The following is a 115,343-nucleotide window of genomic DNA, read 5'->3' as shown; positions in this document are numbered from 1 at the left end:
TTAATAATGCGGGGCATTTGGTTGAGCGTCTGGCGAATGCGGAAATGACCGAGGAGCTCTACAACAAGGTCATGGATGTGAATATGAAAAGCACGGTATTCATGAGCAAAGCCGTCATTCCGGGCATGAAAGCCGCCGGTCAAGGTCGCATTGTCAACATGACCTCCGTTGCGGCACATAACGGTGGCGGACCCGGCGCAAGCATTTATGCTGCCAGCAAAGCGGCCGTCCTGAGCTATACCAAGGGACTAGCGAAGGAGCTCGCTTCAAGCGGAGTTAACGTGAATGCCGTATCGCCGGGATTTATCGGACAGACGGCGTTTCACGCCACCTTTACCCCGGATGAAGCGCGAATAGCAACGATCAAGGGCATTCCGCTGGGGCGGGAGGGTACCCCGGACGATGTCGCCGGCTCCGTTCTGTTCCTCGTCTCGGAGCTGTCCTCTTATCTAACGGGGGAGACGATCGAAATTAACGGCGGCATGTTCATGCGATGAGGGATTGGATGAAGGTCAAATCGAAGTCGATATTCTATCCGTGGAGCGAACGTACAGTCGATATCCTGAAGGCCGAGCTTGACCAGGTCATCGAACGGAAGCTGGATGTTCCTGTCGAGCCCGGCGGCTGGTGGCACCAATACGTGTGTCCCGAACATCATACGGAACTGATGTATGATTCGCTGGAAGCCGATTGCAGCTCCTATCGTTGTCCGTATGGCTGCGAAGTGGAGGGGGAACCGTACAGGGGAGCTTGGCTGGTATTCAAGCATCAGGCTATGGCCCGATACGTTCTGCAATCTGCCGCCGTTTATGCCGGTACGGGAGAGCAGGTCTACGCCGATCTTGGAAAAAAGCTGATCGTCCGCTACGCGGAGCAGTTTCCGCTTTATCCTGTCCACCCGGATGCCCAGCCCTGGATGCTGAAAGGGCGCGCATTTCATCAGGCTTTAACCGAGGCCATCTGGGCAACGACCTTGCTTCGCGGTTATCTCCTTTTGGAGGATTTGCAGGTGTCGTTTCACGAGGCTGAACGCCGGAAGATTGATCATTTCCTGCATATGCTCGAGAGCAGCATGACGGAATATCATCATATGTTGACCCAGGAGCGCGGAAATCCCGAGAACAACTATACCGCCTGGCTGATTGCCGCGCTGTTTAGTATCTATGCGGTACAAGGCGAAGCGGAGAAGCTGCGGCAGCTGGTCGTGAAGGAAGGCGGCCTGCGGCATCATCTCAGCATTGCCATCAGGCCGGATCAGCTTGAATATGAAGGCAGCGTGTATTACCACGTATTCGTACTCCGTGCTTACCTGATTGCAGCGGAAATGGGGAGCCGGGTTGGTGAAGAGCTTTTTTCCCTGAGGGGAGAGCAAGGCCAATCCATGCAGGGAATGCTGGCGGTACTGGTTCAATTATCAGACCAAAATGGCTCCCTGCCTGCACTTCACGACGGTCCTTATCGCAGGGCTCCGTATGCGCGAGAAATCGCCGAGATTGTGGAAATCGGTTTATCCGTCTATGGGGATAAGAGCTATCGACGATTGTTAGACAATGTGTATCGTGAATTGAATGGTGAAGAAGGCCGGATCGGCATGCTGGAAGCTCTGTTGTACGGTACGGGCCATTGGGATGGGAGATACGGAATGGCTGCTTCTGAGGTGAAGGATTCTCATCGGAAGACATCGGAAGGAGTATGGGAAGTCGGGGACGTCATCGAAGTACGAGTGACACGAGACGTGCAAGGAGCAGGCGATGCAGAACATGCGAACCAAGCAGGTAAGGAAACTGAAGGAAAGGAAGCAAGGAAAGCAAGGGACAATGAAGGCAGAAACCAGAATGACTTGCCCGATCTTTCCGCTCCTTCGGTCTTTCTTCCTCACAGCGGATTTGCCCTGTTGAAGTCGAATCATTCGAATGGGCTTCAGGCGTTGGTCGATTTTGGCCCTCATGGTGGATCACATGGTCACTTCGATAAACTGAATCTGATGATTCATGTCGGGAACCAGCCACTATCGCCAGACCGTGGTACCGTACCGTACGGTTCAATCCTGAAGAACGAATGGTATCCCCATACAGCCTGCCACAACACCGTCTCGGTTGGGCGGCGTTCCCAGAATCCGACCGAAGGGAGATGCATTCGGTATGAATCCAGTTCGAATTTTACTTATCTCTGGGTGCGGTCCGATCAGGCTTATGAACAGGGCGTTCTGGACCGGCATCTGATATTGACGGATGACTGGCTTCTGGATTGGTTCGAAGTGGAATTGGAAGAGCCGGCAGCTGTGGATTGGTGGTTTCATTATGTTGGCCAAGGAGAGCTTAGCGGGCTTCCAAATGCTGATCAGGGCCATGTTGTAACGAATCTAGGAAATGAAGATGGATACGCATATGTAAAAGAAAGCTGCGCCCACGCCTTGTCCCAGGATGGCATGCAATTCAATCTCCATATTGCCAATGCATCAGGGCCGCTGGCGGTAGCTTCATTTATCGCCTTTGAGGGGATGGGATGCACACAGGTGGAGTCACCTGGAATTGCGGACGATCCCAGCCGAAGGATGGAGGGAATCCGGCTTCATCGGACAGATTCGCAAGCCCGCTTCATTGCCGTCTACCGTAGCGGTACGGAGCCGCTGACATTGGAATGGAACCGGTCGGAGAATGGGGACTGGCTCAGCTTGTCCGATGGCAGGACCGCGAGAAGCTTCACGATGACCAACAACGGGTTGAAGGAGAGGGTACTCGATGAAAACCTTGTTTGAACCGAAAAGCGGATTGTTGTCCGTGCCATATCAACCGGATGAAGAGAGTAAGCTGCTTGAGAATCCTCCCCGTTTCACCTGGATGCCGGGACAGCTGGAGAACGACCGTTATATGCTGCAGATTTCGACCTCACCCTCGTATGAAACGGAGGCGACAACGACAATTTCGCCGATTCCCTATAACTTATACACTCCGGATCACCCTCTGGAGGCAGGTACTTATTATTGGCGCTATGCCTTGCTGACCGGGGAACAAGGGGAGGATACGACGGACGCTGCCCTTAACCGTTCTTCATGGAGCCAATCCCGAATGTTTCATGTTCCGGAGGGCCTCCCTGAGACTCCCCTGCCTGACCGTGGGGATCGCTATGAACGCACGAATACCGGGCATCCGCGGTTATGGCTGGATGAGAAGGGAGTGGCGGCGTTCCGTGAACATTTACGTCAGGATGATGATTACTGCGGCTGGCGCGCTTTTTACGAGAAATCGGTCATTCCGTGGCTGGATAAGCCGTTAATTCCGGAACCGGAACGTTATCCCGGCAATAAGCGTGTCGCGAAGCTGTGGAGAAAAATGTACATGGATTGCCAAGAAACGCTGTATGTCATCCGGCACTTAAGCGTGGCAGGGGTCATTTTGCAGGATGATGCTTTGATAGCCAAAGCGAAGTCGTGGCTGCTTCACGCGGCCCGGTGGGATACGGAAGGTACAACGTCCAGGGATTATAACGATGAAGCTGCGTTTCGGATGGTTGGTGCACTCGCATGGGGATACGACTGGCTCCACGATTACCTCACCGCAGAGGAGATGGATCTCGTCAGGGGAGCTCTTCTGCGACGTACGGAGCAGGTGGCCTTCCATGTGATGGAGCGCTCGAAAATCCATCATGTCCCCTATGACAGCCATGCTGTTCGTTCGTTGTCCTCCGTGTTTGTCCCAGCCTGCATTGCCATGCTGCATGAAGAGGCCGAGGCACAGACATGGCTGGATTACACGCTGGAATACTACGCCTGCCTCTATTCGCCTTGGGGCGGAGAAGATGGAGGCTGGGCCGAGGGGCCGCTCTATTGGACAACCGGCATGGCGTTTGTGATAGATGCGCTTAATCTCATTCGCAGCTACGTATCGATTGATTTCTTTAAACGGCCGTTCTTTGGGCGCACGGGCGACTTTCCGCTCTACTGCAGCAGCCCGGACACGATACGGGCCAGCTTCGGAGACCAGTCCTATCTAGGCGAACCCGTTAGTCTGAAGACGGCTTTCAATATTCGCCAGTTTGCAGGCATTACAGGCAACGGATTATATCAGTGGTATTATGAACAAGTAGCCAAAGCGGATACGGACGCCGACACCAAGTTTTACAATTACGGCTGGTGGGATTTCCGATTTGACGATATGCTGTACCGGCATGATTACCCTCAAGTGGAGGCTGTTGCTCCTTCTGTTACCGTTCCGTTTTCTTCCGATAACGCTTCGGAAGCGAAGGAGGGGACCATCCAATCCGTCAAATGGTTCCGGGATATTGACTGGGTGGCGATGCATCACCGGATGGATGATCCGGATGAACATATCATGCTGCTGGCAAAGAGCAGCCGTTACGGCTCCATGAGCCACAGTCACGGTGACCAGAACGGATTCCTGCTGCACGCATTCGGCGAACCTCTCGCTATCGAGAGTGGATATTATATCGCTTTTGGAAGCACGATGCATATGAATTGGCGGAGGCAGACGCGTTCCACGAACAATATTCTCATCGATGGCCATGGGCAGTATGCGGGAAAAGACAAGGTGCTCTGCATCGAGGCCAGCGGGAAGGTGGAGCAAGTTGACGCGTCACCAGGGTACGGGTATACCCGTATGAACGCTACGCAGGCCTACCTGGAGAATGTCCCTTATCTTGAGCGGTATGTGCGCGAGATCTATTTTTTTGACGAATCATATTTTGTCATTGTGGATACGGTGGATCTCGCCAAGCCAGCCAGCATCGAGTGGCTGTTTCATACTCTGAACCGGATGAAGCTGTCGGGGCAGACGTTTCGAGTGTTGGGCAGCAAAGCGGAAATGGAAGGGCGATTCGTGTACAGTTCATCCGGCGACTTGTCGCTGAATCAGCATAATCAGTTCATCGATGTCGATCCCGATGAAATCGATGGGCTGGATAACCAGTGGCATCTGCATGCTGAAACGAAATCTGCGGCAAGCCATCGCATCGCGACCCTCCTGGTTCCCATGAAGGCGGATGAGAATAAATATGTCTCATATTTCCTGGATGATCAGGACCATGGAGTTCATATCTATTTCACGAATGAGGATGGGAACACAAGAAAGGTCGAGGTGCCTAAGGCATATTAACTCTTAGAGGTGCTGTTTCGATTTAGAAAATAGACTCAACTTCAGCGCAAGCAGCTGGATGTTGAGTCTTTTTTTATGCATATTCACAATGCTGATGGATACAGTTACCGTTCTCGTAGAGATCATGGGCCGGGATATAGTTCGCAAAGGATTGATTCTGAAATCAGGGTTTATAACAGTCTAGCCTGGGAAGGTGTCATGCCCTTGTACTGTTTGTACAGCTTGGTAAAATAATTCGGGTTGCTGCAGCCGACGATGCCGGCAATCTCGGTGATGGTTAAAGTCCCTTCACGAAGCAGCTTCTCCGCTTCATTCATTCGGGTTAGATTGACGTAATCCACGAATGTGCGCCCTGTTAAACGCTTGAACATTTTGCAAAAATGAAACGGATTCAAACCGACCGCCGCCGCGGCGGCCTCAACCGACAATTTCTCGCCGATGTTGCTCTCGATGTGTTGAATGAGTGTTTTATAACGGTCCCGATTCGCAAAATACGGCTCGGCCGTCTTCTCCGTGAACGGTGCGGGCATGAATGTGCGCGCCAGCAGAACGAACAGGGTGTACAGCTTGGACTTGGCTACAAGCTCATAGGCTGGACGACGCGTTACAAGCTCTTCAATGACTTCATCCAACAGCGGATAGCAGTCTGCGCCAGCTGGGTGGCTCTCGGCAGGCTTGACGGGGAAACGGAGCCGGCCTTCCATATAGGGAGCGACATAACGCGCATGAATCGGATCATGAAGGAAATCGTTAAAGAGGGATGCATTCACCACGACACAATCAAATCGTACGTCGCCATCTTCAAGCGCATATCCCACGTGAAGGCTGCCGCCGGGGATGATAATGACTTCCCCGGCCTTTACGTCATACGGAGTTGTATCAATATGGAATACCGCGTGTCCTTGGCGCATGCTAATGATCTCAAAGTGCTCATGCCAGTGGAGATACAGGATACAGTCTTTCATTTTGGCATGGGAGCAGAAGTTATGAAATACCTGCACGGGATAAGCTTTGTAGTCAAGTCTCGTATTCTCATGAAGCTCTCTTGGATTGGACAAGCGAATTCACCTCGAACCGCAAGATTAGAGTGGTAATGCACAAGGTTGTATAGAGAAAATGTTGAGTTCCGCCATTATAATGAAGTTGCTTCACTTACAATAAGCCAATATCGGAATGATGACAACGTGTTAGGAAAAAGATTTGTAAGCGGTTTACGACAATATGACGTATTCAGGGGGAGTTAACAAGCATGAACACGACATTTAAAGTTGTGATAGCAGGATGCGGCAGTATGGCGAATACATGGGCGGAATATGCAAAAGGGCGTGAGGACGTTGAAATCGTGGGCCTCGTGGATATCCAGGAAAAGTTTGCACAGGCATTTGCCGATCGGCATGGGCTTTCTTGTCCCATCTATACAAATATTACGGAGGCTCTTACTTCAAGCGGAGCGAATATCGTATTTGATGTGACCATTCCGGCCAGCCACTATGGGATTAGCACGGCAGCGCTTAAGCACGGGTGCCATGTATTCAGCGAAAAACCGTTAGCGGAATCGATGACGGAATGCCTGGATATCGTGAAGCTGGCCGAGTCTGTGGGCAGAACGCATGCCGTCATGCAAAACCGCCGATTTGACCCGCGAATTAGGGCGTTCAAGGATTTGATTGATAGCGGCGCGATTGGAAAACCCGGTTTCATTGGGGCGGATTTTTTTCTGGGCGCCCATTTCGGCGGGTTTCGGGACCTGATGGACAGTCCATTGCTGCTCGACATGGCCATTCACACCTTCGACCAGGCCCGAATGATCAGCGGAGCCAATCCGGTATCCGTGTACTGTCAGGAGTTTAACCCGCCGGGGTCCTGGTATGCCGGTAACGCGATGGCGATATGCATCTATGAAATGTCGGACGGCTCCGTGTTCAATTACCGCGGTTCCTGGTGTGCCGAAGGTGCTCAGACCTCCTGGGAGGCCGCATGGCGCGTAACGGGAGAGAGAGGAACGGCAATCTGGGACGGTCATGATGAGATTTATGCGGAGTTCGTGGCGGAAGGGGATCAATCAGGAAATTTCATACGGAGGTATGAACGGACGGAAGGAACGCTGCCCGTCATGGAGAAGACCGGACATCATGGCTGCCTGGAACATATGTTTCATGCCCTCGAAGCGGGCATCAAGCCGGAGACGGATTGCAGCGACAACGTCTACAGCATGGCGATGGTGCTGGCTGCCTTGGAGAGTGCCAAGACGGGACAGAAAGTCATGATATCGGAGTTCATGAAGGGAACAAGTGAGTAGTTTCGGCGGCATTTTCATACAACTCTAGCCTTGGCTGGAGGATGGCTTGCACAGGAATGTGTTGTCTGGGGAACAAAAACATATAGGGTACAAGGAGCCGCGGGGATTCGCGGCTTTTTGGTTTTGCGTTGCAGGAGTTCTTCCTTTAAAGACATCCCTCTTCCAGTGGGGGACAAAGCCGTGCTACAATAAAGGACAAGCATAAGTAAAACGCTTAACCTGGAAGAGAAAGGAATGACCTCTTTGCAGCAAAACTGGTATCGCAAGCTGCTTCTTTCCTATTTTCCCATTTTCCTTATCACCATTACCATTATCGTATTTCTTTCTTTCATTATGTTTAATGAGGCTTCACGCGAAGAAGCAGCCAAGGCGAACGGGATATCCACGAGATTTATTATGGAAGACCTTGACCGCTCCATCCATGCAATTGAGATGAACGTGCTGAACGAAGTGGAGACGAGTTCCCTATACTCCAGCTATCTGTTCAGTACCCCGTCATCCGACCAAAATCTGATGTACTCGCTGGTGAAACGACTTCGCGTTCTGCAAACGGACAGTAGCATGATTGAATCGGTCTATTTGTACCGTCATTCGGATCAGTCCGTGCTGACTACCAGCGGACAGAGCTCCCTCTCGACGTTTCCGGACCGTTCATTTATCGAGCACGCCGTGAAGGAGCACGATTATCGGGGCTGGTCGGCCGTACGCTCCATGACGGGTCTCGGGGAGAACGAACCGAAGCAGGTCATTTCCATGTACAAAAATTTGCCGCTCCCCTTCGGAAGCCAGGGGCTGCTGGTGATAAACGTCAGCATGTACCGGTTGGAGCAGATGATCAATCCGATGATAAATGACAGCGTTTCCTTTTTAAACATTCTGGATTCCAGCGGGGAGCTGATCTTCATAGCATCCCAGACCGGAGAGGATAACCGGGCCAAAGAAGGCAAGGTGCTGACAACGCTGCAATCGGAACAGCTGGGTTGGACTTTTGAAAGCGGTCTCCGTGCGGGCCAGCTCTATGCCTGGGTGTCGGTCGTATCCTATATCTGGATCGTCATCGGGTTCGTGACCGTGGTGCTTGCCGTTATTTACATCATATATATTAGCAGGCGGAATTATCAGCCGATCAAAGCCATGATGAACCGCATAGAATCCATTCAGCTGAACATGCCGCAGGCGGCCAAGGATGAATTATCCGTGATCGACAGCGCGCTTGAAAGCCTGATCAACAGGTCCATGGATTATGACAAAAAGCAGGACGAGAATCTCCAGCTTCAGCGCAGTCAGCTGTTTATGGACCTGATCGGCGGGCAGAAGCACGAGGAAGAGCTGCAATCGCGGATGAGCGAGCTGACCCCGATGGCGCTGCCGGAACAACCGGTTGGCTACGTTATGATGCTGGGTGAAATCAATGATTACAGCGGCTTTCAGGATGTTCATACCGCTCGGGACCAGAATGTGTTGAAGTTTGCCTTGATGAACGTGTTCCAGGAGCTTTCACGCAATGCCGGCTTCAACAGCTGGCTCGAGTGGATCTCCGGCAGCCGCGTCGGTATTCTGATCGCGCTGCCGGAGGTAAAAGACGAGACTCGTCCGGCCCTGATCCATGCCGCTGAGGAATGCCGCGGCTGGGTTGAGGAAAAGCTTCGCCTGCCTATGAGCTTCGGGCTGGGCAGTACGGTCACCGGGCTTCATGAGATCGGGGCCTCGTACCGCTCCGCCTCGGAGGCGCTCGGTTATAGACTGGTAATGGGGGATCATGGCGTCCTGATTGGCGATGAGCTGTCCAAGGAGGATTTAAGCCACCTGCTTCCTTATCTGACGGAAATTTCGGAGCTGGTCAAGGACTTTCGCTTAAATAACGATGGCTGGAGAACCCGTCTGCAGGATATGTTCGTTTCGTTCAAGGAGGAGCGGCTGAAGGACGACATCATCCGTTCTCTGGTCAACAGCATGCTTCAGCTGCTGTCCCGGGAGGTTGGGGTGTTATCCGGCGAGCTGCGGGATCAGCTTTCGGAGAGCAAGGACCATATGCTGGCGGGAGCAGCGACCCTGGAGGAGCTCCAGAGCAGGATCAGCGATCAACTAACGGAAACTTACCGTACTTACGTTGCGCTCAGTGAAACCAAAAGCTACCGGGCCATGATCAGTGAGATGAAGCACTATATCGAAGAGCATTTTGAAGATCCGGATTTGTCCCTAAAGCATCTTAGCGACCGTTTTCAGATTTCAGGCAAATACGCAAGCTATCTGTTTAAAATGGAATACGATATGAAGTTCGTTGATTTCCTGGTTCAGCTGCGGATGAAGCGGGCGGAGGAGCTGCTGGCGGAGACCGAGTTCTCCATACAGGAAATTGCGGAGAAAATCGGGTATGCAAACGCCATTACGTTCGGGCGGGTGTTCAAACGGACGGCCGGTGTGACGCCGGGAGATTACCGCAAGCTGAAGATGAAGCCGTCTCCTGGTATGGAGCCGGGATCATAAACGAGCGGCTTGGATTGCGAAAGCAGTTTATGACTATAGTTTATCAAGAAGCGGGTGCAGAAGTTTCCGATTGGGAGCAGCACCCGTTTCGTATTTTTGCATATGCACGGCAAATTTCAAGCCTGGGGCTTCATTTAGCGGGACGTTCAACATACGGAACAAACCGTGGATGCAGCAAGGTTTAAGGCGATCGTATGAAAACGGTTTATGATGCGAAAATAGTCATTGCTAAACCGAGAAACCGTGTAACCATGCGCATTCTGGGGTTTGGAATTTGGTTTATTGTCATACCCGGGCCTCTGAGGCATACTGAGGACACCCCACGGGTTAAGCGCTTACATGAATGGATCCCAAAACAGCGCAGGGATGTATCCGCAGGATATATTCAATTAAGAGAACGGCGCGAACAGTAGGGCAATATCAAAATAAGAAAAGGGGATGTAACTATGGCGGCAAGCAAGAAAAAATGGGGCAAGCTCGCAAAGCTCTCGCTCGTCATGCTATTGGCTGGAACGGTCGTATTATCCGGGTGTTCATCAGACTCGGGCGGCAGCACCAATACTTCAAGCGGAAGCGGAGATTCCGGCTCTAAGGATGGTAAGCAGGTCACGCTGAAGGTCGAAATATTTGATCGCGGCAATACACCGAAGCCATACACCATAACCGACAGCTACCTAACGAGATACATCCAGGACAACTTTGGAACTCCTAACAACATTAAGATGGAATTTGTACCGGTACCCCGTTCGGAGGAGATCAAGAAGCTGAACGTTCTGATGGCCAGCGGCGGCAACGTGCCGGATATTGTTTTTACGTACGACACCCCTACCTTCAATCGCTACGCGGAGCAGGGCGGACTGACGGAGCTGACCGATCTGATCAACGAGCACGGTCCGAACCTGAAGGAATTCCTCGATGAGGACGCGATGAGTTACGGCCAGTACATGGGCAAACAGTTTGCCGTTCCTGGAAAGCGGGCTTTCCTGGGTAAGTATTCTTCCTTTATCCGTACCGACTGGTTAGAGAAGCTCGGCATGGACGTGCCACAAACCACGGATGATCTGTACGAGGTCTTGAAAGCCTTTAAAGAAAAGGATCCGGGCGAAACCGGCGGCAAGGTCATTCCTTTCGGCATGACAATCGAACCGGCTCAATACGATCCGTTAATCTGGTCCTTTATCCAGCCGACCACGGAAGAACAGAAGTACACCCAGCTCCAAAAGCTCGGAGCCAATGACTATCCGACCCTGCTTCCCGGCTTTAAGGATGCGCTTCAATTCTTCAACAAGCTGTACAATGAGGGGCTGATCAGCCGTGACTTCAGTTTGGACGAAGACAAGAAGCAGCTGACCCAGGATGTAACGAATGGCCTCACTGGCTTCCTGACAGAGGATTATCCGAACTTGTACTACGCGGACGGCACCTATGATACGCTGCTGAAAAACCAGCCGGATGCCAAACTGGAACCGATCGATCCATTCACCAACTCCGAAGGCAAGCGCGCGAAGCCCGAATATGCGCCAAACGGCATGTATATCATGATTCCGAAAACAAGCAGCCATGCTGTGGAAGCGATTAAATACCTGAATTGGATGGCCGATCCAGCCAATCTGCTGGCTCTGCAAAACGGGGTGGAAGGCGAAAACTATGAAATGGTGGACGGCATTCCCGTCATGAAGACCGACGCTCCTCAAGATGTGATTGATCGTCTTTACAACTCCGGCGACATTGCCATTATCGCTAACGGTAACTTTGTTGGCGACGAGGCACAGAACCGGGAGAAGCTGACGACCAACTTCCCGGAGAAGTTCCAGGATCTGCACCGCAAGGCCGTCGAAATAGCGGCAACGGATACGTTTAAGCCGGTCAACTTTGACCGACCGATCGAAGCCGAAGCGAAATACGGCACGAACCTCCAAGCCAAATACGAAGAGATGATCGTAAAGACGGCGATGGCCAAACCGGAAGACTTCGAGAAAGTGTTCGAAGCTACGATGAAGGATTACATGGTCAGCGGCGGCCAGGCGATTCTTGATGAGCGGACCAAGGTTTATCAGGAGATGCAATCCAAATAAAGATACTCCGCAGCGGGACAAGGGAAAGGACGGCTATATACAAGAGGCCGTCCCTTCGCTCCCGGCGTCATGAGCAAGGAGAGGATGATTCAGATGAGAGGAACCGTTTACCTGCGCCGGTACTGGCAATTATATGCACTGCTTGTTCTGCCTTTGGTCTACTTTATCATTTTCAAATACGGCCCAATGTGGGGCGTTCAGATTGCTTTTAAGGATTTCAATTTCTTCCAGGGCATCACCGGAAGCGAATGGATTGGACTGGATGCCTTCCGAGAAGTCTTCCAGACACAGGACTTTTATAAAACACTGCGCAACACACTGATGCTCAATCTGCTGGATCTCTTGGTGTCATTTCCGGCCCCGTTGATTCTGGCCATTATGCTGCATGAACTCCGAATTCGATGGTTCAAACGTTTATCCCAAACGATATTGTATATTCCCCATTTTATTTCATGGGTTATTATAGGCGGCATCGTATACCAGGTGTTTGGCACGCAATCGGGCATGATCAACAATATGCTGATGGCGCTCGGCTTTGATTCGGTGCCTTTTCTAACCGAAAAAAATACATGGCTCATCACCTACCTGGCAACGGGTGTGTGGCAGAGCGCAGGCTGGGGAACCATCCTCTATCTGGCTGCCTTAACCGGGATCAACAAGGAGCTGTTTGAAGCGGCGGAAGTGGACGGGGCAGGCAGGTTCAAACGAATCTGGTATATCACGCTGCCGGGCTTGAAGACGACGATTGTAACGCTCCTCATCATCAACCTCGGGAATATGATCTCGATCGGTTTTGACCGTCCGTTTGTCATCGGCAATAAAGCGGTCATGGATTACTCCGACGTGCTGAGTACCTATGTGTACCGGACCGGTTTGGAATCCGGGCAGTATACGCTGGCGACGGTGGTCGGCCTGTTCCAGGCTGTCGTTGGCTTGATCTTTATCCTTGGAGCCAACTATGCATCCAAAAAACTGACGGACGAGTCCATCATTTAACGTTTTTGCAGAAAGGAGTATCACTCATGAGCGAGCGTGTGTCGAACCGCGTTTTTGATACCGTAAACATCATCCTGCTTGCACTTTTTGTTCTTCTTTGCCTGGCACCCTTTTTCCATATTATCGCCATCTCCTTCAGCTCAAATCGTGCGGTAACGTCAGGTGACGTGACTTTGTTTCCGGTAGAGTTCAGCCTTCAGGCTTATAAATCCGTCTTCTCGGATTCCAGCATGATCCGGTCTCTCGGCTTTACGGTCATGCTCACATTGCTGACGACGGTGCTGTGCATGATCATGACGATGATTGCCGCTTATCCGCTGACAAAAAAGAAGCTGAAAGGCCGCAAAATCTTCATGTTTATCATCATTGTGACCATGTTCTTCAGCGGGGGCATTATCCCGGAATACATTCTCGTGAAAGACCTGAATTTGCTGGATACGATATGGGCCCTGGTTCTTCCGGGACTGATCAGTCCGTTCTATCTGATTATCCTGATCTCCTTCTTTAACGGAATTCCGGAAAGTCTTGAGGAAGCGGCCGAAATTGACGGCACCAGCCAGATCGGAACGATGCTTCGGATTATTCTGCCGCTGTCATTGCCGGTCATAGCAACGCTAAGCCTGTTCTATGCGGTCGGGCGCTGGAACGGATTTCAGGACACGCTGCTGTACATTACAAGCGAAGAGCTGTATCCGCTTCAGCTGAAGCTGTATCAATTGGTACAGAACAATATGATCACGGATCTGACCCGTAACGAGGGACCTGCAGCGGGTGTCAGAGCAACCACGGAAAGCTTGAAAGCGGCCAGCGTCGTATTTGCCACTGTGCCGATTCTAATCGTGTATCCATGGCTGCAGCGTTACTTCGTCAGCGGCGTGATGCTGGGAGCCGTGAAGGGTTAAGGACGACGGATATCAGGAGGATCGTAAATGTATAACAAAGTTTTTGAAGTCAATGACGGCTGGGTTCGGGAGGGGACGGACCGCCAGATTATGGAGCAGGCACATCGCTGGTATGGCGGGGTTCGTACCTTGGAGCACGGTTTGCCCTCACCCAATCATAACAGCGGGACACCGACCGCCATGGCGATCTGGGCCGCCGCGCTTTGCAATCCGGCATCCGAATACTACCACAGCAAGGAGCTGGCGAACAGATTAACGCTTGCGGCGCGTTATATGCTGGAGACTCAGCATAGCGACGGTACGATCTCGCCGGGCTGGACGAATTTTCATTCTCCTCCGGATACGGCGTTCGTCGTGGTTGGTTACGCGCAAGCAGCGCAGCTGCTTCTGGCCGACGGTTGGGAAGAGCTGAAGGGAGCAGCGGCGGATATGCTGCTGTTTCTGGAACGGACCTTGCCCGCGCTAATTACCGGAGGCTGCCATACGCCGAATCATCGGTGGGTCATCTGCGCGGCGCTGGGCTTCTTGAATGAGCTCTTTGATTCGCACGATGCCTTGAAGCGGGCGGAGGAGTGGCTCGCCGAAGGCATGGACGCCACGGCGGACGGGGAGTGGACCGAGCGCAGCAACGGGATCTACAACGTCGTCAGCGACGTCATGCTGATTCATGCGGCCAGGTTGCTGAAGCGTCCGGAGCTTCTGATCCCGGTCCGTGCCAATTTGAAGATGATGTCCTATCTGGTTCACCCGGATGGGGAGATCGTTACCGAATATTCCGGGCGGCAGGATTTTGGTCAAAGCTTCGATATGTCGGGATATTTTCTGCCGTGTCTGATGATGGCCTCGCTGGACCGTGATCCGGTATTTCAGGGGATGGCGGAACAGTCGCTGTCTCTGCTGAAGCATCCCGGCGGAGCACCGACCAACGCAGCCGTTCGGCTGCTCTTGGATCCGGGGCTAAAGCGCCAGGGTGCGGAGATAACGCCGATGCCGGAGCATTATCGCGTCGTGCTGAACGGAGAATTTCCAAGGGAGCGCTACCTGTCCGGGTTTGCAGGTGCCGGTCATCACGGTGTCATCCGTTACAGCCGGATGCATACGGATTTTGGCGCTCCGGTCGCCCGAATCCGTGCAGGACATACCAGCGTGACCGTCAGCACGGAAATGTCCTCCTTCTTTTCTATTCGTCATGGAGCGGCTCGTTTGCTGGGTGTGCAGTTCGCCTCCTACTTCGACCCCGGCTTTGTCAAGATGAGCCGGATGGCGACGTTGGAGGATGGGTATCGGCTATCCGGCGAACAGGAGAAGGGCTACAACGGGCCGGTGCCGGAAGCCGATCTGCCTGCAAGCACCAAGGCAGACATCAGCCCTTGGTATCTGCTGCCGCATCACCGCCGTCCCCAGACGCATGTGCAGCAGCATAAGGTGGGGGTGGACGTGCTGGAAACCTTTGATGGCTGGAAGCTGGTCATTTCCTCGACGGAGCCGGAGGAAGTCGTATCGCAGATCTCGCTCATATTTCCGGCAGCTGGAGCCCTTAGCGGTGGAGAGCTTGCTCCCGCCGGCGTGGATGCTCAGTTCTGGATGGAAGGGAGCATTCGCTACGAGATGGACGGCGAGTGGATGGAAATTAGCGGCGGCGAATTTCAGCACACAGCGGCGGGCGTCCGGGAAGCGGTTTATCCGCTTGGGTGCCGAACGCTGCTGCTGAACGTGGTAACTCCGTTCGAGAAGGAGATTCACATCAAGCTTTCTCCGGCAGAGCAAGCTCAAACGGAAGGAAGTGGAGCTTCATGACAAGCTATATCGAAGCTCGTGAGAGCATCCGGTATTGGTTGGGCGATGATGATGCTGGAGTGCTGAAGACCATATCCGACCGCTACATTGGAGCGAACCCGGAAATTCCGTTCTCGCTGCGCTCGTTCGCTGAAACAGGTATTCTTCAGACCGAGGAAGGGTTCTATAATTTCAACTTCGGCGACCGGTTCCGGGATGCGAGGCCGGGGGACGCCGCCTATGCGCTTGGCTTGGTCTGGAGCGACGATGAGCGTTCGCTTGACGCCGGGATTATGCCGTTCAGCCCCGTACGGTTCTATCTGAACGATCAGCTGATGTACCGCTCGGGAGCCGAGGACGAGATGAAGCCGGATGCAAAAATCGTTGTTCCGCTTGTTCTGAAACCCGGCTGGAATACGCTGCTGATTGAGGCCCGCAGGACCGAAGCTGGCTTCGGCTGCCGATTTGGCGCCCAGGAGGGCAAGGTCAGAATTTTGCAGGTGTTATCCCCGTTTGCTGATCGGAAGGAAGCTGCCGGTTGGGCGTATGCCGGGCCGTTGACCGCCGGCATGTTCGGAGAAAGCGGTATCTTTCCGAATGCCCACGGAACTGAAGGCGAGACCGGTGTTAGCTGGCTCCCGGTCACAGGCTGGAGCGAGGAAGAAGCGGAGAAGCCGAATTTTGAGCGTATGTTTGGCTTGCCGAAGCTCCCGGTATCGGGTTATGCCTGGAGCCGATTGCATGTGCCGGCAGGCGTTGACTGTGTTGTGCTTAGAGGTCGCGCTCTGGGGCGGACGGAAGTATGGATCGACGGGAAAGCCGTGTTGGATACTCAAGGGTGCGGCAATTTTGGCTGCGAGATTCCTGCTGCGGCCAGCCGAGGGGATCTTCTCGTACGATGCTCTAGCGGGCCATCCGGATGGGGATTTGAGCTTGAGGCCTATGGTTCAGAGAAAGAGCTGGACTTTGTGCTTCCGGTTCAAGTCCAGGGCGCACCTTCTCCGTGGCTATTTGCCGGGCCGCTGGCTGCTGAGAAGGAGGAAATACAGAAGGAGGTGTGTTCGGTACGACGGCTGTTCCCGCGCGCGGATAGCGGCGGTTTGACCGGCTGGTCCCTGGATGCGCCGGGCCGCCGGGTCAGGCCGTTCTATGAGAACGCAATGCTGAGCAACAAATGGACCTCCGGTTCTGCCACCAATTTCGGGCGCTGGGATTATCCGCTTGGGGTGACGATGTACGGCCTGCTTCAGACGTCGCGAATCCTGAAGCGGCCGGATATTGCGAAATTTGCTCGCACGCACATCGACATCTGTACTTCATGGTATGAATACGCCGTTTGGGATCGGGATACGTATGGATTTCCGTCGATTAACCATCAGTTGGTGCTGATCAAAATGCTGGACAACTGTGGTTCCTTCGGCTCTGCGATGCTGGAAGCATACACGGAAAGCGGTAACCCGGACTATTTGAATGTGGCGGAAGTGATTGCGGACTTTATGACGAACCGCCTGGAACGTCGGGAAGACGGCGCCTTCTACCGTCTCTGCATCTCGGAGTACTCTGCGGATACGATGTGGGCGGATGATCTGTACATGAGCACGCCTTTCTTGTCGCGGTACGCCGAAATTACAGGCGATTCCTCTTATCTGGATGACGCGGCCCATCAGTTTTTGAGGTATCGGGAGTATCTGTTTATGCCGGAGGAAGGCGTGATGAGCCACGTGTTTGACTTCAAATACGGGAAGGCGACCCGAATTCCTTGGGGGCGTGGAAACGGCTGGAGCCTGTTCTCCTTGTCCGAGCTGCTTGAACGCCTGCCGGGGGAGCATAAGGACCGACCGGCCCTGCTTGGATTCTACCGTGAGATGTGTGCCGGGATCGCTTCCTACCAGGGAGAGTCAGGGCTCTGGAGACAAGTCATTACTGATCCGGAAGCATATGAGGAAGCATCCTGTACAGCTATGTTCGCCTATGCCTTTGCCAGAGGCGTGAGGTTCGGCTGGCTGGAGAATCCAACACCGTTCGCCGATGCAGCCATTCGGGCATGGCAGGGGCTGACCGGAAAAGCCATCGATCGCCGCGGCAGCGTGCACGGGGTATGCAGCGGATCCCGTTATTCCTTTACCGGGGATTATTACAAGCATGACCTGCTCACCGTGGTGAATGACAATCACGGGACCGGCATCATGATGCTGGCGGGCGCGGAAATCATAAAATTGAAAGGCATGCTGGGCGGCAAGTAAGGCATACGCTTTCTTTAAAGCGCTTAACCCTTAGTTGGTTAGGCGCATAGATCTAATAGGTTAAGCGCTTAATTCACATAACGTTTCTTTCTTAGGCTGCAATGAAGATGAAAAGTTGAAAAGGAGATGAACCGGTTGACGACGACACGATTAACGATGGCACAGGCGCTGCTGAAGTTTTTGGATGCACAGTACGTTTCCGTCGATGGAGCGGAGACGAAATTCGTGCATGGGGTAATGGGAATATTCGGACACGGCAATGTAACCGGTCTTGGCGAGGCCTTGGAACGAAGCGCGGGTGACCTGGTTTATGTTCAGGGCAAAAATGAGCAGGGCATGGTGCATACCGCTGCGGCATACGCGAAGCAAAAGAACCGGCGGCAGATCTGGGCCTGCACCTCGTCCATCGGACCCGGTGCGCTCAATATGGTCACCGCGGCAGCTACGGCAACGGTGAATCGCATCCCGGTGCTGCTGCTGCCTGGTGATAACTTCGCCTGCCGCCAGCCTGATCCGGTGCTGCAGCAGATAGAGACACCGTCGGATTATACCGTATCGGCCGCAGATGCTTTCAAGCCGGTGAGCCGGTATTGGGACCGGATATCCCGGCCGGAGCAGCTTATCGCGGCCGCCCGCCAGGCGATCCGTGTGCTTACTGATCCGGCGGAGACGGGAGCGGTTACGCTGGCGCTGCCTCAGGACGTGCAGGCTGAGGCGTACGATTATCCGGATTCGCTGTTTGAGAAAACGGTACACGTCATCGACCGCCGCCCGCCGTCGGCGGAGCGACTGAAGCGTGCGGCGGGACGGATTGCAGCCAGCAAGCGTCCGCTCATCATTGCCGGAGGAGGCGTGCACTACAGTGATGCAGCCACCGACCTGGCTGCATTTGCGGAAGCTTTCGGCATCCCGGTCGCAGAAACGCAGGCCGGCAAAAGTGCGCTTCCCTGGAACCACCCCCTGAACCTGGGCGCCATGGGCGTAACGGGCTCGTTGGCGGCAAATCGCGCTGCCGCTAAGGCCGATCTGATTATCGGTATCGGCACCCGATATTCGGACTTTACAACGTCCTCCAAATGGGCGTTTCAAAGGGAGGATGTATCGTTCCTGAACCTGAATGTCAACGGTGCGGATGGCGCCAAGCTCGGCGGCGAAGCGCTGATTGCCGATGCGAAGGAAGGGTTGAAAGCGCTGCATCAGGAGCTGTCTCGGGTTGGCTATCAAGCGGGTTACGAAGATCGAGAGCTTGCCGATTTGAAAGCAGCGTGGGACTGCGAGGTGGACCGCTTGTACGCTGCCGAGCATCCGGACGGCTTGTCTCAGACAAGAGCCCTTGGCGTCATCAATGAGGTCATCTCCCCATCTTCCATCATCGTCTGTGCCGCAGGCAGCCTTCCGGGAGACTTGCACCGGTTATGGAGACCTTCCGAACCGAAGACGTACCACATGGAGTATGGCTTCTCCTGCATGGGGTATGAGGTGAGCGGCGCCTTGGGAGCCGCTCTCGCGGAGCCGGACCGTGAAGTCTATGCGCTGGTCGGCGACGGCAGTTACCTGATGCTGCACTCGGAGCTGATCACCAGCTTGCAGGAAGGCCGCAAGATTACGATATTGTTGTTCGACAACCACGGATTCCAATGTATTCATAATCTGCAGCGGAGCAACGGCAGCGATGGGTTTGGCAATGAGTTCCGACGCCGCGAAGTGGGGACGGGTCGCTTGACAGGTGAATACCTCCCGATTGATTTCGCGGCACACGCTCGTGCGCTTGGGGCTAAAGCCTACAAGGCCAACTCGCCGGAAGCACTGCATGAAGCACTTCTCCTGGCGCAGAAGGAAACCGTCACGACGCTGATCGAGATTCCGGTCGTTCCGGGGACGAACACCGATGGTTATGAATCCTGGTGGCGCGTAGAGGTGCCGGAGGTGTCGGCCTCAGGCAAGGTAACCGAAGCGCAGCGCCAGATGGCTGCCCGAAGCAAGGAAGCAAGACTCTACTAAACCACACAAAGGAGGCGCTGGTTATGAGTAACAGGCTGTTCAAGCTGGGGATCCACCCCATCAACTGGGTCGGCGAGGATGTAAGGGAGCATGGGGACGACACGACCTTTGAGATGATTGTAGATGATATTGCGGCTTTGGGACTGACTGGTACGGAGATGGGAAGAAAATTCCCCAAGGATCGGACGATACTGAAACGGGAGCTGGATGCGCGCGGCATTCAGCTGGTTTCCCAGTGGAAGTCGGTGCTGTTCTCTGATCCCGATTACCGGAAGCAGGAGCTGGAGGATTACCGGCGGCACGCGGAGTTTCTGGCCGGATTCGGCAGCAAAGTCATCAGCACGGCGGAGGTAGGGGGATCACTTCACTTCGATCCCCGACGGACGCCGAATGAGAGTATCGTTCTCCGTCTGGATGACGCCGGATGGGAAAGCCTGGCGGAAGGACTGAACCAGGCTGGCGAGATTGCGGCGAGTTATGGCATGAAGCTGGCTTACCATCACCATGGCGGCACGGTCGTGGAGCAGCCGGACGAAATCGACCGCCTGATGGCCATGACCGATCCTTCTCTGGTGTTTCTCCTGTACGATACCGGTCATGCCTATTACGGGGGAGCAGATCCGCTTGAACTGCTCCGCAAGCATTATGAGCGGATTGCGTACATCCATCTGAAGGATGTCCGGCTTGATGTTTTGGAGCAGGCACGACAGGCTCGGTGCGATTTTGTGAGCTGCATTCGCAGAGGCGTGTTCACGGTTCCAGGAGACGGCTGCATTGACTTTGCGCCGATTATCGGCGAGCTCGTCAAGCGCGGCTATGACGGTTGGGCGATGCTGGAGGGTGAACAGGACCCTGCACTGCATCCTGCCAAGGAGTACGCTCAGCAGGCCATCGAATACCTGGAACGGCTGGAAGGCCAGCAGAAACTATAGGGCTGAAGTTATGCGGCATGATCGTTGAAACCAGGCTCATGGCGATTCGACATCGCTCGAGAACACAGATAAAAGCATGCATAGCAGACTTCGGGCTTCGATGGTTAAGAGCTGTAGGTGATCAGGTGTCAAAGGATAAAGAATTGCAGGTAATTACGGCCATTGGAGAGTGGGAGCCATGCGTTTATTGGTGCTCGCAGCATGGGCCGATCTGATCAAGGAGAAGGAGGTTAATCCATGAGTGAAATCACGTTCAATAACGAAAAACCGGTGGATTTCGTGGCTGTAGGGAGGCTCTGCATCGACCTGAACGCCAATGAAATTAACCGGCCGATGGAGGAAACGAGCACGTTTACCAAGTACGTGGGCGGATCACCCGCCAACATCTGCATCGGGATGGCACGTCTGGGACTGAACACGGGCTTTATCGGCAAGGTTGCGGACGATCAGATGGGACGTTTTATTAAAAAATACCTTGAGAATAACGGGATTGCGACTCAAGGCGTGTCCACCGACTACACGGGAGCCGTGACGGGTCTGGCTTTTACCGAGATCAAGAGTCCCACCGACTGCAGCATTCTCATGTACCGCGACAACGCCGCGGACTTGCTGCTGGAGACAGGGGACGTGAACGAAGAGCTGATCGCCTCCGCCAAAATGGTGCTGATCTCCGGAACCGCGCTCGCGGTCAGTCCTTCCCGGGAAGCTGTGTTTCTGGCTCTGGACTATGCCAAGCGCCACGGGGCCGTAATCGCGTTTGACCTCGATTACCGTCCGTACACATGGAAATCTCCGCAGGAGACGGCGATCTACTACAATTTAGCGGCGGAAACATGCGATATTATCCTCGGCACACGCGAGGAGTTCGACATAATGGAGCAGTTCGGTGGCAACCCGGAACGAAGCGACCGCATCACGGCCGCCAAGTGGTTTGATTACAACGCCAAGATCGTCATTATCAAGCACGGCAAGGAAGGTTCCATTGCGTATACCCCTGGCGGTGCCAGCCATACGGCACAAAGCTTTCCGGCGAAGGTTATCAAGACGTTCGGAGCGGGGGATTCATACGCCGCCGGTTTTCTGTACGGCCTGATGCAGGGCTGGCCCATCGAGCGCTGCATGGAGTTCGGCAGCGCGGCGGCAAGCATTGTCATCTCCAGCCACAGCTGCTCCGATGCGATGCCGACGAGCGCGGCGGTTCACGATTATATCGAGCGCTGCAAGCGAGGCGAAATTACGTCCAATTCCTGAGCTTGGTTCATGGCCAGGAGCTATGTTGGAGATCTGTCATCACTGATGTTTCGTTCTGTTCTAATTTACTGATCCAATCGAAAGGGGCCAACCAGCCATGACGCAAACCCTGAGCAATTATATCGGCGGACAATTCGTTCCATCCCGATCCGAATCCACCGATCCCGTATACAATCCGGCGACGGAAGAGATCATTGCTTACGTTCCTCTATCCACCAAAGAGGAGGTGGAACAGGCTGTGCAGGCGGCCGCCAAAGCGGGACGTGCCTGGGCCAAGACAGCTGTTCCTCGCCGCGCTCGCATTTTGTTCAAATATCAACAGCTGCTCGTGGAGCACTGGGAGGAGCTGGCACGCCTGATTACGGCGGAGAACGGCAAAAGCTATGCCGAAGCCTACGGCGAGGTGCAGCGCGGCATCGAATGCGTGGAGTTTGCGGCCGGCGCACCTACGCTGATGATGGGCAAGCAGCTTCCCGACATCGCCACCAACCTGGAGTCCGGCATGTACCGGTATCCGATCGGCGTTGTGGCGGGGATCACGCCGTTCAACTTCCCGATGATGGTGCCGTGCTGGATGTTCCCGCTCGCCATCGCTTGCGGCAATGCGTTCGTGCTGAAGCCGTCGGAGCGCACGCCGCTCTTGGCTCAGCGTTTGGCGGAGCTGTTCGCCGATGCCGGTCTGCCGGACGGCGTTCTGAATATCGTCCACGGCGCTCATGATGTAGTCAACGGCATCTTGGAACATCCCGGCATTGCCGCTGTGTCCTTCGTCGGCTCCCAGCCGGTGGCAGAGTATGTGTACAAAACCGCTTCTTCCCACGGCAAGCGTGTGCAGGCCTTGGCCGGAGCGAAGAATCACAGCATCGTGATGCCGACTGCCGACTTGGATGGGGCCGTGACCCAGATCATCAGCGCGGCCTTCGGTTCTGCCGGCGAGCGCTGCATGGCCTGCTCCGTTGTCGTCGCCGTGGGCGACGTGGCGGAGCCGCTGCTGGAGAAGCTGAAACAAGCGGCCGATGAGATTACCATCGGCAACGGAGCGGACGAAGGGGTCTTCCTCGGACCGGTTATCAGGCGAGCTCATAAGGAGCGCACGCTCTCTTATATTGAGGCGGGCGAGCAAGAAGGCGCCAAGCTGGTGCGCGACGGACGGAGCGATGAGGCCGTGAGGGGGGACGGATATTTTGTCGGACCGACGATTTTTGATGAGGTGACCAGCGGGATGAGGATTTGGAAGGACGAAATTTTTGCCCCCGTGCTGTCTGTCATGCGTGCGGAATCGCTGGAAGAAGCGATTGAAATTTCCAACCGCTCGGACTTTGCGAACGGGGCCTGCCTGTTCACGCAGAATGGCAGCGACGTGCGCCAGTTCCGTGAGCATATCGATGCCGGCATGCTTGGCGTCAACCTCGGCGTTCCAGCGCCGATGGCGTTCTTTCCGTTCTCCGGCTGGAAAAATTCTTTCTACGGGGATCTGCATGCGAATGGAACGGACGGCGTGGAGTTCTATACTCGCAAAAAAATGGTAACGGCGCGCTGGTAGCCTTAAAGCAGAGGAGACGTTCATATGAAAACCATTAATATCGGCATTATCGGTGCCGGACGTATCGGGAAAATCCATGCGGATCATCTGCTGCGCATGCCTGGTGCAAAAATTGCAGCCATCGGCGATTTGTTCGCCGGCGACGAGCTAAGGTCCTGGGCCGCGGAGCGCGGCATTCCTGTAGTTACGACTAATAGTAACGATATCTTGGAACATCCGGATATCGATGCCGTGCTGATCTGCTCCTCGACGGATACGCATGTCCCGCTGATCAAGCAGGCCGCGGCGAACGGCAAGCATATTTTCTGCGAGAAACCGGTCAGCATGAGCGTGGATCAGACCCGCGAGGCGCTGGCGGCCGTGGAAGCGGCAGGCGTAAGTCTGCAGATCGGCTTCAACCGCCGGTTTGACCATAACTTCAGCCGGGTTCGGGAGATTGTGTCCGCGGGGAGAATCGGGGATACCCATCTGATCAAGATTACCTCGCGTGATCCGAGTCCGCCGCATCCGGATTACATTAAAGTGTCCGGCGGGCTGTTTATGGATATGGCTATTCATGATTTCGACATCGCCCGTTTTTTATCGGGCAGCGAGGTGGTCGAAGTGTATGCCCAGGGAGCGGTACTCGTGGACCCTGCCATCGGAGAGCTGGGCGACATCGACACCGCCCTAACAACGTTGCGGTTTGAAAACGGAGCGCTCGGCGTCATCGACAACAGCCGCAAGGCCGTCTACGGTTACGATCAGCGGATCGAGGTGTTCGGCTCCGGCGGCTGCGTCTCCGCTGACAACGACTATCCAAGCACCGCCATTGTCAGCGGTCCGGATGGCGTTACCCGCGACAAACCACTGTACTTCTTTCTGGAGCGGTACAAGGAAGCGTACATGAACGAGACGCGGCAATTTATCGATAGCTTGCAAAACGGTACCGCGGTGCCAGTCAGCGGCCATGACGCCCTTCAGGCAGAGCTGATCGCCTTGGCGGCCAAGCGTTCGCTCCAGCAGGGCCGCCCGGTGAGGCTTGCCGAGCTCACCACCGGCATATCCTCCGCAGGCTAAACCTGAAATCAGAAGAGGCTGTAATTGGCAGCGGGCTGTCGAGAGGGGATGGCTAAGCTGGCTGAACAAGAAGACATCATCGTTTGTGTTCGCTAGCCTCAATATCTGCTTGAAATCGATATATGAGAAGCTGTCGCCCAAGCGCTGGAAGATCTTACTCAAACGGGAAAACTATCTGTTGGAGCTTCCTCATTTGCAGAGCTAGAAACAAAAAGGAGGAATATCATGCCGAACTTAATTGTACCCCTAACGACGCCGGACCTGGACGGGCGCGTGCTGTCTATAACGCCGCAAAGCGCAGGCTGGACATATGTGGGATTTGAAGTATTCCGTTTACGGGAAGGACAGACGCTGAGAAGAGTCACGGGAGATCAGGAAGCGGCTGTTGTTCTGTTAACTGGGCGAGCCGACGTGAGGGCCGGGGGAGAGAGCTGGCACAACATTGGCAAACGCATGAGCGTGTTTGAAAAGACGCCTCCCTATACGGTTTATGTGCCCTCACAGAAAGAGTTCGAGGTCACAGCACTAACTGAAATGGAGCTGGCGGTGTGCCTTGCCCCGGGGAAAGGCACGCATCAGGCCCGTCTCATCGCGCCGGAAGAGGTCGGCGTGGAGAACCGCGGGAGCGGGAGCATGTCGCGTCTGGTGCATCATATTTTGCCGGAGCAAAAGCCTGCGGACAGTCTATTGGTGGTCGAGGTGTTTACGGACGGGGGCAACTGGTCCAGCTACCCGCCGCACAAGCATGACCGCGACGAGCTGCCGGAGGAGTCGCTGCTGGAGGAAACCTACTATTTCCGGGTTCAGCCGGAATGCGGTTTTGCCGTTCAGCGGGTCTACACCGATGACCGTTCGCTGGACGAAACGATGGCGGTCAAAGACGGCGAGGCCGTTATGGTGCCTGAGGGCTACCATCCGGTATCCGCGCCTCCCGGATATGATGTGTACTATCTGAACGTCATGGCGGGGCCGAAGCGAATATGGAAATTCCGCAATGATCCGGATCATGATTGGCTTATGAGATAAAGCTGGAAATCATGGGACGTGTTATGGACCAGGATCCTAAGGTGTGCATGTCTGCAGGCAGTAATAACGACTAAACGGTCTTGCGCTAAACGAGATGAAAGCTCATAATAAATTGAAATGCCAAAATTAAACAAATGGAGTTCAAGGGATGATAAGAGCGACTATTTATGACGTTGCGCGCGAAGCCGGCGTCTCCATTGCCACCGTCTCTCACGTCATGAACGGCAAGGGCAAGATCAGTCGCGAACGGCGTGAGGAGATTCTCGATATCATGCAGCGCCTGAATTATCGGCCGAATGCGATTGCCTCAGCCCTCGCCGGCAAAAAAACCTATACCCTGGGCTTGCTCGTTCCTGACATCTCGAACCCCTTTTTTGCCGAGATTGCACGATCGGTCGAGGATCACGGGCATCAGCTTGGATACAGCGTGATCATCTGCAGCACGGACAACCAGGAAGAGAAGGTAAAGCGCTATGTCAGCCTGCTGAGACAAAAGCAGGTGGACGGCGTTATTATCGGTACGGGCGTATCCCATGGCGAGCTGCTTAAGCCGCTTCAGGAGCATTCGCTGGCTATAGCGCTTATCGCTCGCGACAATCCGGCACTTGGCGCAAGCAGCGTTCGGGTTCATGACTTGGAAGGGGGCCGTCTGGCTGCTGAGCATCTGCTTCGTTTCGGTCACCGCAGGCTGGCGGTACTCGCCGAGCATGAACGGGTGACGAGCAGCAATGAGCGGGTAAGGGGTTTTGTCGAGGCTGCCGCCTTGCTCGGTTTGGAGCCGTCTCCCGACTATATGGCGGCCTGTGACCATAAGATCGAGGACGGATACCGCCGAGCCAAAGCTATTCTGGAGCTGGAGGAACCGCCCACGGCGCTGTTTTGCTGCAACGACCTGCTGGCGATCGGCGCCCTTCAGGCGATCCGCGAGCTCGGGCTGCGCGTTCCGGAGGACTGTTCGGTCGTCAGCTTTGACGATACGATTCTCGCCCGGGTAACCGATCCGCCGCTCACCGTTATTGCCCAGCCGATGGAACAGATGGGCCGCCTGGCGGTAGACCTTGTAGTCAGGAATCTGTCCAGCCAGGGAGAACCTCCACAGCGGATTGTGCTCCCCCCAGAGCTGGTCATCCGCCGATCCACGGCCCCGCCGCCGGGATAAAATTTTCTAGAGACAATCGGTTACACCAAGAATCATGTTCCAGTTAAAACGGACGACAGAGTCGTATTATGGGCAATGGCAGTTGATTTGCTGCTAGTGTTGAATAACGTCTCTAAAGTCCGTTTTTTGGTATACAATTTTATTTCGCTTACATAAGGTTTTCTTAGATTCGAGAGTATACCCCGATACACCAATCAGCAACAGTTACAGGGTAGAATGATTCGCATGTTTTGAGCTTTTTCGAAACGCTGCGGGAGCCATCCCTTTGTACTTATGAAATGCTTTACTGAAATGAAATTCATCATGATATCCGCATGCGTTGGCGATAACCCTCAATGTATACGACGTGTATGCCAAGTAACGCTCTGCATGCCGCATACGGATGTCGGTCAGGTAGTCCTTGGGAGAAACATGCAGATGCTTCATAAACAGCTTTCGCAAATATGACTCTGAAATGGCATGTTTCTTTGCTAAGGATCCAATATGAAGCGGATCGGCGTAATGGTCTTCGATGTCTGATTTTATCCTGTGATATGCCTCATATGCGGGCTCTATTAGAGACGGCTTGTTCTCCTGATGTAATTTGGCGATCATCCTTAGAAGCAGGGCGCTGCTTTCCAATTCACTCTCCGTATTCCCGGGAACCCAAGCCCTTGTCAACTCGCTGAAACCATGGTCCATCCCGATGGCTTGCTCGCCTAGATAATGGGCCATAAATGGGATATCAAGCCGCTGAACGCTTTGAGGGAGCTGCCATTCAGACCGGGAATGTTGAAGACAGCAGCATTCAAACAGCACCATGCTTATGGTAAGAGGGGCTTCCGGAGCGTTTTTCATACGCATCTGCAAGCCTGGTTCCATATAAAACAGCATGCCTTGACTTACCGGATATGCTTGATCCGCATAGAAGATTCCGCTGCCTTCATGGATCCAGTAGAAACTGTGCACTGACGTATTATTACGGATATCAGACCAATCGGAAGAGGTTGTCTTTCGGAAGGTCCAGTTGATCCGCACAACCAAATCTCGAGCATCATACACGGCAGTCCAGCCTCCATCCTGATAGGTGATATATGAAAAGAATAACTCAGGATCGCAACAATCGCCAGGGATGCAAGGAGCGATTTTTACATGTTTTGTATCGGCTTTTCTATGGAGTACGCTGCATCAATAATCTAGTGTTTACTTATCGGATTTTTGAGGGGATCCTCAAAGCCGCATGATGGATAGGAGGAGAAGAAATGCTGCGATTATTTGATACCCACCATATTCGAAAGTGCAAGGAACTGGAGGGAATGTGGGAGTTTGCTCCAGTAGCCGGCATAGGGGAGCGACCAGCCAGTTACACTGACAAGCTGCCTGTTCCCGGTTGCTGGGAGATGCACCCACGCTTCGGAAACTATAGGGGAGTTGGGGTATACCGCAAGATCATCTCGCTGTCCCGAAAAACCAATTTGCGAATCGAATTCAAAGGGGTCAGCCACACGGCACATGTTTATTTCAACGGGGAATTGGCAGTCCGTCATTATAACGCATATACCGCCTTTGACATGGTCATCCCGGAAGTTCAAGCCGGTGAACATGAACTGCTGGTGTATGTGGATAATTCCTTCAACGAGGAATCGGCCCTTCATGTTCCTAACGATTACTATACGTACGGCGGCATTATTCGGCCGGTTGCCCTGGAGGAGATAAGCGATTTATACATTGAACACGTCATGTTCACTCCATATAAACAGGGCGGGGTTTGGCACGGTTCTTGGAAGGTAGTGATCCGAAACCTTGGAAGCCTTGTGAAGAAAGGATCACTCCGCGGTTCGCTGGCTGAGGTGGAGGGGGTGCTTGGAAGCTTTGAAGTGAAGCCAGGGGAGCGGGTCGAACGAATAGCCACCGTATCGTATCCAGGTGTGTTGGAATGGTCGCTGGACGACCCGAATTTGTATGTGCTGCGAGCGGTCCTTGCCGTTGATGGTACGGATTGCGATGATTGGCTGGACCGCATAGGCTTTCGCGAGATAACAACGCATCACGGAAAAATCCAATTGAACGGCCAGAATCTCGTGCTCAAAGGCGTTAACCGGCATGAGGACCATCCCATGGCCGGTTCCGCACTTCCGTTGCCCCTCATGGTAAAAGATGTGGACCTCATAATAGAGCTTGGTTGTAATTCCGTTCGGACGAGCCATTATCCGAACGATGAGCGATTTCTCGATCTATGCGATGAACGAGGGATTGCGGTGTGGGAAGAAAATCACGCCCGCGGTTTGAGTCTGGAGCAGATGCTGCACCCGAATTTCGGTTGGCAGAGCGAGCAGGTGACTCGTGAAATGGTGCAGCAGCATTTTAACCATCCGTCCATTCTGATATGGGCCATTCTGAATGAATGCGCCAGTAATACGGAGGAGGGGAGAGCTCACTACGCGAAGCAGTTAACCATTATTCGGAAGCTTGATCCAAGTAGGCCCCGGTCCTTCGCTTCCCATCACCGTGATCAGGAGAAATGTTTTGATTTGGCGGAGATCGTGTCATTCAATCTCTATCCAGGCTGGTATACCGACGAGAATCCTGGGGAACTGGCGGATCTGGCCAGAAGCTGGGCAGATGCGCTCGGCGGAGAAGGTAAACCGATGATTATGAGTGAATTCGGAGGGGATGGGTTCTACGGATTCCGCAGTCCGAATCGGGAGAAAGGCTCCGAGGAGCGTCAGGCCGATATTATCGCGAGCAATCTGAAGGCATACATGGAGCGCGAATACATTTCCGGGATGTTCATATGGCAATTTAGCGATTGCCGCGTGACGGAAGGGCTTGGCTGGCTGCTGAATCGTTCTTGCACGCGGAACAGCAAAGGCATCGTGGATGAATATCGGCGTCCGAAGCTGGCGTATGAAACCGTTCGAAGACTTTTTATGGGAGAATCATAATATTTGACTGAGTGGTACATAAACCCTATACTTTTAGATAACAAAGATCATGTTCAAAAGGGATGAGGGGAATGACCACGAACGGTAGACCGCGTGAGTTCAAGAAAGAAGCTGTCATTGATGCAGCCATGGACGTATTCTGGTCCAAGGGTTATGAAGCGAGTTCCACGCAAGAGCTGTGCGAGAAGACAGGGCTTGGTAAAGGGAGCCTGTACAATGCGTTTGGCAGCAAGAATGAGTTGTTCGAGCAGGTGCTTCAGCGTTACAATGATGAAGGCCTGAAGATATCCAGAGAGATTCTGGGCCGGTCCGTCCCGGTTAAGGAAAGGCTGCGCGCCTTGTTTGAATGGGCGATCGGCATGGATTTTTCGGATCCGAATCATCGCGGCTGCATGGCGGTTAATATTAGTATGGAACGAGCTGGGCGGGACCCGATGGTCGAGCGGATATTCGGGCAATATATTTATGATCTCGAGGAAGACTTGGTCCGCGTGATGGAAGAGGCGATTCATTCGGGGGAGATACGAGGTGAACGCTCTGCGAAGCAGCTGGCTAGTTTATTCTTAAGCAGCTATTACGGACTGCGGGTGATGAACTCCGCTACGATGAATCGGGAGTTAGCCGATCGAATCGTCGAAAGTACACTCGACGCTATTTTCTCTAGAGTATAGATATAATTGATCGGTATTAAAGAAAAGGCCGTACCCATGGGTAGTTCAAAACTATCTTTGGAAGCGGCCTTTGGCTTATCTAAACAACCAAAACCATTATCCGTTCGATTTGCTAATTGATCGGGTTGATGGTTTTTTGTGCTTTTTTCTATGTTATCAGCTCTGATTTCATGTAGGATCCGTGCGCTTGACTTGTGTTCTAACGCTTCTCGGCCTCCAGTTGATCATGAGAACCAACTGATCCCTCATATAAGGGACGGAATAGTGGAAATTGTTCTCGATCCAGTGGAATACCAGGCCGATTAAGGCGTGCATGTTGTAGATGATGAGAAGTTCATGGTTGAGCTCTTCACCGGGATAGTCCAGATCCTCCATGGCGATTTGCTTTAATGCCGAGAACATTTTATCCCGGACCAGCGGCAGAACATCGCTTTTGAATAAGGCTGTATATACGTCTGCATTTTGATGAATATGATCAAATATTTTTACCGCATTAGCAGGCAGCTCATCGATATGAAATACGTCGACTTCCCCGTAGGGAGCCCTGAAGGAAGCAATCAGTTCCTCCATTAAAGGGGTCAGGATATCATCAAGTAGAGACTCTTTGTTGTCGTAGTGGGTATAGAAGGTTCCTCGATTGTAATTCGCTAACTCTACGATTTCCGTAATGGAAATGCTGGAGAAGCTCTTCTGCGAGAGGAGTGATAGAAGCGCTTGCTTTAAAGCCTCTTGGCTGCGGACGACGCGACGGTCGGTCCTGTTATTTCTCGTTTGCATAGATTCGAGTCCTTTCGGTTACAAATATAACGAATTTAATTATTAAAATATAAACAAATTTATGTTTTTTGTTCGGTATCGTACATTTCCACGTTTTTTAATGATTGTGACCTAAATCATACTACAATTATACTAGAATAGACATATGTCATGTATTGTACAGTTGTTGAATGTTGTCACTGAATTTCGAAATGATATCAAACCAATAATGGGGGTATGGAACATGAGATTAGCTGGTAAAGTTGCGATTGTTACGGGTGCTGCTTCCGGTATGGGAAAAGCGACAGCGGAACTGTTTGCCGCCGAAGGCGCAAAGGTTGTCGTGTCTGACCTGCGTCTTGAGGCAGCGCAAGCCGTTGTTGACGGAATTACGGCAAAAGGCGGCACGGCCCTGGCATTGGTAGCGAATGTGGCCAAGGAAGAAGATGTTCAGCAGCTGGTAGATGCTACTGTTAATGAATATGGAACGCTTGATATTTTGATCAACAACGCTGGCATTATGGACAACTTCGTACCGGCTGCCGATCTAACGGATGAGTTATGGGATCGCGTATTTTCCATCAACACGACGGGACCGATGAGGACCATTCGTAAATCATTGCCAATCTTCCTGGAGAAGAAAAGCGGAGTCATTGTCAACATTGCATCTGCTGGAGGTCTAATGGGGTCCAGAGCGGGTGCAGCATATACGGCCGCTAAGCATGCCGTTGTCGGATTAACGAAGAATGTCGGTTTCCAATATGCAACGCAGGGAATCCGCTGTAATGCGGTTGCTCCAGGAGGTGTCATCACGAATATCAGCACCACCCTCAACGCGCCGAATTCGTTCGGCATGGAAAGAGCGATGGCTGGTATCAACCTGAACCCGCGGGCAGGCGAACCGGAAGAGATCGCGAAAGTCGTACTGTTCCTGGCTTCAGATGAAGCTAGCTTCGTCAATGGTACTGTTGTAACAGCCGATGCAGGCTGGACTGCATATTAATAAGCAAGAGCAAGCGCAAGGGCTTTCTAAAGGATACCTCCTTTAGGAAGCCTTGTTTTTTTGCGGTGGTATAAAGGTTGAAACTTCTCCAACTCATAAATAAACCTTTAATATTCTACACAACCTATACCAGTCTATTGATGGATATCCTAATGTTACATAGATAATTCTTCGAGGAGGGAGCAGGGTTGTGGAAATATTTCTTATGGTACTTATGTTTCTGGTCCTTGTCGGTATTTCAAACATTATTAATCGATTTCTGCCGTTCATACCTGTCCCGTTGATTCAGATTGCGCTTGGGATCGGGGCCGCCTATATTCGCGGGTTCCATCACGTTCCGCTGAACTCGGAATTGTTCATGGTTCTGTTTATCGCACCGCTCTTGTTCAATGACGGGAAGCTTACCCCGCGCGAAGAGTTATGGAAGCTCAGGTCCAGTATCCTGCTGCTGGCGCTAGGTCTCGTATTTGCAACGGTACTGATCGCGGGCCCTTTCATTCATTGGCTTATTCCGACCATACCGTTATCGGCTGCATTTGCGCTGGCGGCGATACTCTCGCCTACCGATGCGGTTGCGGTGGGCTCCCTGTCAGGCAGGGTGAAGCTGCCGGGAAAAATCATGCATTTGCTTGAAGGCGAAGCGCTGATGAATGATGCATCCGGTCTCGTTGCATTTAATTTTGCGATTGCAGCTACCGTAACGGGTTATTTTTCGTTAACGAATGCCATCGGCAGTTTTTTTGTCATTGCGGTTGGAGGCATCGTGATCGGCGCACTTCTAGGATTTCTTGTGATCTGGTTCCGAATGCTGCTTCGCCGTCTCGGTATGGAGGACGTCACGCTTCATATGCTGATCATCATTCTGACGCCATTCATCATCTACCTTATCGCCGAGGAATTTCATCTATCCGGGATTCTGGCTGTCGTTGCGGCGGGTGTCACCCATGCGGTTGAGAGGGATCGCATGCGATCGGCGTCCATAAAGCTCAGAGTGGTATCGGACAGCACCTGGTCGGTCATTCTCTTCACGCTAAATGGGCTGGTGTTCATTCTGCTCGGGCATGAAATCCCAGGAGTCGTTAATCAAATATGGAGTGACCCTGCCTATAACAATGGACAAGTTCTCGGCTATATTTTTCTTATAACGGCTGTATTGATATTGCTGCGTTTCGCATGGGTCTGGGCATCTACGAACCGTCAGTATAAATCTTCCCTGTTGACTGCACTATCGGGCGTACGGGGAGCATTGACGCTGGCTGCGGCTTTCTCTATCCCGCTCACCCTCTCGGACAATCGTCCTTTCCCAGAACGAAGCTTAATGTTATTCATCTGTGCGGGCGTGATTTTGTTAACGCTGGTGATCGCGAGTGTTCTGCTTCCGCTTTTGACACGGGAGAAACATGTGGATTCGTCCGCGGTGATCAATCGCGAGAAAGAAGCACGGCTTCATATGCTGCAAGCGGGTATACGTACCGTGCGTGAAGAAATGACGGATGAAAATAAGGAAGAGGCAGTTCAGCTTATCTATGCGTATACGAAGCGGCTTCAGCAATCACAAATAACGGATAAGAGCGACATGCGGGAGTTCTGGAAAGCCACCATCGCAGTAAGAAAAATCGGACTCGCAGCGGAACGGAACGTTGCGGAAACGTGGCTTAAGGAACATAAAGCATCCGCAAGGGTCGCGGAGCTGTTCCTATCCTCGCTGAACAAAGTCGAGATGCTGCTTACCAGCCGATATAAGTTCAAGCTGCTTATGAGGAATTTATGGCGGAACTTGAAGAACTTGCTGAAAAAAAACGAGTCCCATGAAACGCGCATGTCTCCGGACCATCCGGATTGGGATATGTATAAGGCACTAAAGCTGGAGGCGATTCGTGCTGCAATACATGAGATCCAAACGGTGAAACCGGCACAGAGGCAGGAAATCCTGCAAGCCGTTATTGCAGACTATCGTGCAATGGAGCATTTTCTTCAGAATGATCGTGTGTGGAGTCGAAGAAAGCAGAAGCTTAGCAGTGAACGCCGGGAACTGGAACTTAAAGCCATTCAATCCGAGCGTAACGAGATTCAAAGCATGTTCGAACAGGGCGATATTGACAGGTCATTGGCGAGCCATCTGAGAATGGATGTGAATTACCGAGAGGCGAATTTGTATGAGTCTCAAGCACTGGTTGAAGATGAGGGCCATTAGACGATGGTCCTTTGTTGCGCTTGATGGAGTGTCAGGTTTACGTTACAATAATGAAAAGCTTGTTGGGAACGACAGCTAAAGCTGCAGAATGCCTATTTAAGGCAAATCTAAACTTGAAAAAGGGGGTAGGAACATGAGCATCCATAAAGAAGCGGCCTCCAAAAAATCGACAATGGCCTGCCCGTCCACTTATAAAACCTTCAGTCTGGCTGTACAAGCGCTGGTTACGCTTGAACGTCACTCCGGTAAATGCTCGAGCGGCGATATCGCCTCGTATTTGCACTCGGAATCAACTTTAATTCGACGCGTGCTGAAAACACTTGCGCAAGCCGATATGATTGAGTCGCGTGAAGGAAGAGACGGCGGATACCGGCTGAAGAAGAATGCCTGCGACATTACACTGGCTGAAGTTTACTCGATTCTTCAAGTCCACAGCTCCATCAGCGACAGTATGCTGGATGCGGCTTCCGGACATTGTTTTGCCGAGGAAATCAAGGAATCCTTTGTCGGCATTTTATCCGAGATTGAGGACAGTACCCTGAAAATACTGGAATCCCGGACGATTGCGGACATCGCTCAGTGAACTTTTCAGAAAGTGATTGACAAAGAAATCCAGCCTGCTATATACTGTGCATTAAACAACACAGTTAACTTGAGATTTAAACTGTGCAGAAAAATGCACAATATAATTTTGGAGGGGAAAAACCATGTCTACCATAACAAAACCCGATTTTCAAACCGTGATTCAGGAACGCCACTCGGTTCGTCAGTACGACCCGTCGGTAAAGATTCCAAGAGAAGAGATGGAAGCGATTCTGAAGGATGCTACACTGGCACCTTCCTCAAGCAATCTGCAGCCATGGCGCTTTCTTGTGATTGATGATGCTGAGCTTTTGAAGAAGCTGCATCCGATTGCAAACAATCAGGAGCATGTACTTCAAGCCTCGGCCGTCATAGCTGTGCTGGGTGATATGAAATGGTATGAGAAGGGCGAGAAGATTTATTCGATGTCTGAAGAAGCGGGATATATGACCGAAGAGGTGAAGCAATACTTTATCCATACGGCCGAAAATCTTTATGCGAATATGGATCAATCCGTGAAAGAAAGCATCGTGGACGTGGATGCTGGACTGATCTCCATGCAACTGATGCTGAGTGCACGCGCAAGGGGTTATGATACCGTGCCGATGGGCGGATATAACAAAGTGCAATTCGTGGAAGAGTTCAATATTCCTGCCCATTACCGCAGCGTGATGTTGATTGCTATCGGGAAAGCAGCCGCTCCAGGTCGGCCAACGATAAGATTGCCGCTTGAAGACGTTGCTTTCTGGAATAAAATCTAAAACACTGATCGATGCCCCTGATTCGAAGAACTAATTCTCGCCGATTCATGATTGAAGGATGCAGTTATAGAGCCCAGTGTTACTTTGGAAGGTTCACTGCTCCATGCAAGAATAGATCCACGATCTCAACAGCCATATCACGAGCGCTGGCATAACCGCTCCGGGTATCTTCACGATTGCCCAGCATCAGCATCGCCGAGAAAGCCTGCGCCATAAGCAGAGGATTGCCTTCCCGAAGCTCGCCGGAACGCATCGCTTGATCAAACCGATCGGCAATGACTTCATGAATTCGCTGTTCCGCCTCACGGATCGCGGACATCTGCTCCTGGGATAAAAAAGGCTCCGCTTCCCGCATCATCGTCTCCATCTCGGCATGCGGACGGGCGATCTTCGCTTCAGCCACCCGGATTAATCCGGACTCCAGCGTATCGGCCTCTTGCAGAAAGCGATGAGTGGAAGCATACGCTTTATCGAGAATCGTGGTCACCGCTATTTTAAACAGCTCGGGTTTGTTTGTGAAATGATAGTAGATGGAAGCCTTGGTCACTTGGCAAGCCTTAGCGATCTGCTGTAAGGATACGGACTCATAGCCATTCTCCATGAATAACTTGGAGGCGGTCCAGAGGATGGTTTCCTGGATAGGAGCCTGATCGGCAGCTGCTTTGGGACGCCCGGGATTTCGGGGGGTTGCGTATTTTTGTCATGATGACCTCCTGCCTATAGTGTAAGACATGCCGGTCGCTTTTTCAAAATAAATATACGCTTCCGATTCAAGTATTGGTACAGTTTGGGATCATCACGGTCATCGGTGTTATGCTGGATACGTTCATCGTAAGACATTTCCTGGTACCCGCGATCACAGCACTCTTGGGCAAGTGGGCTTTCTGGCCAGGCAATCCCGAGTTGGTTACCGAAGAGGACAATCAACGCTTAAGTATTGAGAATAAAGCGTAAATCAATCAGTAATTCTTGTGACAACCACCTCATCTTAAGGTTAAGTAAGAGATGAAGGTGGTTGTTGACGATTTTGACGAGCATGAATGGGAGCTGGTAAGATAAGGGAGAGGGCGGCGTTATCAATCAAAAGGGATGTGACTTATGGCAACGATGCAAGAGGCTATTGAACTCCGCACTGCAGGTCTACCGGAGGAAGCCAAAGAAATTCTCCTCGGGCTGTTAGCCCAATCCCCAGACGATCCCGAACTCCTGTATCAGCTGGCCTGGGTGCATGATCTGATGGGGCTTGAGGGTGAGGCGGTTCCTTATTATGAGAAGGCGATCTCTTCTGGCCTGAAAAATCCTGAGCGATGCGGTGCATTGCTTGGACTTGGAAGCACCTATCGTACGTTGGGAATGTACGACAAATCCAAGGGGATTTTGGAGCAGGGCTTGCAGGAATATCCCGAGGCGAGGGAGTTTAACGTATTTTATGCGATGACCTTGTACAATTTGGGACAATACGATAAGGCGATGGCACTTCTGCTTAAAGAAATAGGCGAAACCAGTAATGACGAGGGAATCAAAAGCTACCAGAAGGCGATTGCTTTCTATTCGGATAAGCTCGATCAGATTTGGAAGTAATCTACAAGGATTACTACATAATTAATGTTATGTAAACTGAGAAATAGCGTCTGATAATCATAAAATGTGGCTTGTTTTATAGCAGTGATGGAATTCATGCAAATAATCGTTTCTTCACTTTGCTTAACTGGATTTTAGGCTGCCTTCATCTCTCGTTAAGGTTTGGACCTTATACTAGGTATGTCACTACAAGTGATGGAAGGAGCAACGCAAATGAATAAGAAAAACAAAATGAGTATGTGGTCGTTAGGACTTGGGAGTGCTTTTCTGATGATGATGCTAGCTAATCATGACAATGTGCATGATGGACAAGCCCGATCGGGTATCGCTTCAAGTGCGGCCAGATCCAATGTGGCCATCCAATCCGTTGATAAGAGCCCGGCTGTCAGTATGCCAGAGAACCAGGAAATAACCCCCGAAATGATTAATCAATTCTTGAAATTAGTGGCAGAAACATAAGATGTGATTGATTCTCTATACGTAACGGTTTTGAAGACCAGTCTCCATGCTGAGGGGGCTGGTCTTTTTGGCGTATGCTCAAAAGGGTCACTTTGATATTACCGATATTGCGGCAGATGTGTCTTTAATCAATCGGCTGTAAATTTTTTCGAAAACAAGAACCCATGTTCTTGTCATATCTACCCAGGAAGCTTATTATTATCAAGAGGGTTAACCTGAAGCGGGGGGATTATAGACGAATGCAAAGCGATCGCATGTTAAACAGCAAGCGAAGGACCACGGGGATTGGCATGTATAGGGAAATGTTATTCCGATACGTATTCCCGCATAAGAAATTACTGGTAGCTTTGAGCGTGCTACTGTTATTTTCAATCGGGCTGCAACTGATTAATCCGCAGATCATCCGGTATTTTATCGATACGGCTCAAGGAGAGGGAAGTCTGACATCCCTTTATTATGCGGCAGGTTTTTTTATCGTATTTTCATTGCTCCAACAAGGCGTTTCCATTGCGGCTGCTTACTATAGCGAGAATCTGGGCTGGACGACAACCAACAAGCTTCGAGCAGAATTGGCGGAGCACTGCCTGTCGCTGGATATGAGCTTTCACAAAACCCAAACGTCGGGCTCTTTAATCGAACGAGTCGATGGCGATGTGAATGCGCTTGCCAATTTCTTCTCCAGCTTTATTATCCATCTGTTCGGCAATCTGCTCCTTATGATCGGAATTCTGGCTCTCCTGTATCGGGAGAACTTCTGGATTGGATTTGTCATGACCGTGTTTGTTGTCGGCAGCATTTACGTCATTCAACATATCCGTCGATTTGCCATACCGGTATGGAAGCGCTGGCGCGAGCTGAATGCGGATTTCTACGGATTCATTGGCGAACACCTCGAAGGCACTGAAGATACGCGTGCTAACGGGGCGGCAGGATATGTCATGAATCGATTCTACGAGATGGCCAGACGCATGCTGCCGGTTCGAGTACGTGCATTCATCGGATTTTTCCTCATGTGGAGCACAACGATATTGGTGTTTGCGCTTGGCAATGCGGCCGCATTTATCGTCTGCGCCATACTGTGGAAGAACGGACAGGGCGGTTTGACGATCGGCTCCATATATTTAGTGTTTTATTATACCGAGCTGCTAGCCAAACCGATCGAGAAGATCCGCACCCAATTGGAGGACCTGCAAAAGGCGGATGCCAGCTTGATGCGAGTCCGGGAATTGCTTGCAACCGAGCCCCAGATCAAAGACGGGCCCGGAGCTCCGCTTCCGGCAGGCCCGTTGTCGGTGGAATTCCGCAACCTAAACTTCTCCTATGAAGAGGGCGGGCAGGCTACGCTCGAAAATCTGCAGCTGCGGCTCGAGCCGGGCCAGACTCTGGGGCTGCTCGGGCGTACAGGCAGCGGAAAAACGACGATCGCCCGCCTGCTGCTGCGTTTCTATGATCCGCAGGAGGGAAGCATCGAGCTGGCAGGAACGGATATCCGGGACTGCAAGCTTCATGAACTGAGGCGCAAGGTCGCGATGGTTACGCAGAATATTGAGATTTTGGAAGGGACAGTTCGTGATAATCTGACCTTGTTTGGTGAAGGCATCGAGGATCGCCGAATTATATCCGTGCTAGAGGAGCTTGGGCTTGGAGACTGGTATGCTTCGCTTCCCGAAGGACTCGGTACGAGCCTTGCCTCAGGCGGCGGAAGCCTGTCGGCCGGTGAGGCCCAGCTGTTGGCGTTTGCCCGCGTCTTCTTGACGGATCCGGGTCTCGTCATCCTTGATGAAGCATCGTCCCGCCTCGATCCGTTAACGGAGTACCGGATTGAAGCAGCCATTACGCGCCTGCTTCAGGAGAAGACCTGTATTATCATTGCCCACCGCTTGGCTACGGTTCAGCGTGCCGACCGAATTCTCATACTGGAGAATGGTAGAATGCTCGAAGCGGACGCCGGGAAGAGCTTGCCTCAAACCCGCAATCACGGTTTAGCCGCATGCTTGCCGTTGGAATGGAGGAGGTGCTGGCATGAAAACAAGGCATTTTTTCTGGCGGTTGATTATGTACCGCCCGGGGTTGTACCTAATCAACCTGTTCGCGTGGTCCCTTATCCATATGGCACCGCTTGTTCCCGGACTGTTAACTAAGGCTTTCTTCGACCATTTGGAAGGTACATATACTTTTCCCTACGGCGTTTGGGCAATTGCCGTGCTGCTCATTGGCGCTGCATTAGCCCGAATTGCGCTGATCTTCGGCGGTTTCATGACAGACGTGCATTTTCGCTTCCGAATCAGCACCTTGCTTCGCCGAAATATGCTGTCCCATGTCATGAAAGAGCCTGGAGCACGGGCAATACCCTGCTCTCCGGGAGAAGCCATCAGCAATTTCCGGGATGACGTCGATCAGGCCGAAGAAGCGACAAGCTGGTCCGTGGACACTCTAGGACTCGTCGGATTCGTAATCGTTGCCAGCTGGATTCTCATATCCATTGATCTGCAGCTGACGATTCTCGTATTCGTTCCTTTGATATTGGTGGTTACTGCTGCCCAGATTGCGACCGCACGGATTCAGAAATACAGGGCCGCAAGTCGGGAATCGACGGCAAAGGTAACCGGTGCGATTAGCGAAATGTTTGCCAATGTGCAAGCCATTCAAGTCGCAGGGGCTGAGAAACGCGTAGTGGAACGGTTTGTAAGCCTTAGTGAGAAGCGGCGCCAGTCCATGGTGAAGGATAAACTGTTAACGGAAACCTTGTCTTCCGTGTTCACCAACTCCGTGAATCTCGGTACAGGATTGATCCTTGTGCTTGCGAGTCTTAAGATGCGAAGTGGCGATTTTACGGTTGGGGACTTGTCGCTCTTTGTATATTATTTAACTTTTGTCACACAGCTTATATCGAACGTAGGCAACTTCATGACTTACTACAAGCAGATGGGCGTCAGCTTTCAGCGCATCAAATCCATGCTTCAAGGGGCACCTGCTTCGCTGCTTACGGCTGCCAATTATATCGGTATCGGTAAGTTTAAGAACAAACGGAATCAAGAGAAGGAAGCTCATCCTGATCGCAGGGCACAGATGAATTCGTTGACCCAAGGAAGATTCAATCCTTCCGCTATTTCCGCTGCCGAAGACGGCATGGAAACGGCTATTATCAAGGCACCGCCCCTCTCGTTGCTTGAAGCGCAAGGACTGTCGTATCGATATCCCGAAACCGGGCGCGGCATTTCGAATATTAATCTGACCCTAAAGAGGGGTACTTTTACTGTCGTTACGGGGATGATTGGCAGCGGCAAAACGACGTTAGTTCGCACATTGCTGGGCTTACTTCCTGCCGAAAAGGGCGAAATCCGGTGGAACGGTGAAAGGGTGACGGAGCCAGCTGATTTCTTCATCCCGCCTCAAAGTGCATATACGGCACAAGATCCCCAGGCTGTACAGCGATAAACTGCGAAACAATATCCTGCTAGGCATAACCGAAGAGCCGGGGAGCTTGGAACGCGCACTTCATGCTGCTGTAATGGAAGAAGATATCAAGCATCTGCAGCATGGCCTGGAGACGATGGTAGGACCACGCGGAGTCAAGCTGTCCGGTGGTCAAGCTCAGCGGACTGCAGCTGCACGGATGCTCGTACGGGACGCGGAGCTGTATGTGTTTGACGATTTATCAAGTGCATTGGATGTTGAGACGGAGCGCAAGTTATGGGAGAGATTGTTCAGCGAGCGAGGAGGAGCGACTTGTCTCGTGGTATCCCATCGAAAAGCCGCGCTTAACCATGCTGACCATATTATCGTGTTGAACGGAGGAGAGATTGAAGCCGAAGGCACGGCGGAACAGCTGCTGGCTTCAAGCGATAGCTTCCGACAGCTGTGGTATGGCGAAGAAACAGGATAATCAAGTTGATTAGGATTGCAGTGGATAGAGTAAGTTATGTATCCATTTCACCATATACAGAGGAGATGTACCCATGCAAAAAGCAGAACATATTCAGCTGGATTTCCGTTCGGCTGAACACCTGCCCATCTTGAAAGAATTCGAGCTTCCGGATGAGCAAGTCCAATTTACCGCTCATCCGAAAGAAGCACTTAACGAAGTTGAGGGTCAGCATCCTATCGTTATTTTAGCGGATGGTCATCCGGTTGGCTTCTTTATCCTGCACGCGACGGAACGCGTCAAAGAGTACACAAGCAATCCTCATGCGATGCTGCTAACCACCTTATCCATTGACCATCGGCAGCAGCGTAAGGGATATGCCAGGAGAGGGATGCTTGCGCTGTCATCCTTCATTCGGAGTCAGTTTCCTACCTGCAATGAGGTGGTATTGGCCGTAAACCATAAGAATGTTCCGGCCCAACAGCTTTATGAACGGGTTGGTTTCCAAGATACGGGCAGGAGAAGAATGGGGCCGATCGGAGAACAATGGGTGATGAATATAACCCTATGATGAACAATGCCGCAAAGACGTCTGGTCTTTGCGGCATAACTTTATTTAACTTGGTTGACACTCCGCCAGGTAGCTTCCAAACTTGAAGCAATATACTCCAGGATCGGTTTGCTGTAGAAATAACCGCTGTGTGACAGGGGATTCCAGCTGGTTAGCCAGTTTCCCACATTAACGGATATATCGTTACGAACCGTGCGGTCATATTCTTCATTTATGCCTTTGAGAGGGTAAGCAAGGATGTCGTCTTTATCGTAGAAATTAACCCATTCTCCCAGCAGCCGATCATGATAGTGCTTCAGCTTTATGGAAGGGACTTCGATCGGCCTATCAAAATCGCGGTACCGCATGCTCCACAGCGGCAAGGTGGTTCCCAGCGTATAGAATAAGGTCAGGAGCTCTCCCCGCTCCAACGGAGCTTCCGGGTCAACGACAAGACGATGCCCGCGGGAGGAGAATTGCAGATCATAGAAGAAATTGCTGGCGATTACGGATCCCAGGCTATGAGAAATCACGCATAATGGAGCCTGGGGGCCCGCTGCGAGGGCAAGTCGGTGCAGCGCTTCACTGATGGTCCGATGAATGGCCTCATAATTCTGATCCTCGGCTTCCACGGGTTGGTAAGCTACGGCATCCGCCAGATTGTGGATCACGTACTGCCGAAGGTGCTGATAACGTAAACGGTAAGGTTTAATGCTGCTGCTGATTAATTCGGACTCGCGTCCTGCGAATACATCGGCCCAATGCACGGCCTCCATGGCCAGTTGCTCATGCGGAATGCCAGATGTTTGAGAGAAGGTTCCTCTCAATTTTTTCATAAATTTATCCGCATAGTCTTTCTTTTGTGTTCCCAATCCGTGTACAATGATCACTGCAATTTTTTGCTTCATCTAACTGCAGCTCCCTTCATCGGAAATGGAATGAATGGATATCTTTTACTCTTTATACGCGATTTGTACTCGAATTGTAAATAGGTTATTTCAGTACGGGTGAAACTGGTAAGGTCAGTAGCTCTTTAGAGTCATTCCGTTTATGGTCAATCTTGATTACAATGAAGGGATAGCCAGTTGCTAAATGATAGATAAAGCGACGGGTGCATTTATGTTTTGAAATGAAATAGGAGGCAGGGTATGTCCTATAAACAAATGAAATGGTTGATTCTGATCATTCCCACTTTGACGATTGGCATATGGGAGTATGTTCGGCATGAGTTTCTGCTGCCTTATATATCGATGGATCTTGGCAATCTGCTTGCGCCTGTAATCGTGTTCTTGGTTTCCATTCTGTTTCTTACCCAGTTGTTCTCATTGATTGAACGGAACCAGGAGGAACTGAACCAATCCAGAGCACTGCAAGCGGCCATGCATGAAAGGGAGAAGATTGGCCGAGAGCTCCATGACGGAATCGCCCAATCCTTGTTCTTGCTGAACGCACAGATTGACCGAATTGAGAAATCGGGGCTAACCGGAGAAATTCCATATCAGGATATTAAGGAAAGTGTCCACCGAACCAATGCCTATGTACGAGAAGCTATCGCTAATCTCCGATATCCGGCAGATCCGCAAGCTATTCCGTGGATGCATAGCATGGACAGCTTGATTAAGGAAATTAAGGAGGAGACGAATCTGCACTTCGACGTGCAGTGGGAAATTCCGGATGAGATGCTATCTGCCAAAGAAAAGGTGGAGCTGCTGGCTTCGATCAGGGAAGCCTTATTGAATATCCATAAGCATGCCGAAGCGAAGCACGTCATAATAACGGCGACAGCGGCGGACTCAAGCTGGCATTGCTCCGTCAGCGATGATGGCAAAGGGTTTGAGTTGGACAAGCCGCTCGGCAGCAACCGGTATGGAATCAAAATCATGAAGGATCGGGCTGAGGCCATGGGCTGGAAGTTCATGGTGGAAAGACGCAACAACAAGACGATCATCAGCATTCGGAAGGAGAATACCGCATGAACGAGCAGCCGTTTCGCGTGTTAATCATCGATGACAGCGATCTTGCCAGAGAAGGAATTCGCACCATTCTAAGCGGTGACCCGACCTTTGAAGTCGTGGCCGAAGGACAAAGCGGCGAGGAAGCGCTGGAACTGACCGAAATATGGATGCCTGATATTATTCTCATGGATATTCAGATGCCTGGGATGGACGGATTGGAAGCGACCAAGCGAGTGAAGGACAAATTTCCTTACGTTAAGATTGTCATGGTCACGGTGTCCGACGACATTGCTCACTTGTTTGACGCCCTGAAACGTGGAGCGCAAGGCTATCTGCTAAAGAATCTGAATCCCGAATCATGGCACGAGTACCTCAAGGCTATTGCCGTAGACGAAGCGCCGATGAGCAGGGAGCTTGCTTTCCGTATATTGAAGGAATTTTCGCAGCATGACAAGCCGGATCCAAGCAATAGTCCATTAACGGCACGGGAAAAAGAAATATTGGGGCTCGTCGCCGAGGGGTTGTCCAACCGCGATATTTCGGTTGACTTGTGCATATCAGAGAATACGGTCAAGAACCATCTGAAGAACATTTTGCAAAAGCTGCATTTGGATAATCGGGTCCAGCTGACTCGTTATGCCTACGAACAAGGTTGGATGGGGAAGAGATAACTTAACAACGGGGATCTGACGTCCGAAAGGATGTTGGCAGAGATGGGGATAAGGCGAAAAAAGCATCCGTGCACTAGATACGCTCATTTCTGTTTAACAAGGAATATGCCCAGCGCAATGATACCGATGCCGGCCCAATTTTTCCATGTAGGGACTTCCTTCAGGAACAAGTATGCCACCCCTAACGAAATCAGGATTTCCAGGCATTTGGAGAAGATCAACGTATAGCCTAACTGATCGGTGGCTTTATATCCATAACGGATCCCGTATCCGATGCACATGTTGGCGATGAGGAACAGAGGAAGCATGAATAACTGAAACTGCAGCGTAGGCCAGAACAGGTGCTGGATATGCTTGGTTTGGTACGAGAAAACAAGGTTGATCATCGACAGTCCGCCGAAGAGTAGACCGACACTGTAGATATAAAACATAAAGGGCCTCCTGAAATTGATGTCTTTGTAGTACGCCATTAATGTTTCCATGCAGCAACTTTTTTATCCAAGGACAATGAGGCGAAAATTCTGTTGCGTGATATCTTGATAGATTGTCTAATGATTCAATTCATAAATAGTCTCGAAAAAAAGGATGCCCCCGCTTCTAAGCGGAGGCATCCTTTATATATTTGAGGGATTTCAAGACGATCAGTTCAGTATTCATGTAAAACAACGGATCATAGGATCATTAATGAACTTGGTGAAGCCTGCTGTACACGCCGCCGGAATGAATCAATTCCTGATGCGTCCCCTGTTCGGCAATGCCTTCGGAATTGACAACGATAATCCGGTCCGCGCTCTGAATGGTGGTGAGCCGGTGAGCGATCACCAGCGTTGTTCTGCCGACGGACAGCTCAGCCAGGGACTTCTGGATTTGCGCTTCCGTTTCCGTGTCGAGTGCCGAGGTGGCTTCGTCCAGTATAAGAATCGGCGGGTTCTTAAGGAACATTCTCGCAATGGACAAGCGCTGCTTCTGACCGCCGGACAACTTGACGCCGCGTTCCCCAATCACCGTTTCCATACCGTCCGGCAGGCTTCGGATCAGTTCATCGAGCGAAGCACGCCGTGCAGCTTCCCAGATTTGCTGGTCCGTGGCATGTAAGTCGCCATAAGCGATATTGTCACGGATCGTACCGGAGAAGAGGAAAACATCCTGCTGCACGATGCCGATATGCTTGCGAAGATTTTGCAATTTGATATTCCGGATGTCGATCCCATCCACCGTAATCGTCCCCTGATCCACGTCATAGAAACGGGGGAGAAGGCTGCAGATGGTGGTCTTTCCCGCACCGGACGGTCCTACAAACGCAACCGTTTCTCCGGCACGGATCGTCAGATGGATGTTATTCAGTATCGTCCGCGATGGTTCGTATCCGAAGGTAACGCCTTCAAAGCGGATATCTCCCCGTACAGATGAAAGGGATACGGCATCAGGCACATCGGCGATCTCCGGCTCGGTATCCATGATTTCCAGGTAACGTTTAAAGCCGGCAATCCCTTTGGGATAGCTCTCAATAACGGCATTGATCTTCTCGATCGGACGGAAGAAGATGTTGGAGAGCAGAAGGAAGGCCATGAATTCACCCATCTCAATTTTGCCTTGGATGAAGAACCAGGCACCGCAGATCATGACAAATACCGTGATCAGACGCATCAGCATATAGCTGATGGACATGCTTTTTGCCATCGTTTTATAAGCCAGCAGTTTGGTCGCCCGAAATTGCTTGTTCTCTTCCTGAAACAGTTTATTCTCATGCTCCTCATTCGCAAACGATTGAACCACACGGATACCCCCGACATTGTCCTCGATGCGGGCGTTGAAATTCCCTACATTACGGAACAGTTGACGATAGGTCGTAGTCATTCTGCCTCCGAACTTAATGATCAGCCATGCCATAAACGGCACAATGATAAAAGTCAGAAGCGCTAGCTCTAAGTTGATGTAAGCCATTAAGGAGAAGGAACCGAGCAGTGTCATAACGGCAATGAACACGTCTTCCGGTCCATGGTGGGCTACTTCTCCGACGTCATTAAGATCATTTGTGATGCGTCCCATGAGATGGCCGGTTTTGTTGTTATCAAAGAAACGGAAGGATAACTTCTGAATGTGGGAAAACATTTTCTCCCGCAGATCCGTCTCGATATTAATGCCGAGCATATGCCCCCAGTAAGTCACGATGTATTGCAGTGCGGTATTCAGCGCATAGATGGAGAGAAGGACGATGCAGGCAATCAGGATAAGCGGCCAATCCTGGCTGGGCAGCAGATCGTCAATGAATTTGCTGACGGCAAGCGGGAAAACAAGCTCCAGCAGTCCGGCAATAACGGCGCACGTAAAATCCAAAATAAACAATCCCTTATAGGGCCGATAGTACGAAAAAAACTTTCTGATCAAGAATTATCACACTCCAAGTTCTACCTCTGTTAGGGTTATTGGTTTAAGATTAGCGGACAGCCATTATGGGGTGTCTTGCGATGGTTTCGTGTCATACAGCTCAAAAGCCTGAATGTACTCCTGAATGATCTGGTCTACCGCTTTCAGCTCTCCGCTGACCACTTCTCTGATGGCTTCAAAGTCCGGGTCATTCACTTGTTTCTTCAAAGTCTCCCGTTTCACAATCAAATTGTCCAAAAAGGAAAGCGCGCGCCCCCGGCGGAACGTCTGCGCCATCTTACCGCCTTCCCTGCCGCCGTAGCCTTCCTCTCGCCGTCTTCCGTGCCGCCCGCCGTGCCGGTGGCTGCTATCACGCTCGCGAGGCTCCGCCCGTTTTTGACCAGATGTATCCTGATCCTCTTGGCGCATATAACATCAACCTCCTTATCAATAATCACGTATACATTTGTATACTATTAAAGTGATTGTATACGTTTGTATACACTTCGTCAATCCATTTTTCTCCATTCAACTGGAAAAATGGAGGAGATTAAAGGAAGGTATGCTATGATGATAATTAGCTGTCCCAGGTGATTGGCATGGATGGATAACAGCACCGGGATCAGGATGAACATGGGAAGGGAGCTGTACACAATGAGCGAACATAATCATGAGTACTGGATGCGTCAAGCGATTGCAGAGGCCCATCGAAACGTTCAACATGTGGAGGGTGGTCCTTTTGGAGCGATTGTGGTGAAGGATGGTCAAGTGATCGGCAGGGGCCGTAATTTGGTTACCGCGCTGAACGACCCGACGGCTCATGCCGAGGTGCAAGCCATAAGGGAAGCATGTCAACACCTGGAGGATTTCCAATTAAAAGGCTGTACGATTTATACCAGCTGCGAGCCTTGTCCGATGTGTCTGGGGGCCATCTACTGGTCCAGACCTGATGCCGTTTATTATGCAAGCACGAAGAAGGATGCGGCTGAGATCGGATTCGACGATCATTTCATATACGATGAAATCGCGATGCCGATGGACCAGCGCTCCATCCCAATGAAGCAGGTTCAAACAGCGGATTATTTGCTGCCATTTCAAGCGTGGAGCGCAGCCGAGCGCAAAGTCGAATATTAACAATAAAACCGGGCTCCCTGCATGGGAAAGCCCGGTTTATTCTTATTTATGGATAGGAATGCCGAAATATGTATAGAGTGCTTCGGCATATTCCCGTGCATTGCCCGGTTTAAAGGTGTGGACGCCGCCGGCTTTGTAAATTCTGAATTCGTCATCATCCACGGTGTTTCTGCCTTCTGCCGTACGAATGGATACGCGAGCCGTTTTGTTAAAAGGCGAATCGGGGGCATACTCGCACCAGAATGAAGTGGTGATGAAATCTCTCGGCAGGTTAGGTTCTTCCGTAAAGGAGAAGACGGGATCCCAGGCTTCTTTTTTCCACTCTTCGAGCATCCAGCAATACGCTTCAGTTTGGACGAGCCGATAGGTCTCGTTCCCCTGGGTCTGCACAAGGCCATCCACCAATTCCAGAGGATGGCGAGGTCCGGCTCCTCCGACGCCGACATCGGCAATATATCGTTGTTCTTCAATATCCACCTGCAGAATATGATGCCGACGTTTAGCAGGCGTATCGGTTTCATCCCGCCAGAAGCGTCCGAAGTAATGAGTGACCTTGAATCCCAGTTTCTGCAGCAGCCAGCCAAACAACGCATTGAGCTCGAAGCAATAGCCGCCGCGATGCCGAGTTACGATTTTATCGTAAAGATCGGGGATATCCAGGGACAGTGGAATTCGATCAAGGATATCGAGATTTTCATAGGGTACGGTATGTACATGCTGTTCCTGCAATCTGGCGAGCATATAAGCGCTGTTTACAATCGGGCCCGTGTATCCAATACGCTCAAGATATGGGTTTACATCCAGGCCATGTATCGGGTTACTCATTTGATCACCGCATCTTTCGTCTTTTGTCAGCTTGGTAGAAGTAAGCCGTATCTAATTATATACTTTATATCATATATTCGGATTTTCTAATAGAGAACAAGAAGAAGGCGGAAGAGGGACTATGCCAATGGATGCCGCGGCGCTTCGGGCAGCTATAGCCCGTCTAGGGTAACACAGCAAGGTTACTTTCCCCCGTTCTGGTACTTGAGTGCATAAAAAGAGGGTGTCCCTTATCACCGATCCTACGGCGAGGGACACCCTTTCTTACGGAATATAGATCAATTCAATATTAACCACAGGTGCAGTTCAGAACCGGTTTACGTGCCGCCGTCGTTTCGTCAAGTCGTTTCACGACCGTGGTATAAGGGGCGCCTACGACAACCTCTGGCGTGGTTTCGGCTTCTTTGGCAATCTGGATCATCGTGTCAATGAAACCGTCCAGTGTTTCTTTACTCTCCGTCTCGGTCGGCTCTATCATAATGCATTCCTCTACGTTGAGCGGGAAGTAGATGGTTGGCGGATGATAGCCAAAATCAAGCAGCCGCTTGGCAACATCCAGGGTCCGCACGCCAAACTCTTTTAGTTTTTTGCCGGATAGCACGAATTCGTGCTTGCACAGGCCAGGGTAGGCAACTTCGTAATATGGAGCCAGACGGTGCATCATATAGTTGGCATTCAGCACTGCAAGCTCCGAGACACGGCGAAGTCCTTCCGGTCCATAGGTGCGAATATACGTGTAGGCGCGGACCAGGATGCCAAAGTTGCCATAGAACGCCTTCACGCGGCCGATGGATTGCGGACGATCGTAATCCCAATAATAGGTGCCATCCTCGCGTTTGGACACGATCGGTTTTGGCAGGAACGGGATCAACAAACTCTTTACGCCGACAGGGCCTGCACCGGGGCCACCGCCGCCATGCGGCGTGCTCATCGTTTTGTGCAGGTTGAGATGGACCACGTCGAAGCCCATGTCGCCTGGGCGGGTGATGCCCATGATGGCGTTGGAATTGGCTCCATCATAGTAGAGAAGACCGCCTGCCTCGTGCACGATTTCGGCGATTTCCACGATTTGCTCTTCAAATAGTCCGAGCGTGCTCGGGTTCGTCAGCATTAGTGCGGCCGTATCATCACCAACGACGGCGCGCAGAGCCTCCAGATCAACCATGCCGCGCTCATTGGATTTAATCGTGATCGTGTCGTAACCGGCAACCGTTGCGCTGGCTGGGTTGGTGCCGTGCGAGGAGTCAGGAACAATGACCTTGGTTCGTTTCTCGCCGCGGCTTTCATGGTAAGCACGGATCAGCATGAGTCCCGTCCACTCCCCATGCGCACCCGCAGCGGGCTGCAGCGTTACTTGATCCATCCCGGTAAGTGCCGCCAGATCATTCTGCAGGGTGTAAAGCAGCTCCAGAGCGCCTTGAATGCTTTCTTCTGGCTGGTACGGATGAATCTTGGCAAAGCCGGCAAAACGGGCAACGTCCTCATTGATCTTCGGGTTGTATTTCATCGTGCATGAGCCGAGCGGGTAGAAGCCGTTATCGATGCCGAAATTACGCCGCGACAGCTCCGTATAGTGACGAATGACATCCACTTCATATACTTCCGGCAGTTCGGCCGGTTTGCTGCGCAGCAGGCCCTCTGGTATTAATGATGCGGCGTCGATCTCCGGTACGTCGCATTCGGGAAGGGAATAGGCGACACGGCCGGGCTTGCTGAGTTCGAATATCAATGCTTTTTCCGGTTTCATACGATCGCCTCCAATTCACCAATAAATTGGTCGATTTCTTCCTTCGTCCGCCGTTCGGTCACAGCGATCAGCATACATCCTCGAAGCTCAGGGTACGCAGCGCCAAGATCATAACCTCCGATGTAACCTGCACGCAGAAGCTTCGAGTTGATCTCCTTCACGTTCGTTCCTTCAGGCAGCTTTACCACAAACTCATTGAAGAACGGCGAGCTGAATGGAAGGGAGAGGGAGCCTTTGGCGACACGGTCGGCAGCATAATGGGATTTGCGCACATTCAGAAGCGCTGCCTCTTGCATGCCTGCTTTACCCAGGGTGGACATATAAACGGATGCACACAGCGCGAGCAGCGCCTGGTTCGAGCAGATGTTCGACGTTGCTTTTTCGCGGCGAATATGTTGTTCACGTGCCTGCAGCGTCAGTACAAAACCGCGTTTGCCGTCCTGATCGACGGTTTGACCCACAATACGTCCGGGAATGCGGCGCATCAGCGGCTCGGATACCGCGAAGAATCCGCACGTCGGTCCGCCAAGAGAAGCTGGAATGCCGAGCGGCTGGGCATCGCCGACAACGATGTCGGCTCCAAGCACGCCAGGGGATTCCAGTAAACCGAGGGACAGCGGGTTTACGCTCAGGACAAGCAATGCTTTTTTCTCATGAACCAGCGGTTCGATCGATTTCACGTCTTCAATGCAGCCGAAGAAGTTCGGTGATTGCAGAAGGACGGCGGCGGTATCTTCCGTTATGGCAGCGGCGAGCGCATCCTGGTCGGTAGCACCATTGACGATGCCGACTTCCACGACTTCCAGATCGAGGCCGCGAGCCGAAGTCAAAACGATTTCCCGGGCTTCGGGATGGACGGCACGCGATATGACGATTTTCTTCCGTTTGGTTGCACCGCTGGCGAGAGCCGCAGCCTCAGCAAGCGCCGTGGAACCGTCATACATGCTGGCATTGGCCACTTTCATGCCGGTCAATTCACAGATATAGGATTGAAATTCAAAAATCGCTTGCAGCTCGCCTTGGCTGATCTCCGGTTGGTATGGCGTATACGCCGTGTAGAATTCAGAGCGGGAAATCACATGATTGAGCACAACCGGAATATGGTGGTCGTACAAACCGGCCCCGAGAAAGCTTGTATAACGGTCAAAATCGGCATTTCGGTCCGATAGGTCACGCATATGCTTCAGAAGTTCAGGCTCACCCAGCCGTTTTGACATGGGGAGGACGCCGTTGTAACGGACCGCTTGGGGGATATCGGCAAACAGATCTTCGATCGTTTCCGCGCCGACCGCAGCAAGCATATCGGCTTGATCCTGATCCGTCATAGGCAAGTAACGATGCTTCATGTTAAGGCAGCTCCTCTTTTGTAGAATGGTGTCTTTACTACTTTGGCTTTTAACTTCTTACCGCGGATCTCAACCCATACCTCGGTATCGAGGCTCGTATATGGCGTTTCGATCAAGGCCAATCCGAGATTTCGCTTGAGTGAAGGGGATTGGGTACCGCTGGTCACTTCACCGATGGGTTCTCCTTCATGGTTGTATACGGGATAGTGGGAGCGCGGGATACCGCGATCGATGAGTTCAATGCCGACCAGCTTACGCGGCACACCGTCTTGTTTTTGCTGTTGAAGCGCTTCCCGACCGATGAAATCGCCGCTGTCCAGCTTCACAAAGAACCCGAGACTGGCTTCAAGCGGAGAGATCGTGCTCGAAAGCTCTTGGCCGTACAATGGCAGTTTCGCTTCGAAACGGAGTGTATCACGTGCGCCCAGTCCGGTTGGAACAAGGCCATGTGGTTCTCCGGCGGTTAAGAGCTCTCTCCAAATTGCGGGAGCATCCTCAGCGGAGCAATAAATTTCAAAGCCGTCTTCTCCGGTATAACCGGTACGGGACAGTAGGGCGGAGCAGCCGCAAACCTGTGCGTTCTGGATAAAATGGAAGGAGGGGAGTTCGTCTAAGACCTCAGTCGTGGCCTGTGACATGATGTTCACGGCCGCAGGTCCCTGAAGTGCAATCAGAGCCGTCTCAGCGGACACATTACGGATGGTGACATCACCTGCAAGATGGTCTTGAAGCCACTGGAGGTCTTTGTCGATGTTGGATGCGTTAACAACCAGCATAAATCGGTCAGCCGACAGTTTATACACAAGCAGGTCATCTACCGTACCGCCGTTGTCGTAACACATCAACGTGTATTGGGCCTGACCCATCGATATGCGGGTTACGTCATTCGTGGTCATCTTCTGGATAAATGCTTCAGCGTCTTGTCCGGTGACGATAAATTCACCCATATGGGAGACGTCGAACAGGCCGGCGTGCTTGCGTACGGCTTCATGCTCTTGCACAATGCCTGAAAATTGCACGGGCAGTTCCCAGCCGCCAAAGTCGATGCAGCGGGCAGAAGGAAAATCGGAATAAAGCGGGTAAAGCGGTGTACGTTGTAATGAACTCATCTCTTCACCTCTTCGAATTGGCATGATCAATCGGGGAAACACCAAAAAAGGACAGACAGAAGGATAACAAGTCGTGCTGAAAAAAGCCCGCTCGTTGCGTAATCCTTCTGCTCTGTCCTTTGTACCTGAGAGTTACCCCACATGTCATGTAAGTATAATGTCAAGCGTGTGTGAGTTTCCCCGTGGGTGATTCTACATTCAGAATTCTCTCCAGAGGTGCGTCCGGTAAAGGTCCTTTTGCCTGAGAGATTCACCGTGTTACGGCTTACTCCTTCGGCGCTACCTGTCAATCCTGTCGGTAATCTCTCCCGCTACCATCATCCGCGTGAAAATTATTGAGTTGTCATCATCTTCCTTGCGTTCTTGTGATTATTATAAACGTGTCTCGCCATAAAGTGTCAACCTTTATTTCACTAAAATATTTTCAATCTTAAAATTTTTGTCAGATATCTTGACATCACTTCGTCCCTGTTTTATTCTGTGGGAGAATAAGCCAACCGAATATGCGGATGACGATGGATGGGAGAGACCGCCTCGCGAAGGGTGAAACCTTGGCGGCACCGAAGGAGCAAACCGTTACGCCCGCCAGGCTGACGAGTAATCTCTCAGGTAAACGAACCGCCATCTGACGCAGCTCTGGAGAGTGCGCAAGCCACCCAAGGGGAAAGATCGGACCATAAGAAGCGGTCGATCATAAACTCTCAGGTACCGAGGACAGAGAGAAGGCAAATGCCTTTTTTCGCGTCCTTTTTTTTCATTTATTTACCTTAATTTCATTTCTTTAAGAAAAGAGGAGTATCCGTAAATGAGCGAAATCAGAGAGAATTTGGTCTACAGCGACGATCATGAATGGGCATTGAAGGTAGATGGTAATGTGGTGCGCGTCGGTATTTCCGATCATGCGCAATGTCAGCTGGGCGATATCGTATTCGTTGAACTCCCCGAGACCGGCGCTGTCGTTGCCGCAGGTGACAGCATCGGTACCATTGAGTCGGTCAAAACCGTATCGGAACTGTATTCCCCTGTTTCAGGTACCATCACGAAAGTGAATGCTTCTCTGGAAGACCTGCCGGAGCTTGTGAACGAAGAGCCGTACGAAGGCGGTTGGATCATTGAGGTTGAGGTGGAAGGTGACCTGGAGGAAGCACTCGGAAAGCTGCTGACTGCAGAGGCATATCGTGCCAAAGTGGATTAAGGATTGAATCATAACATTGCATAATGAAACATAACGGCTGCTACTCGTAATGAGGTTTACGAGTGGCAGCCGTTTTAAATGATGGTGCTAATCCTTGGAACCTTGAAGGGTTCGATATCAAGTGCTTGAAGCCACACGGCGCGCGATCCGGCGTGCTCGAAGCTCAGGCAGATTCAAGATCAGTATTCCGCCGATGATGAGCAAGCTGCCGACGATGGAATAAAGAGAAATCGCTTCGCCGTACAGAAATGCGCCTAATCCTAACGCGATGATCGGAGAAACAAAGAGCCAGGTAGACGGAAAAAAGGCATTTGTTGCTTTTAGCAGCCAAGCATACAGACTATGCCCCAGCATCGAGCCGACTATCGTTAAATACAAGACAGAACCGAGGGCTGGCAGCGTTAGAATACCATTCCATTGTACCTGTTCACTGAACAGGGATAACAGCAATAGGGCAGCGCCGCCATACATCATCTGCACCGCATTGATCATAATTGGCGAGATATCCGGCATGTCAAAGGATAATTTTCGGGTAGCGAGGGAGCCCACGCTATAACCGATTTCGCCTATAAGAATGGCGATGCAGCTCAGAATCCAGATGAGGTCGCTCCCCATTGCTATCTCGGGCATGATAAGCAAACATACTCCCGCAAAACCGACCCCGCACCCCCAATAATCACTGCGCCGGGCATTCTTTCGCATTACAACCGATTGAATCATCAGAATCATCATGGGGCCTGTTGCCGATAGGATGGCAGCGATCCCTGAGGACACGTGCTGCTCGGCCCAATATAGCGTTGCAAACGTCAAGAATGTACTGGTCATCCCGATTAGAAGGAATTCCTTGTGCAGGAGAAGGCTTGGTTTTACCTTCCGCTGCAATACCATCCACAGGAAGATGATGGCGCCCGCGAGAAGAAACCGAAGTCCCGCCGAGAGAAACGGCGGCAGTCCTGCTTCAACGCCAATCTTGATGGCGAGAAACGTCGTGCTGAATATGGCGCACATAAGCAAGTAGTTAAAAATAATCATGTAGCATCCTCCTTTTTCTATACTATAATAGGTAGTTAATAGAACAGATTGGTGGTTGGTAGAACAGATATGTTCTATATCGGATCGGGGGAAAAACAGATGGAATTATCAACGCTGGACGACAAACATCAAGGTAAGCGGACATTGCAGCAGTCGATCTATGACACCATTCGAGAAGGAATTGCTCAGGGAGAGTGGAAGGAGACTGAAAGAATCCCGTCCGTGAGAGCGATGGCCGAGCGTTTGAACGTTCACCGGTTAACGGTGCTGAAGGCTTATCAGCGGCTGCTTGAAGACGGGATCGTGGAAGTGAAATATAAATCAGGATATTTCGTAGCGGCTAAGGCGCCTGCGACATTGCCGGAACTCTATACATCCAGCCGGTCTTGGGAATATCAGGCGAAATCGATATATGTCAATCGCAGCCGCTTGTCCGACATTCACAGACATCAGGTCGATTACCAGATGTCGGAAGCGCTGATTGATCCTGCGCTGCTGCCGAACGCGTTCCTGTCCAATCACGTGAAACAAGTGTTTGACATGTATCCGAAGGTATTAAGCACGTATTCTTCCGTGTCCGGAGATTTGGAGCTGCGCGAGGAGATGGCCCGGTACTTTATGGACAAACAAGGCATATCGGTCCATCCGGATGAGCTGCTCATTACGACGGGATCCCAGCAAGCGATCGACCTGATCTCGCGTTCGCTTGTCAAAAGCGGAGATTCGGTGTTGATTGAGCGGCCGACGTATAGTCCGGCGATCGATGTTTTTGTGCAGCAAAATGTCAAGCTGCTTCCCATTGAGATTATGCCGGAAGGATATGACCTGGAGCAGATTGAATGTCTTATGCGGACGGAGAAGCCGAAGCTGTTCTATATGAACCCGACCTTTCAGAATCCGACAGGCTACACGGTGCCGATTACGCAGCGCAAGGCGCTGGTTGAACTGGCGGAACGATATCAATGCATTCTGGTGGAGGATGAGGTCTATCACGACATTTATTTTGGAGATCCGCCGCCGCTGCCCTTTTTTTATTATGATACCGAGGGCTATGTCATTCACATTCGAAGCTTCAGCAAATATGTGGCCCCTGGCTTGCGGATATCGGTGCTGGCGGCACGTCCGGAGCTGATGAATGTCATCCTGCCGACCAAGGCGCTGTCGGACAACGGGACGCCGCTGCTGACGCAAAAGATTTTCCAGCACTATTTCTTCTCGAGCAGACTTCAGGAGCATGTGGCCAAGCTGCGGATTGCCCTGGAGCTTCGTAAGGATAAGATGGAGAAGCTGCTTGAGCCTACAGAATGGCGATGGAACAGCCCCGGCGGCGGCTTGAATCTATGGATACAGCTGCCGGAAAACATCAACGTGGATGCGTTGTTGCGGCAATGCCTGGCGGAATCCGTAGCTTTTGTGCCGGGGCGTATATGCGACCCGCTGGATCAGATGGATTCGTGGATCAGACTCAGCTACTCCTATATCAGCGAAGTTCAGCTGGAAGAGGGAATTCGTCGTCTCGTCGAGATTTCGGAGCAGGTGAAGCATGGCTCGTTGGCATGAACAATTACGTGAGTAATGAATTTCTTCTCGAAGTCATGTAGAGATCATGTCTGCCGATAAATACGGAATATTTTAAAAAAACGGTCTGATTGAATGTCACAAAAACTGCCCTTTTCTCGTGTTATGTGCAAAATCGCATAAAACAAAAGGAGATGGGTTGTCTCATGAAGGATCTAACATGTATTGTCGTTGGTGGAGGCTTTGCAGGTATACATGCTCTAAAAGCGATTCATAAAGCTTGTCATAAAGGAATAGGCGGAAGGAAGCTGCGCCTGATCCTGATCGATATGGGTTCCGCCCATGTGCGGAAAGTGCTGCTGTTCCGTCCTGCAGTGAGTGAGGAGGGGATTACCGTTCCTTGGGAACAGGTCATGCCGGAAGGTACCCGTTTCATACAGGGCAGGGTGATCGGCATGGATAAGGAGAGCAAGCAGCTGACTTTGGAAGACAGCACAGGTCTGGAACATAAGCTGGAATATGATGTCCTTGTGGTGGCCATAGGAAGCATCGTGCGGCAGGCAGCACCGGAACAAGGCGGAATATCGCTGACAGGCTTGGAAGCGGCGGAGCGGATCCGGGAACGGTGGCACGCAAACCTTAAGTTGGCAGTAAAGGAAACGAATGCGCAGGAGAAGCAGCGGCTGATGAGTGCAGCCGTCGCTGGTGCCGGCATAACGGGCATCGAAACGTCAGCCGAGATGGTCCACGCCATGCGGACAGAGGCGGTTAACCTTGGTTTAGATCCGAAGTTAATCCGTGTGCACCTATTCAATTCTCAGGAACGGTTGTTCCTGGAAGGACCTGCGAAGGTGGCGCATCGGCTTGAACGATATCTAACCGATCTTGGCGTAGTCCTTCATCATGGAAGAAGAGTGATCAAAGAGGAGCTGGGGCTGGTTCATGTCAACGATGGATCTCCGATCCCTGTGGGCCTAACGGTATGGACGCTTGGCCTCACTCCTAACCCCGCGCTCCTCAGCCTCGGACTGCCGGTTACGATGGACGGTCAAATCGTTGTAGATGAAAGCTATCGTGTCAAAGATGCCCCGGGAGTATATGGCATCGGCGATTGCGCGCATGTGGTTGATCCCGCTAACGGTGCTGCCGACCGGATGACATGCAAGGAAGCGATCCCCCAAGCGACGCGACTTGGCGGCATTGTGCATGCGGATTTGATCGATGCGCCTGCAGCCAAGCATAAGAGTGTACCGGAGGGTTATACGGTCGGTCTGGGGCCAGGACATGGGTTAGTCTGGTCGCGTACCTGGGGAATGGATATTATGATCACAGGAAAGCTGGCTTACAAGGTCAAATCGTTCATGTGGAATTATTCCAGCATGGTTCGATAAATTAGCAGCAATCCTGCTTGAAAGGAATGAAGAAACGGCATGTTAGAGCTGTATGAGCAGTATAAGGGGCTCCTGTTTCATCTTGCTTATCAAATGACCGGAACGGTGTCGGACGCAGAGGACGCGGTACAGGATGTGTTCGTGAAAGTTCACAGTCTTCCCCTGGAGAAGCTGGAGGAGCCAAAAGCTTATCTGTGCAAAATGGTGACGAATCGCTGCATCGACGAAATCAAGTCAGCTCGAAATCGAAGAGAGCAGTACTACGGGCCCTGGCTTCCGGAACCGATCCCGGAAGCCTATAGCGAGTCCTATGAAGCCGTCGAAAATCATGAACTGCTCTCCTATGCCATGCTGGTTCTGCTGGAGCGGCTGTCTCCTTCGGAGCGGGCCGTGTTTGTTCTGCGGGAAGCGCTTGGATTCGATTATCCGGAAATCGCCGGACTGATCGATAAAACCGAGGCGAACTGCCGCAAGCTTATGAGCAGGGCGAGAGGAAAGATGGGGATCACGGAGGACGATCTGATTGGCGTGGGGTCCATGGCAGAGGAATGGGTGAGCCGGTTCTTCACGGCCCTATCCGAAGGAGATGCCGAACATGTCCTATCCCTGCTAGCGGATGATGCTGTATTGTTGTCCGATGGCGGCGGTAAAGTGATCGCAGCTGCGAGACCGGTCGAGAGCAAGGAGCGGGTTGCCCGTTTCCTCATCGGCATTCTTCACCAAGCGCAGCTGGAGGATGGAGTAGCGCCGGAGATCGAGGTAAAGGAACTGAACCATCAAACCGCTGTTATATTCCGCCAGGGAGGAAGTGTTACCGGCGTTATCTTTGTCAATATTCGGAACGGATTGCTGCAAAATATTTATATTGTGAGGAATCCGGATAAACTTGAGGGGATTTAAGTTTAGGCTAGGAACATCGACGAAGTACATTCAGAGCAGTCCGCCTCTAGGGAGGGGGCTGCTTTTTTTGCTGGAAACCGGAGGTGCAGGCGCGAAACCTAATCGGACGGTTAGATGAGCTTTTCATGAAGGAAGTTTGATTCTGGATTCGTATTCCAGTATGCAGGGTAAATACATTTCGGGTTCGCAAGCGGATCTGTTACCAAGTGCATTTACGTCAGACACGCATCTACTACCTACATACCAGGAGGTTCCGACAAATGGACAAATCCAACACCCATTCGAATGCTAACAACAGCCGGGGCAAGACAAGCAAGGACCAACAGCTGGAACAATTTACGGTAGACAATGACGGCAAAGACTTGACAACCAATCATGGACTTAAAGTCGCTGAAGATGAACATTCGCTTAAAGCGGGCGAGCGCGGTCCAACCTTGATGGAGGATTTCCATTTCAGAGAGAAGATGACGCATTTCGACCATGAGCGGATTCCGGAACGGATCGTGCATGCCCGCGGTTTTGGGGCTCATGGCTATTTTCAGCTATATGAATCCATGAAAGATTATACAAAAGCCAAATTTCTGCAGGACCCTTCCGTCGTCACGCCGGTGTTTGTCCGATTCTCCACGGTGGCTGGCTCCAGGGGATCAGCCGACACCGTCAGGGACGTACGCGGCTTCGCAACCAAGTTTTATACGGAAGAAGGGAATTATGATCTTGTGGGCAACAATATGCCGGTCTTTTTCATACAGGATGCGATGAAGTTTCCCGATTTCGTTCATGCAGTCAAGCCTGAGCCGCATAACGAGATTCCGCAAGCGCAATCCGCCCATGATACGTTCTGGGATTTTGTAGCGAACAATTCGGAAAGCGCGCACATGATCATGTGGGCGATGTCCGACCGCTCGCTTCCGCGAAGCTTCCGAATGATGGAGGGCTTCGGCGTCCATACCTTCCGTTTCGTGAATGAAGAAGGACATGCACATTTTGTGAAGTTTCACTGGAAGTCTGTGCTCGGCACGCATTCCCTCGTATGGGATGAAACGCAGAAACTGGCAGGCAAGGATCCCGACTTTAACCGGCGTGATCTGTGGGATGCGATCGAATCAGGAAATTATCCGGAATTTGAGTTTGGCGTTCAAATGATTCGGGAGGATGAGGAATTCAATTTTGGTTTTGACATCCTTGATCCGACCAAGATTTGGCCCGAAGAGCTCATTCCCGTCAGAATCATTGGCAAAATGACACTCAATCGCAATACAGATAATTTCTTTGCGGAGACGGAACAGATTGCTTTCCATCCGGGACATGTCGTACCGGGCATCGATTTTACTAATGACCCGCTACTGCAAGGCCGCTTATTCTCCTATACAGACACCCAGCTTTCACGGCTCGGCGGACCCAATTTCCACGAAATTCCGATCAACCGTCCAATCGCACCGGTTCATAACAATCAGCGTGACGGGATGCATCGTATGACCATCAATAAGGGCCCTGTCAGCTATCATAAGAACGGTATTGCCGGTAACACGCCGAAGCCGGTTCCAGCGGAGCGCGGGGGTTATGAGCATTACACCGAGAAGGTGGAAGGGCGTAAGGTGCAGGCACGCAGTGACAGCTTTAAGGATCATTTCAGCCAAGCGGCCCTGTTCTGGAACAGCATGTCCGAGGTCGAGAAGCAGCATATCGTATCCGCATTCCAGTTCGAACTGGGTAAAGTACAGCGAAAGGAAATTCGCCAGCAAGTCGTTGACCTGTTCGCGAACGTCGATAGCGAACTTGCCACCCGGATTTCGGAGGGCATCGGAACCATGCCACCGCAAACCAGCTTCTCCGCTTCCAGCGAGTCTTCTCCGGCACTGAGCATGATGAATACCGTGAAGCTCCCGTTAACCCGTAAAGTGGCGGTGCTGGCAGGCAACGGATTCACGGATGAACTCCCGTTTGTGCTTACGCAGCTGCAGCAAGCCGGCGTCATCACCGAGGTGGTTAGCGCAAAGCTCGGCGTCATTCAAGGCAAAGCCGGCGCGGAACTGGAAGTGAACCATTCGCTGCTTGGGGCGGATTCCGTCTTGTTCGATGCGGTGCTTGTCGCAGGCGGCGCGTTAAGCGTATCGGAGCTCCTGGTGGAGCCGAAGGTGCTGGATTTTGTCAAGGAAGCGTATCAGCATTTCAAGCCGATCGCAGCCATAGCCGAAGGGGCAAATTTGCTTCCATCATCCAGTGGTGAAGGGGTCGTGGTTGCGCAAGAGAATGAGGATTTGAAGCCTTTCGGCGAGGCCTTCATTCATGCCATTGCGGCACATCGCCATTGGTCGCGTACGATCTAAGAATGGATTGCCCTTGAATATATAACACGATTGCGCTATAATTCCCCTTAATCATTTGGCTAAACAGTGAAGGGGATTATACCATGATCAACATCAAATTCAATCAACTTCATCATCACAAGCAGCGTTAGCACGCCTGTCATTCTACAGGGTGGGCTAACGCTGTTCGCGTTGGCCTCCCTGCCGCATATTCAGCGCGCGGGACCATGAGGTCCGGCGCGTTTTTTATTTTTATTTAGAACGAAAGGATGATTACGATGCAGAACGTAAAAGGAACGTATGATTATTTTGGCCAAGAACAGGCGATCCGAAGAAAGGTGCAATCGACGCTGCGTGAAGTGTTTGAATGTTATGACTATGCTGAAATGGAGACAACCATTCTGAATGAATCCGAGTTATTGTCTTCCAAATACGCAGGAGGGGAAGAAATTCTGAAGGAAATGTACCAGCTGACAGATCAGGGAACGCGACGTCTGGGCCTCCGGTACGACTTGACGATTCCATTCGCCAAGGTAATCGCGCTGAATCCCGCCATCAGCCAGCCCTTCAAACGTTATGAGATGGGGAAGGTATTCCGCGATGGTCCCGTCAAACGGGGAAGATTGCGGGAGTTTCTGCAGTGCGACGTTGATGTGGTGGGGATCTCGGGACCGGAAGCGGAGGTTGAGCTAATGCAGCTTGCAGCCGAAGTGTTTCGGAGACTTGAAATCCCGATCATGCTCCGGTGGAACAACCGAAGCTTCCTTGGTGAAATTCTTGGAGCTTTGGGCGTACCGGAAGAGATGAAACCATCCGTCATGCTGACGCTGGATAAGCTCGACAAGATGGGTAAGGAGGGTGTTCGACAAGAGCTTGCGGGTAAGGAGCTCGCATCGGAGATTTGTCGTCAAATTCTTGATTTTGTTGATCTCAAGGAGCCGACATTAACGCAAATAACAAGCGAATACAACCTGGACAACGAGCGCGGAGCACGAGAAGTCCGGATCCTGCAAAATATGCTGCAGCGCGTCGGGCTGCAAGACATCTGCGTATTTGATCCGTTTCTTTCCCGAGGATTGTCCTTCTACACAGGAACCGTTTATGAAATCTTTGACGCATCTCAGGGCTTTCGTTCAAGCTTGGGTGGAGGCGGCAGGTATGACGCGATTATCGGGCAGCTCGTTGGACGCGAGGACACTCTTTATCCTACGGTGGGTCTTTCGTTCGGCATGGAATCCATCATGGAGATGATCCGAAACCGTCCGATTGAAACAAACAAGCCGCTCGTTATGATTATCCCGATAGGAGAAACCATACCCGAAGGATTGACGGCTGCAGCGGCACTCCGGAATCGCGGGATTCATACGCGATTGGCGGACAACCGCCGTAAATTGAAGAAAACATTAGCTTCTGTTTCAGCTGAGTGTATTCCATATGCCATCCTAATCGGCGAAGATGAAGCGGCGGCGGGCATGGTTCGATTGAAGAATATGACCGAGGGCAAGGAGCTTGCATTGACTCTGCAGAAGGCGGTTGAGCTTATCATTCAATCCTGTGAATGATAACATGACGGAAGCCGCGCTTATCCATCATGGCGTGTAAACTCATGACTAACAACTTGTGTAGGCCGACATATGGAATGCCTTTGTTCTTTTTCGAATATAATGGTTTTCTACCGAAAAGGGACTCGCGCTCGAAACGATCTCCAAGTAGAATAAATCGTATAGATGTTACCAGGGGGGAGCGGATTGCAATGCTGTACGAACAATTCTTCATGCTGCACCAAAAGCTTGCTGTTAACGCTCCGGCCAACACGGCTACGGAAGTGACGCTTGAGCAGATCGCCGAAACGCTATATTGCACAACGCGGAATGCCAAGCTCGTTATACGCAAGCTCGAGGAGAAGGGTTGGATTATGTGGAAGGCAGGACGCGGGCGAGGAAATCGTTCCAAGCTTACCTTTCTAGCCGATCAAGCTGATCTGCTTCAGGAAGCTGCGCAGCAGCTCGCGTTAAAAGGGGAATATCGGCAGGCCTTCGAACTGCTGCGAACCTATGGTCAAGGTATTCACACCAACGATTCTTACGTGGAATGGATGAACGGGCATTTTGGCTTTAGCAAGGAGATGAGAGAAGGGGAAGCGGAAGCAAGGGATTCGCTGCGGCTTCCCGTGTACCGCTTGATTGAAACGTTGGATCCCGCCGAATGCTACTACAGTTTTCAAGCTCATATGATCCAGCAGATATTTGACCGGCTGGTGATATACGATAATGCCAACGATCAATATCTTTCCGTTATCGCGCATTATTGGAACAGCAATGAGGATGGAACGGTCTGGACTTTTCACCTGCGTAAAGGAATCCGGTTCCATGACGGTAGAGAGTTATCGGCGGAGGACGTGAAATTCACGGTAGAACGCCTGGGACGGGATAAACGAAATGCTTGGATCGTGCGTGAACTGCAGCGAGTAGAGGCGGTATCGCCTCGGGAGGTTCGTTTTATTCTTAACAAGCCGAATCGAATTTTTATCCGGTTTGTTAGCTCCATTTGCATGTCCATCGTGCCCAAACATTTGGTGAGTCTTAATGAAGAACAGTTCTGGAAGCTTCCTGTCGGAACGGGCCCTTTTCAGGTGGAAGAATGGACCGATGAACGGCTGACCATACGTGCCAATCCCCATTATTATCAGGGACGGCCGCATTTGGACAACATCCACATTATCATGATGCCCGAAGATGCGGAGCATTGCGAGGTCAGCTGGGAGCGGCTGCTGCAAGATCCGGAGCGTATCGAGCATAAAGGTGAGAAGCATGCTGTGGATATCATAGAATCTTCCGAAGGCTGTACGACTTTGATTACGTGGAATATGAAGAAGCCGGGGCCCTATCAGTCCATCGAATTTCGCCGGGCATTCAGCCTGATTCTGAACCGTGCCGAGATGATACGCGAACTTGGCGGCAACCGGCTATACCCGGCCAAAGGATTCATCATGGATGAGCAAGCGCCTTACCGTAAAGACCGACATGATCCCGAGCTCGCAAAGTCACTGCTGAAACAGTCGGGTTATGACGGCTCTCCCATTACCATGGCTACGCTCGCAAATCATATCAAAGACGCCGAATGGGTTCAGAAGCAGTGCGCTTCCATCGGGATACCATTGATCATCCGGGAGGAGAGGATGGATACCATACACCAATCGGATGTGATGAACACCATGGATTGTGTCTTGCACGGCCTTGTTCTTCCAGGTGAAGAAGTATGTTTAATCGAGAATTACGAGCAGAAGGGAAGCGTGGTTAAAGAGTTCATGGATCCATCGCTGCATCATTGGGTGAAGGATTGCGTGGATGATGCGCTTGCCAGCGAGTGGTATGAGGAGCGTTTGAGTTTGTTGTCCCATATTGAAGAGAGGCTTCGGGAGGAAGCGCATGTATCATTCTTGGTTCATACGAGATTTTACGCAAGCTTGGATCCTTCTTATAAAGGGGTTGTCATCAATAATCTGGGATGGCTGGATTTCAAGCAGATTTGGCGTGTATGATTTCTTCTCATAAAAAGAGCAAGCGCGAACAACCGCGCTTGCTCTTTATTTCTTATAAGGATTTTGTGCGGCTTCTTCGGGATCTCCGCTTTCGAAAGAAGCCATAAAGTTTATCGATAATTCGAGTATTGTTTGAGGTATGCTGCGATTCACATGCGATCTCGTCATGAATAATGAATCTTCCTTGACGATCAAGTTCGTCCCATTTTGCTTGCTGGTATTCGTTCAGTTTTTCCAGTGTATAAAAATCGTTGCTCATGTTAACCTCCCTATCAGACATTCGGAGTTTGCTGTAACGCCGGTAGAATGTCTTGATACTCTCATTATGGAGGTCAACCGAGCTTGTAAAAAGTGTAAACCTCGGCAGCTTTTTTTCCCCTTTTCATGAACTAAAGGACTACCGCAGAGAAGAGATTAGACTTTATTATCACGATGCGTGATAGTGGAGTTCTCAATCTGGATCGTTGAATGCTCGATGTGGAATCGGCTGTCCAGAAGATCGATCGCTTGTTGCAGAATCTCATAACTGCTCGCTTCATCCTCGGCGACGAGATGGCAGCTTAAGGAATCGAAATTGGACGTAATCGTCCAAATATGAAGATCATGGATGCCGGTGACCCCAGGTATAGACTGCAGGGATTTCTTTACCTCTTCAGGGTTTATCGCTGCCGGTGCTCCCTCCATCAGAATATGAACGGTATTCTGTATGATTCTCCAAGCGCTCTTCAGAATCAAGATCGACACAAGGATGGATATGATAGGATCCGCAATATACCATCCGAAGGCCATCATCACGATCCCGGCGATGATGGCTCCTACCGAGCCGAGCGCATCGCCGATAACGTGGAGGTATGCGCTGCGGAGATTCACATTGTTCTTTACATCTCCCGTTCGCATCAAGAACCAGGCACTGAGAAGGTTAGCCAACAAGCCGATGGCTGCAATGAGCATCATGCTTCCGCTGGCGACGGTTGGCGGGTCGTCAAAGCGCTGAATCGCTTCCCATACGATAAAGCCGGCGATGACAAACAAGGCGACGCCATTTAGTAGTGCTGCCAATATTTCAAAACGGTAAAAGCCATAGGTTTTATTCGGCGATGAGGGCTTTGTGGCAAACCATAATGCGACCAGACTGAGCAGCAAAGCGCTGGCATCACTTAACATATGCCCGGAATCGGATAACAGAGCCAGACTGTTGGTCAGCAAGCCCCCTATAAACTCTAGAATCATGATGCCAAGTGTGATGATGAGGGCAATGGCAAGTCCTTTTTTGTTTCCTGAGCGGGCATGATCATGGTGGCTGTGGTCATGCCCATGATGGTGGTTATGATGATGCATAATCGAAAACTCCCTTCGAATCCAACTGTGGAATAAATCAATAATCATGGAACCATTTGCGTTATTTATAATATGAACATATGCTCATATACAATGTAATCCTTCGGTTTGCTTTTGTCAAGTTTTTCCGAAGGTATTACGAAAGCGAATATGATTTTCCACTTATTCATTTATCTAGTATGCTTGATAAGCGAAGAAATTAAATTTTTACGTCTGATGATGAGTTCTTATTATCGGTTAAAGAGAAGGAGTGATATGCGTCATGGGAGAACAACGTAAATCGATTAGCGAAGCTTATAGCGAAACAGCCTATCCATTGATTGGACATAGCCGCAGGAATCTCGAGGTGCTGCTGGAGGCATTTCGGGATGTGGATGGGTCGCAGATGGGGGATACATACGGCAAAGGCGCCATCATTGAGGAGTTTCAGGCGCGCATGGCAGACGTTCTGGGCAAGGAATCGGCTGTCTTTTTTCCGAGCGGAACCATGGCGCAGCAGATTGCTTTGCGGATCTGGTGCGATGATGCTGGGCTGAAACAAGTGGCTTATCATCCCCTCTGTCATCTGGAGATTCACGAAGAGGACGGGCTTAAGGAGCTGCATCATATCGAACCGATTCTTCTTGCTGATAAAGAGCGTTTGATTACGCTTGAAGACGTGCAGAATCTGAATCGCGAAATTGCATGTTTGCTGCTGGAGCTGCCGCAGCGTGAAATCGGAGGGCAGCTGCCCGAATACGAAGAGTTGGAGGCCATATCGGCGTATTGTCGTTCTCAAGGCATAAAGCTGCATCTGGACGGGGCAAGATTGTTCGAGATCACTCCGTATTATCAAAAAACGGCGGCCGAAATCTGTGCTCTATTTGACAGTGTATATGTGTCCTTCTATAAAGGTATAGGCGGGATTGCCGGCGCTATTCTGGCTGGCGGCACCGACTTTGTGGAGAAATCCAAAGTATGGAAAAGGCGTCATGGCGGGGATCTGGTCAGTCTTTACCCGTATATCATCAGTTCAAGTTATTATTACAAGGAAAGAATAGGTAATATGGGCCGGTATTACGAGGAAGCTAAAGAGCTCGCAGCGCTGTTTAATCAGTGCAAGGGCGTGAATACGAAGCCTGCCGTGCCCGTATCGAATATGTTTCATGTACATTTTGAATGGGACAAAGAACAGCTTGAACCGATTCTTATTGAGGTTTACCGCGCGACGGGCGTCGGATTGATCAGTTATCTAAACGAAGCAGGGGGAAGCCAATGTTATACGGAAGTTCACATTGGGGAGCGGTACAGCAAGACGCCAAGAGAAAGCATTCAGCAAGCTTTTCAATTGTTGAATGAGAAATTGCGGGAAGCTGCGAGCGCATGACAAAAGGACCTGAATCAGGTCCTTTTTCATTTGTCTATATTCAACCAATCGGCCCCACGGAAACAGGCTCCTCATTAACTGGTTTATGGGAAAAGTATACCATGTGGAGTGAGTCCTATCCGGATTGATGGTTAAAAAGGGGAACAAATTTGTTAGAATAACAAGTAGAACCGAGTAAACTTTGAAATATCCAATCTGGCGAGGTGAAAATCATGATGGCTCACGTTAGAAGCACAACCGTTCAAGTCGTTAAATCAGGCTCCGGGCAAAGCCGCACGGAAATATCGGGCATAATTTGTTCGGAGCCTTCTTCAACATGAATTAGAACCGCAATATTTCATGTGCCGGCTTTGCTCACTATTTACACGATTTTATGTAGATAGGAGCAGAGAAAATGAAATACGAGAAAGCACTTGATATTTTACCTGAACATGTAGTCAAAACCATTCAACAATATATTGATGGAAGTTATATTTATATTCCGAGAAAGTCGGAGAACCGGAAGTCCTGGGGTGAACAAACCGGGGTCAAGAAGGACCTGGATATTCGGAATCGGAGCATTCTCAAAAGTTATTTGCATGGCGACTCCATCCGTACATTGTCAGAACGATATTATTTAACGGAGCAATCGATCCGTAGAATTATTCGGGCAGAACGAATGAAAGAATAGGCGAGATCGGATATCCTTTTCGTGAAACCGTTATATAGCATTGTTATCATCAGGAAAGAGCGGCCAGGACACGTGTTCTGGCCCTTTCAATTAAGGAGAATTACTGTCAGAAATTTGGGAACGAACTTCTGATATTTTGTAGCTTGTCATGCAGAAAATTTCCAACGAAGTCGCCAATATTGCTCCGTCATGATTTACCAGGTTAAGGAAAAGCATTAAAATAGAGGTTAACGACATTCGCAAGTAGAAGGAGTTTATGCAATGAACCCGATACCGTCATATACCCAGCGCATCCAAGAAGTTTATCCGCACCTGGATATTCAAGACGTTGAGATGAACAACATAGGTCAGAACAACGATGTGTTGATTTTGAATCAGACGCTGGTCTTCAGATTTCCTAAGTATGCAGAAAGTCTCCAAGCGATGATCAGAGAAACTCAATTACTGAATAGGATCAAGAACAAGGTAACTCTGCTTATACCGAATCCGATGTATGTTTCATTTGACGATTTGCAGGTGGGTAAAATGTTCATGGGCTATCCGTTAATCGAGGGTCAGCCGTTATGGTCAGAAGATCTGCTTTTACACAGGAATTCGGACATCGAGGATAGGGTAGCAGAACAGATGGTCGAATTTCTCGTTCAGCTTCATACTGTGGAGATCAATGAATGGATCGCTGACGATAGAAATGTTGTAAATGTCCACGAAGAGATGTCCGGATTGTACACACAAATTCAAGACCAGTTGTTTCGTTTCATCAGGCCCGATGCACAAGAGGAAATCTCAAGCAACTTCACAAGATTTCTGAACAACCCTGCGAATCGTGACATTCGTCCAACCTGCATTCACGGTGACTTTGGCACGTCCAACATACTTTGGAGTCCGGAGAAAGGTCGAATGACGGGCATCATTGATTTTGGGGGTTCAGGGATTGGAGACCCGGCATATGATTTAGCGGGAATCCTAGCGGGTTATGGTCAAGAGTTTTTCGAAAAGTGTATCGCCATGTACCCGAATGGAGACCACATCGCGGAGCGCGTTCATTTTTATAGAAGCACGTTTGCCTTGCAAGAGGCGCTGCATGGAGTCATTCATCAAGACGCTGAGGCGTTTGAGGCAGGCATACGAGATTTTAGATGAAACATAATCATGGATTTTTACATGATATAATCTGCTGAAGGAGCCGCATAAATGACACCTAAACCCGTCATCATCGAGGAATATAATCCCGAATGGCCAAAAATGTTTCAGGAGATTCAATCCATATTGGCACTTACTCTTGGTGCTGATGCGCTGAGTATCGAGCATGTGGGAAGCACCTCCGTACCAAAGCTTGCCGCGAAGCCAATATTGGATATCGATGTTGTGATCGAATCCATGAAATCGCTTCCGGCGGTCATTGCGAAATTAGAAACCCTTGGCTATAGCCATCAGGGGGATTTAGGGGTCGAGGGCAGGGAAGCTTTTGATAGGAAAGATGAGTATGTTCCCTACAGCGAGGAGATTAGTTTGAGAATGACCCAGCATTTATATGTCTGCCATCGGGACAGCCAAGAACTATACAGGCATATTACTTTTCGGGATGCTCTCATCAATAACCCGGAGCTTGTCAAAGAATACGCCTCATTAAAGAAAGAACTAGCCATAACTTTTCGTAATGATCGAAAAGCCTATACGGAAGGCAAATCCGACTTTATCCAGCGGGTATTGAAGCAGGTCGCACGCTAAAATGTTGAAAGAAATCCAACGTAACATCTTATATCTTGAGCTGAATCCTACCAACAAAATACATAACAGCGAGGTAAACCAATGAACGTTACATTAAAGGTGTTAGATAACACGGAGCTTAAAAGCATCTGGAAGGAAGCGTTTCAGCAGCAAAATATAATGCGCCCGGATGAGTATTACGATTTATGCGAATATGAGAACCAAATCGACAAGCGTGTCACCTTGTTGGCTTTTGTTCATGAGGAGCTGGCCGGTGTTTCCCACTTGAAATACGAATCGAGTTATCCCTATTTTCGAGAGCAGAGCATTCCGGAAATCAATGATCTGAATGTGTTCCCGGAGTACCGGAGAAACGGCATAGCTAATAGCATCATGGAAGAATTCGAGAACATCGTCCGCAAAAAAATGCCGCGTATCGGTATCGGAGTTGGATTGTACAGGGACTACGGTGCGGCTCAAAGAATATATGTCCGGCGCGGCTATATTCCGGACGGCAACGGAATTATGTACAACAACGAATCTGTGGTGCCCGGTGACATGGTATGTGCGGATGACGATCTGAACCTGTATCTGATTAAAGAGCTGGTTTAATAAATCGTTCTGCTAATCATCGGCTTCAGCTATATAAGTTTCAGGAGAGTGAAACATGAGCTTCGTCATTCGATTAAATATGTCGAGTTTTTTGTATGCCTGGTTCCCTTTTGTCGGGATTGAGCTCATGGCCAACGTTTACCGAATCAGTCGAGTGACAGGCTGGGGGCTGGATCACGTGAATATTGTGATTTTGGTTTTCTTCTTTGTTGGCCTGCTTCTATCGGGTTTCGGATTTCCGAAGCTGATCAGGCATTGGTTAGGTGGCCGTAAAGCGTCTTTCTTTTCGCTAATTTTGTGGATCCCCTATTTCATTATATTGACCTATATTGTGGCTGCATGGTTTCCGATCACCCATCCGGCAGACAAACCGAATCCTGTAACAGGACTCATGGCCATCGCTGTTTTGGCGTTGTACCCATTCTACCTGGCTATCCTTCATCTGTTTGGAACGGCTCCGATTACCGAGAGGATGAAGGAAGATCGGATGACTTGAGCTTCATGTATAACATGGTGAAGGTATCAGGTTCAGAAAGGAGCGGGCTATGATTATCGGTGTTCTTATCGTGTTGCTTATTATTGAACTCATTGTGATTGAGGTTAGACTCAAAAAGAAACTGGACAATGACGAGAGAATCATTGAGAGACTCGACATGATGATCAAAGATATACGGGAAATTAAGAATAAGCAATAGAGTTACTATCTTCAGGAGGTAGTAAAAATGGGCAATGTGGATAAACGCAATCGACTGGATGAAGAAGTGTTTACTTATTCGGTTACCAAAGATCATAAAGTATTCATTTATTGGATGGGGAAACAAGTCAAGATCCTGTCGGGTAAAGAAAGTGATAAATTTCTTTCCAGGGTAACCGGGGCAGACTTCAAAGAAGCCCAACTGATGATGGCTAAAGTGACCGGTAATTTTAAGCGTGGCAATGAGAAGGATCATAAATAAGCTTATACAGGAGAAAGAGCGATGAATAAAGGGTTTTCGCATTGTTTGCAGATTTTCCCGACCTCTAACTTCGAGAAAACCAGCGAGTTTTATGAGCGAATCGGGTTCCGTGCCATGAACTATTTTGATGCAGCAGAACCGCATGTATGCCTCTACAAGGACTCTGTTGAGATTGTATTAACGAAGACGGAGATTGAGGTTGTTCCGAATCGAATCCGTTACGGATATGGGTACGATGCTTATTTTATTACTTACGGACAACGGGAAATCCAGCAAGAGCTTATGGATTTGGGCGTGAAGATTGTCAGGGCTTTATCGACAACGGATTATAACAATCATGAGTTTGTGTTTGAGGATGTGGACGGGCGATGGATCGCGATTGGTAATAAGTTATAGAGAGTAAAGGAGAACAGGGGGATGTGACATGGTTGAAATTCTGGTCGTCAGACATGGACAATCGGAAGCGGATATTATGAATCGGTGTGAAGGACGGGCTGACTTTGCACTGACGGATCTTGGCCAGCAGCAGGCACGGCTCCTGGCAGAGTGGATTCATCGTGAATATACTTTGGATGCCATATTCTCCAGTACGTTAAACCGGGCCAAGCAGACCGCGGCAGCCATTGCTGAAACGACAAAAGTCCCCGTTACCTATGATGATGATTTAATGGAGCAAAATAATGGGGTCATCGCCGGTATGCTAAGAGAAGAGGCTTTACTTAAATATCCCCTGCCTGATGGAGGAAGAAAACGGCACGATGCAATCGAAGGCGGAGAATCTGAAGTACAGTTCAGAGCAAGAGCCGAACAATTCATATCCAAGCTGTTTACTACAATTCATAGCGAGCCTGATTTGAAAAGGGTTTGTATTGTCTCCCACGGCGGGATGATCACGATGTTATTCCGAAGTTTTTTGAATCTTCCTTATCATACGGATATTCATATTCCGACAGGCGATACAGGCGTTCATCTATGGAGATATGATCGGAGCGGGAAAAAGATAATCGCGGCTACGAATTTGCAGGGGCATCTATCCTGAAATATTATGCAACATCATAATCCCGCAATAGCCATCGTGCTGTTGAGGGATTTTTCATAGGTTTTACATTAATCTATTTTATCGTAAATATTATTAACAGATCAGAGAAACTTTTTTACCAAAATTTGCGTCTAATAGTATGACCTAAATAAATATCAAAAAAGGATTAGAAGGAGTTATGGAATGAAACTGAAGAAACGATCATTGCTAACCGTATTGGCTGTTGCCCAATTAGCGGCAGCTTATCCGGCGAGCGCGGATGCAAATACCGCAGACAAACCACAACAGTCAGTCACCCAAGAAGTGTACGAGCAAAACGCTGCGGCAACCAAAGCAGTAACATCTGGGGGTACAGACGCTGCTCAAGAAACAACAGAAACAACAGAAACAACAGAAACAACAGAAACAACAGAAACAACGGAAACAACTACTACGACAGAGACAGAAGGCTCTCAAGAGCCTAATGAAACAGGAACAACCGAAGGACCGGTAGAGGAAACCGGCGAAGTGCAAGATCCGGCAACAACTACGGGAGAGCAGGGCAACCAGAATAACCAGCAAACCGTGACGGGGAAAGAACTTATTTTATATTTCAATAGTACAAAAATGGTACAAGACGGCGTTACCTACAATGCACCGCAGCCGATGCAAGTCAAAAAGGGAGTATCCTATGTTCCCATTCGTGCCCTTGTGGACCGTGTAGGCTTCAAGGTCACTTACGATAAGAAGACCAAAGAAACCGTTATAACCAAAGGAACCAATGAGCTTCGCTTCAAAACAGACAGCAGCAAGTATACCGTGAATGGCGTAACCAAAGAGATGAAAGGAACCTCCTACCAGACGAAAAGCACCTTCATGGTTCCGCTGACAGCTATAACCCAAGCGCTTGATATTCAATATAAAGTGGATAATGTAGGCAAACGTGTCATTATGAATCTGGAAACCAAGCCAGTAGCCAAGTTTACGGTGGGGCCTAAGGAGATTTATGCAGGACAAACCACGGTGACCTATACACCGCAGCTGGAGAATGTACAAGGTGAAATCATCAATGAACGCTGGGAAGGAAAACAGGATATCTTCGATGTACCAGGCGAATACATAGTCACTTACTCGGTTCAAGATTCTACAGGGGCGTGGAGCGAGCCTTATAGCCAAACGATTACGGTCATTCAGCCGAATCTTCCGCCTGTCGCCATGTTCGAGACCGATAAGTCCGAGTATAAAATGGGTGAGTTGATTACCTATACGAATCAAACTACAGATGACCAGGACAAGCCTGAGGATCTGACGTACAAGTGGGAAAATAAACAGTATGCATTCTTCACACCGGGCGTTTATACGATCAAGTTAACGGCCACGGACAAGAAGGGACTTAGCTCTACCTACGAGACGACGATTAACGTGACGAACGAGACCTTATATCAAGAAGAGGATTTCAATATGCTCTTTATCCCGGAAGGGGAAAAATTCACGTTCCTCGGCAATGTGACTTCGCGTCCGAAGATTAATTACGATTTTTACGATGAGCCAAGCACGTTGATTCGCAGTAACAGCCCGGAAACCGTCAACAGCGAAGGTATTGTGTACCAAGAGACGGCGGTTGGCGATATGCGCTTTATGATTCACCATGTGAACAATTTGAATAAAAATGTGAAAATGTACGTTATTGCAACGAACAAAAACAGCACTCCGGTAACGCTTAGACAAGATTACTTGGGATTTGCTGGTCCATCGCCGATCGCTACGGCAGCAGGCAAGAAGTCTGTGCTGAACTACTTCCAATCGATGCAGGACGATTCGAAGCGGGCTTCAGTGACGCTTGCACCAGGCGAACAGAAACTGGTTATGACGGAACTGAGCGATGTGAGAATGAAGCAAGGACATGTCATTTCCCTATACTCGGATATGTACAGCGACCTGCCGATTCAGTTCGATGTCGTGATGATTGATGAGAAATCGGATCCATTGAAGGTTTTAAGCACGCTGCCCATCCTGAATCGCGATGGGGTTCACAACCGTGGAACCTATCCGGATTCAACACGAGTCATCCATTATTCCGAACTGGTGGGTGCAAATTCCGAGCGTCTCGTACTTGGAGACAATCAGGATGACCCTAACCTGGAAGGTATGGACCCTATGGTTGGGGACATTACGCACAACACGGGTAACTTTGGTGTCCTGTATAAAATAACATTGGATCGCGTAGCGCCGGATACTCTGATCTCGTTTAACCCGCGGGGCGGTAAGTACTCGGGATATGCTATGGTAAATGGAACGATTGTACCGATCTATTCCCTTGGACAGGTAGCTCCTGGCGAGCAAGCGGTTCTCTATCGTACAGGCGATTACGAACAAAAGGTTGAAATCATGCTGACGGCTGCGCCAGGGAGCAATTTGCCAGTAAACCTGCTGTTTACCCAAATGCCTGAAGCACATCATTAAGAACTGATTACAATTAGGCTTCACGACTTGAGCACCCGCTTGAGGAGTGAAGTCTTTATTGTTGTTAGGAGAATAACAAGAGGTAAGGCGCGTGGTGTGAATGCATGGTCTTGATCGTTTCCTTCTGCTGGGCACTGTGTCTTCTTTTTCCTGAGTGGGGCGTTTAGGTGTATTTTTTCATACGGAGTCTCCGTTTTAATTGGAGGACGAGGAAATCGTGCGCTAGTGCCCAGCTAATGTCAGATACTACAACATATTTTCAATCTTCGTATTGGAAAAGGAACATGGTATTACTCATGCTCTTGAAGTGGTGTACGATCGACATTCTTGATTAATTTTTCTTTAAAAATCTGGACGATATGCAGCGGAATTCGAATTTTCTCTGCAAGCTCGACGCTTGTGATATCGGGATGATCATTCAGCTCTTTTCGAATCCAAGCATGTATATCATTTTTCCGCATATTACACCTTCCCTCATCGATTATTGATTCCTATGAACCATCTAGATCGTTATAGGCGTTATGCCAATCCCCGTGTATCCCGTATTGGTTAATGGTATTGAGGTAACCGTGTTGGATGACGTATTAATGATTGAAATGTTGGGACTCAGTGTATTCGTTACATACGCTCTTGTACCATCTGGAGTAATTGCGATACCGTTCGGACTATCTCCAACCGTGATTGTTGGAGCAATAACCGTGTTGGCAGCAATATGAATGATGGATACAGTATCGGAGCCGGCATTCGTGACATAGGCCCGAGATCCGTCAGGCATAATCGCGATTCCGGTAGGGTTATTTCCGACCGGGATGGTCGCAATGACCACGTTGGAGGCGGTATCGATGACGGAGACAGAGGCGCTTGAGAAATTGGTGACGTACGCTCGAGTACTATCCGGCGTAATGGCGACCTCCTGAGGCAATAAACCAACCGGTATTGGCAAGCCGAGTACTGTATTCGAAGCCGTATCGATAACGGAAACGGTTCCATCGGTTGAGTTAACGACATAGGCTCGCAAGCCGTTCGGCGTAATGGCAATTCCGTTAGGACCGGCCCCTACGGGTATTGGCGTTCCGATGGCCATATTTATGGTCGTTTCGATGACAGAGACCGTGCTGTCAATAAAATTCGTGACGTATACCCGCGAACCATCCGGCGTGATGGCATTTCGATTGGCACCATCTCCAACCGGAATTGGCGGGCCGATGATGGTGTTGGAGGCGGTATCAATCACTTGGACATTATCATCGCTAAAATTAGTTACATAGGCACGAGTACCGTCAGGGGTGAAGACAATATCGTTTGGACTATCTCCGACTGGTATGAAGCCCATTATGGTATTTGTAGCCGTATTAATGACGGTGATGACATCGTTGAAAGCAAATAAAGCATAAGCGAAGGGACCGTGGTCCACGGAATTAATGGAGCATACCGGAATGATTCGCGTTCCGAATACACCGGTAAGAATAACCGTTCCTTCTCCGGTTCGCAAAATCCGACCCTCGATACTATCGGTGAAGCCGGAAGTCGAAACCGAAATGTATTGATTGTCTAATTGCAGCAAAGTATCCCTCAATTCTTCAAAACAGGGATCCGTTGGACTTTCACCCGCAGGTCCTTGAAGACCTTGAGGACCCTGAGCGCCTTGAGGGCCTGGTACTCCCTGAGCACCTTGAGGACCCGGGATTCCCTGCGGTCCCGGTGGACCTGGAATGCCCGGAGGTCCCGGTAGGCCCGGGATTCCCTGTGAACCTTGTACCCCTGCAGCTCCGTTTATGATCGTGGGCGGTGGACATTTTACCCGGATCACTTTCCTTCTGGTAATAATACATCGACGTTTTTTCTTTTTCGGTTTGCGTATGAGAATCATTTTTTTCTTCCGACAGCGTTTGACCTTCCTAGATGGACACCCCATCCGCGAACACCTCCCCTTGAATTGGTATATCATACGTATCCTGTGCATGTGTTGAGTGCACAAGTACCCAGTGGGCTCATAAACAGACACCTATTTTTTTTGACGGCTGTATCATTTATAATAATGAAGCTGGGCAGAATCAGATAAATTTGAAGATATAACAGATTGTTAATTTAAAGGAATTACTGTAAAGGTTAAAATATGTAATAGCTATACTACTACGGTAACTTTGGAGTGATGGCGTGTGATTAGATCAGTGGATGTACCCTCCTGAAATAGAACGAAATTATTTTAGGAGGGCAAAAATGATGAAGTTTCACATTATTAATGTTGAAGAGTGGACGAGAAAGCCTTATTACGAGCATTATCTTCGATCGAATAAATGTACCTTCAGTATCACCGTGGATATCGACATTACTCGCTTGCTGTATTCTTTAAAAACTAATGGATTCAAGCTTTATCCAGCTTTTATTTATATGGTTACAAGAGTTGTCAATGACTGGGTTGAATTCAAAACTTCCTATAGTCCCGAAGGGGAATTGGGTTACTGGGATCGAATGACGCCGAGTTATACCTTTTTCCATAACGATGACCATACGTTCTCCTGTTTATGGACAGCATTTTCGAATGATTTCTATCGATTCCATGATCATTACGAGCAGGACATGGAGCAATATCGGGATACAAAGGGGCTGTTCGTTAAAGAGAATCCACCTCCGAACACGTTTCCCATATCCATGATACCCTGGGCAAGCTTTAGCGGATTTAATCTAAACATTGTCAATGAAGCAGACTATCTTCTTCCCATCATAACCGGCGGAAAATATACCAAGCAGGGAGGCCGTATTCTGCTTCCAGTCTCATTGCAGGTGCACCATGCTGTGTGTGATGGTTATCATGCCAGCATGTTCTTTCAGGAGTTGCAAAGGTTGGCGGATTCTTTTGACGATTGGTTAACATAATACATGCTCAAAATGAGCAAGATTCATGATCAAAATGAACAAGATTCATGATCAAAATGAGCAAGATTCATGATCAAAATGAACAAGATTCATGATCAAAATGAACAAGATTCATGATCAAAATGAGCAAGATTCATGATCAAAATGAACAAGATTCATGATCAAAATGAATAAGATTCATGATCAAAATGAGCAAGAAAAGACGACTGCGATGCAGTCGTCTTTTCTGTTTGCCAATTGAATCGAAATAATACAACATCCTCATATAATCTTCACAAGTTGAAGCATGCTTTCGATGTGCGAAAGCGTGCCGGGAGATGGCTGCTTAAGCAGGGCATCCATTGAACAGTAGGATGGTGCGGGAAGAATCGCTATAGGCGGGAATCGGCCTATTTTGGGCACATGCGGGCAGAAGAGGCTTTGCTATATGCTGAAATTCGCCCGTTATGGATTTCGTGTGGAAGGCCGATTCTATATGCGCCTATTAAGAAGATCAAGAGGACAGAGGATCCGTTATTGCAGGAATCGGTCGATTTTTGGGCACATGTGGACAGAAGGGGGCCCGCTATGTGCTGAAATTCGATCGATATGGAGTGGAGGAGGACAGAGGGCCCAAAGTCGGCACATTATGGAGTTCATGAGGACAGAGGATCCGTTATTTCGCGGAAATCGGCCGATAATGGAGTTTACGCGGACACAGGATCCGCTATTACACCATAATCACGGACTAATCCCTCAAAAATCTCACAATAGCGGATCTCTTGTCCGCAAATTGTTGTGAAATGGGTAAAAACAAGGAAATAGCGGAACCAGTGTCCTCAAATATCGCAACTCAATTGGATGTTAGATACCGGGTGGCGGTATCCTAACGTGGGGTCTGTACGCGGCTAATCGCGGCTGAGCTGAATTATAGTTGAACGCGGGGCTCGGCCTTTTTGTGACACATGCGGACAGAAGGCAGAAGAGAATCCGTCATATGCTGCGATTCGCCCAAAGGGGATCAAAAGGCCAGAGGATCGATATTATGCCGAAATCGGCATGTTCTAGGCACATATGGAGAGAAGAGGTCAAGCTACATATACCGGAATTCGCCCATAATGGGGATCAAGAGGACAGAGGATCCGTTATTTTGCGGAAATCGGCCGATTATGGAGTTTATGCGGACACAGGATCCGCTATTGCACCATAATCACGGACTAATCCCCAAAAAATCTCGCAATAGCGGATCTCTTGTCCGCCTATTGTTGTGAATCGGGTAGAAACAAGGAAATAGCGGAACCGTCCTCAAATATCGCAACTCAATTGGATGTTAACGATACCGGGTGGCGGTATCCTAACGTGGGGTCTGTACGCGGCTAATCGCGGCTGAGCTGAATTATAGTTGAACGCGGGGCTCGGCCTTTTTGTGACACATACGGACAGAAGGCAGAAGAGAATCCGTCACATGCTGCGATTCGCTTATAAGGGAATCATGAGGCTAGAGGATCGATATTATGCCGAAATCGGCATGTTCTAGGCACATATGGAGAGAAGAGGTCACGCTATATATACCGGAATTCGCCCATAATGGGGATCAAGAGGACAGAGGATCCGTTATTTTGCGGAAATCGGCCGATAATGGAGATTACGCGGACACAGGATCCGCTATTGCACCATAATTACGGACTAATCCCCCGAAAATCTCACAATAGCGGATCTCTTGTCCGCAAATTGTTGTGAAATGGGTAGAAACAAGGAAATAGCGGAACCAGTGTCCTCAAATATCGCAACTCCAATTGGATGTTAACGATATCGAATGGCGTTACCGAAATGAGGATCTGTATTCGCGCTGAATTGAATAACAGTTGTTCACGGGGAAATCGGTCTATTTTTGGGCACATGTGGAGAGAAGAGGACCCGCTATGTGCTGAAATTCGCTCGATATGGAGTCCGGGAGGACAGAAGATCCGTTATTTCACTGAAATCGGCCGATTATGGAGTTTATGCGGACACAGGATCCGCTATTGCACCATAATCACGGACTAATCCCCAAAAAATCTCGCAATAGCGGATCTCTTGACCGCATATTGTTGTGAATCGGGTAGAAACAAGGAAATAGCGGAATCAGTGTCCGCAAAGATTGTAACTCGGTGGATGTTAACAATGCCGGGTAGCCGTATCCTAACGAGGGGGCTGAACGCGGCTAATCGCTGCTGAGCTTAATTACTGTTTGTTGAACGCGGGGCTCGGCCTTTTTGTGACACATGCGGACAGAAGGCAGAAGAGGTAGGCAAAAACTTACGCCGTTACATAACGGGTAAGCTTTTTGAATGTTCCTCCTTTCTTCTCATTAGTTTTCCGTTGAAACAAAACGTTATTACTGTGACATTCTTCCGATAAGGTTACTGTTCTTAATTACTGTGACATTCTTCCGATAAGGTTACTGTTCTTAATTACTGTGACATTCTTCCGATAAGGTTACTGTTCTTATTACTGTGTCGTTCTTCCGATAAGGTTACTGTTCTTATTACTGTGACATTCTTCCGATGAGGTTACTGCTCTTATTACTGTGACATTCTCCGATAAGGTTACTGTTCTTAATTACTGTGACATTTTTCCGAAAAGGTGTCTGTTCTTAATTACTGTGGCATTTTTCCGAAAAGGTGTCTGTTCTCATTACTGTGTCATTCTTCCGATAAGGTATCTGTTCTTAATTACTGTGGGATTCCTCCGATATGATATCTGTTCATACGTGAGTGACCGATTTCCGGCCGGTACCCAAAAATCCCTCTCACCAGAAAATGAGAAGGATTGAAGAATAGCGATCTATGATGCTTTAGCTGATGTCAGCAGCGTTAAGTCCAGTTGTTCTTGATCCAGCTGATGGCAGCGGGAAGTAACGGCAAATGCTCCGATAGCGAACACTACTGCAGCCCAAGGCAGGTATTCAAGGCCGACGTTATCCACGACAAGGCTGCCCAGCAGGGAACCGATGGCGATACCCAAATTGGATGCAACCGGCATGAGTGTGGAAGCGAAGTCCTTGGAGCCGGGTGAAGATTCATCCGCCAGGTCAATCAGGTATAGCTGAACGGCGGTACTGAGTGCAAAGGAAAAGCAGGCGACCAGCATTAACGACACTAAGGCCATCCAGGGGAGTGATAGGGTAAGGGCAAGAGCCATCATAATCATCGCTTGGATGGTGAAAATCACTTTCAATTTAACCCTTGAATTGCCTTGTGCTACCTTGGCCCCGAGCCAATTGCTAAGAATCGTGAAAGCGCCGTAAGCGAGCAGAACAGTGCTGATCCATTGCTGCGGAATCCCCATCACATTTTCCAATAGCGGCGTTATGTACGTGTATACAATAAAAACGGAGCCTACGCCAAGGACCGGAATGAAGAAGGCAAGTCGGATTCGCCTGTTCTTGAACAAGGCAAATTGCTGTTTCATGGAGCTTACGCTAATCGTATTGCTCTTGGGCATGACGGCCAGCATCAAGGCTAGCGGGATGATCCCAACTAATGATGTAACAATGAAAGCCGTTTGCCATCCTGCCATCTGGCCGATCTGCGTTCCGACGGGAACGCCAAGGACATTGGCAATCGAGAAACCTCCGATGATCCAGGCAACCGCACCGGCTCTGCGGGAAGCGCTCATATGCTCGCTGGTCGCGGCAATCGCCAGCGATAAGGTTAGTCCGCACAGCATCGCGGTCATGACGCGAATGAATAACATGACGGGGTACGTAGTGGCAAAGATGGTCAAATAATTAAACACTAACACTGCTATATACGCTGTCAGAATGGTAACATGCCGTGGTATGCGTCCGAGCAGCGTAACGGCAAACGGCGTTCCGAGGGCATATGCAATGGCGAAGCTGGATACGAGGACGCCGGCTGCGGCAAGCGAAATGCTGAGACTTACGCTAATGTCTTTTAACAATCCAACAATGACATATTCGGTAGTACCTAGTACAAAGGCGGCAAACGTAAAGGCGATAATAAAGATGGTCTCTCGTGTTCTGGTCATGGTTGTCTCTTCTCCTGATTTCTCTTTTTGTATGCTTCGATCTTACGTTATGAAAGGCTTTTCAAGTCAAGCCTGAAATGAGGATTTCACAGAGATGCTCCTCCACCTTCATGCTATAATGTAGGAAAAAAAAGTGGAGTGGGTGGATATCTTGCCGAATCAAACTTCCAAACGCTCATGGCGTGCGGACAAACTATCGCAGATCGGTTCTTCCATATTTGCCGAGGTCAGCGAGTGGAAACAAGAGGCTTTTCAAGCAGGAAGACATATTATCGACTTAAGCATCGGCAGCCCTGACCGTGGCCCTTCCGAGGATATCCGTGGGGTGCTGAGCCAAGAAGCGCTGAAAGCAGATAATTATACATATCCAGGCACAAGAGGAACCATGGAGTTCCGGGAGCAGTCGGCGGCTTGGATGCAGCATCGATTTGGCGTAAATGTTAATCCGGATACCGAAATCCTGGCTTTGATGGGCTCCCAGGATGGACTGTCGCATCTGGCTCAGGCCATATGTAATCCGGGGGATGTGGCCATTGTGCCGAATCCGGGGTATCCGATTTATGCGGGAGCGCTTGCGATTGCAGGCGTAACACCATGGTATCTTCCACTGAAGGAGGAGTTTGGATTCGTGCCGGATCTGGACAGCATTCCGGAAGAGATTTGGGCGAAAGCGACCTTCATCCTGCTGAATTTTCCGGGGAATCCGATTGCGGTCCGGGCAGATCTTGCTTTTTTTGAAAAGTTGGTTGGTTTGGCGAAAAAATGGGACGTGCTGATCGTCCATGACCTTGCCTATTCTGAAATGGGTTTTGACGGCTACCGCCCCATGAGTATTCTGCAGGTCCCCGGTGCCATCGACATCGCGGTAGAATTCCACTCCTTCTCCAAGAGCTTTAACATGGCAGGGTGTCGAATCGGTTTTCTTGCCGGTCATGAGGAAGCAGTGAGCGCGCTGCGGGAGTACAAAAGCAACATTGATTTCGGCGTATTCAAGCCTGTACAGATTGCGGCTGTCCATGCACTGCGTCAAGCTATGGCATCTGCCGATGAGGAACAGGGTGTCGCTTCGCTATATGAACAACGGCGTGATGTCCTCGTGGCATCACTTGCCGAAGCGGGATGGGTTGTTCCTAAGCCACAGGCCACGATGTTCCTATGGGCACGGCTTCCTGAAGCATTTCGTGATCTTCAATGGAGCTCGCGCCGTTTCGCCCGCGAATTACTGCTGGAAACCGGCGTTGCGGTTATTCCTGGAGATGCTTTCGGCTCCGAAGGAGAAGGCTACGTGCGAATCGCGTTAGTTCAGGAAGAGGCGGCCCTGCGCGAAGCGGCGTTGCGAATAGGAACGTTTATTCAGGGGAGTAAGTCTCCGGCACCGAGGGCATTCGGACATTTGTCATAAATGACGGGAGCGAAGTAACGGGGGATTGGAAGGTCTACATTCCGACGCGTGACGGTCATGTTATGAACCTCCAGGTCCAAGCAGGGCAGCATGCATCAGATGTAAATTTCAATGTTATTCGAGTCATTTGCATATCCAATGTAAATAAGGGTGAGCACACTTGCGGAACTATGTCCCTATACAAGCACCAACGATAGAGAAGCCTGCTTCGGATTCTTCTTATGCTTATCAAGAATATCTGCCAAGCCCGCCATTAACACCTTATGTGGCCTGTTATTGGACCTTGGATTATCAAGCTTCGTCACTTCAGCAGCCGCTTCATCGCATTCTTCCTGACGGTTGCGTCGATATTATATTTAATCTGAAGGCACGGGATGCTTCAACCTCCGCCTTCATTACCGGATTGATGTCATCTTACGAAGCCATGAGACTCACGCAGGATCAGTCACTGTTCGGTATTCGTTTTTTTGCGGAAACCGTCCGCCCATTCATACATTATCCAGCTTCCGATTTCCGTGAGGGTCCTGTATTCTTGGAGGAAGCATGGGGGCTGGAAGTGAATCAGCTGAACGAGGAAATGGTCGCGGCTCAGGATTCCGCTCACCGAATGGAATTGGTTGAAAGATTCTTAATGGGCGTCTTAGGCCGGAGCAACGTCCGTTCCGAGCCGCTGCTAGAGAACAGCATGCAGTATCTGTACGCTGCTAAAGGGAGAATTACGGTTCGCGCCATGGCGGAAAAACTTAATTATAGTGAGAGAAACATAAGAAGAACATTTCAGAAGGAATTGGGCGTCAGCCCGAAGGTCATGACGGAGATTATTCGTTTTCAAAACATGCTGCAGGAATTGCATCAGGCCAAGCCGACAAGGTTTACTGATATCGCTGCCCGCTACGGGTACTATGATCAACCTCATTTTATTAACAACTTCAGGCGTTTATATGGCATGTCACCGAAACAGGCTTTGAAGTGATCGATGATGGAACTCTCGCCGTGTAGGCGCACGTTGTCCGTTTTTTACAATCTTTTGATAGAGCCATCGGCGAAAATATGTAAGAGGTAACGATGATGATGCATAGGAGGTAATGCGATTATGAAGGCACGTATATCCGTTCTTACAATCGGCGTTGATGACCTGGAACGGTCATTGAAGTTTTACCGTGATGGACTCGGCCTATCGACCGAAGGGATTATTGGTACGGAATTTGAACATGGGGCTGTAGCATTTTTTGACTTGCAAGCAGGCGTGAAACTGGCGATATGGAATCGCAAGGATCTGTCAGTTGAGGCGAATGTTCCTCTATCTCCTCCGAGTTCCTCGGAGTTTACCATCGGTCACAACGTCGGCAGCAAGGAAGAAGTGGATGAGGTGATGGAGCAAGCCAGCAGGGCGGGTGCGACGGTAACCGTGCCGGCACAAGACACATTCTGGGGGGGCTACTCCGGCCACTTTCTCGATCCGGACGGGCACTTATGGGAGATTTGCTGGAATCCTGCCTGGCATCTTGATATTTCGTAACGGATGTGATAAATTAATCAACGATTGTTGTGCAACTGAATAAACATATTTACATGTATAACCTCATTAATATGGTCTGAGGGTCTCTACCAGGAACCGTAAAATCCTGATTACAGAAAATGTTTCTCATTTTTTGTAATCAGGATTTTTTGTTGTTTATAAGCAAATATGACATCGAAGAAAGGGGATTCCATTCCAGATGAATCTAAAAGTATTAATTCTAGCGATATCAACGATATCCGTCGGGCTGGTTGAACTTATTGTTGGCGGAATACTCCCGCTTATCGCGGACGACTTGCATATTTCACTCGGTGCGGCTGGTCAGCTCATTACCGTGTTCGCCCTGGTCTATGCCGTAGCTGGACCGGTTCTCCTTGCGCTGACGGCAAGAGTGGAGCGGAAACGGCTCTATATGATTTCTTTATTCGTTTTCTTCATCGGTAACTTGCTGGCTTATCTAAGTCCAAGTTTTCCGCTGTTAATGGCTGCCAGAATATTAACCGCCATGAGCACAGCGCTGATTATCGTGTTATCGTTGACCATTACCGCCAAGGTGGTTGAGCCTGCACATCGGGCGAAAGCATTAGGCGTGATTTATATGGGGATCAGCTCGTCATTGGTGCTTGGCGTACCGCTCGGCATTTTGATCAGTGAAGCTTTTGGATGGAGGATATTATTCCTCGGTATCGGCATTCTGTCGATTGGCTCCATGATCTTGATCTATATGTTCCTGGATCGGATCAAGCCTGAAAATATCACACCGTTATCCGTTCAGCTCAAGGCGCTCGGCAAATCGAAAATCGCTGGAGCGCATCTCGCCACCTTGTTCATGCTTGCAGGGCACTACACCATTTATGCATACTTCACGCCGTTTCTTGAATCGGAGCTTGGGCTGAGTCCGTACTGGATCAGCATCTGTTACTTCCTGTTCGGACTATCCGCAGTCGGCGGTGGGGCGTTTGGAGGCGCCCTCGCCGACCGGCTGGGCTCGAACAAGAGCATTGTAATCATCATTACGTCATTCATGCTGGTGCTGTTTCTACTCCCGTTCTCTACATTCTCAATCGGCGTATTTTTAGTCGTGATGATGGTATGGGGTGCATTAAGCTGGAGTCTGGCTCCTCCGCTGCAGAATTATTTGATTCAAGTGGATCCGGGCTCGTCCGATATCCAGCAGAGTTTTAACAATTCCGCGCTGCAAATCGGTATTGCACTAGGATCTGCTATCGGTGGCCTCGTGTTAGAGCAGGGAGGTACCGTAGCGAGTACGTCTTGGGTAGGCGGAGGAATCGTCATGGTGTCGCTAATTTGCGCCCTGTATTCCTTAACGAGACCTGCGCTCTCGTTGAAAACAAGCAAATAGTCCATTTCTGCAAATCAAAAGGCAGCTGCGACCGCGCAGCTGCCTTTTTTTCTTCATTGGAAGCATAAGGGATAAACTCGAGCTGCAGGCAAAGATACGGTTGCGTTTCAAGCAGTTATGTAGAATGGGTGGAATTGACACCGAATCAAAATAACCTTAATATTAAATTGTTTCCTATGAATAAATATTTGGATAGTTCATTTGAATACAATCTTAATTTATGGGTTTATATTTATTCTCGTGAAACAATAATCCAAAGTAAAGGAGGCGTAGTATGGCTGGATGACTAAAAATATCTTTTCTTTCCGGGGTGTAACTTCTATTGTATACTCATATTGTTTCTTGCGAAACGAACTTTGGTTATAATGAAAAAAACAATGAGTCGAGGAGCTTGCATAATCATGAGTACGAACAAAATGATAAAAAACACTATCCATGAAAATTTCATTCAATTTCTGCAACAAAAAGAACAATATGAGAACCGGTTAAGCAGCTCTTTTATCGAAGAACTCCGGAAAATAATAGAGATAGAATCCACCTTAAACATAACGGAACTGCATACGATCGCGTGTATTGGGGAGCAAGAACCGATTAATGTCACTTCCATTGCCGAGACCATGAACTTAAGCAAAGGGAACACCTCGAAGATAACCAATAAATTATTGAAGGCGGGGTGGGTGCGCAAAGCCCAGCTCAATGATAACAAAAAAGAAGTGTACTTTCGGTTAACAGCGGCCGGAAAAAGGCTTTTTGCCATCCATGATGAGTTCCATATCAAGGAGCAGGAGAGGATGAACGAGTTTTTGGAAAGATATAGCGATTCCGAGCTTGACTTCATTAAGCGGTTATTTGGAGATTTGGCTGACTTTTATCATTAAGAATATGTTCGCTGTTGCGATCCTTGAGGAGAGTTGGAGGGGGATTCAAGCGTGCAATGGCTGGGGAGTGAAAACATGAATTTCATGAAGACGATTAGAGAACGAAGAAGCATCCGCAAGTTTAACTCCATCCCCGTGGACCAGGAGCTGGTGATAGATTTACTCTACGCTGCACGGCAGCTTTACCCTTCCAGAGAGGAAGTGGCCTTCCGAAGCGTTTATGCGGGGACGGCGGATGCGAAGGAACGTTTGGCTTCCAGTATGCTGGAACCCTTGGTGAAGAACAGGCTGGTTAAATGGCTGCCGGAGAAGGTTCGGGATTTCGTTCGGAAGAGGGTCACTGATATACCTGGCCACCTCATTATTATTGCCTCTACTGATGCGGACAGAAGGAAAAGTGATATGAATTATGCAGCGGTCTGCGGGATCATGCAAAATTTTCAGCTTCTTGCCTGGCAGCGTCGGCTCGGTACATTGTGGGACACCGAACCGATGATGCAGAGCAAGGAATTATTCGATCTGTTGAAACTGCAGCCCAATGAGAGACTGGTTGGTATTTTTCATCTGGGTTATTTCGATAAGGCTCCAAGAGGCAGAGCACGAACACAAGCAGAAAAGAAATGGACGATATTAACGAGCGGAGGAGGGGGCATTGGATGAGTTATAGCGCTAGACCCGTTTCCGAGAATCATATTTTGGAATTGTTGAATGTTGCTGTATGGGCTCCTAATGACGGAATGCGGGAACCTTGGCGGTTTATATTTATCGGTTCTGACAACACAAACGTGCTATCTAATTTACAGGATCAGGCTCCGGCGTATCTGATATTGGTCATGAAGGAAGATCAGGATCCGCATAAAAGAGAAGAGGATTACGCAGCGGCAAGCTGCCTCATGCAAAATTTCCGTCTGCTTGCTCAGGATCGCATGCTCCATGTACGAATGACGATGAATGACTGGATTTATGATAGAGCATGCACCCGTCGATTTGGTGTTCATGATGGTGAACGGATCGTTGCCGTGCTGGAAATGGGATATGGTGGACAATCCATAGAGCCTGTGAAGGTAGGGGTAGAGGACACACCTGACCTTACCTTTGAGTTGTTGTAGATGATGCCCTGCAAGCCTACGATAAGGATCACATGATATACTCACAAGAGTCGCCAAATAGGCGGCTTTTCGTATTTTTATGTATCACTAACGGCGCATGAATATAGACAGTCGTAGCTGCTATTGAACGCTGATGATCTGGGAAGATTCACGCTGTCTCATAGTATGGAAGCAAATAGGCAGGAAAGTACTTGTTGTTCGTTGAATATATCCGAATACATACTGCAATCGCAGGAGGAGAACAACATGAAGTCGATCACCGTTCAAAGTATTACGGAAATTTTTCATTTGGAAGTATTGGCAGGAGCCAATCGCATGGATCGTATGATTACCCGTCCACAGACGCACAGGCCGGGGCTGGAGTTTGTCGGGTATTTCGATTTTTTTCCTATGGAGCGCGTGCAGGTGCTCGGTCGCAAGGAAATCAACTATTTACTGACGCTTACCATAGAAGAACGCAAGTTACATATCGGGAATATCGTCAAATATCATCCGCCGTGCTTTATTGTCACGTCAGGACAGCAGGAGATTCCTTATCTGACCCTTTTCTGTAACCAAGAGGGCATACCGTTATTGCGGACAACAGAGACGACTACGGAATTTATCGCCAAGTTGGACAGTTATTTGGTGAAGACATTGGCACCGGAGATGTCAATCCATGCGGTATGTGTGAATGTATCGGGCATAGGAATCCTGCTTCGGGGTAAATCCGGGATTGGCAAAAGCGAGACAGCTCACACCTTGATCAGACGAGGTCACCGGTTTGTGGCAGACGATATAGTTGTGCTTAAAAAGCTGGGGCCTTCGACTCTTCTTGGCACACACAATGAGACGACCCGCGAGTTTCTGGCGCTGCGAAGCATCGGTCTGATCAATGTCGTTCGTCAATACGGGCGCACGGCATTTCAGGACGAAACGCGAATCGTGCTCGATATTGAGCTGTCGCCTTGGCGTGAAAATTCCCTGAACAACGAGCTGGAGGCGGTGCCTCAGTTTACAGAGTATTTAGGCATTCAAATTCCGCATATCGAGGTTCAACTTCAGCCGGGACGCGACGTCGCCAGTCTGATCGAGGCGGCGGCCAACAATTGGTATCTGAAACAACTCGGATACAGCGCGGCTGAAGACTTTATGAAACGGATCGAAAACGAAATGCAGTCGTAAAGTGGCGCTAGACACAAACAACTGAAACGTTCAATCCCGTATTTGTCGTCAATGATGCTCGAGCCGCGATTATGGTTTGATTATCCCTTCCGCGTTCTACTCCGCTGTCAGCAGCATATATTTTCTGAGAATAACGCTATTGGGAGGGGCAAGATCAATGAGTGATCCCTTGTATGAGCACCGGTTTTGGCTACAGATTCTTGGCGACCACTGTCGTTTTATTTTTACCGCACTTTCCCCCAAGGAAAAAGGGGATATCGCTACAGCAGAGTCCTTAATGGCTAGATTTGATATGCTGCTTGGGGAGTCGCGGCGACCCGATGCCTCCACATTCATCGAGAAACTGACGAAGGATGCCTATAAAGCCACTTATGAACTGCGCGAGTTCAAGCTGAAATTGCTGGAACGACAGCTTGCAGGCAAAATTGATTTTCTTCTGACACCTTCCTTTGTCAATCATATGGTAAATGAATTGGAGGAATACCTGCGGATATTACAGGCGTTACAAGAAGGTAAGGGCGTACCTCTGTTTCATCCCTTGCACTATGATATGGTTTGGCTCCAGGATGCATTTGGTCATGCAGCAAGCCTGGCGGCCGATCTTGATTTTGCTGAAAAGCCGTTAATTGCAAAAAGCATGGCGTTTCAAAAAGATTTTGAAGGCTTTTATCTAAAGGCGGTAGAAATGACGGGTTATTTAAGGACCCATTTAAAGGATTTTCCTGCTATGCGTAAATTCCACGCTGATATAGATCTGGAAATGAGGGTGTTCATGCACTTTTTGGCAGAACTCGAAGAATTTGAACTGCGCGGGGAGGTGCTGGACCGGATTAATCCGCTGATGCCAGATCATATGTATCGTGAAGAGTGCTACTATTTGTCCAAGTTGGCTGCCCTGGGTGAAATACAGAATCCGAACTGCGATCCGACAAAGCCGAGAGTCACGGGTTGAAGAATAGTAACGTAAGCCATGCATCTGATCGAAAGCTTGTCTAGCAATGCATGCTAATGAGGTGCCTCAGGAACTAAGCAGGGTAGCCCGCGAACTATGAAGATAATCGGACGCCCCCAGTACGCCGCAATAAGATGCGATAGTTTCAATGGATTTTGGAGCAGTTTGCCAGCATCAAAATGAAAGGAGCCGCAAAATTGCGGCTCTTTTTCACTTATAAGGTGATCCTCATCAACAATTTCTTCAACAGGGACATAGGAATTTAATAAAAGGAATTGAATGAATTCGGACGAATACTTTCAATAGATCATCTCGTTGATGGGAAACTGCAATGCGTTATTAGTCAGTGGGTGCCGTCCCGATAAAGTGGAGTTGACCAAAACCAAGAAAGCGCGGGGTGTAGTTGAAGGGGGAAAAGTGATGAATTCGAGTCAAAATCTGGGAAGGCCGAATGTTCTGCTCATTACAGTCGATCAGATGCGCTTTGATTGTCTCAGCATAGCGGGTCATCCTGTCGTCGAGACGCCTAATCTGGACGAGCTTGCGAGGACTGGTGTGCGGTTTAGCCGTGCATATTCAGCCACACCGACCTGTGTGCCTGCAAGGGCAGCCATATTCACCGGGCAATCACAGCGGGCACATGGCCGGGTCGGCTACCAGGACTGTGTGCCATGGGAGTACAAGAGAACGCTGCCGGGGGAACTGGCCGGTGCCGGTTATCATACACAGTGTATCGGAAAAATGCACGTCTACCCCGCACGAAATCTGATGGGGTTCCACAATGTCATGCTCCACGACGGTTATCTGCATCACAACCGTAATTACCATAGTATTCCGATGCAGGAGCATTACGATCAAGTCGATGATTATTTGCCATGGCTTCGTGAGAGAGTGCCCGGCGCGGATATGCTTGATCTCGGTCTGGATTGCAACGCATCGACCGTCGCCCGTCCTTGGCATTTGGCAGAAATGCAGCATCCGACGAATTGGGTGGTAACACAGTCAATTGATTTTCTGCGTCGCCGGGATCCCGGAAAGCCATTCTTCCTGTGGATGTCTTTTGTCAGGCCCCATCCACCGTTCGATCCCCCACAGGCGTATCTGGATCTGTATGAGGATGCCGATATTCCGGAGCCGCCGGTTGGTGATTGGGCGCAGACGGAGGACCCCGAACTGGAAGGGTACTCCCCTATCACAGGGCGGGGACTGGTACCGAAACGCCGCTTGCGTAAAGCGATGGCTGCCTATTACGCCCTCATTACGCATCTTGATCACCAAGTTGGCCGCTTCTTGCAATCGTTGAATGAATATGGCGAGCTGCAGAATACCGTGATTCTGTTTACATCGGACCATGGTGAGCTGCTTGGAGACCACCATTTATTCCGGAAGTCTCTTCCGTATGAAGGAAGCACCCATGTGCCGTTTATCGTCAACGATCCGGGCAACCGATTAGGCTTGCAGCGCGGCATGGTGGCGGATCAAGTGGTGGAAATGCGGGATATTATGCCTTCGCTGCTGGAGGCGGCTGGCGTGCCTATACCGGATACGGTCGAAGGAGAAAGTATCTGGAGACTTGCCTCAGCAGGAAAGGAAGAAGGGCTAAGCACTCAGACTTGGCGTCATCATCTGCATGGCGAGCATGCACAAGGGGTGCAGTCCAATCACTGGGTGACCGATGGGAAGGAAAAGTACATTTGGTTCTCCCAAACGGGTGAGGAGCAATTTTTTGACCTGGTTCTTGATCCGCTAGAACTGCATAATGCGATTGCGGATGAAGATCGTCAAGATCGCATCAGATATTGGCGCTCTGTGCTCATACAAGAGCTCGATGGACGTGAGGAGGGGTATACGGATGGGCAGCAGCTGATCATAGGCCGGAAACCAACCGCAACACTATCCCATATCTTGAATGGAGCGGATCATATCCGATCAGATCGATTTTCTCCAGCGGAATTTTCCGTAAATCCTACCACCCAATAGAGGAGGATTCGGTTCTATTCTGATACAATGGAGATACATCCTTATAGAAACGAAGCTGAATATATGAAAATTGAACTAGGACAACAACAAATAGAATGTCATGTAGAATACGGCCCCCGCCAAAAGATGTCCATCCATATCGATCCTTCAGGTCTGGTTACGGTGAAGGCGCCGAATCATACAGGTGATGATGTCGTGATAAAGGCCGTAAGGCAGTATGGGGATAAAATTTTGAAACAACTGCAAGCGATTGAGTCTGCTCGAAATGCTCCGAAGGTGAAAGCATACGAAGAGAGTGGCAAGTTTCTGCATCTTGGCCAATATTATTCGCTTGATGAGTTAATTGAGACCCATGGGCTGACGGAAGATGCGCTCCAACATGAGCTGAAGAAGTTCTACTTTGCCAGCTGCAAAAAGGTGATCGGGGAGAGGATTAAGATCTATCAGAAGCAGCTGAAAGTCTCGCCTAAATCCTTCACCATTGAGGAGTCGCGAACGAAGTGGGGCAGCTGCAGCTCTTCTAAACATCTCACCTTCAATTACCGTCTTGCGATGGCGCCCCTTGAGGTCATTGACTATGTGGTCATTCATGAGCTCTGCCATCTCATTCACATGAATCATGATCGCTCTTTCTGGCGACTTGTTGGCAGCGTAATGAAGGATTACAAAGCGAAGGAAGCGTTCCTGGCGAAGTATGGACACGCCATGACTCTATAATATGATGGAGAACAAGCTTCACAGAATGCGTTAGCATGGACGTAAACAAGCAGCTGAGATCTGGCCAAACGAAACGAATCAAAGTCAATAACAAAAACACATGCAGCAAGGCCGAGCCGCCAATTTGGCGGTTTTTTTTGTTTATTATCCGTTAACTGCGGCGTTGTGTCTTTCCATATAATCCAAAACGATGTAATATCTAATTAGATATTAGTTTAATTTAACGATTATCTAATTGATGGATGTATGAAAGGAATGAAGATATGAGCACAGAGTTTTTCCTTGTCAGACATGCTGAAAAAGAAAAGCGAGTTGGAGATGTTTCCATTTCACCCGAAGGGATAAAGCAGGCTCGTAAAACGGCAAAACATTTTAATAAAATGTCCATTGATAAAATGATTAGCAGCCCGCTGAATAGAGCAACGCAGACCGCTCAGATTGTGGCTGAAGCAATTCATATAACCGTATCAGAGGACAGTCGCTTACGGGAACGTGCGAATTGGGGAGACTCGCCTGGTCAAACGTTTGAGGAGTTTGTTGAGATGTGGAATCGCTGCACCAAGGAACGAGACTATATGCCTCCAGTTGGAGATTCCGCAAAAAGAGCCGGTGAGCGGTTGACTTCCTGCTTATTAGAGCTGTCCCATCAACATCCATACGAAACCGTTGTTATTGTGACTCATGGCGGTTTGATCACAGACTTTATGGTAAACGAGTTTACCGAGGAAGAGTTGAACCATAAACACCCGAACTTTATCATTTCACAAAGTAATCTGGTCCCAGAATGTTCTATAACTCATATCAGGTGTTGTAATGGTCGTTTTACATTAATCGATTTTGCCAACACAGCGCACTTAACCCGTTGACAAAAATCCGAATTTCGGGTTTTATCAAGAATAAAACCAACAATAAGGCCCACAGAGGCTAACGAAAAGAGGCAGCATGATACAAGAGAGAGATGAAAGCCATTTCTTGCTTCTAACGAAATTGAAACTGCCCCAGCCCCATGATCAAACAGTTACGCGTCCCCGTCTGCTTGCGCGATTGAATGCGGGACTAAATCACAGGGCGACATTCGTGACGGCACCCGCCGGATACGGTAAAACGACGCTGGTCAGTGATTGGGCCAGGCAACTGGACCGCCCCGTCGGGTGGTTATCGCTGGATGACAAGGATAATGACCTCATAAGATTTTGGAACTACTTCATGAAAGCGATCGAGCAGGCTGTCGGTAGTTTGTCAGACTTCGTCCGTACTTCAAACGCAATGCTGAACCCGGGCCAATACGAGCCGTTTATGGTTGCATTGTTAAACGAATTGAACGACTTGAATAAGCCGGTTATCCTGATACTGGATGACTGGCATGTCATACATAATATGGATATCCAGGCGTCCGTTTCGTATTTTATAGAGTATTTGCCTTCCTGCGTGCATCTTTGTTTCACTAGTCGAAGCATCCATGGATTTCTGAAGTCGAGATGGATTAGTCGGGACTGGATCCAGGAAATCCATACCCAGCATTTGTGTTTCAATTTGCAGGAGACAGTGGATTTTTTCCACATCGTGGAGATGGGGGAGCTGCAGAGGGAGCAGATTGAACGAATCCAATTCCAGACCGAGGGCTGGGTGACAGGGCTTAGGCTGATCTCGTTGTCTATTCATGAAGATGAGGGGAGGGGAGCTTTCAAGTACGTACATTCCAACCCCGAACGTGTCGAGCTTTATTTATTCGAGGAAGTATTTGAATCGTTGGATAAGCCAACGAGGCAATTTCTGTTGAACGTCTCTATTTTACAGCGGATGAACGGGCAGCTATGTAAGGTTGTAGCTGGCGAACACGGTGCACGGATGCTGGCGGAGCTGGAAAAACGCAATATGTTCCTTATCCCGCTGGATGAGGACAGGGACTGGTACCGATTTCACCATGTATTTGGCGAGTTTCTGCTGAAGCAGCAGCGACGCCTGGATCCGGCTAAGACGAATGTGCTCTTCCAATCGGCCGCAGCCTGGTGTGAATCGCAGGGATTGCTCGAAGAAGCGATAGATTACTACTTGGCTGGTACTTATTATTCGGAAGCGATCCATTTGCTAGAGCAGATGAGAAGTTTAATGGTCCGCCGGGAATTCTCGACCATGAAGGTTTGGTTGTCGGCGATTCCCGAGGAACTGCTTATGCAGTATCCTTATCTCTTTTTTTCGTACATATTTTCGTTATTGTGGTCTCAAGAACTGGAGCTGTCGGAACGGTATTTACAGCTAGCAGAGAAGCATTATGCTGCTTCCTCGGCAAGCTGGAGTCCGGAAGAGAAGGATCGCTATTTGGGATACTTGTATTATGTCAGGAACTTTAAAGCAACCCAATACGACATGGACATGATCAAAGGGCTGGAGTATATCCGTCTGTCACTTCAGCATAGTCCTACAGGGACGGATCTGATCTTTGCATCTCCTCATATGCCGCTATCTCCTTCTATATACAGGTCATACAATGGCAAGCGGGGCCAGCATTTACCTCGGGTCCTTTCGGATACGTTCTTTTTGAGCATGATCGAATTCATGAAACCAATGGGTCTGCAGGACTCGGTCGTGGTTTGTTATGGCGAATTACTCTACGAACGCAACGAGCTGGAGCAGGCGGAGGATTACTTGAAGCTGGGATTACATGGGACGAGTCAGGCGCATTACCAACCAGAGAAGGTATACGTTCCCGCGAGTCTTTTCCTGGCACGGATCAGCACATCCAGGCAGGACATCAGTCAGGCCGAAAAATGGCTGGAAGAAGCCTATAGAAGGGCGATTGAGGATGGCGCTAAGGCAGCCCCTATCTTGCTCGATGTCGAAATGGCTCGTCTGCGAATGGAATCCGGAGACTTGTCCGCAGCTGTGCAATGGAGGGATCGTTACAAGGTCTCGTCGGATGATCCGGTATCCGTTTATCAGCTATTCGTCTATATCTTCCTCGTTAGGGTGTTGATGGTGACCGGGAACAGCCAGGAGGCATGGGCATTATCTGAGAGATTGCTGCATATCGCGGTGAAAGGACATCGTCCGATGGACGCCTTGGAAATCCAAGTGCTTCAGGCGATGATGCTGCAGGTGATGGATAAGCCGCAACAAGCGCTGCTCAAGCTGGAAGAGGCGCTTATATTTGCGAAACCCGATGATTATATCCGTGTGTTTGTTGATAAAGGACATCTGGTGGCACAGCTGTTAGGGGAATATGTCCAACATCGTCAAAAAGGGAACATTCGAGATAAAAACGCGCCTTCACTGGCCTATGTGAGGAGAATATTGTCCGCTTTCGGAGGAACAGCCGAATCTTCGGTACAAGGCAAAGCAACATTAGAAAAGCTTCTGACACCGCGCGAATATGCAATATTTCGTTATATGGAGGAAGGGATGGACAACTCGGCGATCGTTGAAACGCTCGGTATCGGAATGGGGACCTTGAAGGCGCACATCAACCGCATTTACAGCAAGCTGCAGGCGAAAAACCGGGTCGAGGCGATTACAAGAGGTCAAGAGTTTCAGGGTTAAACATCATAGGTTGTAACAGCAGGCTCGCCCGCACGGCGGGTCTCTTTTTTATGGTGTGAACTATAACCGGGCCTATAACCGGGGTTAGATTCGAACTCGCGAAAAATTCAATATAATGTTCATCGTGGCTACTGAATAACGAAAGGAAGAAAAGACCAGATGAGACGCATCTTCTCTATTTTGATGGCATTATTGCTCGTGATAGGCATCATCCCGTTTCAAGCATTCGCCCTTCCGAATGATCCCATGTCCGGTGATGGGACAGCGAACAATCCTTACATCATTACAACGTTAAATCAATTAAACGCCGTGCGTAATGATTTGAACGCTCATTACAGGCTCGGGGCGGATGTCGATGCTTCGGAGACGGCAAATTGGAGTAATGGGGCTGGCTTTGTCCCTATCGGCTACGACGGAAGCGGTAATAACCCGTTCACTGGTGTCTTCGATGGAGCGGGTCATGCCATCCGCAATCTGACCATTCATCAGCCCAAGCTGGACATGGTCGGCCTATTCGGGATGGTAGGCTCCAACGGGGTGATCGAACATATCGCTCTCGAAGGAGGTTCAATCATAGGAAACAGCCATGTGGGCGGGCTGGCAGGACGTAGCGATGGAACCATTCAACTATCCTACGTTACCGGAACGGTTAGAAGCCATATGGCCACCGTCGGAGGGTTGGCAGGATACAATGGCATTCACGGTAAAATAACTTCCTCCTACACTACGAATGCCGTCACCGGCGCCGATTATGTCGGTGGTTTGGTAGGGCGTAATGACGGGACGGTGAGTGATTCCTATGCTGCCGGAAGGATCAGTGGCGCCGCTATAGTCGGTGGGTTAGTAGGGGACAATGAAGGTGGAGAAATCATCCGGTCATACGCCACGGGTGCCGTCAGCGGGAGCGCTGGACACGTCGGCGGACTGGTCGGTTATAATATTTCTGCTCTTATTAGTCAGTCATATGCCACGGGAACTGTCCATGGTGAAAGTGCTGTCGGCGGTCTTGTGGGCAGCACAGGCCACGGATCGATTGTTCAGTCATACGCCACCGGCTACGTTAGCGGGCGCGATCAATCTGTGGGCGGTCTGGTTGGGAGTAATAGTGGGATATTGAGCGGCAGTTTTTGGGATGCTGAAACTGTCGGCTTAAATAGCGCCTGTGGATACGATACATACGGAAAGTGTACCGCGAGCAGCCTCACTACTGCACAGGCACTAACCCAATCGAGCTATTCGGGCTGGGATTTCAACAATGACTGGTTTATGGTCGAAGACTCGACGCGACCATTCCTTCGCTCCGAATGGTCGGCAGCAATTGGGAACTCGCATCAACTGCAACTGATGGCCATGGATCTGTCGGCGAATTACACACTGACGCAGGGGATTGATTTCGACACGACGTTCACTGACAACACTCGCTCCGATATGTGGGCGACGAGCACAGGGAACGGTTTCGGCTTTGAACCTATCGGTAATGACAGCACTCCGTTCACGGGTACGCTCGACGGCCAAGGATATGATATTACAGACCTATATATCAACAGGAGCAGTTTAATGAGCGTCGGAATGTTCGGTAAAATTTCTGGTGGTGAGGTTCGAGACGTTCAATTAAAGAACGGGAATGTCACCGGCGGCCTTCAGACAGGCATGCTGTCGGGACAGAACGGCCCCGGCAGTCAGATTATAAAGGTCCATGTAACAGGAAATGTTACCGGAGCAGACAAAACAGGTGGTCTGGTCGGGAATAACGACGGAACGATCGGCAGTTCTAGCTCGAGTGCTGCGGTCAATGGAATGCACGAAGTCGGCGGTCTGGTCGGAAAGAACGGCATGGGGAGTGTTACTGAGGCTGTGTATGCTACCGGGAGCGTTAGCGGAAACAGCCACATCGGTGGATTGATTGGCTTGAATGCGGGTCTCGTTAATAAGGCATACGCAACGGGTCAAGTTGATGGTCAATTCAATGTCGGCGGATTGGTCGGACTCCATGATATGAATAGCGAAGTTAACCAGTCCTTCGCCGCCGGGAGCATTACCGGAATGGATTTTGTCGGAGGCCTCGTGGGTCGGAATGAGAGCGGCAAGGTGAATGATTCGTACGCGATCGGTTCCGTTAGCGGTCGTTCTGATGTTGGCGCACTCGTGGGAAGGAATATCGGTAATATCAAGACTTCTTATGCCGTCGGCAGTGTAACCGGCAGCGGCGAAGTCGGCGGCCTGATCGGAAGGGAATTCGGCAAGGTTACCGCGAGCTTCTATAATAAGGAAATGACGGGGCAATCCGATACTGGCAAAGGTGAACCGCGGGTTACATCAGAAATGAAACAGTATAACCTCTTCGGGACCGAGTGGGACTTCAGCGGAATCTGGGTGTTACAGGAGGGAGCCATGTTTCCTGTTTTACAAGGAATTGCAGCGAACCTCGAATGGGATGTGGCTCCGCCAACCATCTCTAGTGCGAAGATCGAAAGCGGGCATCCGAACAGCGTCATTGTGACCTTTGATGAAGCTGTCAATCTCACTAACGCCGGGGGAATTGCAATTACAACGGACGGGAAGCTTTCTACGATTACTCGGGTGAACGGATCGGGAACGGATACGCTTGTTTTTAACGTAGAGAAAGCAATTGAAGAAGACCAGCAAGTTCTCCTGTCCTACGATAAACCATCCGGAACCATTTCCGACCTGGCAAACAATGCGTTGCTCAGTTTAACAGATCGAATGGTCGATAACCTGACACGTCCCGTTGACCATACACCTCCATCCATCGCTATTACGATGACCACGGCGGATGGAATGGAATACGTTGATCGCACATGGAGCAATCAAATGGTTAACGTAAGTGCAGAGGCATCTGACGAGTCTGGCGTCACTTCATTTACGTATTCGCTAAATGACGGAGTGTCGTGGAGCCCTTATTTATCTGATATCGTCCTCCGCGATGAAGGTGTTCATAACATCTCGTTCCAAGCCCTCGATACAGCGGGCAATGAATCGATTGAACGACGCACAGTCTGCATCAGCACAACCGGAATCACATTGACACCTACACTAGTGAAGGCGGACGGAAGTGAATATGCGAGCGGTGAATGGAGCAGCTCGAGCGTAACCTTGAGCGTCTATGCTGAATCGGCAGTCAGCGAGATCTCCAATCTGACCTATACGCTGAACGGGGGGCTTTCACAAGTCTACGAGAACGAAGCACCCATCGATATTTCGAGCGAAGGCGAGACGAACATTCGATTTGAGGCGTCCAATCAAGCAGGCAATACGTTATTCCTCGACATCATGGTGAAGATTGACCATACGCCGCCATTGATTACGATTTACCCTAATGGAAGCGAAATGCAGGTTGCATCGGTAACACCGAGGGTGACAGTAATTGATTCTGGAAGCGGTATAGATAAAGCCTCGCTGGAGTTTCAGTGGACGACCGATTCGTCCATACCAGCCACAGGCTGGAGACCGTTTGCGAACGAGGCCACGCTTATGAAAAACGGCGTTGACGGTGACTGGTACTTGCATGTAAGAGCACAAGACCAAACAGGTAATGCCGTTAACGTGACGTCCAGCCGGTATCGTTTGATAACGCAGAAGGCGAGTGAAGCAAGCGATTCAAATCTCACTAACGTTAGCCATGTATGTTCACTGCCGAGCACCGTCTATGTTGTAGACCTGGAAGGGAGAACCATTGCTTTTGAAGGGGGACAGATTCTCATCCCTGCTAAAGCACTGAATCGACCATTTTGTTTATCCATAAATCTAACGCTTCCAGATGGTGATAAATTTCTTCTGTCTGGAGGAGAGCGAGTAGTTAGTAAAGTCGTTGAGTTTAAGAAAGATGTAACCGGAACATTCGATCAAGACGTAACCATCAGCCTGAAATTTGACCCCAACACCATACGAAAAGGCAGTCATGAGCTCCATCTCCGTCAGTTTAACGAAGATACGAAGGAATGGGTAGCGCTGGATAACGTCAACATGAACTGGGATGCAGGGACAATAAGTGGAACTACCGACCATTTTACTCCCTTTGTGATTTTTGCGAGAACGATTGTGCCTGTTGAAATCGGTGTTGCGTTTACCGATATAAAAGGTCATTGGGCGCAAAAGAACATTGAGAATCTCGCAGAAAAAGGTGTTGTGAACGGTTATACAGACGGAAGCTTCAGACCTGACCGTATGATGAGTCGAGCAGAATTCACAGCGATCTTGGTTCAAGCATTGGGTCTCACTAGTAAAGGTAATAAGGAATTCGCTGATACAACGGATCATTGGGCGAGGCAAGTCATTTCAACAGCTTATGCTTACGGAATTATTCAAGGATACGATTCGGTTACCTTTGGCCCCGACGATTTCATTACGCGCGAAGAAATGGCGCAAATGGTGGTTCAAGCATTTCAATTGGACGATGCGCTTACCAGCAAAACCTTTGCCGATCAGGATAAAATTGCGGCTTGGGCACGGAAAGCGATGATGATTGCAGTAGATTATGGAATCATGAAGGGTTATCCCAACAACATGTTGAAACCCCAATCTCATGCTAGCCGTGCTGAAGCGATTACCGTGATTTGGCGCGCCATCGAGGTAAAATAAAAAGGCGTGGATTAACGAGTGTTGAATAAAAGAAGGACTTGTTGGCATGTAGCCACAAGTTCTTTTTTCTGTGGGCGGTCAGTCAACGCCCCCTCATCATGTAAGTATGATAAAGTAGAACTCAGCAGACAAATATGTTGTCTCCCGGCTAGTGTTCGAATATATATAACTGAGTTTATTGATGCGACAGGTGAAAGGAGGAAATATGTTAACGACACAGCAACTACAAGAGATTGAACAATTGCAAAAAGAGTGTGAAATTCATGATCATGTACAACTGAAGCTTAACTGGGACATGCTTAGAGAACGCAAAACGGAGCCGTTCGATTATTTTCATTATGATGAGAATGGCGAACTTATAGCATTTTTAGGTCTGTATGCGTTTGGTTCTACTGTCGAGGTATGCGGCATGGTAAAGCCAAGTGAACGTCGAAAAGGACATTTTGGGCGGTTGTTTCACCTGGCAATGGAATATGTAAAATCAAATGGATACAAGAAAATCTTGCTGAACGCGCCTGCGGGATCCGATGCGGCAGTATTCTTTTTGAATAAACAAGGTGCTGAATATGCATTCTCGGAGCATCAAATGGAATGGCGGCATACACCTCTGGAGGACACGGACGATATTCTTCTGAGACAGGCAACTGAAGAGGATTTCGAAATGAGCGTTCATTTATCCGTAACGGCGTTCGGATTGGACGAGGATGACGCCAGAGCGATGGAAAACCACCGTTTTGCGGATCATGTGGATATGCTCATGATTGACGTGAACGAAGAAACGGTTGGAAAACTTCGGGTGAGCCGTGAAGAGGGGCAGGCGTGGATTTATGGTTTCTCCATTTTGCCGGAATATCAGGGCAGAGGCATAGGCAGAAAAGCGCTTCGCCAAGTCGTTAAAGAGCAAAGCTCTGCCGGTTATACGGTACACTTAGAAGTCGAAACGAGAAACGACCATGCTTTGAGATTATATGAGTCGGTTGGATTTGAGGCAGTGCATGTACAAAATTATTATAAATATGAATGCAAATGACAAAATGATATAAGTGCAGAAAAGTCGCCATTAGGGCGACTTTTTCATTTTAACTGCGAATCTTCAATTTAACGTATATCTATTGAAGTCTATTTATTCTGCCGATAATGAAGGTGCGTATATTTTTGATCATTCAGGAGGAATTATCATGAAAAAAACAGTCATCCTGCTCACCAGTGCGGCACTGATGTTTGCAACCGCCGCAGGCACGATCTCAGCCAAACCGGCTAACACCCCAGCTGGCAAGACAAGTAACGTGGCATCGCCAAAAGGACCTAAAGAAAAAGAAACTCGAAATGAAGAGCATCAAATCGATGAAGTCGAGGCATCGGTTACGACCAGCAAAGAAGAAGACCAAGTGGATGATTCCGCACCTTCAGAAACAGAGAGCACAAACGACAGCTCCACCGATAAAGCGGACGCCAAGAACAAAGGGCACCAAGGATACAAAGGTTTGCTAAATGCTATTCAAAACGTAGAAGATAAACCGGCAGGCGCCGTTTTAGCGAATATTTTGCTTACCGAATATGCGGCCAAGCTGACGGACGAGCAACAACAACAGCTGGAAGCCATTATTGAAAAGGACAAGGCGTTAGAAGCGGCTGCGGGCATGCTTGAAACAAACGGTAACGTAACTGACGCTGTGTATTTGCAAGAAGAAGCCATTCAAGCAAATTTTAAAAATCTGGATCTATACAAAACCTTGGGTAAGCTCAACAAAAAGGCAGGTAAAAAGAATGGGGTTCAGCTGTATGTGAACGGCGAAGCTTCTGACACCGAGCCTTTTGTCAAAAAAGGCAATACCTATGTTCCTTTTCGCGCTATTGCCGAGGCTTTGGAAGCAGAGGTAATATGGGATCCTGAAAAGCGTTCCATCACCGTCACGAAGGACGGGGTGAGCATTCAACTCCTCATCGGCAGTAAAACAGCAACCGTTAATGGCAAGAAGGTCTCGTTGGATGCCCCGGCTACCGTTACCAAGGGCAATACGTATGTACCCGTACGCTTTATAAGTGAGGCATTGAATGCAACCGTCAAGTGGGAATCAGAAAGTCAGACCGTTGTTGTTTATGAAGAGGAAGCAGAATAGGTAAATTTCTTAGCCGCTGATTTGGAGTGTGATCAGCGGCTTTTTTGTTTAAATAAAGTCTTTGATAAAGAGGGGTATTTCGTCTGCCGAAAAGCCGTATGAGAATCAGGACTATACTTGATGCTAAATATGTGTACCATATGTTAAATTTTTTCAGTGTCTTCTTCATTGTAAACGCTTTAATATCGATTTATGACCGACTGAACAGGAGGGGGAGTTATGAAGGCTGCAGGACGTTTCTGTAGGGTGTTATGGATTGTCGTCATGATGGTGTCGGCAGCTGGATGTATGGCGGGGAGGAACGGAGCTGACAGCAGCATGTCCGAATCGGAACGACCGTTTGACAACGTGCGGATTACCGCATATATGGCCAAAAACCCAGTTGCGGATATCCTTCGCGCCCATCTTCCCGAATTCGAGAAGGAGACGGGCATCAAGGTTGATTTTCAAGCGTTGACCAATGAGCAGCTCAGCCAAAAGATGTTCGTTCAGATGACCGTAGGTAGCGAAAGTCCCGACGTGTTCATGATCCGGCCTTTGGAAGAGCTGAGTTTGTATGAGAACAATGGCTGGCTAACGCCCTTGGAATCGTATGCCGAATCGGATCCACGTTACGACTTTGCCGATTTTTCGTCAACGGCGCTGGAATCGGTAACGGTGAACGGAAAGCTGCTTGCCGTCCCGCTTTCAACCGAGCAGCAGATTCTATTTTATCGCAAGGATTTGCTGGAGAAAAAAGAAATCGAAGTGCCGCAGACTTTGGACGAGCTGGAAGGGGCGGTCAAGCAGGTGCACGATCCCGAGCGTGGCGTCTACGGTTTTGTTGCAAGAGGGCAGCGAAGCGCTCTCGTCACCCAGCTCTCGTCCTTCGTATACTCCGAAGGCGGAAATTTTACGAATGAGGATCAGGCGGTACTGAACTCAAAGGAAGCGGTCAAGGGTATTGAACGGTATGTAAGGCTCCTCGGAAAATATGGTCCACCGGATGTGCTGAACTACAGTTGGACTCAGTCCGCGGAGTTATTCGCTCAAGGAAAGGCGGCGTTTTTCACCGATGCCAGCGCGATCTACCCCATGCTCACGCAATCAGGACTGGCGAAGGAGAAGATTGGGTATGCGCTGTTTCCGGCAGGCGATGCCGGCCGCAAGCCCTACAGCACTACCGCTTGGGGCATCGCGATCAATGCGAAATCGGCCCGCAAGGATGCGGCCTGGGCTTTCATCGAGTGGGCCTCGGGCCGGGACATGGTGCTGCAAGCCCAGAGGATTGGTAACCCGGGAGCCCGGAGCTCGCTGTGGCATGACAAGGAAGGCATCTCCGGCTTTCCGGAGGAGCTGATTCCGGTGATCAATGAATCCATCCCGATCGGAATGAGCTATGATCGTCCAAAAGTCATTCACGTGAAGGAAGCACGGGACATTATCGGCAGCATCGTAGTGAAGGGACTCATCGGCGAAGATGTTGGGGTTGCTGCGGAGTCGGCAAACGTTCAATTGCAAGAACTTATCGACAGCGAGAAGTAGAGCGAATCGCTCTGACACGGGGGTATGTTTTTTGATGAAGCGGTTAAGAACAAGTACGTTTGCGAAGCTAACAACACTGCTGGCGGTCTTGGTTATTCCGATTATTTTGCTGTATGCCTACTCCCATCAGGTCAGCATCAACGTCGTTCGTTCGGCTGTGGAGGAGGGCCAGCGGAACCGACTGACGTTTTTCATGAGTCAGATGGACAACATGATCGATCAGCTAACCAAATATTCGGTGATTGCGAGCAATGATGACGGGATCAAGAGTTATCTGGCGGAGCGCTCACGAAGCACTCTCATGGAACGAATCGACAGCCAGCAGCGGATCACGGATATGTTGAATATGCAGATTGCAACGAGCAGCTGGGACAGCCAAATCCTAATGTACGTAATGCAGTATCAAGAATTGCTGACTACCGACTTGTCGGCAAGGTATGATGCCGAATACTTGGCTCATGCCCATGAGCAGAACTGGTCTTATCATCGGGATTCGCGAGGACAAGCTTTTTTCAGCTGGATGAGAACGTCCGCTTCTTCACAGGATCTGATCGTGGAGGTCCGTTTCACCGACCAGAATCTGGTCAATATGCTGAATCGGTTGAAACAGGATGGGGACAGCGAGCCCTTCCTGTATGCACCTGACGGAACTGTTATTGCCAACAGCACATCGGTCGAGGAGACGATACAAATGGCGGCCGGCATCCTGAACGAGATGCAGCTTGGGGAAGAGGGCAGCCGAATCGTGCAATCCGGGCAGGGCAAATATGTAATGAATTACGTCTTGTCCAGCAGTTTGGGCTGGTATCTGGTGGATTTCGTCCGACTGGACAGCGTTTATTCGCCGATCACTTTAAGCAGCACCCTCTTTTACATTTCCGTATCGCTCCTGCTTGTTCTCGTCTTACTGCTGACATTGTTGTTGTACCGCAATGTTCAGCGTCCGATTTCCCGCCTGCTTCATGCGGTAAGAAGGATCAGGGACGGTCAATATATGACGCGTCTGAAGGATGTGCCGAAGAACGAATTCATGTATCTGTTCCATTCCTTCAATAATATGGCGGAGCAGATCGAGGAGCTCATCGAACGGGTATACAAAGAGTCTTTGCGATCCAAGGAAGCCACGCTTAAGCAGCTCCAATCGCAAATTAACCCTCACTTCCTGTATAACTGCCTGTTTTACATCAAGAACATGGCAAATCTCGGTGAGAAGGAAGCTGTCGTAGCCATGGCTCTGAACTTGGGGGAGTATTACCGGTACACGACTCGACTGGAAAATCCGACCGCGCCGCTTGAAGAGGAAGTGAAGCTGGTGGACAATTATTTAACGATTCAGATGCTGCGACTTCAGCGCCTAACCTTCGAGATCGAGGTTCCCGAAAGCATGATGCAGCTGGAGATTCCGCGTTTATTGCTCCAGCCTATCGTGGAGAATGCCGTCATTCATGGCGTTGAGGATCAATTGGATTTTGCGATGATTCATATTTCCGGAGAAACCGAAGGGAGTCGATGCAGAATCAGAATTGACAACAACGGCCAGGGCATGGACGTTGGCATCATCGACAAGCTGAAGCGGCAGGTCGAGGAGCCTTTGAACGAAAGCGGGGGATTCGGTCTGTGGAACATTCATCAGAGACTGATCACCCGGTACGGCAAACATGCGGGTTTGACCTTCTCGGAATCGCCGTCAGGAGGGCTTCGCGTAGAATTATGCTGGGAAGATCCAAGTAGGGCAAGGGGGGGATGATGTTGTATACATTGCTGATTGTTGATGATGAAGCAAGCGTAGTAGAGGGGCTGGCGCATACGATACCTTGGCAGACAATCGGGATTGATGAGGTGCGCAAGGCATACTCCGCTTTCGAAGCGCTGGAAATACTGCAGACGCAGCCGGTCGACATTATGATTTCCGACATCACGATGCCACGGATGAACGGGCTCGAGCTTATCGAGATCACGAGATCGAGATGGAAGAAGATCAAAACGATCCTGCTGTCCGGTTATGCCGAGTTTGCTTACGCGAAAGAAGCTATAACGCTTGGCACTTACGAATACCTGCTTAAACCCGTCAGCGACGAAGTCGTGCTTGAAAAAGTAGGCGGAGCTGTGGAATCGCTGCGGCAGGAGCGTGAGTCCAGCGAAACCTACAACCGTGCGGTTCAGGCTTTTCGAGCTAATCTGCCTCAAATTCGAGGCGAATTTCTGAATCAGCTGCTTCAAGGCATGAAATCACCGAAGAACGTTTGGGCCGAAAAACTGGAGCTGCTTGAAATGAAATCCGCCATCGGCAATCAAGCGGCCTTGATGCTCGTACGGATGGAGGACCGCTTGACGGAAATGAGTCCTTATGACTCCTCCATCATGGAGTACGCGATCGGTAACATGGCGGACGAGATCTTCGGGGAACGGTTTCGGTTGTGGCGATGCAGGGACATACACGGATATCTCGTCTTTTTTGTTTTTGTAAGCGATGAATCGGCGGACAGGATGCACCCCCATGGGCATGCACAGGAAAATGAACTCAAGCATCTCGCGGCGCAGTTACAGATGAACGTCAGCCGTTACCTGAAAGGAACGATCTCCGTCCTGATAGGAAAACGAGGTTTCTTTCCGGAAGATGTCCGAAAGCTGTACCAGGACAGTCTTTTCGCTTTGCGCCGCCATATCGGCAGTCACAGTGATATGTTCGTTTACGCAGAAGATGAAGAGGAGCTTCATCCGGTCCGTTCCTTGCAAAAGTGTTATGAGCCCCCGCTTCTCCCTCATTTGCTGGAATCCGGCAGTTGGAAGCAGATCAAAGAGAAGCTTGAGCAGATCCTCAAGGAATTGTCGCTCGCGCACAGCCAATCGCAGGAGCATGTAATCGAAGCCTTTTTCTTTATATACTCCTCGTTAAGTGCCTATGCGCACAAGAACGGACGCAGTCTGGCCGATATTGTCGGAGCGTCCCTTGCGGACGTAACGGGACTGTCGCAATGCACAACCGCGGCCACGCTCGGCAAATGGGTGGGTCAAGTGCTGCCTCTACTGGAGTCGAGCGCAGAACAGGCAACGCGCAGCGACCGGAGCGCTTCCGTGTCCCGGATGAAACGGTTCATACGGGACCATCTGTCTCAGGATATTTCTCTTCAAGCCATTGCGGATCATATGTATATGCATCCGGTTCACGTGTCCCGCCTCTTTAAAATGGAGACCGGATCGAACTTAAGTGATTATGTGCTCCGGTTGAAGATGGAGCAAGCGGCCGAACTGCTGGCCGACCACTCCTTGAAGAGCTTCGAAGTTGCCCTGAAGCTGGGATACCACAACCCGAACTATTTTATTCGGGTGTTCAAAAAGTATTATTCCGTGACGCCCCAAGAATACCGAAACAGCTTGGAAGCCGGAAAGCCCTAATAAAGCCTGTATGCCGTCCGTTTCCAGCCATGCGTTTGCGCTGGAAGCGGGCTTTTTTTTGTGTAATTCGGCCGCTGTTTTCGATTGCGGCATCATGTTAAGTAAGGAGAGCGGATGTTAAGCCTATATCATTTAACCCTGTTTATGAAGCCCTTACAATGAATGGTGTAAGGACATTCCACTATATGAGGGGTGAACATAATGAAGATGAAGAAAAACTCCATTCGCTGGGTAACGGCAGCTTTAGCCATGATATTGATGGCAGGGTGCAGCGTAGGAGGAACGGGAGGCAGCGGATCGGGAAACGTCGATCCGGGGAAGAAAACCCTGACATTTTGGATGAAGAAGCAGATGTTCGAAGAGCAGAACCAGATGATCCAAGAGAGGGCAAAACAGTTCGGGGAAGAGCATGATGTGAATGTCAACGTGGAGTTTATCGCGTACGAGGATTTTTATCCGAAATGGTCGGCAGCCATCGAATCGGGTACAACGCCGGACGTCTCCTTCTTCGGCTACCAGGAAGTCGGACAATTCTATGCCAAGGACGTTCTAGAGGATGTTTCCGACGTTGTGGGTAGCGTGGAGAACGCAAACGGGGAAATACAGGACAGCTTGAAAACCTCCGTAACGTTCGAGGACAAGTTATACGGAGTTCCGTTCTGGACCGAGTCCACGGCCTTATATTACCGTAAGGACATGCTTCAGGCTGCCGGATACAGCGAGCCGCCTGGAACCTGGGAAGAATTCCGCGAAATGGCGAAGGCACTTTCGGATCCTTCCAAAGGGATATACGGTGCAGGACTCGGTTATGGGAAAGGCAATTCGGATGCCGAATGGCTGACCCGGGCGATCATCTGGTCCTACGGAGGTTCCCTCGATATCGAGGACGGCAAGAACGTGGCGGTGAATTCGCCCGAAACTCTTCAGGCGGTTCAGTTGATCAGGGACATTTTCATCGAAGATAAGGTGACGCCTCCAAGCTCTATCGGATGGGATGACAGCGGCAATAACAAATCGTATTTAAGCGGCCAATCGGCCATGATCTTCAACGTCGGCAGCTTGGCTGCGACGATCAAGAACGATAATCCCGAATTGTACGAGAATACAGGGATCGCCATGCTGCCCGCAGGACCGAAGGGAGCTGTAGTGCCTGGCATTAGCAACAATCTGGGCATATTCAAGGCATCCCGGAACAAGGAGCTCGCCAAATCCTTCATCGAATATATGACGGACAAAACGTGGTACGGCCAGTGGGTGCAGAACGGGGCTCCATTGACCGGTCCGATCTACACGGATCTGGCAAACGAGTCCGTCTGGCAGGAGGAGAAGAATAAAGGATTCGTCGACTCCATCGCACATTTCGCTTTCCTTGGATACCCTGGGGAGTATAACCCGAAAGCTGGAGAGATTTATAACCTTCGATATGTCAACGACGTCTTCCAAAAAATGCTGCTGGATTCAGGCTTCACGGCCCAGCAAGCAGTGGACGAATTACAGAGTAAGATCGAGGCGGTATACGCGAAGTAGGGTTATGACTTAACCGCGCATCAGGCTACCGCAGTCCGAATACAAGGCATCGATGCAAGGTCCGTGGCTGCGGACGAGCCTGAAGCAACAGAAAGAAGGTGCTCTCAATGAAAAGCTTGGAAGTCCAAACAACACCGGGGAATACCCCGGTGCCTAGGCGGGAACAAGGCGGTACAAGCAGCAGGCTGGCCTACCTCCTCATGAGTCCGGTGCTAATTTATTTGCTGGCTGTTATGGCGCTCCCTTTTTGCTGGGCGGTCTATCTTAGCTTGACGAATAAAGTGGTCGGCGTTCCCGAAACATTCATCGGGCTGCGGAACTATGTGGAGTTGTTTACCGATTCCGTGTTTTGGAAGGCGGTATGGAACACGGCTGTCTTTACGATGGTGGCGGTTATTCTGAAAGCGGTGTTTGGGATGATTATGGCTCTCGTGCTCAACGAGAATATCGTTGCCAGAAACTTTTTTAGGGTGATGCTGTTTCTTCCATGGACCATTCCGACCATTGTTTCCGTATTTACCTGGCAGTGGATTTATTCCGACGTCGGAGGCGTGCTGAATGCCATTCTCCTCAAAACAGGGCTCATCGACAGTCCCGTCGGCTGGCTGGCCACACCGGACCTGGCCATGTTCTCCGTCATTCTCGTCAACGTGTGGCGCGGCATTCCGTTCATGGGCATTGCCATTCTGGCCGGCCTGCAGACGGTGTCCAAAGAGATGTATGAAGCCGCCATGCTGGATGGAGCGGGAGCAGTCAAGCGGTTTTTCTACATGACGCTCCCCTCGGTAAAAGAAGTGACCATTCTATCTTCCGTCATCACCACCATCTGGACGCTGAACGATTTCGAGATCATCTGGCTTCTGACACGCGGCGGCCCGGACAACGGCACGCAGGTGCTGTCCACGCTTAGCTATACCGTCGGCTTTCTGAACATGAGTCTCGGTAAAGCCATTGCGATATCCCTCATTACGCTGCCGCCGCTGATCATGCTGATCCATTATGTGACCAAGCGTTCGCTAGCGTCCGACAAGTAAGGAGTGATCTTGATGAAGAATTCGCTCGGCAAACAAATTACGGTATACTCGACGCTCGCGCTGCTGCTAATATTCGCGCTCTTTCCCTTATATTGGATGGTGATTACCTCCTTCAAATCCAACGGGGAGATTTATTCCATGAGGCCTTCGTTTTGGCCGAAGGAATTTCTCGGCACTGCCTACGATAAGCTGATCAACGAAAAGGGCTTCATGACGAATATCAAAAACAGCTTGTTCGTCTCATTGATCGTATCCTTGTTCTCGATCACGGTCAGCATGCTGGCAGCGTATGCGATCTCCAAGCTCAAGTTTAGGGGGAGAAGCTTCATCTCCAAGAGCATTCTCTATGCATACCTGATGCCGAGAGCCGTTCTGTTTATCCCGCTGTACATGCTGGTGACGGCAATCGGCATTAACAATTCCATTTACGGCCTCATGCTGATTTATCCGACGATCACGATTCCGTATGCTACGTGGATGCTCATTTCCTATTTCAAATCCATCCCGGATGAAATCGAGGAAGCAGCCATGATCGATGGATGTTCGCGAATCCGTACGATGACCCACATCATTTTTCCATTATCAGCGCCAGGCATTGCGGCTACCTTCATTTTTTCGTTCACTTTATGCTGGAGCGAATATTTGTACGCTTTGGTCGTTGTCACTAAAGGCGCAGACAAGACGATCACGCTGGGACTGTCGGATATGATTGTCGGCGACGTATTCGCATGGGGACCCCTGATGGGCGGCTCCATCATTGCATCAATTCCGGTCATCGTAATGTATTTGTTCACATCGAAATATATGGTAAGCGGAATGACGGTAGGAGGTGTTAAATAATGAAGGCGAAAAGGGTATTAGTAACGGCTACGAATTATTCCAAACTGTGTGCGGATGCGAAACGGCTGCTCGAGAGCTATGGATGCGAGATTATCGAGAATCATTTCGGACGTCCGCTGACGTTCGAGGAGCTGAAAGAAGTGGTAGGATCGGTCGACGGCGTCATTGCCGGCGTGGACACATGGAATGAGGCGGTATTCAAGCTTGCGCCGCAGCTTCAAGGCATTGCCCGTTTCGGCGTCGGCGTGGACAATATCGATTTGGAGGCTGCAAGGAAATATGGAATACGAGTGACCAATGTACCAAGGGGCAATGCCAATGCGGTGGCCGAGCTGACGATCGGATTGATGATCTCGGTCCGCCGGCACATTCCGGCGCTGGATCGTTCGACGAAGAACGGCGGATGGGAGCGCTTTGTCGGATCCGAGCTTGCAGGGGGAACGATCGGCCTTCTAGGGTTCGGTAATATCGCCCAGCTCACCGCGAAGAAGTTGAAGGGTTTTGATGTCGAGATTATCGCTTATGATAAGTATCCAGAGACAGCCAAAGCGTCGGAATACGGCGTAACAATGACAACCTTCGAGCATGTGCTGGCGCATAGCGACATCGTTAGTATGCATCTACCCAGCCTGAAAGAGACGCGCCATATTATGAATGACAAGGCTTTTGAGAGGATGAAATCATCCGCCATTTTCATTAACACCGCGAGAGGAGCCGTCGTCGATGAACAGGCACTGTCGCGGGCGCTTTCTTCCGGAGTCATCGCTGGAGCGGCAATCGATGTCTACGAGTCCGAGCCCGTATCCGCCGACCATCCGATCCTGCAGAGCAGGAACCTGATTGCGACGCCGCACACCGCAGCCGAAACTTTAGAGACGTATACGCGGGTCAGCATGATAACCGCTCAGGCATTGCTGGATATATTCGAAGGAAGGGAACCGCAAAATATACTCACAGCAAAAGAATAATGTTCAACCATTGATACGAACCATTCGGGAGGGGACGCATATGTATCAGATCATTACCGACGGCAACTGGCCGGTTATGCTAACGCCGTTTACGGAGCAGAACGAAGTGGATTACGAGGCCTTGGAGCGGCTTATCGACTGGTATATCGAGCGGGGGGCCGACGGCCTGTTTGCCGTATGTCAATCCAGCGAAATGTATACATTGACCCTGAAGGAGCGCGTTTTGATCGCCGCCTTCGTCAAAGCGAAGGCGGCCGGCAGGGTACCGGTCATTGCATCGGGTCATGTATCGGATGCGTTTGATGATCAAGTAGCGGAGCTGAACGCAATCGCGGAAACCGGCGTCGACGCCGTGGTCCTAATCACGAACCGGCTCGCCGCTGCTGAGGAATCCGATGATGTGTGGCTGGCGAATCTCGATAAGCTGCTCGCGCGCATTCCGGAACACGTACCTCTCGGATTGTATGAGTGTCCAGTCCCGTATAGGCGCCTTCTGACACCCGAAATGCTGAAGACATGCTCGGATACCGGACGCTTTCGGTTTATCAAGGACGTGAGCTGCGACCTGCAGCTGATCGGGGATAAACTCGAGGCGGTCCAAGGCGGGAGTCTGAAAATCTTCAACGCCAACACGGCGACGCTTCTGGACAGCTACCGGCTCGGCGCTTTCGGCTTCAGCGGCGTAATGGCCAACTTCCACCCTGAGTTGTATACGTGGCTGTTCCGAAATTGGGAAAGTCAACCGGAAGCGGCAGGGGAACTGTCCGATTTTCTAAGTGTGTCGTCATTTCTTGAAAGGCAGCTCTACCCGGTGAACGCCAAGTATTATCTCATGCTGGAGGGCGTACTGACGAACTATCGCTGCCGTTCGAAAAATCATGAGGAGTTCAGTGCCACCAACCGGTTGGAGGTCGAGCAATTGTACCGGGTGTCCAAACAATATGCCCGGAAGTATCCCGTTTTTGCCTAACGATAAAGAGTTAGAGTCGCCTATCATGGCGGCTTTTTTACAGGCGCTCAATCACGCAAGTGAATGATGAAAGCAGCACGAGTGATTGACCCTCGTGCTGCTTTTCCGTCCTAAGATCCAGGCTTCTTAACGACAGGGATCCAAACTTCCATTTCATACATGCTGTTGTCTCTATCGTAAGTCATTTCAAACTCAGGACCATTTGCCGGTTCGTAATGGCAGGTGGGAAACCACTCTGCCCAGATGCGCTTCCACAATGCATGGATCCCGCTTTGCCCGTCGGGGTAGAGGCCGGTTGAGAATATCGCGTAGGTTTGAGGTGGGATAGAGAGCCTTTCAAACCCTTCGGGCATGCCGTTCTGGGGCATAAAGTAACCGATCATGTAGGAAAATTCCACACCTTGCTTGTTGTATAGCATCCCATGGATCTGAGCATTTTCCCCCAAACCTGCAGCTGTACGGATTCGATCAACGGTACCGTCGGCTACACACGTAGTCCAAAAAGCGGGTATATCAATAAATGGATGATCGCCATCGTTATTGACAACAGTCGTTACACCGAACATCTCAAAAGCTTGTTTCTCCTCCATTCTGTAATTCATCTCAACATCTCCTCGAATCGAAATATGAAAGGATAACCGAGGATAAGCCTTCAGAGTAACGCCTTTGTCGCGCGCTGACATTGGCATCACACCGTGCATTTTTTTAAACGCTCTAGAAAATGCCTCAGGCGATTCGTAACCATACTTTAAAGCAATATCGATGACCTTTGTACCGTTCTGCTGCAGTTCAAATGCGGAAAGGGTCAGCCGCCTGCGCCTAATATACTCTGAAAGCGACACATTCGTTATGAACGGAAACATTCGTTGAAAATGGTATGTTGAGCAGCAGGCAATTCTAGCTACGATATCGTAATCAATCGTATCAGACAGGTGTGTTTCTACATATTCCATAGCGTTGCTCATACGATCCAGCCATTCCATTCAGACCATCCTTTCAAGATTGAGTATAGGGGACGGTAACCAATGTAACCTAGCAATCCATGCACCGAAATATCATGTTCGAGATGATATGATTAAATCCTTTTTTGTTGAGGATGAGTCACTGCCAAGTGACCCAAAAGTCCCTCTTCCTGTGCTCATAAAATCCTGATGGTTTGGGCTGTATTTTATGACCAACCGAAGCACACCTTTCGGACGAGCTACGTCAAAACTTTATAGACGAAAAGCATCATTTTTCCGGGAAGTTTGGTGAAATGGGTGTACGCTGCGTGTTGGATATAATACGATCAGACAAAGTGTTTTTAGCTCTTGAACACGAATGAACTCGAATCATACTGATAAATGGAGGGAAACAACGTGAAATTATTAAGGACGATGATGATTATAATGGGGAGCTTCTTCTTGCTCGGCATAGGATGTACGGATCAGAAACAGGGAGTGACAACAAAGCTTGGACAATCCGAGCAAGTCGGCGATGA

At 50.0% G+C, this 115,343-nt stretch carries 90 protein-coding genes, 3 pseudogenes and 4 riboswitches (2 of these 97 only partly in view); of the genes and pseudogenes, 75 read left to right on the top strand and 18 right to left on the bottom strand.

Features of this window, described 5'->3' with window-relative positions; genetic code table 11:
• The 3 genes in view from BJP58_RS06040 to BJP58_RS06030 are tightly spaced (at most 8 nt apart) and all read left to right on the top strand, a layout consistent with a single transcriptional unit that may run on beyond the window.
• Positions 1 to 497, top strand: partial view of an SDR family NAD(P)-dependent oxidoreductase gene (locus BJP58_RS06040; RefSeq protein ID WP_194543214.1) — the 3' portion only. It extends 271 nt beyond the left edge of the window; only the last 497 of its 768 coding nucleotides appear in the window; its start codon lies off the left edge, out of view; its stop codon occupies positions 495 to 497.
• Positions 498 to 505: 8 nt separating this feature from the next.
• The gene (locus BJP58_RS06035) at positions 506 to 2,758 is read left to right on the top strand and encodes a heparinase II/III domain-containing protein (protein WP_194544844.1); all 2,253 of its coding nucleotides are present in this window, start codon (positions 506 to 508) and stop codon (positions 2,756 to 2,758) included.
• Complete coding sequence (locus tag BJP58_RS06030; protein ID WP_194543213.1) at positions 2,742 to 5,111, top strand: DUF4962 domain-containing protein; 2,370 nt, start codon at positions 2,742 to 2,744, stop codon at positions 5,109 to 5,111. The genes BJP58_RS06035 and BJP58_RS06030 overlap by 17 nt, the downstream gene beginning before the upstream one ends.
• A 170-nt stretch (positions 5,112 to 5,281) precedes the next feature.
• On the opposite strand, the gene BJP58_RS06025 is transcribed toward BJP58_RS06030, so the two are convergent.
• Positions 5,282 to 6,169, bottom strand: a complete 888-nt coding sequence (locus BJP58_RS06025; protein ID WP_194543212.1) for a helix-turn-helix transcriptional regulator — start codon at positions 6,167 to 6,169, stop codon at positions 5,282 to 5,284.
• A 191-nt stretch (positions 6,170 to 6,360) separates the two neighbouring features.
• Here BJP58_RS06025 and BJP58_RS06020 point away from each other — a divergent pair, with 191 nt between their 5' ends.
• From BJP58_RS06020 to BJP58_RS05955, 14 genes are all read left to right on the top strand, one after another.
• Positions 6,361 to 7,410, top strand: a complete 1,050-nt coding sequence (locus BJP58_RS06020) for a Gfo/Idh/MocA family protein (protein WP_194543211.1) — start codon at positions 6,361 to 6,363, stop codon at positions 7,408 to 7,410.
• Between the two features lie 234 nt (positions 7,411 to 7,644).
• Entirely contained in the window at positions 7,645 to 9,897 is a 2,253-nt protein-coding gene (locus BJP58_RS06015; protein ID WP_233354981.1) for a helix-turn-helix domain-containing protein, read from the top strand.
• A 446-nt stretch (positions 9,898 to 10,343) separates the two neighbouring features.
• Positions 10,344 to 11,972, top strand: a complete 1,629-nt coding sequence (locus BJP58_RS06010) for an extracellular solute-binding protein (RefSeq protein ID WP_194543210.1) — start codon at positions 10,344 to 10,346, stop codon at positions 11,970 to 11,972.
• Between the two features lie 93 nt (positions 11,973 to 12,065).
• Positions 12,066 to 12,968: an ABC transporter permease gene (locus BJP58_RS06005; protein WP_071218553.1), complete on the top strand. Its 903-nt coding sequence runs from the start codon at positions 12,066 to 12,068 to the stop codon at positions 12,966 to 12,968.
• Positions 12,969 to 12,994: 26 nt separating this feature from the next.
• Positions 12,995 to 13,870 (top strand): carbohydrate ABC transporter permease, encoded by an 876-nt coding sequence (locus BJP58_RS06000; RefSeq protein WP_071218552.1) that lies wholly within the window; start codon positions 12,995 to 12,997, stop codon positions 13,868 to 13,870.
• Between the two features lie 27 nt (positions 13,871 to 13,897).
• The gene (locus BJP58_RS05995) at positions 13,898 to 15,667 is read left to right on the top strand and encodes a hypothetical protein (RefSeq protein WP_194543209.1); all 1,770 of its coding nucleotides are present in this window, start codon (positions 13,898 to 13,900) and stop codon (positions 15,665 to 15,667) included.
• Positions 15,664 to 17,889, top strand: a complete 2,226-nt coding sequence (locus tag BJP58_RS05990) for a glycoside hydrolase family 88/105 protein (RefSeq protein ID WP_194543208.1) — start codon at positions 15,664 to 15,666, stop codon at positions 17,887 to 17,889. The genes BJP58_RS05995 and BJP58_RS05990 overlap by 4 nt, the downstream gene beginning before the upstream one ends.
• A gap of 135 nt (positions 17,890 to 18,024) precedes the next feature.
• Positions 18,025 to 19,890, top strand: coding sequence for a 3D-(3,5/4)-trihydroxycyclohexane-1,2-dione acylhydrolase (decyclizing) (gene iolD, locus BJP58_RS05985; protein WP_194543207.1), 1,866 nt, complete (start codon positions 18,025 to 18,027; stop codon positions 19,888 to 19,890).
• A gap of 23 nt (positions 19,891 to 19,913) precedes the next feature.
• Positions 19,914 to 20,822, top strand: coding sequence for a myo-inosose-2 dehydratase (gene iolE, locus BJP58_RS05980; protein WP_194543206.1), 909 nt, complete (start codon positions 19,914 to 19,916; stop codon positions 20,820 to 20,822).
• A 237-nt stretch (positions 20,823 to 21,059) separates the two neighbouring features.
• Positions 21,060 to 22,073, top strand: coding sequence for a 5-dehydro-2-deoxygluconokinase (gene iolC, locus BJP58_RS05975; RefSeq protein WP_194543205.1), 1,014 nt, complete (start codon positions 21,060 to 21,062; stop codon positions 22,071 to 22,073).
• A 97-nt stretch (positions 22,074 to 22,170) separates the two neighbouring features.
• Entirely contained in the window at positions 22,171 to 23,616 is a 1,446-nt protein-coding gene (locus tag BJP58_RS05970) for a CoA-acylating methylmalonate-semialdehyde dehydrogenase (protein ID WP_194543204.1), read from the top strand.
• Between the two features lie 24 nt (positions 23,617 to 23,640).
• A complete protein-coding gene (gene iolG / locus BJP58_RS05965; RefSeq protein ID WP_194543203.1) occupies positions 23,641 to 24,675 on the top strand; it encodes an inositol 2-dehydrogenase in 1,035 nt (344 codons plus the stop codon).
• Positions 24,676 to 24,900: 225 nt separating this feature from the next.
• Positions 24,901 to 25,701, top strand: coding sequence for a 5-deoxy-glucuronate isomerase (gene iolB / locus BJP58_RS05960; RefSeq protein ID WP_194543202.1), 801 nt, complete (start codon positions 24,901 to 24,903; stop codon positions 25,699 to 25,701).
• Between the two features lie 148 nt (positions 25,702 to 25,849).
• Positions 25,850 to 26,860 (top strand): LacI family DNA-binding transcriptional regulator, encoded by a 1,011-nt coding sequence (locus BJP58_RS05955; RefSeq protein WP_194543201.1) that lies wholly within the window; start codon positions 25,850 to 25,852, stop codon positions 26,858 to 26,860.
• Between the two features lie 204 nt (positions 26,861 to 27,064).
• Here the strand turns inward: BJP58_RS05955 and BJP58_RS05950 are convergent, their stop codons facing one another.
• Complete coding sequence (locus BJP58_RS05950) at positions 27,065 to 27,901, bottom strand: helix-turn-helix transcriptional regulator (protein WP_194543200.1); 837 nt, start codon at positions 27,899 to 27,901, stop codon at positions 27,065 to 27,067.
• Positions 27,902 to 28,101: 200 nt separating this feature from the next.
• Here BJP58_RS05950 and BJP58_RS05945 point away from each other — a divergent pair, with 200 nt between their 5' ends.
• Positions 28,102 to 29,784: a glycoside hydrolase family 2 protein gene (locus tag BJP58_RS05945; RefSeq protein ID WP_194543199.1), complete on the top strand. Its 1,683-nt coding sequence runs from the start codon at positions 28,102 to 28,104 to the stop codon at positions 29,782 to 29,784.
• Positions 29,785 to 29,855: 71 nt separating this feature from the next.
• Positions 29,856 to 30,455, top strand: a complete 600-nt coding sequence (locus tag BJP58_RS05940; protein WP_194543198.1) for a TetR/AcrR family transcriptional regulator — start codon at positions 29,856 to 29,858, stop codon at positions 30,453 to 30,455.
• A gap of 168 nt (positions 30,456 to 30,623) precedes the next feature.
• Here the strand turns inward: BJP58_RS05940 and BJP58_RS05935 are convergent, their stop codons facing one another.
• Complete coding sequence (locus BJP58_RS05935) at positions 30,624 to 31,232, bottom strand: TetR/AcrR family transcriptional regulator (RefSeq protein WP_194543197.1); 609 nt, start codon at positions 31,230 to 31,232, stop codon at positions 30,624 to 30,626.
• Between the two features lie 223 nt (positions 31,233 to 31,455).
• Between BJP58_RS05935 and BJP58_RS05930 the strand changes: the two genes are divergently transcribed.
• From BJP58_RS05930 to BJP58_RS05915, 4 genes are all read left to right on the top strand, one after another.
• Positions 31,456 to 32,214 carry an SDR family oxidoreductase gene (locus BJP58_RS05930; protein WP_194543196.1) on the top strand — a complete coding sequence of 253 codons (759 nt, stop codon included), beginning with the start codon at positions 31,456 to 31,458 and terminating at the stop codon, positions 32,212 to 32,214.
• Positions 32,215 to 32,404: 190 nt separating this feature from the next.
• Complete coding sequence (locus BJP58_RS05925; protein WP_194543195.1) at positions 32,405 to 34,408, top strand: Na+/H+ antiporter; 2,004 nt, start codon at positions 32,405 to 32,407, stop codon at positions 34,406 to 34,408.
• A 133-nt stretch (positions 34,409 to 34,541) separates the two neighbouring features.
• Positions 34,542 to 34,991, top strand: a complete 450-nt coding sequence (locus BJP58_RS05920; protein ID WP_194543194.1) for an RrF2 family transcriptional regulator — start codon at positions 34,542 to 34,544, stop codon at positions 34,989 to 34,991.
• Positions 34,992 to 35,115: 124 nt separating this feature from the next.
• Positions 35,116 to 35,751, top strand: a complete 636-nt coding sequence (locus BJP58_RS05915; RefSeq protein ID WP_194543193.1) for a nitroreductase family protein — start codon at positions 35,116 to 35,118, stop codon at positions 35,749 to 35,751.
• Between the two features lie 79 nt (positions 35,752 to 35,830).
• Here BJP58_RS05915 and BJP58_RS05910 read toward each other — a convergent pair whose 3' ends face one another.
• A complete protein-coding gene (locus tag BJP58_RS05910; RefSeq protein WP_233354980.1) occupies positions 35,831 to 36,352 on the bottom strand; it encodes a TetR/AcrR family transcriptional regulator in 522 nt (173 codons plus the stop codon).
• 158 nt (positions 36,353 to 36,510) lie between these two features.
• Between BJP58_RS05910 and BJP58_RS05905 the strand changes: the two are divergent.
• The 6 genes and pseudogenes from BJP58_RS05905 to BJP58_RS05880 all read left to right on the top strand — a co-directional run.
• Positions 36,511 to 36,705 (top strand): annotated as a pseudogene (locus tag BJP58_RS05905) (MMPL family transporter); the annotation flags it as partial.
• Between the two features lie 144 nt (positions 36,706 to 36,849).
• Positions 36,850 to 37,332 (top strand): tetratricopeptide repeat protein, encoded by a 483-nt coding sequence (locus tag BJP58_RS05900; protein ID WP_194543192.1) that lies wholly within the window; start codon positions 36,850 to 36,852, stop codon positions 37,330 to 37,332.
• Positions 37,333 to 37,545: 213 nt separating this feature from the next.
• Positions 37,546 to 37,791: a hypothetical protein gene (locus BJP58_RS05895; RefSeq protein ID WP_194543191.1), complete on the top strand. Its 246-nt coding sequence runs from the start codon at positions 37,546 to 37,548 to the stop codon at positions 37,789 to 37,791.
• Between the two features lie 239 nt (positions 37,792 to 38,030).
• A pseudogene (locus tag BJP58_RS05890) lies at positions 38,031 to 39,817 on the top strand (ABC transporter ATP-binding protein).
• Positions 39,814 to 41,677, top strand: a pseudogene (locus tag BJP58_RS34050) (ABC transporter ATP-binding protein). The pseudogenes BJP58_RS05890 and BJP58_RS34050 overlap by 4 nt, the downstream one beginning before the upstream one ends.
• Positions 41,678 to 41,750: 73 nt before the next feature.
• Positions 41,751 to 42,227, top strand: a complete 477-nt coding sequence (locus tag BJP58_RS05880; protein WP_194543190.1) for a GNAT family N-acetyltransferase — start codon at positions 41,751 to 41,753, stop codon at positions 42,225 to 42,227.
• 41 nt (positions 42,228 to 42,268) lie between these two features.
• Here BJP58_RS05880 and BJP58_RS05875 read toward each other — a convergent pair whose 3' ends face one another.
• Positions 42,269 to 43,114 carry a chemotaxis protein gene (locus BJP58_RS05875; RefSeq protein ID WP_194543189.1) on the bottom strand — a complete coding sequence of 282 codons (846 nt, stop codon included), beginning with the start codon at positions 43,112 to 43,114 and terminating at the stop codon, positions 42,269 to 42,271.
• Between the two features lie 240 nt (positions 43,115 to 43,354).
• Between BJP58_RS05875 and BJP58_RS05870 the strand changes: the two genes are divergently transcribed.
• Positions 43,355 to 44,182 (top strand): sensor histidine kinase, encoded by an 828-nt coding sequence (locus tag BJP58_RS05870; protein WP_071218528.1) that lies wholly within the window; start codon positions 43,355 to 43,357, stop codon positions 44,180 to 44,182.
• On the top strand, positions 44,179 to 44,832 hold the full coding sequence (locus BJP58_RS05865) for a response regulator (protein ID WP_194543188.1): 654 nt from the start codon (positions 44,179 to 44,181) through the stop codon (positions 44,830 to 44,832). Before BJP58_RS05870 ends, BJP58_RS05865 begins: the two co-directional genes overlap by 4 nt.
• Before the next feature lie 83 nt (positions 44,833 to 44,915).
• On the opposite strand, the gene BJP58_RS05860 is transcribed toward BJP58_RS05865, so the two are convergent.
• The 3 genes from BJP58_RS05860 to BJP58_RS05850 form a co-directional block, all read right to left on the bottom strand.
• The gene (locus BJP58_RS05860; RefSeq protein ID WP_113056665.1) at positions 44,916 to 45,263 is read right to left on the bottom strand and encodes a hypothetical protein; all 348 of its coding nucleotides are present in this window, start codon (positions 45,261 to 45,263) and stop codon (positions 44,916 to 44,918) included.
• 250 nt (positions 45,264 to 45,513) lie between these two features.
• Entirely contained in the window at positions 45,514 to 47,220 is a 1,707-nt protein-coding gene (locus BJP58_RS05855; protein ID WP_071218525.1) for an ABC transporter ATP-binding protein, read from the bottom strand.
• Positions 47,221 to 47,283: 63 nt separating this feature from the next.
• Positions 47,284 to 47,628, bottom strand: a complete 345-nt coding sequence (locus BJP58_RS05850) for a hypothetical protein (protein WP_071218524.1) — start codon at positions 47,626 to 47,628, stop codon at positions 47,284 to 47,286.
• Positions 47,629 to 47,853: 225 nt separating this feature from the next.
• Here BJP58_RS05850 and BJP58_RS05845 point away from each other — a divergent pair, with 225 nt between their 5' ends.
• Complete coding sequence (locus BJP58_RS05845; RefSeq protein ID WP_194543187.1) at positions 47,854 to 48,333, top strand: nucleoside deaminase; 480 nt, start codon at positions 47,854 to 47,856, stop codon at positions 48,331 to 48,333.
• 42 nt (positions 48,334 to 48,375) lie between these two features.
• Here BJP58_RS05845 and BJP58_RS05840 read toward each other — a convergent pair whose 3' ends face one another.
• The 4 genes from BJP58_RS05840 to gcvT form a co-directional block, all read right to left on the bottom strand.
• On the bottom strand, positions 48,376 to 49,158 hold the full coding sequence (locus tag BJP58_RS05840) for an arylamine N-acetyltransferase family protein (protein WP_194543186.1): 783 nt from the start codon (positions 49,156 to 49,158) through the stop codon (positions 48,376 to 48,378).
• A gap of 289 nt (positions 49,159 to 49,447) precedes the next feature.
• Positions 49,448 to 50,905 (bottom strand): aminomethyl-transferring glycine dehydrogenase subunit GcvPB, encoded by a 1,458-nt coding sequence (gene gcvPB, locus BJP58_RS05835; RefSeq protein ID WP_194543185.1) that lies wholly within the window; start codon positions 50,903 to 50,905, stop codon positions 49,448 to 49,450.
• Positions 50,902 to 52,251, bottom strand: coding sequence for an aminomethyl-transferring glycine dehydrogenase subunit GcvPA (gene gcvPA / locus BJP58_RS05830; protein WP_194543184.1), 1,350 nt, complete (start codon positions 52,249 to 52,251; stop codon positions 50,902 to 50,904). The genes gcvPB and gcvPA overlap by 4 nt, the downstream gene beginning before the upstream one ends.
• Positions 52,248 to 53,360, bottom strand: coding sequence for a glycine cleavage system aminomethyltransferase GcvT (gene gcvT / locus BJP58_RS05825; RefSeq protein ID WP_194543183.1), 1,113 nt, complete (start codon positions 53,358 to 53,360; stop codon positions 52,248 to 52,250). Before gcvT ends, gcvPA begins: the two co-directional genes overlap by 4 nt.
• Before the next feature lie 110 nt (positions 53,361 to 53,470).
• A riboswitch (glycine riboswitch) is annotated at positions 53,471 to 53,576 on the bottom strand.
• Between the two features lie 3 nt (positions 53,577 to 53,579).
• Positions 53,580 to 53,681, bottom strand: a riboswitch (glycine riboswitch).
• Positions 53,682 to 53,869: 188 nt separating this feature from the next.
• Positions 53,870 to 53,991, top strand: a riboswitch (glycine riboswitch).
• Positions 53,992 to 54,165: 174 nt separating this feature from the next.
• Between gcvT and gcvH the strand changes: the two genes are divergently transcribed.
• A complete protein-coding gene (gcvH, locus tag BJP58_RS05820; protein ID WP_194543182.1) occupies positions 54,166 to 54,555 on the top strand; it encodes a glycine cleavage system protein GcvH in 390 nt (129 codons plus the stop codon).
• Positions 54,556 to 54,672: 117 nt separating this feature from the next.
• Here the strand turns inward: gcvH and BJP58_RS05815 are convergent, their stop codons facing one another.
• A complete protein-coding gene (locus tag BJP58_RS05815; RefSeq protein ID WP_194543181.1) occupies positions 54,673 to 55,587 on the bottom strand; it encodes a DMT family transporter in 915 nt (304 codons plus the stop codon).
• Between the two features lie 99 nt (positions 55,588 to 55,686).
• On the opposite strand from BJP58_RS05815, the gene BJP58_RS05810 reads away from it, so the two are divergent.
• The 6 genes from BJP58_RS05810 (at position 55,687) to BJP58_RS05785 (ending at position 65,246) form a co-directional block, all read left to right on the top strand.
• Positions 55,687 to 57,147, top strand: coding sequence for an aminotransferase-like domain-containing protein (locus tag BJP58_RS05810; protein WP_194543180.1), 1,461 nt, complete (start codon positions 55,687 to 55,689; stop codon positions 57,145 to 57,147).
• A gap of 164 nt (positions 57,148 to 57,311) precedes the next feature.
• Positions 57,312 to 58,496, top strand: coding sequence for an NAD(P)/FAD-dependent oxidoreductase (locus BJP58_RS05805; protein ID WP_194543179.1), 1,185 nt, complete (start codon positions 57,312 to 57,314; stop codon positions 58,494 to 58,496).
• Between the two features lie 39 nt (positions 58,497 to 58,535).
• A complete protein-coding gene (locus tag BJP58_RS05800; protein WP_194543178.1) occupies positions 58,536 to 59,396 on the top strand; it encodes an RNA polymerase sigma-70 factor in 861 nt (286 codons plus the stop codon).
• Positions 59,397 to 59,656: 260 nt separating this feature from the next.
• The gene (locus BJP58_RS05795) at positions 59,657 to 61,726 is read left to right on the top strand and encodes a catalase (RefSeq protein WP_194543177.1); all 2,070 of its coding nucleotides are present in this window, start codon (positions 59,657 to 59,659) and stop codon (positions 61,724 to 61,726) included.
• 257 nt (positions 61,727 to 61,983) lie between these two features.
• The gene (locus tag BJP58_RS05790) at positions 61,984 to 63,267 is read left to right on the top strand and encodes a histidine--tRNA ligase (protein WP_194543176.1); all 1,284 of its coding nucleotides are present in this window, start codon (positions 61,984 to 61,986) and stop codon (positions 63,265 to 63,267) included.
• Between the two features lie 191 nt (positions 63,268 to 63,458).
• Positions 63,459 to 65,246 (top strand): SgrR family transcriptional regulator, encoded by a 1,788-nt coding sequence (locus BJP58_RS05785; RefSeq protein ID WP_194543175.1) that lies wholly within the window; start codon positions 63,459 to 63,461, stop codon positions 65,244 to 65,246.
• A 414-nt stretch (positions 65,247 to 65,660) separates the two neighbouring features.
• On the opposite strand, the gene BJP58_RS05780 is transcribed toward BJP58_RS05785, so the two are convergent.
• A complete protein-coding gene (locus BJP58_RS05780) occupies positions 65,661 to 66,584 on the bottom strand; it encodes a cation diffusion facilitator family transporter (RefSeq protein WP_194543174.1) in 924 nt (307 codons plus the stop codon).
• A 262-nt stretch (positions 66,585 to 66,846) separates the two neighbouring features.
• Between BJP58_RS05780 and BJP58_RS05775 the strand changes: the two genes are divergently transcribed.
• From BJP58_RS05775 to BJP58_RS05730, 10 genes are all read left to right on the top strand, one after another.
• On the top strand, positions 66,847 to 67,950 hold the full coding sequence (locus tag BJP58_RS05775; RefSeq protein ID WP_194543173.1) for a threonine aldolase family protein: 1,104 nt from the start codon (positions 66,847 to 66,849) through the stop codon (positions 67,948 to 67,950).
• Between the two features lie 394 nt (positions 67,951 to 68,344).
• Positions 68,345 to 68,620, top strand: a complete 276-nt coding sequence (locus BJP58_RS05770) for a CD3324 family protein (protein ID WP_071218508.1) — start codon at positions 68,345 to 68,347, stop codon at positions 68,618 to 68,620.
• A gap of 261 nt (positions 68,621 to 68,881) precedes the next feature.
• Positions 68,882 to 69,760 carry a phosphotransferase family protein gene (locus BJP58_RS05765; protein ID WP_194543172.1) on the top strand — a complete coding sequence of 293 codons (879 nt, stop codon included), beginning with the start codon at positions 68,882 to 68,884 and terminating at the stop codon, positions 69,758 to 69,760.
• 51 nt (positions 69,761 to 69,811) lie between these two features.
• The gene (locus tag BJP58_RS05760; RefSeq protein WP_194543171.1) at positions 69,812 to 70,348 is read left to right on the top strand and encodes a GrpB family protein; all 537 of its coding nucleotides are present in this window, start codon (positions 69,812 to 69,814) and stop codon (positions 70,346 to 70,348) included.
• An 81-nt stretch (positions 70,349 to 70,429) separates the two neighbouring features.
• Entirely contained in the window at positions 70,430 to 70,939 is a 510-nt protein-coding gene (locus BJP58_RS05755; RefSeq protein ID WP_194543170.1) for a GNAT family N-acetyltransferase, read from the top strand.
• A gap of 55 nt (positions 70,940 to 70,994) precedes the next feature.
• Positions 70,995 to 71,435 (top strand): hypothetical protein, encoded by a 441-nt coding sequence (locus BJP58_RS05750; RefSeq protein WP_194543169.1) that lies wholly within the window; start codon positions 70,995 to 70,997, stop codon positions 71,433 to 71,435.
• 226 nt (positions 71,436 to 71,661) lie between these two features.
• Positions 71,662 to 71,895 carry a hypothetical protein gene (locus tag BJP58_RS05745; protein WP_194543168.1) on the top strand — a complete coding sequence of 78 codons (234 nt, stop codon included), beginning with the start codon at positions 71,662 to 71,664 and terminating at the stop codon, positions 71,893 to 71,895.
• A gap of 21 nt (positions 71,896 to 71,916) precedes the next feature.
• Entirely contained in the window at positions 71,917 to 72,291 is a 375-nt protein-coding gene (locus tag BJP58_RS05740) for a VOC family protein (RefSeq protein ID WP_194543167.1), read from the top strand.
• Positions 72,292 to 72,319: 28 nt separating this feature from the next.
• Positions 72,320 to 72,934 (top strand): histidine phosphatase family protein, encoded by a 615-nt coding sequence (locus BJP58_RS05735; protein WP_194543166.1) that lies wholly within the window; start codon positions 72,320 to 72,322, stop codon positions 72,932 to 72,934.
• Between the two features lie 183 nt (positions 72,935 to 73,117).
• Complete coding sequence (locus BJP58_RS05730) at positions 73,118 to 75,376, top strand: stalk domain-containing protein (RefSeq protein ID WP_194543165.1); 2,259 nt, start codon at positions 73,118 to 73,120, stop codon at positions 75,374 to 75,376.
• A 290-nt stretch (positions 75,377 to 75,666) separates the two neighbouring features.
• Here the strand turns inward: BJP58_RS05730 and BJP58_RS05725 are convergent, their stop codons facing one another.
• Positions 75,667 to 75,837: a hypothetical protein gene (locus BJP58_RS05725; RefSeq protein WP_194543164.1), complete on the bottom strand. Its 171-nt coding sequence runs from the start codon at positions 75,835 to 75,837 to the stop codon at positions 75,667 to 75,669.
• Between the two features lie 41 nt (positions 75,838 to 75,878).
• Complete coding sequence (locus BJP58_RS05720; protein WP_233354979.1) at positions 75,879 to 76,952, bottom strand: beta-propeller fold lactonase family protein; 1,074 nt, start codon at positions 76,950 to 76,952, stop codon at positions 75,879 to 75,881.
• Positions 76,953 to 77,599: 647 nt separating this feature from the next.
• Here BJP58_RS05720 and catA point away from each other — a divergent pair.
• Positions 77,600 to 78,253, top strand: coding sequence for a type A chloramphenicol O-acetyltransferase (gene catA / locus BJP58_RS05715; protein ID WP_194544842.1), 654 nt, complete (start codon positions 77,600 to 77,602; stop codon positions 78,251 to 78,253).
• A 2,805-nt stretch (positions 78,254 to 81,058) separates the two neighbouring features.
• Here the strand turns inward: catA and BJP58_RS05710 are convergent.
• Positions 81,059 to 82,264 (bottom strand): MFS transporter, encoded by a 1,206-nt coding sequence (locus tag BJP58_RS05710; RefSeq protein ID WP_194543162.1) that lies wholly within the window; start codon positions 82,262 to 82,264, stop codon positions 81,059 to 81,061.
• 133 nt (positions 82,265 to 82,397) lie between these two features.
• Here BJP58_RS05710 and BJP58_RS05705 point away from each other — a divergent pair, with 133 nt between their 5' ends.
• The 24 genes from BJP58_RS05705 to BJP58_RS05595 all read left to right on the top strand — a co-directional run bounded on the left by BJP58_RS05705 (position 82,398) and on the right by BJP58_RS05595 (position 113,863).
• Positions 82,398 to 83,666: an aminotransferase class I/II-fold pyridoxal phosphate-dependent enzyme gene (locus BJP58_RS05705; protein WP_194543161.1), complete on the top strand. Its 1,269-nt coding sequence runs from the start codon at positions 82,398 to 82,400 to the stop codon at positions 83,664 to 83,666.
• Between the two features lie 160 nt (positions 83,667 to 83,826).
• Positions 83,827 to 84,639 carry a helix-turn-helix transcriptional regulator gene (locus tag BJP58_RS05700; protein WP_194543160.1) on the top strand — a complete coding sequence of 271 codons (813 nt, stop codon included), beginning with the start codon at positions 83,827 to 83,829 and terminating at the stop codon, positions 84,637 to 84,639.
• Between the two features lie 120 nt (positions 84,640 to 84,759).
• Positions 84,760 to 85,185 (top strand): VOC family protein, encoded by a 426-nt coding sequence (locus BJP58_RS05695; protein WP_194543159.1) that lies wholly within the window; start codon positions 84,760 to 84,762, stop codon positions 85,183 to 85,185.
• A 33-nt stretch (positions 85,186 to 85,218) separates the two neighbouring features.
• Positions 85,219 to 85,318: riboswitch (purine riboswitch) on the top strand.
• A gap of 66 nt (positions 85,319 to 85,384) precedes the next feature.
• Complete coding sequence (locus tag BJP58_RS05690) at positions 85,385 to 86,548, top strand: MFS transporter (protein WP_194543158.1); 1,164 nt, start codon at positions 85,385 to 85,387, stop codon at positions 86,546 to 86,548.
• Positions 86,549 to 86,949: 401 nt separating this feature from the next.
• A complete protein-coding gene (locus BJP58_RS05685) occupies positions 86,950 to 87,426 on the top strand; it encodes a MarR family transcriptional regulator (protein WP_194543157.1) in 477 nt (158 codons plus the stop codon).
• Between the two features lie 51 nt (positions 87,427 to 87,477).
• The gene (locus BJP58_RS33550) at positions 87,478 to 88,086 is read left to right on the top strand and encodes a nitroreductase family protein (protein ID WP_233354978.1); all 609 of its coding nucleotides are present in this window, start codon (positions 87,478 to 87,480) and stop codon (positions 88,084 to 88,086) included.
• Positions 88,083 to 88,535, top strand: coding sequence for a nitroreductase family protein (locus BJP58_RS33545; protein WP_233354977.1), 453 nt, complete (start codon positions 88,083 to 88,085; stop codon positions 88,533 to 88,535). The genes BJP58_RS33550 and BJP58_RS33545 overlap by 4 nt, the downstream gene beginning before the upstream one ends.
• Before the next feature lie 246 nt (positions 88,536 to 88,781).
• Positions 88,782 to 89,699, top strand: coding sequence for an HPr(Ser) kinase/phosphatase (gene hprK / locus BJP58_RS05675; protein WP_071218491.1), 918 nt, complete (start codon positions 88,782 to 88,784; stop codon positions 89,697 to 89,699).
• 157 nt (positions 89,700 to 89,856) lie between these two features.
• Complete coding sequence (locus BJP58_RS05670; RefSeq protein ID WP_194543156.1) at positions 89,857 to 90,651, top strand: DUF2935 domain-containing protein; 795 nt, start codon at positions 89,857 to 89,859, stop codon at positions 90,649 to 90,651.
• Between the two features lie 420 nt (positions 90,652 to 91,071).
• Positions 91,072 to 92,631, top strand: a complete 1,560-nt coding sequence (locus BJP58_RS05665; RefSeq protein WP_194543155.1) for an arylsulfatase — start codon at positions 91,072 to 91,074, stop codon at positions 92,629 to 92,631.
• A 63-nt stretch (positions 92,632 to 92,694) separates the two neighbouring features.
• The gene (locus tag BJP58_RS05660; RefSeq protein WP_194543154.1) at positions 92,695 to 93,348 is read left to right on the top strand and encodes a M48 family metallopeptidase; all 654 of its coding nucleotides are present in this window, start codon (positions 92,695 to 92,697) and stop codon (positions 93,346 to 93,348) included.
• Positions 93,349 to 93,611: 263 nt separating this feature from the next.
• On the top strand, positions 93,612 to 94,214 hold the full coding sequence (locus BJP58_RS05655; RefSeq protein WP_194543153.1) for a histidine phosphatase family protein: 603 nt from the start codon (positions 93,612 to 93,614) through the stop codon (positions 94,212 to 94,214).
• Between the two features lie 76 nt (positions 94,215 to 94,290).
• Positions 94,291 to 96,885, top strand: a complete 2,595-nt coding sequence (locus tag BJP58_RS05650) for a winged helix-turn-helix domain-containing protein (protein WP_194543152.1) — start codon at positions 94,291 to 94,293, stop codon at positions 96,883 to 96,885.
• Positions 96,886 to 97,068: 183 nt separating this feature from the next.
• Positions 97,069 to 101,484, top strand: a complete 4,416-nt coding sequence (locus BJP58_RS05645; protein ID WP_194543151.1) for an S-layer homology domain-containing protein — start codon at positions 97,069 to 97,071, stop codon at positions 101,482 to 101,484.
• Between the two features lie 205 nt (positions 101,485 to 101,689).
• Positions 101,690 to 102,514 carry a GNAT family N-acetyltransferase gene (locus BJP58_RS05640; RefSeq protein WP_194543150.1) on the top strand — a complete coding sequence of 275 codons (825 nt, stop codon included), beginning with the start codon at positions 101,690 to 101,692 and terminating at the stop codon, positions 102,512 to 102,514.
• A gap of 148 nt (positions 102,515 to 102,662) precedes the next feature.
• The gene (locus BJP58_RS05635) at positions 102,663 to 103,604 is read left to right on the top strand and encodes a copper amine oxidase N-terminal domain-containing protein (RefSeq protein ID WP_194543149.1); all 942 of its coding nucleotides are present in this window, start codon (positions 102,663 to 102,665) and stop codon (positions 103,602 to 103,604) included.
• A gap of 219 nt (positions 103,605 to 103,823) precedes the next feature.
• A complete protein-coding gene (locus BJP58_RS05630; protein WP_194543148.1) occupies positions 103,824 to 105,128 on the top strand; it encodes an ABC transporter substrate-binding protein in 1,305 nt (434 codons plus the stop codon).
• Between the two features lie 34 nt (positions 105,129 to 105,162).
• Positions 105,163 to 106,875 carry a histidine kinase gene (locus BJP58_RS05625; protein ID WP_233354976.1) on the top strand — a complete coding sequence of 571 codons (1,713 nt, stop codon included), beginning with the start codon at positions 105,163 to 105,165 and terminating at the stop codon, positions 106,873 to 106,875.
• On the top strand, positions 106,872 to 108,524 hold the full coding sequence (locus BJP58_RS05620) for a response regulator (protein ID WP_233354975.1): 1,653 nt from the start codon (positions 106,872 to 106,874) through the stop codon (positions 108,522 to 108,524). The genes BJP58_RS05625 and BJP58_RS05620 overlap by 4 nt, the downstream gene beginning before the upstream one ends.
• A gap of 201 nt (positions 108,525 to 108,725) precedes the next feature.
• Entirely contained in the window at positions 108,726 to 110,051 is a 1,326-nt protein-coding gene (locus BJP58_RS05615; protein WP_233354974.1) for an ABC transporter substrate-binding protein, read from the top strand.
• A gap of 107 nt (positions 110,052 to 110,158) precedes the next feature.
• Positions 110,159 to 111,085: a carbohydrate ABC transporter permease gene (locus BJP58_RS05610; RefSeq protein ID WP_194543147.1), complete on the top strand. Its 927-nt coding sequence runs from the start codon at positions 110,159 to 110,161 to the stop codon at positions 111,083 to 111,085.
• A gap of 12 nt (positions 111,086 to 111,097) precedes the next feature.
• Positions 111,098 to 111,925, top strand: coding sequence for a carbohydrate ABC transporter permease (locus tag BJP58_RS05605; RefSeq protein ID WP_194543146.1), 828 nt, complete (start codon positions 111,098 to 111,100; stop codon positions 111,923 to 111,925).
• A complete protein-coding gene (locus BJP58_RS05600; protein WP_194543145.1) occupies positions 111,925 to 112,893 on the top strand; it encodes a phosphoglycerate dehydrogenase in 969 nt (322 codons plus the stop codon). The genes BJP58_RS05605 and BJP58_RS05600 overlap by 1 nt, the downstream gene beginning before the upstream one ends.
• Before the next feature lie 40 nt (positions 112,894 to 112,933).
• Positions 112,934 to 113,863, top strand: a complete 930-nt coding sequence (locus tag BJP58_RS05595) for a dihydrodipicolinate synthase family protein (protein ID WP_194543144.1) — start codon at positions 112,934 to 112,936, stop codon at positions 113,861 to 113,863.
• Between the two features lie 110 nt (positions 113,864 to 113,973).
• On the opposite strand, the gene BJP58_RS05590 is transcribed toward BJP58_RS05595, so the two are convergent.
• Positions 113,974 to 114,846 carry an AraC family transcriptional regulator gene (locus BJP58_RS05590; RefSeq protein WP_194543143.1) on the bottom strand — a complete coding sequence of 291 codons (873 nt, stop codon included), beginning with the start codon at positions 114,844 to 114,846 and terminating at the stop codon, positions 113,974 to 113,976.
• Between the two features lie 375 nt (positions 114,847 to 115,221).
• Here BJP58_RS05590 and BJP58_RS05585 point away from each other — a divergent pair, with 375 nt between their 5' ends.
• Positions 115,222 to 115,343, top strand: the beginning of a protein-coding gene (locus tag BJP58_RS05585) for a hypothetical protein (RefSeq protein WP_194543142.1). The gene runs 748 nt beyond the window's last position; 122 of the gene's 870 nt are visible here — the first part of the coding sequence; it begins with the start codon at positions 115,222 to 115,224; its stop codon lies off the right edge, out of view.

This window comes from Paenibacillus sp. JZ16 (assembly GCF_015326965.1).
Taxonomy (GTDB): domain Bacteria; phylum Bacillota; class Bacilli; order Paenibacillales; family Paenibacillaceae; genus Paenibacillus_AQ.
The sequence above is the reverse complement of the archived record's forward strand: the minus strand, read 5'-3'. Positions and strand labels throughout refer to the sequence as shown.

Excerpts from the sequence above, each read along its gene's own strand:
- BJP58_RS05880 (WP_194543190.1), top strand. The coding sequence starts at position 41,751 with ATGCAAAAAGCAGAACATATTCAGCTGGATTTCCGTTCGGCTGAACAC.
- hprK (WP_071218491.1), top strand. The coding sequence starts at position 88,782 with ATGAAGTCGATCACCGTTCAAAGTATTACGGAAATTTTTCATTTGGAA.
- BJP58_RS06020 (WP_194543211.1), top strand. The coding sequence starts at position 6,361 with ATGAACACGACATTTAAAGTTGTGATAGCAGGATGCGGCAGTATGGCG.
- BJP58_RS05655 (WP_194543153.1), top strand. The coding sequence starts at position 93,612 with ATGAGCACAGAGTTTTTCCTTGTCAGACATGCTGAAAAAGAAAAGCGA.
- BJP58_RS05600 (WP_194543145.1), top strand. The coding sequence starts at position 111,925 with ATGAAGGCGAAAAGGGTATTAGTAACGGCTACGAATTATTCCAAACTG.
- BJP58_RS05735 (WP_194543166.1), top strand. The coding sequence starts at position 72,320 with ATGGTTGAAATTCTGGTCGTCAGACATGGACAATCGGAAGCGGATATT.
- BJP58_RS05685 (WP_194543157.1), top strand. The coding sequence starts at position 86,950 with ATGAGTACGAACAAAATGATAAAAAACACTATCCATGAAAATTTCATT.
- BJP58_RS05630 (WP_194543148.1), top strand. The coding sequence starts at position 103,824 with ATGAAGGCTGCAGGACGTTTCTGTAGGGTGTTATGGATTGTCGTCATG.
- BJP58_RS05695 (WP_194543159.1), top strand. The coding sequence starts at position 84,760 with ATGAAGGCACGTATATCCGTTCTTACAATCGGCGTTGATGACCTGGAA.
- BJP58_RS05910 (WP_233354980.1), bottom strand. The coding sequence starts at position 36,352 with ATGGAGAATGGCTATGAGTCCGTATCCTTACAGCAGATCGCTAAGGCT.
- BJP58_RS05660 (WP_194543154.1), top strand. The coding sequence starts at position 92,695 with ATGAAAATTGAACTAGGACAACAACAAATAGAATGTCATGTAGAATAC.
- BJP58_RS05995 (WP_194543209.1), top strand. The coding sequence starts at position 13,898 with ATGTATAACAAAGTTTTTGAAGTCAATGACGGCTGGGTTCGGGAGGGG.
- BJP58_RS06015 (WP_233354981.1), top strand. The coding sequence starts at position 7,645 with ATGACCTCTTTGCAGCAAAACTGGTATCGCAAGCTGCTTCTTTCCTAT.
- BJP58_RS05815 (WP_194543181.1), bottom strand. The coding sequence starts at position 55,587 with ATGATTATTTTTAACTACTTGCTTATGTGCGCCATATTCAGCACGACG.
- BJP58_RS05620 (WP_233354975.1), top strand. The coding sequence starts at position 106,872 with ATGATGTTGTATACATTGCTGATTGTTGATGATGAAGCAAGCGTAGTA.
- BJP58_RS33545 (WP_233354977.1), top strand. The coding sequence starts at position 88,083 with ATGAGTTATAGCGCTAGACCCGTTTCCGAGAATCATATTTTGGAATTG.
- BJP58_RS05900 (WP_194543192.1), top strand. The coding sequence starts at position 36,850 with ATGGCAACGATGCAAGAGGCTATTGAACTCCGCACTGCAGGTCTACCG.
- BJP58_RS05780 (WP_194543174.1), bottom strand. The coding sequence starts at position 66,584 with ATGCATCATCATAACCACCATCATGGGCATGACCACAGCCACCATGAT.
- BJP58_RS05750 (WP_194543169.1), top strand. The coding sequence starts at position 70,995 with ATGAGCTTCGTCATTCGATTAAATATGTCGAGTTTTTTGTATGCCTGG.
- BJP58_RS05745 (WP_194543168.1), top strand. The coding sequence starts at position 71,662 with ATGGGCAATGTGGATAAACGCAATCGACTGGATGAAGAAGTGTTTACT.
- BJP58_RS05755 (WP_194543170.1), top strand. The coding sequence starts at position 70,430 with ATGAACGTTACATTAAAGGTGTTAGATAACACGGAGCTTAAAAGCATC.
- BJP58_RS05810 (WP_194543180.1), top strand. The coding sequence starts at position 55,687 with ATGGAATTATCAACGCTGGACGACAAACATCAAGGTAAGCGGACATTG.
- BJP58_RS05760 (WP_194543171.1), top strand. The coding sequence starts at position 69,812 with ATGACACCTAAACCCGTCATCATCGAGGAATATAATCCCGAATGGCCA.
- iolE (WP_194543206.1), top strand. The coding sequence starts at position 19,914 with ATGAGTAACAGGCTGTTCAAGCTGGGGATCCACCCCATCAACTGGGTC.
- BJP58_RS05785 (WP_194543175.1), top strand. The coding sequence starts at position 63,459 with ATGCTGTACGAACAATTCTTCATGCTGCACCAAAAGCTTGCTGTTAAC.
- BJP58_RS05970 (WP_194543204.1), top strand. The coding sequence starts at position 22,171 with ATGACGCAAACCCTGAGCAATTATATCGGCGGACAATTCGTTCCATCC.
- BJP58_RS05610 (WP_194543147.1), top strand. The coding sequence starts at position 110,159 with ATGAAAAGCTTGGAAGTCCAAACAACACCGGGGAATACCCCGGTGCCT.
- BJP58_RS05640 (WP_194543150.1), top strand. The coding sequence starts at position 101,690 with ATGTTAACGACACAGCAACTACAAGAGATTGAACAATTGCAAAAAGAG.
- BJP58_RS05710 (WP_194543162.1), bottom strand. The coding sequence starts at position 82,264 with ATGACCAGAACACGAGAGACCATCTTTATTATCGCCTTTACGTTTGCC.
- BJP58_RS05635 (WP_194543149.1), top strand. The coding sequence starts at position 102,663 with ATGAAAAAAACAGTCATCCTGCTCACCAGTGCGGCACTGATGTTTGCA.
- BJP58_RS05790 (WP_194543176.1), top strand. The coding sequence starts at position 61,984 with ATGCAGAACGTAAAAGGAACGTATGATTATTTTGGCCAAGAACAGGCG.
- BJP58_RS05650 (WP_194543152.1), top strand. The coding sequence starts at position 94,291 with ATGATACAAGAGAGAGATGAAAGCCATTTCTTGCTTCTAACGAAATTG.
- BJP58_RS05645 (WP_194543151.1), top strand. The coding sequence starts at position 97,069 with ATGGCATTATTGCTCGTGATAGGCATCATCCCGTTTCAAGCATTCGCC.
- gcvH (WP_194543182.1), top strand. The coding sequence starts at position 54,166 with ATGAGCGAAATCAGAGAGAATTTGGTCTACAGCGACGATCATGAATGG.
- BJP58_RS05725 (WP_194543164.1), bottom strand. The coding sequence starts at position 75,837 with ATGCGGAAAAATGATATACATGCTTGGATTCGAAAAGAGCTGAATGAT.
- BJP58_RS06030 (WP_194543213.1), top strand. The coding sequence starts at position 2,742 with ATGAAAACCTTGTTTGAACCGAAAAGCGGATTGTTGTCCGTGCCATAT.
- BJP58_RS05920 (WP_194543194.1), top strand. The coding sequence starts at position 34,542 with ATGAGCATCCATAAAGAAGCGGCCTCCAAAAAATCGACAATGGCCTGC.
- BJP58_RS05860 (WP_113056665.1), bottom strand. The coding sequence starts at position 45,263 with ATGTTTTATATCTACAGTGTCGGTCTACTCTTCGGCGGACTGTCGATG.
- BJP58_RS05595 (WP_194543144.1), top strand. The coding sequence starts at position 112,934 with ATGTATCAGATCATTACCGACGGCAACTGGCCGGTTATGCTAACGCCG.
- BJP58_RS05615 (WP_233354974.1), top strand. The coding sequence starts at position 108,726 with ATGAAGATGAAGAAAAACTCCATTCGCTGGGTAACGGCAGCTTTAGCC.
- BJP58_RS05935 (WP_194543197.1), bottom strand. The coding sequence starts at position 31,232 with ATGCAAACGAGAAATAACAGGACCGACCGTCGCGTCGTCCGCAGCCAA.
- iolB (WP_194543202.1), top strand. The coding sequence starts at position 24,901 with ATGCCGAACTTAATTGTACCCCTAACGACGCCGGACCTGGACGGGCGC.
- BJP58_RS06010 (WP_194543210.1), top strand. The coding sequence starts at position 10,344 with ATGGCGGCAAGCAAGAAAAAATGGGGCAAGCTCGCAAAGCTCTCGCTC.
- BJP58_RS05770 (WP_071218508.1), top strand. The coding sequence starts at position 68,345 with ATGAAATACGAGAAAGCACTTGATATTTTACCTGAACATGTAGTCAAA.
- BJP58_RS05800 (WP_194543178.1), top strand. The coding sequence starts at position 58,536 with ATGTTAGAGCTGTATGAGCAGTATAAGGGGCTCCTGTTTCATCTTGCT.
- BJP58_RS05740 (WP_194543167.1), top strand. The coding sequence starts at position 71,917 with ATGAATAAAGGGTTTTCGCATTGTTTGCAGATTTTCCCGACCTCTAAC.
- gcvPA (WP_194543184.1), bottom strand. The coding sequence starts at position 52,251 with ATGAAGCATCGTTACTTGCCTATGACGGATCAGGATCAAGCCGATATG.
- BJP58_RS05930 (WP_194543196.1), top strand. The coding sequence starts at position 31,456 with ATGAGATTAGCTGGTAAAGTTGCGATTGTTACGGGTGCTGCTTCCGGT.
- BJP58_RS05840 (WP_194543186.1), bottom strand. The coding sequence starts at position 49,158 with ATGAGTAACCCGATACATGGCCTGGATGTAAACCCATATCTTGAGCGT.
- BJP58_RS05690 (WP_194543158.1), top strand. The coding sequence starts at position 85,385 with ATGAATCTAAAAGTATTAATTCTAGCGATATCAACGATATCCGTCGGG.
- BJP58_RS05945 (WP_194543199.1), top strand. The coding sequence starts at position 28,102 with ATGCTGCGATTATTTGATACCCACCATATTCGAAAGTGCAAGGAACTG.
- BJP58_RS05605 (WP_194543146.1), top strand. The coding sequence starts at position 111,098 with ATGAAGAATTCGCTCGGCAAACAAATTACGGTATACTCGACGCTCGCG.
- BJP58_RS05775 (WP_194543173.1), top strand. The coding sequence starts at position 66,847 with ATGGGAGAACAACGTAAATCGATTAGCGAAGCTTATAGCGAAACAGCC.
- BJP58_RS05625 (WP_233354976.1), top strand. The coding sequence starts at position 105,163 with ATGAAGCGGTTAAGAACAAGTACGTTTGCGAAGCTAACAACACTGCTG.
- BJP58_RS05670 (WP_194543156.1), top strand. The coding sequence starts at position 89,857 with ATGAGTGATCCCTTGTATGAGCACCGGTTTTGGCTACAGATTCTTGGC.
- BJP58_RS06035 (WP_194544844.1), top strand. The coding sequence starts at position 506 with ATGAAGGTCAAATCGAAGTCGATATTCTATCCGTGGAGCGAACGTACA.
- iolC (WP_194543205.1), top strand. The coding sequence starts at position 21,060 with ATGAGTGAAATCACGTTCAATAACGAAAAACCGGTGGATTTCGTGGCT.
- BJP58_RS06005 (WP_071218553.1), top strand. The coding sequence starts at position 12,066 with ATGAGAGGAACCGTTTACCTGCGCCGGTACTGGCAATTATATGCACTG.
- BJP58_RS05845 (WP_194543187.1), top strand. The coding sequence starts at position 47,854 with ATGAGCGAACATAATCATGAGTACTGGATGCGTCAAGCGATTGCAGAG.
- BJP58_RS05875 (WP_194543189.1), bottom strand. The coding sequence starts at position 43,114 with ATGAAGCAAAAAATTGCAGTGATCATTGTACACGGATTGGGAACACAA.
- gcvT (WP_194543183.1), bottom strand. The coding sequence starts at position 53,360 with ATGAGTTCATTACAACGTACACCGCTTTACCCGCTTTATTCCGATTTT.
- gcvPB (WP_194543185.1), bottom strand. The coding sequence starts at position 50,905 with ATGAAACCGGAAAAAGCATTGATATTCGAACTCAGCAAGCCCGGCCGT.
- BJP58_RS06000 (WP_071218552.1), top strand. The coding sequence starts at position 12,995 with ATGAGCGAGCGTGTGTCGAACCGCGTTTTTGATACCGTAAACATCATC.
- BJP58_RS05990 (WP_194543208.1), top strand. The coding sequence starts at position 15,664 with ATGACAAGCTATATCGAAGCTCGTGAGAGCATCCGGTATTGGTTGGGC.
- BJP58_RS05765 (WP_194543172.1), top strand. The coding sequence starts at position 68,882 with ATGAACCCGATACCGTCATATACCCAGCGCATCCAAGAAGTTTATCCG.
- BJP58_RS05805 (WP_194543179.1), top strand. The coding sequence starts at position 57,312 with ATGAAGGATCTAACATGTATTGTCGTTGGTGGAGGCTTTGCAGGTATA.
- BJP58_RS05915 (WP_194543193.1), top strand. The coding sequence starts at position 35,116 with ATGTCTACCATAACAAAACCCGATTTTCAAACCGTGATTCAGGAACGC.
- iolG (WP_194543203.1), top strand. The coding sequence starts at position 23,641 with ATGAAAACCATTAATATCGGCATTATCGGTGCCGGACGTATCGGGAAA.
- BJP58_RS05590 (WP_194543143.1), bottom strand. The coding sequence starts at position 114,846 with ATGGAATGGCTGGATCGTATGAGCAACGCTATGGAATATGTAGAAACA.
- BJP58_RS05850 (WP_071218524.1), bottom strand. The coding sequence starts at position 47,628 with ATGCGCCAAGAGGATCAGGATACATCTGGTCAAAAACGGGCGGAGCCT.
- catA (WP_194544842.1), top strand. The coding sequence starts at position 77,600 with ATGAAGTTTCACATTATTAATGTTGAAGAGTGGACGAGAAAGCCTTAT.
- BJP58_RS05895 (WP_194543191.1), top strand. The coding sequence starts at position 37,546 with ATGAATAAGAAAAACAAAATGAGTATGTGGTCGTTAGGACTTGGGAGT.
- BJP58_RS05865 (WP_194543188.1), top strand. The coding sequence starts at position 44,179 with ATGAACGAGCAGCCGTTTCGCGTGTTAATCATCGATGACAGCGATCTT.
- BJP58_RS05955 (WP_194543201.1), top strand. The coding sequence starts at position 25,850 with ATGATAAGAGCGACTATTTATGACGTTGCGCGCGAAGCCGGCGTCTCC.
- BJP58_RS05665 (WP_194543155.1), top strand. The coding sequence starts at position 91,072 with ATGAATTCGAGTCAAAATCTGGGAAGGCCGAATGTTCTGCTCATTACA.
- BJP58_RS05940 (WP_194543198.1), top strand. The coding sequence starts at position 29,856 with ATGACCACGAACGGTAGACCGCGTGAGTTCAAGAAAGAAGCTGTCATT.
- BJP58_RS05870 (WP_071218528.1), top strand. The coding sequence starts at position 43,355 with ATGTCCTATAAACAAATGAAATGGTTGATTCTGATCATTCCCACTTTG.
- BJP58_RS05730 (WP_194543165.1), top strand. The coding sequence starts at position 73,118 with ATGAAACTGAAGAAACGATCATTGCTAACCGTATTGGCTGTTGCCCAA.
- BJP58_RS05795 (WP_194543177.1), top strand. The coding sequence starts at position 59,657 with ATGGACAAATCCAACACCCATTCGAATGCTAACAACAGCCGGGGCAAG.